The following is a 115,343-nucleotide window of genomic DNA, read 5'->3' as shown; positions in this document are numbered from 1 at the left end:
ACCTGCTCGCTTAACTCCTTACGCTGAGCAAGATCGCGAAGATGGCGGGAGCGGCTGCGTGACCAGCGATTATCATCACTCAGGGCGTAATCACCCGTGCGGTTCAGAATGGCCCGGTAGCCGTGGCTGCGCAGTACAAGATACAGCCTGCGTCCGATGTCCAAATTAATATCCTTCTCCAGAATTTGCTCAAATGAGGTGCCTCCGTCGATTCCACCATGCCCCGCATCAATCAGAATGACTGGCTCAGGGAAGGCATGCCGGAAGTCGCCCTCGACCTCCGCCCTTGCGACCGGGGCTATTCCGGCCAAAGCAAGGGGAAGCGTGAGCAGCAGGGCAAGCAAAATAAGGGCAGTTTGTCTCATAAATCTCACCTTTCACGCGGTTTGGCTTGTTGTTCACCATGCTTCTATAGATTGAACCTAGGCGGGGCAAATCATGCATGTGGGGAAGCGAGCCGGGGTTAAAAAGTGGCCAACCCGGACACACTGATAGCAAAAGACAGCTACAGCGTAAAGGAGGTTCTCTCCATGGCCAAAGGGGACGAGTTGGTCAAGTACATTACGGAACGGGTTGTGGATTACGTCGAGACGCCACGGGAAGTTCGTCGTGAACGCTCTAAGCCTAAGGAGCCCTGGACACGGCGCTGGTTCGGTATGATTCCGTTCTCCCTCTCTTTGTGGGCGAAGGAATTGCCCCGAGTGAACCGGAGGAACAGGAAAGTGAAGGAAGCCGAGTCGAAACCGGGACGCAGCCGAGTGTGAGGATGTTTCTCGCCAAGGTGAACAGATGAAATACAGAACAAAAGCAGGCCACCTGTATTCCCGAAAGGGAGAAGGGGTCTGCTTTTGTGTATTTGGAGAGAATGATTGCCTATGGCCTGCCCGTCTGAAACATGAATCACTGATTTTGTTTAATATGTGGTAAATTCACCGCTGCTGGTTAAAGCGTCGAGTGCGATGACGCGGATGGTACTGTCCGAGCTGGTGACAGCATAGACGGCATTTCCCGGGTCGGAGGCTTGAGATGAGCTGTCTCCGGTCCAGGTCTGGTAGCCGTACACCGCCAGCGGGAAGGAGTAGGTACGGTCCTGCCCGGAAGCGGCAAAGACCAGTTGTTTGCTGGCTTTGAGCTTGGCGATAAAGCTGCTGGTGTCCACGGCGACGGATTCGCCCGTCATCCACAGCAGGTTGTCATAGGGGTCGAAGCGCTCGGCTGTCAGCGCGAGACGTCCCGGCGCAAGCGTGCTGCGGCTGCTTGCGGCCTGGCGGGGCGGCGTATACTTCGCCGCCTGCTTGTCCCAGCTACCCGGGGTCTCGGGTAGCCATTCGCCGTCAGCGGCATTGACGTATTGCGGTTCGCCGGTATCCTGGCGAACCTTCCACGCGGTCAATGCCGGGCCGGCGTAGAGCGGGACGGCGCCTTCGCGTCCCGCTTCGGCTGCGCCGAGGCCGCCTTCGCGCAGCGCGGCCTCAAGCAGGGCCTGGTCGAATACGGCATAGGTGCCGAAGCCGTATTCGACCAGCTTGTAATCTCCGCGCTCTGTGGCGGAGATAATGAGGTAGCCGCGCGCCGCCGAGGCTGGCGGCGGCTGGGCCGTATCCCCGTCCGGTGCCGCAGCGCCCGGCGGGGTGATGGTGACGAGCCAGCTATGGGTGCCCGGCCCCAGTGGCTCGATGTTGGCGCTGGCGCCAGCCCAGGCGGTGAAGGGCTCACCGGTGGCGAGCTTGCTGATAGCATCTGCCGCAAAGCGGCGCAGCTCCTCAGGCGCTTGCTCGCCGCTTAGCCGAGCCAAGGCGCCTTCCAGCCCCAGTTCGCCACTCCCAGCCGCAGCCAGGGTGACTGTGCCGCTTGCTGCCCGGGCAGCCTCGGCAGAGCTGCTTCCGCTATACGGTAAGCTTACCGCACTATATATCATCGTAGCGCACAATACTATTTTACAGGTGATCGACCACGTTATTTCCGGTTTTCCGATAGGCATGTTTGTCGCCTCCCTAGGGATTAATCGGTGCTAAATGCCATGAGACATTGGCTGCTTGTCCATTGTACCGAAGCCGGTTCGAAAAGGATGTTGCAACCTGTCGCGCGGCGCCGGCATGATCCGCTTCTATTTTTGCGGTCTTTTAGCGAGTCAGGTCTATTTCTGGTTAGAGTGGCGAACGTAGATGAAAGATGCCGCAGCCCAAAGCCGATACGACAATTCTCGGCTCGTACTGCCAGCGTATTTCGCTGCGTCTGGCTTCGTATTGCTCCTGCGCACCAGCGGCTCGCTCGGGATCAGGGTCCTGAAGCAAGTCGCGGTAGTAGGCGTCGATGAGAGCAAGTTCATCGTTCAATCGCTCTCTGGCTGCGGTCGCCCAGCTCTCGTCATAGCTCTCCAACTTGGCGGTAATCCTTGCCTCCAAAGCTTGACGACCTTCGTCAAGCGTCAACTCAGTGGGCTCAATATGCACGTTCTCGGGCAGACGAGGGGAGAGATTCGTAGCTGCCAGCCGATCCTGGAACGATTCATCCAACTTCCCGCTTAGTAGGGAAATCCCGTAATTGTGCAGTTCCTCCCGCTTCATATCACAGCAGAATTCAACCTTGAAGCAAACGCCCAGCCACGGTTCATAAGCCGCAGGCAACAGGGACAAGCGCTGACGAGCGGCTGTCTCTTCAAACAGATAGACATATCTTCCGCCGCGACGGGCCGCTTCAAAGATTTGCTTAAGCCTTGGGCTACCGAAGGTCAACTCTTCTCGCTGAATCCGTCCCGGTCCAAGTATAGGCAGCGGTCTGACTCCGCCAAAGTAACGGCCCAGGATGGTGTCCTCTTCGGCAGGAGCTTCTCCTGCTGAAGCAGGCCCGCTATTCCTGTTTGCCTCCGCTTGTGCCTTTTTCTCGGCTGCTTGATGCTGCTCCGGATTGAAGATGAACGAGAAGGACATGGTCTCCGGCTCGGCGCCGGTTCGCTCAATGAACCCCCAATAGTAAGGGCGGTTCGTCAGGTCGCGGTCAGCGCGAGGGGAGAGTTTGACCGTAACGTGATGTGGTGACTTCTCCAGAATCTTGCATTCTGTTGCTTCCAGATAGGTCATGACAAAGTCGCGAATTTGTTCATGGGTCATGGACATGCCCGGTCACCCTCCCAATAAATGCTGAAGTCCGCCATCTGGCTCAGTTGTGTTCGCTTCGGCATCCAGCTCAGATTGAATATGGTTAAATTCTCGGCCTAAGGTTTCCACGCGGCTGGCTATTTCATCTTCACTGCCGGATTCCAGAATCATCTTGTAGATGCTCTTCTCCAAAGAATGCTTCTTCTCAAACCGTTCCAGAATGACATCCAGATGGCCAATGACCTTCTCGAACATATTGATCTTCTCATGCAGTAGATGGAGAATATGCTCTTCAATTGTTCCCTGCGTGGACAAGTTGTAGATCTTGACGTCCTGCGTCTGGCCCAGCCGATGGACCCTTCCGATTCGCTGTTCAACCCGCATCGGGTTCCAGGGTAGATCGAAGTTGATCATATGGTGGCAGAATTGCAGGTTAATGCCTTCGCCTCCGGCTTCCGTAGCAATCATGACCTGCGCCCGGCCTCGGAAGAGGTCCATCATCCAATCCTTCTTACCGCGATTCATGCCACCTCGGTAAGGCACAGCCGTCATGCCGCGATCGCGGAAGTATTTTAACAAATATTCTTGAGTGGCCCGGTATTCGGTGAAGACAATAACCTTGTCGTTCATTTCCCTCACCAGTTCCATGGTCTTCTCGGCCTTGCTATTGGCCCCAATCTGTCGAATGAGGTCCACCAGCTCCCAGATCCGATCCCGAATCGGAGAGTCGGGGTCGAGCTTCTTCGAGAGATTAACCAGGGTAACGAACACGGCGTCCCGGCTGCTGCATACTTCCCGCTGCAAGGTGACAAGCGACAACATGCTGTTCATATCACCGCCAGCGGCATGGTATTGATCCTTAACGAAGGAGGTCACCCCGGCGTAGAGCTTCTTCTCTTCCTGCGAGAGCTCCACATCGATATTCCGAACGATCCGTTTGGTGAATTCAAGCTGACCGTCGCCCCGACGATTTCGGATCATTACTTTGGACAATTCGTCCTTCAACTGACCCTCATTCTTGGGCAGCCGCTTATCAACGACGAAGTTCGCCGAGAAGTCGCTATGTCCACCAAGCTGGCCCGGCTTGAGCAGCGTAATCAGGTTGAAAAGCTCGCTCAAATCGTTCTGAACCGGAGTAGCGGTGAGCAGCAGACAGTATTTCTTGCGTAATTGCAGCATGAGCTGGTAATTGGTGGTATTCTTGTTTTTCAGCTTGTGGGCTTCATCGACGATTAGCATGTCGTATTCCTGACTGAGCAGAATGCTCTTATGCGGGTCGCGCTTGGCCGTGTCCATGGAAGCAACGACAACGTCATTTTGCCAGGAATGCTCCTTCTTCTGTGCCACCGCAGGAATGCCGAACTTCTGGTTCAGCTCTCGTACCCATTGGAGGACCAGGGATGCGGGAACAAGAATCAATATTTTGCGAACGAGTCCGCGTATGATATATTCCTTCAAAATCAAACCCGCTTCAATCGTCTTACCCAGCCCCACCTCATCAGCGAGAATGGCGCGTCCACGCATTTCAAACAGCACTTTGCGTGCGGTTTCCGTCTGATGTGGCAGGGGGGTCACTTCCTGCAAATGCTTCAGGCATTGCATCTCTTCAAAGCTAGTGACGAGTGAGGCCGTTTCGGCCTTAAGGGCAAGGTTAAACAATTTCCAGTCGTCCCAAGGGCCACCCTTCTGCTGCCGAGTTGTTAATTCACTGAACCAGTTACGGTCAAACTCGGGGGAAAGACGGGTATTTGTGGCCTGCTCCGTTACGGAGCTATCCTTGGGGCTAGGGGGATGCGGATTCAAGATGGATAACCTCCCTTATGGTGCGTATTCACCTAAACTTTTTAAAATGAAACAAGATTTATAGCTTGTGTGTTTGTTCTGACGGATGGCAGATGTAGGTGTAGTATGGACGAAAAAGAGGGGGTTCATAACCTTGAACGTAAATCGCTCGGTTATCCGTCTGTTTGCATGTGGGCAGCAGGCAGCGGGGAAGCTAAGCTCAGCTTGAGAAGAACGAAATCTGAGAAAACGGGAGGAAACGGCTACTAGGCCAGCGTGTATTTCAGTACAAGCCGGAAAAATCGCTTCTTTCTCCAATGACAACAATATATAGTGTAGTATAATAGTGATTACACACAATATATTGTGTTTTTTTACATATGATGATCTTAATTGCTGGCTGATCTTAATTTCTATAAGTATGGCAATTTATCAAGGAGGGTGTTTATAGGTGAACCAGATTCCTGTGCCAAAACAACGCTTGGAAGGCTTAAGCGAGAAAATATTTCTGGATCGTTACGCGTGGAAAAATCCGGACCCCAGTCACGCCAAGGTGGGCGATGTGGTTCTTGTGCTGACGAAGGACGATCCGAAATTCCCAACGAAGGAAGTTGGGGAGATTGTCGCCCGGGAAGGACTTATGGCGACGGTTCGGACCCGCACCGGGGAACTGGTGGAGACGGATGTGGAGAAGCTGACGCTGAATATAGAGAAGACGCCGGAGGAAATGTGGGATCGCCTGGCGAACGCTATGGCCTCGGTGGAGGCAACACCGGAACTCCAGCAAGAATGGGAGACCAAATTCCGGCATATCCTGGATGATTGGAAGCTGGTACCGGGGGGCCGGATTGCTGCCGGAGCGGGGGCCAGCGACGAGCTTACCTTATTTAATTGTTATGTCATCCCATCCCCTAAAGATAGCCGAGGCGGGATCATGGAGACATTGTCGGAAATGACGGAGATTATGGCTCGCGGAGGCGGTGTTGGTATCAATTTAAGCTCTTTGCGACCGCGGCGAGCAGTGGTGAAGGGCGTGAACGGCTCATCAAGCGGTGCTGTATCCTGGGGAGGGCTGTTCAGCTATACGACAGGGCTGATTGAGCAGGGCGGCAGTCGCCGGGGGGCGCTAATGCTGATGATCAACGACTGGCATCCAGATGTGCTGGACTTTATCACGGTCAAGCAGACGATGGGACAGGTGACGAATGCGAATTTGTCTGTCTGCGTGAGTAATGCATTTATGAAGGCGGTGAAGGAAGATCTGGATTGGGAACTGGTCTTCCCGGACACAACCGATGAAGATTACAATGACGTCTGGGACGGTGATCTCGATAAGTGGAAGGCGGCGGGCCGACGGGTAAACCATTATCGTACGGTCAAGGCACGGGAGATTTGGCATACGATTATCGAATCGGCCTGGAAGTCCGCGGAGCCAGGCGTCGTATTTATGGAGTATTACAATCAGATGTCAAATAGCTGGTACTTTAACCCGATTATTTGTACGAACCCGTGCGGCGAGCAGGGCTTGCCAGGTTGGGGTGTCTGCAATCTGTCCGCGATGAATTTATCCCGGTTCTATGACGAGGCGAACCACGATGTGGATTGGGAGGATTTGGCGACGACGACCCGTTATTCGGTCCGCTTCCTAGACAATGTAATCAATAAGACGCCTTATCATTTTGAGGAAAATGAAAAAAATCAGAAGCATGAACGACGTATTGGTCTGGGGACAATGGGACTGGCCGAACTGATGATCAAGCTGAACATCCGATACGGTAGCCCGGAATCCCTGGAATTTCTGGATAAGCTGTATGGGTTTATCGCTCGGGAGGCCTACCTGGCTTCTTCAGATATTGCTGCGGAGAAAGGTTCTTTCCCGGCATTTGAGGCTGACCCTTATTTGCAGAGTGGATTTATGAAGGTGATGACGGAGGTATACCCCGAGGTTGGGGAGGCGATTCGCCAGCAGGGCATTCGGAACGTTACCATCATTACCCAAGCGCCCACCGGCAGTACGGGAACGATGGTTGGTACTTCAACAGGCATTGAACCGTATTTTGCGTTCAAATATTATCGCCAGAGTCGCCTTGGCTTCGACGAGCAATTCGTGCCGATCGCTCAGGAATGGATGGATGCCCATCCGGGAGAGGAGTTGCCGGACTATTATGTTACAGCCATGAGTCTATCCGCCGAGGATCATATCCGCGTGCAGGCAGCGATTCAGCGCTGGGTAGACAGCTCAATCTCCAAGACGGCAAATTGTCCAGCGGACTTCACGGTGGAAGAGACGAAACGATTGTACGAGCTGGCCTTTGATTTGGGCTGTAAGGGTGTGACGATTTACCGCGATGGCAGTCGGGATGTACAGGTATTGCAAACGGAGAAGAAGGAAGCGAAGGCGGAAGAGGCAGAGCTACCATCAGTCAACGAGGTTGGGACCATGGAGCAAGCTGATACCAAGGCGGAGCCGGAACCTGGCGATTCCTTATTACCCAGCAATTTTGCACCGTCCGGGTTGTCCAGATCGTCCAGCACCCCGTACAAGCGCCGGCCGCAAGTGTTGCAGGGAGCTACGTATAAGCTGAATACTCCCTTCGGGATGGCTTATATTACGATCAATGATTTGAACGGCACGCCGGGGGAAATCTTCCTTAATGTCGGCAAAGCGGGCTCTGATGTGTTTGCCATGGCTGAGGCGCTTGGGCGGGTCTGCTCCTTGTTCCTGCGATATGGAGACCATGGGGAGAAGGTGGGGCTGCTGATCAAGCATCTCAAGGGCATTGGCGGTACGGGAGCCATTGGCTTCGGTGCCAATCGCGTGGAATCGATTGCTGATGCGGTAGCCAAGGCGCTGGAGATGCATGTGGGTCATGGCCCTCATGACGGGCATGATCCGGCTCCGGTAGCAGCGACTTTGGCTTCCCGCCAACAGCCTGCAGCCCACTCTAATGATTGGCAACAAACGACTTCCATTCAGACGTCGGGTAGCTCTGAGGTTCACCATTCAGGAGGAAGCCATACGGCTCCAGCAACTTCTCTTGACCTGTGTCCGTCCTGCGGCTCTGCTTCGCTGATCAATGTGGAGGGCTGCAAGACCTGCAGCAACTGTGGGTATAGTCGTTGTTAACCTCATCATTTTGACTTGCATAGGGTTCTTCTTTGAAGTAAAAAAAAGTTGGACGGAAGAGGTATCTCCGTCCAACTTTTTTGCTTGCACCCTGACAACGAATGGCGTTTTACTACTCCGAAGAAAATTCTCCAGAAAGAGTCAAAATGGGTTGTCAAGATCAAATTCAAGTATAGGTTCGTTAAAATTAATGTTACCTGTGGCAGCTTTTGAGCCGAAGAGGATCTCAAGCTGGTCTAATTCTTCAAGCTTCTCTTTGGGAAATAAAAAGACCGCCAGCTTCTCCGTGCTCTTGCCAGTATCTACAATATTACTTACTGTAGGTGAGAGCTCCGGGGTGTCCGATACACGGCCGGAAGTATTCCATACTAATGCTTGCAAGGTCGAGAGGTCTACACTGGTCGATGAATTGTTGTTCACGATATATTTTACTGTTAAGGCCACAATATCGTCGCTTCCAAAGTTTTGGAACATACTTTGCTTGCCAGGTTCGACCTCCAGTTCCGCCCATTGGTATCCAGCCAACTCGATACCAATATCACCTAGTGATTTCTTATTTCCAGGATGCTTTTGATAGACGATTGTCTTGTTGGCGATTTTGTCTGTAGTCAGCTTATCCTCAAACAAAGGTTGCTTGGTATCGTCTTCCTTATCTATCGACGGCTTACTTGTATCTGGCTTAGTCTCGTCCGGGTTGTAGGAATCGTCCAAGAGAAAATCTTGCCCGCCAATTTTGTACATTCTATCGTTTAAATCGGGACGGAAGAACAACCAGCTTTCAGTTTTACCGTCCTTGTATTCAAGTAGAATGGTATGGTTAATGACGGTATATCGACCTGCTCCTTCTGCATCGGTCATATGAGTGCTGGAGATACCAGTGCCATCACCACTAATGTCCGAGCCGTCGGTAAGGATACTGATTGATTTATCATCAAGAAATGTTCCATCTGGCCGAAAAATGATGGTACTTGTTGTGGTCAAGCTAGTACCCAGCGCATCTCCAATATAATTGCTGGCTCTATATTTGCCATCTAGTTTTGGTCGATGAAGCGGTTCGTGCCACGTATACACTTCTCCATCAAGTATCAGATGGTTGTTTGCGCTCTTTTCATAGCTGTAGCGTACTTTGCCATCAATGACCAGTTCTCCGTTCTTGATTTCATAGGAAGAGCATTGGTCTTTGGTGCAATGGACCGTTTCCCATCCGCCTATCGGTTCCTTATCAATTAATCTGCTGTCGTCAATGAAATATAAATAATTCCAGCACACGCCTTGACATCCTTTGTTACCCAGTAAATCTGCTGAACTGTTAGCGTAGAGACCACGCAAGCCTTTGCTGGAGGAGGCTGGCTTAAAGCCGGCATTCACTTGCAGCTGAGCCTGCTGGTCAGACAAGCCAAGTATGCTCATATATTCTCTACTATATATACTTATGGTTTGTGAAGCGCCGTGCCAACCAACGATGGATTGAGTGGCTTCCGCTACAAAGCGCAGAGGTACCAACGTATGACCGTTAGTCACGCGACCAGGTACGGTGAGTGAAATACTTTTGCCGTTAACCACAGCCGTTTTTTGATTCATGATCAGGGTAAAGGTTAAGTCACCTTTTTGTCCTGTCACCGTTTTAGTATGGTTATCCCATTTGAGATCGATGCCGAGCGATTCAAACAATGGACGCATCTGCACCAGTGTTGTAGCTTTGTCTGTGGTAGGAGATACAGCAAAAACAACCTCTTTCTTATCGGCGTAAACGCTTATTTTCTCCTGTGCTGCTTCGGCCGAAGACGTTGCTATCAAGAAGGAAATACATGCGGCAAGAATTACAATCGCCTTCAACATGAGGGGGCCGACAGTTCTCTGCAAGTTAAACTACCACCTTTCATCACTTTAATTCGCTGCAGAAGGAAATCGACAGCTTAGCTTACAATTATAAAATAATGCCCAAGAAATCGTGTGAGTCTTCAGTACCAAAAATATAGGACTAAATTCGATAACTTCGGTCCACTAGTTAGTATTGGCCAATGCGTGCTATGATAAAGTTGCCATTATAGAGAGGAGAGATAGTGATGTCGGTACTTGATGCAATTATGGGACGTAGAAATATTAAGACTTTCAAGCCTGATGCCATTAGCGAGAAGCATGTGCAATCCTGGCTGACGGCAGCGAGTTACGCGCCGAACCACCGGATGACGGAGCCTTGGCGGGTGCTGATTGTGGGGCCTGAGACCAGAGGACGCCTCAAGCATAAGACAGATTTTGGTGGTGCACCCGTAGTTATAGCTATCTTGTCCAAGTCTGGAGCGACCGCTTTAGAGCGCGATGAGAATGTCATGGCGACCGCTTGCTTCATGCAGAACTTTATGCTCGCTGCGCAAGAGGCTGGCGTAGGCACCTTCTGGTCCTCATTGGGAGCAGCAGCCCATAATCGTGAAATTCTGGGTGCAGCGGAGTCTGAGGACGTGATTGGGATATTTGGCATTGGTTACCCGGCTGAAATTCCAGCCCTGAAGCCAAGAACTCCGATAGAAGATAAAATCACAAGCTTGCCTTAAAAATACTGGATAGATGAAGATTTGAGATGGGTTAAGGTGTGAAACGGTGACTCGTAACACTGGTATCTGCGGGAGAAAAGCTTCTAAACTAGAAGCATTCCTTCTGGGAGCCGGGTTGGGGTCACCGTTTTTTTGCTCTGTTGGTTGACATTTGGAAAGGAAAAGCATATATAATAAGTAGTAAGTGATAAGTAGTAAGTAATAAGTTGAATGAAAAATTTTTATGGACGGGTGACCCGCTTTCATCATAGTGATACACATTTCATTTCCTTGCACCTGGGAAGGTCAGGTCACTCCATGACAGGTAGATGGGGGAGATTGGTAATGGCAGATTTTACGTTGGCCCAAGGTTTCTCAATGGTTGCTCTAAATGCACAACGAAGTAGTCATAGCACAGTGGTGAAGCAGGTAGCGCTTCGCGTGTTGGCTACGGCGGTGGTGTTGGAATGTTATCTGGAAGGAAAGCTCCGGGCTACTGCTGATCAAGGACAGAGAGAATTGGAGTTGGATTTTCATCTGACGGATTCAGGACGCAGCGAGCATGGCTCGGGTGACAGTGGGGTAGAAGTCTACAAGAATTATGTAATAAACTGGCTGGAAGGTGGGAAGCCGGGACGACATGGTCAATTACGCTGGTGGTTAAAGCGGGCATCTTCCTTATCGCAACGAAAGCTCATGCATTTGGAGGAGGTCATGACTCGCTCGCTCACGGATCTTGGAGTGATGGAGGAAATTCCCCATTTGCTGGGGTGCGATATGTTGTTTGAGTCTTCAGGCGTGGCGATAAAGGAGTATCGCAGCAAATTGTCTGAATACACGGGTATTGTCGAAGGACTACGTGCGGAAGTATTGGAAGACGGTCCGGTGAGCGATGAAACCATTTGTCTATTGTGGTTGCTGCGCGAAAGCGGCTGTCTACCTGATCTGTTCTCGGGGCAGGAATTGGACCAGGTGGCACTAACGATTAACGAGTTGGATGAGTCAAATCCCTTGGCACATAGCCTCTTCTGGATACGAATTGGGCAGAACTGGGGCATGACGGTGAAGCATTTTTTACAATGGAAAAAAGCCTTTGTGCAAACGACAGTCGGTAGGGGCATGTTGTTCTTGTTCCCCTTGCTGGAGCGGTCGCAGGCTGTTTTTATTGAAACGGAGGCATGGTTTGCTAATTCCCAAAATCGACTGGATGCGGTAAAGCAACGGCTAGAGTCTCAAGGGCATGCCTTTACGGTATTACGAGAGGGGGAGATCCCCACAATTAAAATTGATAACTTGATCTACGAAGCGGTTCCGCATTTGGTAACGATGCGCGTGCCGATTCAAGGGGTGCGGCTACTTCCGAAACGTCCACTTTGACCCTGAAGGTAAGCTAAAGGAGATAGACACTTATGTCCAGACAACGTCCCATGGAAGCCATCGAATCCTCAGAGTTCGTGACGATCGGTGAACTGGTAAGGCTAACCGCTGCCCGGTACAGTACCTTGAAATTCTATACGGAAGAAGGAATGCTGCCCTTTGAGCAGGCCGAAGAGAACCTGACGCGCCGCTACCGCCGCGAATCCACCGTCAAGCGCATAGCCCTAATCAAGCAGCTTCGCAGTGAAGGTCTGTCGATCCCGGAGGTCAAGAAGGCCTTGGGGTTAGAGGTGTAGAGCAGGTTAGAAAAACTGTGGTAGAAGAGCAATGATAGATAGCGTGAAGCAAGAGCAATGGAGATTCCTGATAGATCAGGGGTCTCTTATTTCTTTTTTAATGTATTTTATAAAAAGGATTAGCTTCTACTGCGTCTAATATACTGTTATGGAAGATTATGCGAACTGCGGAGGGGAGGGCTTTTGATTGAGATATCTTCCTAGGTTTCTTGTGTTTATGAGTGTGTATATGTTGCTTCCACTATTATTAATCTTCACCATTCACTATTTAGATCGGTACATAGTTATAGCTGGGGCAAAAAAGTCTGGAGTACTTTCATTAGGATCTATATTGACATGGATTATTGGTTATTATGTCATTGGAATATTGAATATAGTATTTTTTTGCCGAGGAGAACGAAGATCGAGCTTTTTTATAATTTGGATGATAGGACAGATGCTTATCGGGCTTGGAGTTGTCTTTTACGCTTTTCATTCTACAATGACCAACTTTGGTGGGCTAGTTATTTTCCCTTGGGATTTTGGAATATGGCTATTTACATTATCGTACAGCTTAATTTATAATCTCATTTTCTTTTTGATTGCCCATAATATTATTAAAAAAAGGGAGGATAGTGCTGTAACAGTGGATTAACCGTCTTTTTTACAGTAACGAACCGAAACCTTGGAGGTAGAACCTATGCTGAATATGCAAAATCTTTTGATGATAACCGATATCCCTGGCTATACCCCTCAAATTGCTAGACTGATATCTATGATGAAATATGCAAGATTTACAACGTTAGAAGCAGTAAAGGACTTAACGCAAGCTGAACTCGATTTTTTGCTAGATTCCAAAAGCAATTCTATAGGTGCTTTATTATCGCACTTTGCGGCAGTTGAATATGCCTATCAGGTATCTACATTTGAAAAGCGAGATCTGAATGAAGAAGAATTATTAATCTGGGGCCCTGCACTTGAACTTGGCAAAGTAGGACAGGAACAAATCAAAGGTCATGCTTTGGATTACTACATCCATCAATTAGATCAGGTAAGAAATCAAACGCTCAAATTATTCAAATCTGTTAATGATGAATGGTTATATACAGAAGAGGATTTTTGGTATGAGCAAAAGGCAAATTACTATTTTATGTGGTTCCATGTTTTCGAGGATGAACTCAATCATAGAGGTCAAATCAGACTGATCAGAAACAGACTGACTTAAAAAGATAAGTAACAAAAAAATAATGTGGTAACAATACTAAGAACTTGATGTTGGAATAAAAGCCGAGCGTTTCAAGGGTGGGAGGAGGATTCTGATGTTTGACTATCCTGGAATAGAACATGTTACCAGTCAAGCCGATACTTCTGTTCCTTTAGTAGTCATGATGTGTGGTGTGGCGGGTTCGGGTAAAACAACCTATGCCCAACTATTGGAACAGAGAGGTTTTGTTCGTCTGTCCATTGACGAAGAGATTTGGGCTACGAAGGGTCGTTATGGCATCGATTATCCCATAGAAATGTATGAGCAACTTAAAGTTGAAGCCGAACTAAAGCTGCGTGATGAGCTTGTAAGTCTTCTGAATGAAAAGCACAATGTGGTTGTTGATTTTAGCTTCTGGCAGCGAAAGAGACGGAATGAATATAAGAAGCTGATTGAAGAAGGTGGAGGGGAATGGAGACTTATTCATTTAAAAGTCCATCCTAATGATTTACGAGAACGACTTCGTATCCGTAGCCAACGATTTGATGCTAATGCTGCATTTACCATAACAGAAGAAATATTGTCCTCATATCTTAAAGGGTTTGAAGTACCTTCGGGAGAAGGAGAAATGATTGTTGAAGCCAAGAAATAATTGAAAATTAGAGGGGAAGAGTTAGCGATGAGAAGGGGAATTTTAGCTGAAATAGCTGAAGAACTAGCTTCAAGGCCACTCATAGGTAATGCTGATAAGTATGGACCTGATCTGAAACCTATCCTAGATGCCTTTCCCAGAGAGAACCCTGATGTAGGCTTCGATTGGTGTGCTGCCTTCGTATATTATTGTTGCTGTAAAGCAGGCTTGGAATTACCTGTTCGATATCCAAAACCAGTTACACGCAATTTTGCATGGGTAGGAGCTTGGTTAGAGTGGGGACAATCACATAAATTTTATTATCCATTAAATGATCCATTATTCGTTCCTAACCCAGGAGATCTTATCCTCTTTGATAACATATTAGGCAATGGTCCAAATGATCATATCGGAGTTGTATTGGGGACTGAACAGGACAAGATTATTACAGCAGAAGGAAATTACTATAATAAATCCGGCATATTCCAAAGGACCCAAGATCAAGTGAGCGGCTATATAAGAATAGACGAGTCTTATAAATAGATTTTGAGAAACGTTCTTGGCAGCCTAATAAATATGGAGTTTTTGAGGGTGTTCGACAACCATAAGAAGGCAATTGGGAATTGCAAACGAATTCCGGTGCCAACAATAGTATAATATAAAAATTTTTGGGAGAGTTTTTTTGAATAAATATATTGAGATTGGGATTGGCAACACGTGGTTCATTAGAACGGAAATAGAGAACGGAGATGGAACAGAAGTTGAATTCAAAGGGATAGTTAGACCTTTTAAACTTAAATCGATATACATAAGATTTTGGATAAGAAGAACCGTTGTCATTCTTGATCTTAAAGAAGGCATAAAAATTCAGGCTAAAAGTACAAAGAAATTCAAAATCATACTTGGGTTATACGGCATTTAAAAGAAGGTGAATTTATTGAAGCAATTAATTATAATCAATGGCCCGGCGGGAATTGGTAAGACGACTGTAAGTCAAAAACTGTACCAATCACTAGAGAGGTCAGTTTGGCTCGATGGGGATTGGTGTTGGATGATGAATCCATGGATAATTACCGAAGAGAACACAAAGATGGTTGAAAATAATATTGTGTACCTACTTCGAAATTATTTAAATAATTCAACTTTTGATTACATCATATTCAATTGGGTACTTCATAGAGAAGAAATCATGCAGAGGCTGCTGGACCGTATTTCAGATTTTCAGTTCAGATTAACCCCAATAACATTAACTTGTTCTGAGGAATCTCTAAGAGAACGGATGTTACTCGATTATAGAACAGTTGAACAAATCGAAACTAGTTGCCATAGACTCAAGTTGTATGATGAAATGGAAACCTACAAAATAAATACAACGAAAAAGAATGTAGATGAGACAATAATGAAAATTATGGAACACATATATTCGTAATGCATTTCTTCAAGTTTAGCAAGTACAGGCTGTAAATTGTAAAGGAGGAATGCCTTATAAAAATTCGTATCATTGGACCCTGCGGTAGTGGTAAATCCTATATTGCTAGGGAGTTGTCGAAGAAATATGGAATTACACATTGTGAACTTGATAATTTGGTATGGGATAGGAGTCAACCTTATCAAAAATACCCCACGGAAATTAGAGATTCCAAACTGAATGAAATTATACATAAAGAATCCTGGATCATAGAAGGTGTTCATCATAAGTGGGGCCAAGAGAGTTTTGAACATGCAGACAAGATATATATCATATGCCCAAATAAATTCCGAAGGGATTATAGGGTGATTAAAAGATTCATTCGTACTCGATTAGGATTGGAAAAATGGAATTACAAACAAACTTATAAGAACTTATATCAAATGCTATTTGTATGGAATCGAACATTCAATCAAGAGAATTTAAGCGATATAATGGACATAACGGAAAAATATGCAGGGAAGCGAATAGTGGTAACCGATAATAAACAAATATTGGAGGATTATTATAAGTGAGCTTGCAATCATTCCTAATGCCCCGTGGGTACGAGCATTACTACTTTCTGAAAGATCTGACCAACGCCTCAGTCTAAGATAAAAGTTTATCTAGGGCTGGGGCGTTTCTTCAATACTGAGCTAGAATAGGTGAGGAGGGAAGACAGGTTGAATTTATTAAAAAAGCTAATAGGACAGGCGAAGCATCCCCGTGGATTTATTGGGTCACTCATGTTGAGTATCATGAATACCTCTCATACCCAGATGAATGTATGGGCGTGGGAAAAGATAAGGATCAGAGAAGATTCGGTTATGCTGGACGTAGGTTGTGGAGGCGGAAGAACGATACAACTATTATGCGTATGGAACCCACAGGCGAGAATATACGGTATTGATTATTCTGAACAGGCTGTCAAAGATTCTATACGAGCGAACAAAGCGGATATAGCAGAGGGAAAGGTACATATTCAACAGGCTTCTGTGACGGACATTCCCTTTTCAGATAATACTTTTGATATGATCACTGCATTTCAGACCCATTATTTCTGGCCAGACATGGAGAACAGTCTGAAAGAAATCTTTCGAGTGCTAAAGGTAGAAGGGTGCCTCTTAATAACAGCCGAGTTATACAAGATTAATTATCATATGAAATCTTATCAGACCAAGGAAGACATGGAGCAGTTATTGCTTAAGACAGGCTTCTCGGATGTAAAGATAGATGAAAACCCAACGAAAAAGTGGATTCGTATTCAGGGAATGAAAAGGACATAATCATGGAGGAGTGTTTTAATGAAAAGTATTTTCGATGCCAGCTCAACTAAAGAGGTTCTAGGTCGGATTGATCAATTGCAATCAGACTCACAGCCGCTATGGGGGAAGATGAACGCCGCGCAGATGCTGGCTCACTGCTCCGCATTTCAAGAGATTGCCGTAGGAAATGCCCATGAGCCGAGAAGCTGGTTAGGGATATTCATAGGGAGGTTTGTGAAATCTCTATTCTATAATGACAAGCCCCTCCCGCAAAATATGTCTACCATGTCAAGCATTATGATTACAGATTCAAGAGAGTTCGAGCTAGAGAAAGAAAATCTGAAGCAAAAGATCACAACATTTCAAAGCGATGGTTCAGCGAAATGTAATGCACAACTGCATCCATTTTTCGGAAAACTCACTGCTGAGGAGTGGGGGAAGGGGATTTACAAGCATTTAGACCATCATTTGAAGCAGTTTGGTGTTTAAAAAATATAAATGAGAGTGAGATTAAGACCATGATCGGACTGATTAGGCACGGGTTAACCGATTGGAATTATGAGTACAGAGCACAGGGGCACACGGATATCCCATTGAATGAAGAAGGACGAAGGCAAGCAGAGTCACTGGCTAAAAGGATGATAGGTGAGGAATGGGATTATATTTATTCCAGTGATTTATCAAGAGCATTGGAGACCGCCCGAATTATAGCGATGAGCAAAAATTTGGAAGTGAACATTGACCAACGATTAAGAGAAATGAACTGTGGACTTATTGAGGGAACAACTGAACAGGAACGAGTTAACAAGTGGGGATACGGCTGGTCTAAGCTGGACCTTGGGATAGAATCTGCTGATGCAATAATCTCAAGAGCGGTAAATTGTCTCACCGAAATTTCTGCAAGACATGCTGACAAAAAAGTGTTGATCGTAAGTCACGGAGCCATTATCGGGCTGACTTTAAAGAAGCTTATCCCTCAAGTTAATATGGAAGAGCCGTTGGAAAATGCATCCTTAACGATTTTGAATAGAAATGAAAACGGCTGGGATTGTCAGCTATATAACTGTACAACCCATTTAGTAGCTAAACAGGATGAGTAGAAAACAGCTTCTCATCGGGGGATTACAGGCTCCCATTAAATGTACAGCGAGGCAGACCGGGAGATTAAGATAACTTCTTCGGGTCTGCCTCGCCGTGTTCAAGTATTAGGTAAGCTCTGACGACTTCGTAGAGGAAGATGTCAGATTAGAAGACTTGCGTTTGGCTAAATCGACCCTTCTTTGCAAGATACCAAGTAGGATATCTGCACCAATGGCCAAAAATGCGGCAGGAATAGCGCCTGCAAAAATCCGTAAGGAATTGTTGCTGTTTAGCCCGGCATAAATCTCTCGTCCCAGGCCACCTCCTCCTACTAGAGGAGCGATGGTTACCACACCGATAGCGATGACGGCTGCAATCCTCAGACCCGACATGATATAAGTTAGAGACAGAGGAAAACGCACTTTGATGAGCAGTTGAAAAGGGCTCATGCCAATTCCCCTCCCCGATTCAATGTAACTGGCATCCACCTGTCTCAATCCAACATAGGTATTGCGCGTGATCGGATTGAGTGAATACAGGAAGAGACCTGCCATCACCGTGGTTGTTCCAAGTCCGAGCCATAACATCAGGATCATAAGCATGGCTAAACTGGGAACAACCTGAAGAAGGCTGGTAATCGACAAGATGATCTTCGCAGCCCATTTATTCTTGGAACAAAGAATGCCTAGAGGTACTCCGACGATAATGGCCAGCCCTAGGCCGATTGCCACCATCATGATGTGCTGGATGAAATATTCCCAGAGTAACCCCTGATTTCGTGATATATATGACAAAAAATCAGTAAACGTTAATTGTTCTTGCTCCATGCTTACCCTCCTTTAGCTATTTAGAAGACCCTGTTCCTTCAAGTAAGCGACAGCGACTTCCCGCTCGCTCTTCTTCTCAATATCCACTTGATAGTTCAGAGCTATCATGGTGTCTGCGTCCAGCTTGCCAATTAAAGGCGCTATAGCCCGCTCGATCTCCGGATGTTCCTGCACAAGTTCTGAACGTAATACCGGACTTGCATCATAGGGAGGGAAGAATTGTTTGTCGTCCTGAAGGGTTTGCAATTGATAAGCCTTCAGGCGAGAGTCTGTAGAGTAGGCTAGCACGATGTCCACCTGTTGATTGGCAACTGCACTATATACCAGACTGATCTCCATAGGGAAAACCTGACCGAACGTAATACCATAGGCTTTAGAGAAAGCCGGATAGCCATCTGTGGTTCGTTCCAGCCATGTAGTATCTACGCCTAGTTTCATACTGTCCATATCTTTGGTGACATCGGAAATTTGGGTATATCCTTTAGATTCAGCCAAATCCTTTCTGACCGTAAAGGCGTAAGTATTCTCAAAGCCCAGCGGGTCCATCCAGCTAAACCCGAAGTGATCTTGAAATCCAGTTTGTGCTTCCTGTAAAACCATAGTGCGATCCTTCGATCCGCTGATGGGGAAATAATTATTAAAAATCTCACCCGTGTATAATGTGGCCATTTGAACATCATTCTTTTTCATCGAATTGATAACCAATGAGCTTGAAGCAAGGTCTGGAATAATGTCCACTTTAAGGTCAGTTTGTTCTTCAATCAGTGCCTTGTACAATTCAGCTATAATTTTAGTTTCGGTATAGGTTTGCGTCCCGATCGTCAAGTCGCTTTGTATGCCGCAGGCGGAGCCAAAAGCAGTTAGAACCGTTATACTAATGAAGATCGAGAACCATTTCAACTTATTCAGTGTTACCACGCCTTCCTTATTACGTCCCCTTGTTTGCTTACCTTGATTGTGTCTCATATCGCAGTGTCCCGGGGATGATTCTGATGATAGTGCTTGCTTAACCAGCCCTCCAGCAAACCCAATAGGCCGTCTACTGCAAATGCCAGGAGGACAGCACCAATGCCGCCTATAACTATCATTTCAGGCTTATTGACCCCAAGCCCGGATACAATCAGTTGGCCTAATCCACCAGCTCCAATCAGCGCGGCAAGTGTAGCCCAACTGATAATGTAGACGGTTGTAATGCGTATGCCGGACATGATATAGGGAAGCGATAGTGGAAGCTGAACCCTCAATATCGTTTGCGCGGTGCTGTACCCCATACCTCTTGCAGATTGAAGTACACCTTTGTCCACAGCATTAAAACCATCGTAGGTATTCCTCAGAATGGGCATAAGGGAATAGAGGAAAAGCGCAAGGATAGCAGGCTTCATGCCGATGCCAAGCAGCGGAATCAGAATGGCCAGAAGAGCCAAGCTTGGAACTGTCTGAAAGAGATTAGCCACAAAGAAAACAATACGGTTGCTCCAGCCTGACCGGCTGTATACGAGTAATATACCGATCGGTACTGCAATAATCGTTCCTAATAATACGGATGAGGAGGAAAGGAACAGGTGTTCCTGCAATGCCTTCAAGATATCTGGATAGCGCTCTACAATGAAATTCCATAATGCGTTCATATCACTCACCCTCTCCAAGTGGCTCCGAGCGAACTATCGTAGGGTACACTTCTGCCAGATGTTTGACAACACTACCTCTCGTAATCAGTCCAAGGAACCGATTGTTGTTGTCGACCACAGGGAGGTTGCTGAGCTGATAGCTATCCATGATCTCAATGGCTTGAGCAAGTGTGCTGCCAGAAGCAACGGAATAGCGAACAGGATGCATAACATCTGCTACCGTTTGGTTCTCTTCTCCATATTGATCGAGTACGCGATAAATAGACACTGCGCCTTGAAGCTGCCGCTGGCGATCGACGATCAGGAGGGAATCCACCCGTTTCATTTCCATCATCTTGATGGCTTCAGCTAGTCCGCGGCTCGGAAAGGCGGTCACAGGATTGGTAATCATCACTTCGTCAACGAGTGGAATTTCATAAGTATTTTCATTCTCATTTTGCAGACGTTTCGAACCGATGAAGTCACGTACAAAGTCATTAGCGGGGTGGCGTAAGATGCTGTCGGGCTTGCCTGTTTGAACGACTGCCCCCTCCTTCATCAGTACAATAGTATCGGCAATCTTAATAGCCTCATCCATATCATGGGTAACAAAAATAATGGTTTTGTTTAGCTCTTGCTGCAATCGGATCAATTCATCCTGAAGCTGCTCACGACTGATGGGATCAAGGGCCGAGAACGGCTCGTCCATCAGAATAATGTCCGGATCTGCCGCAAGGGCTCGCACGACGCCCACTCGTTGTTGTTGTCCTCCACTAAGCTCGGAAGGATAGCGTGTGCCGTACCGCGCGTGGTCCAGTCCAACCAAATCCAACAGTTGGTTCACCTTTTGCTCGATTTTATCTTTATTCCACTTTTTCAGGCGTGGGACAACCGCGGCATTTTTGGAAATAGTCATATGTGGGAATAATCCAACGCTCTGAATGACGTAACCGATATCTCTGCGCAGTGCGACTGGATTTAATCTTGAAATATCCTTGCCATCGATGCGTATTGTGCCTGAAGATGGCGTGTTTAGTGCATTGATCAACTTCATCGTCGTAGATTTGCCGCAGCCACTGGGTCCAATGAGGACAGTAATCTCTCCTTTTTTAAACTCAAGATTAATGTCTTTTAGTGCCTGAAATCCATTGTCATAAACCTTGTTCACATGTTCCAGAACTATCATTCAATCGCTCCTTTTTCCAAGCAGATTCCATATTATGCGGGAGCGTTGGGCATATCATCATCCATTGTAGAGATCAACAATTACTTTGAGGAGGTGTGGTGCAACAGGTACGGAAAGCGGAGGCCTTGCTATGTAGGAATGAGCTTCAAGTCAAGCAAGTTAGCAATAATAAAATGGAATTAGGATGAGGTCTTATTCAGGATAGGGAAAAAGATTGGAGTTCATATTGTGTAATCCTTACATCCATTTGAAAAGTATTCCAAGCCTGTGCTCCCGTCTATACGGGACAGTATGCATTCTCATGTACGGGTCCCTCAGTCAATCTCTGTAGGAAATCAGACAAGCCCTGTCTGCGACTTCTCTAATCCCGGATGGATATGTGCATAATCGTAAGCAAGCAACGAATTCCTTTCCTTTGGAATAGGTTCGTATCACCGCAATAATATGTTGTATACGATTAACCATTCTGTCTGGGAATGAAACAGTTTTTCCAAAATTAATCCAAAAATACGCGGCAGAAGGTAATCCCTTAATCGTAGTCGAAATGTATGATAATCACTTATTCAAGCCATGTGGGGATGGAAAGGAGCATTAAATGAAAATCATGATTATGGGCTCAAGTGGCTCCGGAAAGTCAACATACGCACGAAAACTTGGAGAAGAACTGGCATTGCCTGTTTATCATCTCGATGCTTATTATTGGAAGCCCGGGTGGGTGGAAACTCCCAAAGAAGAGTGGGTTAAATTCAACGAGCAATTAGTCATGAAAGAAGAATGGATTATAGACGGACATTATGGTAGCACCATGGATATTAGAGCACAGGCTGCTGATGTCATTATTTACTTTGATCTATCACCATGGATTACTACATATAGAATATTCAAGCGCAGAATACAATATCATGGGAAGACTAGGCCTGATCTTAATGAAGGTTGCCCGGAATCGATTGATTGGCCATTTATAAAATATGTATGGAATTTTAGAAGAGATAAACATTCGAATGTTCTGAACAGATTGGCGAAATATCCAAAGGACACAAAAGTAATCATTATTAAGCGACCTAAGGAAGCAAAGAGGATGCTTAATGAAATAAAGAGTCAAGGGTTGCGGTATTTTGAAGAACTTGAAAGTGATTTGTAAAGAGCCTTGACTATGACGTAACGTCATACTGCATAATTCTCATTAAATCAAAGATGAGGTGAGAATATGAATATCAAGGCATTGCGTTCAGACTATATTTACCGAAAAGTAGCAGAGGCTCCGCCCCAGGAAAAGGTTGAGCTGTTCAGGAGTGAAATGTTGGCTCCCTTTATGCGGAAATGGGATATTCAGCAGATTCCGTTCAAGTCCGATGAGCCTTTCGGATTTGATGTCTTGATGCTAAATAACATGATGAATCGAGCTCCTGATCAGATCACGGGTCAGATTGAATACGAGATAGAATTGATATCTTCAGAGGTATTTTGGGCCAACTGTTATGATGCGGTTAGGAAAAGTATTTTTTCTTTTATCGAGCATGGAATCAAACTCCCGGTATCTGATTATTTGTTCACTATACAGTTAGGCAATCCCGCAAGTCCTTCCTTGATGTTAAGTGAGGGGTATAGTGGAGACGGGGGGATTCCCGGTTACATCTTGTGTACACTGGTGCCTAACGAATACACCTTGCCCAGAGTCAAAGCTGCCTTAGCGCATGAATGCAATCATAATATTCGGTATCAATTTATTGATTGGGACCCTACCGTTACGCTGGGCGAACTGATTGTAAGTGAAGGGCTGGCGGAGAATTACGCTACATTCATGTATGGGCAAGAGCTTTTGGGCCCTTGGGTAACCCGAACATCCGAAAGCACGTTAAATCAGCATATTAAGCCAGTGCTTAAGGAACAATTACAGGTAACGGGGTTGGATAAAATCACTCCTTATCTGTACGGGGACGAAATCGCCAAGCTGCAAAATTTAGAGCCTGTCCATATGCCCTACTGTGCGGGTTATGCTTGCGGTTATTATTTGATCCGTCACTATTTGAGGAAAACAGGAAAAACGATTTTCGAGGCAACAATTACGCCTGCCGATAACATACTAACTGAAGTAAAGGATTTTTGGGATGAAGACACCCTTCTTAACGGTTAAGGATATTGTGAGCATCACAGGCATTACAGCTAGAACCTTGCACTATTATGACAAAATCGACCTTTTCAAGCCGACTTATTTAGCGGAGAATGGTTATCGTCATTACGATCGGAGTAGCTTGGAAAGGCTGCAAACCATTTTGTTTTTAAAGGAGATGGATTTCTCGTTAAAAGAAATTGGAGAAATTCTAAAGCTGACCAAGCAGGAGCAAAAAAAGATATTAAAAAGCCATAGCGAGACGCTGCTGTCCAGGAAACAACGACTAGAGACTATACTGCTGGCATTGGAGGATTATGTATCTGGAAGGGATATATACAATCTGGGTATCTTTAACCATTCATCGGTGTTGCCTTTACAGGAACAGTATGCCAAGGAAGCTCGTCTCGTCTATGGAGAAACCGAGGGCTATAGAAGCTTCCAAGAGAAGCTGGATCAAGTCCCTGCCAAGGAAAAAGAGAAGCTGTTCGCAGAATTTGAACAAGGTATGGAAAATGTGTTCAGAAGGCTGGCTGCTTGTGTGGAGCAGTCTCCAGAGTCTCTTCAAGTACAGGAATTAATCATGGAATGGCGAAATTATTTGGAGAGATTCATGACCCTGGATGCAGAGTTGCTTGGTTGCCTGGCCGATACCTACAGATACGATGGACGATTCAAAAATTATATCAATCAATATAGTAATCAAGATTTGGCCGAGTTCATTTCGAGTGCAATCAGGTATCATGTTGATCAAATAGGAAAATGAGTGCTGTATAGTGGAGAACTGGAGACAGTAAGGGAGGGAGCCTGGAGTGGCTACCTCTCTTGCTGTTTTTTGCAATTTGTCTATGATCTTCAAGACAAGAATTGACAAGCGAACACTTACTGGATAAGATCAAATTATAAAACGGACATGTGTCCGATTTTAATTAGGGTAACAAGGAGAGGGCTTATGGAACATGTTCAACTTAATAATGGGGTACTTATGCCAAAAGTTGGTTTGGGCGTCTATAACGTCAAAGGGGATAGCACGGAAGCTGTAGTATGGGCACTGAACCATGGATACCGACATTTGGACACCGCGGCGATTTATCATAATGAAGAGTTGATTGCCGAAGCCATCCGTAAATCTGGCGTGAAGCGGAGCGAACTATTTATTACCACGAAAATTTGGACATCGGATCTCGGAGCCAAAACACGGACTGCTTTTGAGAGCAGCTTGAGGAAATTAAACACCGATTATGTTGACTTATACTTGATTCATTGGCCAACCGGTGATTATTTAAGTAGTTGGAATACGATGGAGGAGCTACATCGCGAGGGGAAGATCAGAGCCATTGGAGTTTCTAATTTTGAACCCTCCCATTTGGAGAAAGTAATGAAGCATGGAACGATTATTCCAGCGGTAAATCAGGTGCAAACCCATCCTTTTTTACAAAAAGATGAACTGCATGATTTCATGACGAGCTATAGCATACAACATGTCGCATGGGCACCCTTCGGTCGTGGGAACAAGCGGTTGCTCACTCACCCTGTACTGAAAGACATTGGAGATAGAAAAGGCAAAACTGCCGCCCAGGTCATTCTCAGATGGAATCTTCAACGAGATATTGCGGTTATTCCTAAATCGATTACGCCTGCAAGGCTGGAACAAAATATCGACTTGTTTGACTTTACACTCTCTGAACAAGAGATGCGGGAAATTGCAGCCCTGGACCTCAATCAGAAGGGATTCATTGATTCAAGTAATAAATTGTATTTGTGGTCAACTCGCTGGATTCGATAACATTAGACATTGTAACTGCCTCTAACTATATCCATATTCGAGACTATCGCCCCTATGGATGGAGATGTATAATCATGGAAGTAGCGATGATTGTGAGGAAATGGAGGACATAGGCATGGATAAGTACTCGAAGTCAGCATTAAATGTGGTGAGATACGTTCAGGAAAATAGAATAGAAAGCCCAGTAAAAGCTTGGTTCATTGCCACAGGTGAACAATTTGGAGAAGGTAGTTGGGGACAGAAAAAGGGTTGTCCTAGGACTGCATTTTTAGGAATATGCGAAGAGGGATTAATTAAAGGAATTAAGGCAGGAAGGTATAATCACAAACAGGACTGTTTAAACAAACAATATGCCATAAATACCATCAATTTATTAAAGCAAGATCCAACCTACATAAACAAAGATAATAAAGAGATATGGGCAATAGTAACCCAAGGAAAAAAGATAAAATCTAATTACCAAGTTGAGATTGTAAAGGCATTATGGGAAAAAGATTTGATAGTTAAGTAAAAGTAAAACAGTCTCCGTCTGCTGTGCGATGTCCCTTGATGCTGATGCACATTAATGGGAAATACTCCCGCTAATTGACGCAAATGAGCTGGATTTTGGAGTTTAACTGGAAAAGTTCCCTATAAATTCACATGTTTGGTCCATATTCAGCGATTTAAGCTAAATTATAGGGATGAATTCCTTATAATGGTGAATAATTCTGTTTATTAGAGGTTTTAGCTGGAGGATTTCCTGTTAGTTCCGGAAGTTGTCATGCTTTAGGATTCTTCAAGACCTGTTACTCGCTACAGAACTTTAGGCTTGTATAATGAGGCTCAAGTGATATTTGAAAATGCTATGCAAGAATTCCCGGAACGCGGTGAATTTCAGGTATTCTACGCAATGGTTCTATACAACCAGCAGGCATAGAGTGAAGCGATGGGCATCCTGTTGAAAATTGGCAGAAGCGAGCACTGATCAAGGGCTTCAGGATTACAAGAAGGCCATATTATTTTACGCAGATCAATTAGGTCGAATTTGGGATTAAAACTGCAAGAACGCAGGGGGCAAGTAAGTATGGGGTACATTATGGAACTTAGGAAAATCATTGGTACTAGGCCTATAATTATGGTTGGTGCATGCACGATCTTAATGAATGAACACGGCTAAATTCTCTTGCAACAGAGAAAAGACAATGGGCTGTGGGGATTACCAGGCGGCTCTCTGGAGCCGGGCGAAAGCATGGAAGAAGTGGCAAGACGAGAACTGTATGAAGAAACCGGATTAATAGCGCATAAATTAAAATTGCTAGATGTTTTCTCTGGAATGGATTTGTATTATAAATATCCGCATGGAGATGAGGTTTATAATGTTGCAGCAGCCTATATCTGCGGTGACTACGAAGGAGAATTAAGGCTGGATGAAGAAGAAGTAGAGTGCTTAAGGTTTTTCAAAATAGAGCAACTCCCCGCAGACATCAGTCCACCCGATCAACCTATCATTCAGGCATTTATAAAATCAGAATATATCAAATAGTGATGAACCATACATCTGTGCCTAGCAGATGTTTTTTTATTTTTCATAAAGTATATTTTTAGGTTGCATTATCTGCCAAAATTCATTAATCTATGTCATGTAATGTAATAATATTACAAAATATTTAAATTCAAGGAAATGAAAAAATGAGGAGGAATGTATTGTGAAGAAATCATTGGTTTTCTTTATGGTGTTGGTCATCGTCTTATGTTCCCTTCCCCAAGCTCCGGCAAGTGCCGCGAGCGCTCCACCCGCGACCTGGCAAGAGCACTGGTTCGAGCATAGGGAGTTGCTCAAGTTGGTGCACTATAATGATGAGGTGGCATTTTATGTAGATGATGAAATCGACCCCAATCAAATTGGCTGGATGTATTCTACAGCGGCGGATGTATGGAGATACACCAAGCAAACCTATGGCTCGATGGGGGGCGATGGTCGACTTTACGTCATTGTCCATAATACGAAGTATAGTGGTGGCCATCCAGGTTACGCCTACAACGCTGACCATGACTACCGCAATGTCATCGATATCGGTGGCTCCAATTTTATTAATCCCACCGGCTGGAATCTGGATATTCTGGTTCATGAAGTCGCCCATATCGTAGAATCTGCAACCAATGACACCAAGGGTTCACCCGCCTTTGGATTGTGGGGAGACAGTAAATGGGCTGAAATTTATCAATATGATGTTTATAAGGCATTAGGTTTAAACAGTGAAGCCCAACGGATTTATAACAGCTTCACCAGCAAGGCGGAAAATTTCCCGCAAGCAGGCACCTACTGGTTTAAGAACTGGTATTATCCGATTTATAGCAACTATGGGGAGAAGCAAGTGCTGAATAGATATTTTCAGTTACTGGCTCAATACTATCCAAAGAATTCATCCGGTCATTATACGAGAAACATGAACATGGGTGAGTATGTGCACTTTATGAGTGGAGCAGCTAAGGCTGATTTGAAATCGCTGGCTATTACTGCTTTTGGCTGGCCAAATCAATTTGAAAGTCAATATCAGGCGGCACGCCAGGAATTCCCTCAAGTCACCTATGGGGAGACCATTTCCGAGGGGGCTATCTTCTACGGGAACGCCAATTATGGAGGTTATGCTGTAGCGCTTGGGGCAGGCTCCTATAACTACAATGAAATGGTAGCAGCCGGTATTGCAAACGATACACTCTCATCGCTTAAGGTAACTCCGGGCATTAAGGTCACCCTCTATGAACATTTGAATTTTGGTGGCGCGCAAAGAGTCATTACAGCGGATACCGCCTCTCTTGGCGATTTTAATGATAAGACATCTTCCCTCAAAGTAGAGAAAATACCTGTTGTATATATTGATGCCAATTACAAGGGAGCTGCTGTCAGCCTGGATGTGGGCAGTTATAATGTAAGTGATCTAGTCGCAAAGGGAATTCCCAACGACTCCATCTCTTCACTGAAAGTGCCAAGCGGCTATAAGGTTACCCTTTATGAGCATGGAGAATTCCAAGGAGCAACCAAAGTGTTGCTGGGTGATAGCTCCTATCTCGGTGATGATTTTAATGACAAGACTTCTTCCATAAAAGTAGAACGGGTCTCTTAATTCCATACCTGATTGGGAAACTATGAATTTTTCATGGTTTCCCTTTTTAATTTGTGTGCGGAAACATATTGACGTTATCTAGATGACATGGTAATATTTGACCGAATAACTAACATGTCAGTTATTGAAATAGCATGTTAGTATGTTAGTCCATGCTTTTTAATTCCTATTTTAAGGAGGGCATTTTGTGGATGTAACGAATTATGTAATCGGTTTCTTGATGGTATTATCATTTTTCGGACTCGTATGGTATTGCGTGAAGGGGTATAACCTCATGGTGGGCTTTTTCATCATGTCGGTGCTGTGGACAGCTATCGCTTTGATTGGCAATGCGATTGCGCCTACTTCCATGATGGAGGGGCAGACCTTTGTCTCCGTGTTGACCAATGTGTTCCAGACGGGGCCGGAGAACTATGGTAAGGCCATTCTTGTAAACGTTTTCTTTGGGGCGTTTTTTGGCCGAATCCTGATGGATACCGGTATTGCTGCAACACTGATTCGTAAAGTAGTAGAGCTTGGCGGAGACAAACCACGCATAACGATGTCGCTGCTCTGTATTGTCACGGCTGTTATTTTTACCTCCATGACCGGGATTGGCCCCGTCATTTCCATCGCCGTTATCGTGTTACCCATCATGTTATCCCTTGGCATTCCTTCCTCAGTCGCTTTATTCTCCTTCATGGGTTCCATTATGGCCGGGATCTTTGGAAATATCGTAAACTTCAAACAATATCAAGCTCTCTTTGCTACCGCTAATGAAAGCTACGCCAGCTATGATTATAACGCTTATTTTGGCTTCGGTATGATTGCAATGGCCGTCTCGTTGGTCATTGTGCTTATTGTGGCTAACCTGTCTATGAATAATAAAAAAATTTCCCGTGCTTGGGCGGCTACTACGCCGGAAGAACAACATTCCAAAGATGCGCCGGCGATTTCCTGGATCTCCATTATTCTGCCGGTCATCGGTGTCGTAGTGTTTAAAATTCCGATTATTTTCGGATTTATCTTTGCGGGCCTGTTCGCCTTGTTGACCTGCGGCAAGCTCAAGGGCGGATTTGCAAATGTTTGCCGGATGTTATCCAAGCAGTTCGCAGATGGCGCAATTGATGTAGCCCCGATGATCGGGTTCTTGCTGACGCTCGCCATGTTCAACAATGCTGCTACATATGCTTCGCCTTATTTTAAAATTCTGTTCGGTGGCGTGATGCCGCAGACAGCCTTGTTATTATGTATTGTGTTTGCCATCTTGACACCACTTGGCTTCTTCCGCGGCCCAATGAACTTGGTTGGCTCGGGGACCGCTATTCTGGCTGTAGTCGTCTCGACGGCGGCATGGCCTGTGCAATTTCTGTACCCTTTGTTCGCCGTTACGACGGTGGCGCCACAGCATTTGGACGTTACCCAATCCTGGGTAGCCTGGGGATTTGGTTACACCAAGGTTCCAGCCCGAGACTTCATGAAGATGTCCATCCCTTCCGGCTGGATGATCGGAATTATTCTCTGTGCCGTCGTGTTCTTTATGTACGGTAGCCTGGTTTAATAGAGCAAGCCGGTTGCCGTTACTTAAGGGCGGCAGCCGGCTATATAAGGATTGGAGGACGAACATGAGTAGAATTATTCGTATGGGAATTGACGTAGGGGGAACGCATACCAAGGCGGTAGCCATCGACAATGAAACCCATGATATTATCGGGAAATCATCGGTGAAAACGACGCATGATGACCCGCGAGGTGTGGCTGCCGGCGTGGTGCGTTGTTTTCAGAATTGCTTGACGGAAAATCAAATTCAGCCGGAGGATGTTGTGTTTGTGGCCCATAGCACGACGCAGGCGACCAATGCGCTGATTGAGGGAGACATCGCCCAGGTTGGCATCATCGGCATGGGTAAGGGCGGGTTTGAAGGCTTTCTGGCTAAGAGGCAAACGAAGCTGCCAGACATTGATCTGGGGAATAGCAAGGCTATCAAGATTTACAATCATTTTGTCAATGTCAAAAAGATGACGGAAGAGACCGTGGTGCAAGTGATTGAGGATCTGGAGGGGCAAGGTGCGCAGGTGATAGTTCCGTCAATGGCCTTCGGCGTTGATAATGGCAGACCGGAGCAACTCGTCTATGAGAAAGCAGAGAACAAAGGCCTGCCTACCACTATGGCGTCCGATATTACGAAGCTGTATGGATTGACCCGGCGTACAAGAACGGCGGCAATTAACGCCAGTATTCTTCCCAAAATGCTGGATACGGCCACTTCCACGGAGCAATCGGTTAACGAGGCTGGTGTGCATGTCCCACTCATGATTATGCGGGGGGATGGGGGCGTTATGGAGATTAGCGAGATGAAGAAGCGCCCTATTCTCACGATGCTGTCTGGTCCAGCCGCTTCGGTGATGGGCTCTTTGATGTATTTAAGAGCCTCCAACGGGGTGTATTTCGAGGTGGGTGGAACCACCACCAATATTGGAGTCATTAAGAATGGCCGTCCTGCCATCGACTATTCCATCGTTGGTGGTCATCCCACCTATGTCAATTCGTTGGACGTGCGGGTGCTTGGGGTAGCTGGAGGGTCCATCGTGCGAGCTGACAAGAATGGGGTTATCGATGTGGGCCCACGGTCTGCGCATATTGCGGGGCTTGATTATGCAGTGTTTACCGATCCAGCCAAAATCCAAGGACCTAAGGTTGAATTCTTCTCGCCCAAGCCTGGTGATCCCGCAGATTATGTGGCGATTCGGCTGGAGAATGGGGAGCGGGTGACCATTACCAACTCCTGTGCAGCCAACGTACTTGGACTGGTCAAGGAAGATCACTTCTCCCATGGTCATGTGGAAGCGGCCAGAAAGGCGATACAGGCATTAGCTGATTATTGCGGTTCGACCGTCGAGGATATTGCGCGGCAAATCATGGAGAAGGCCTATGCCAAGATTGAACCCGTCATATTGGCGCTGGCGGACAAATACAAGCTGGAGAAAGATCAGATTTCTCTCGTAGGTGTCGGCGGCGGCGCAGCTTCGTTGATTGTCTATTTTGCCGAGAAAATGGGGCTGAAATACAGCATTCCTGAGAACGCGGAGGTCATCTCATCTATTGGTGTTGCCCTGGCCATGGTTCGGGATGTGGTAGAGCGAATCATCCCATCGCCTTCCAAAGAACAAATCAGTGCTATTAAAATGGAAGCAATGAATAAGGCCATCCAAAGTGGGGCCACGCCGGAAAGCGTAGAAATCCATATCGACATCGACCCGCAAACCTCGAAGGTCACGGCCATCGCTACCGGTTCTACAGAAGTGAAAACCAATGAATTGTTGAAGGAATGCAGTGAAGAGGAACTACGGGAAATCTCCGCAAGCGATATGCGAATTCCGGTGGAGCGGACGCAACTCCTGCAAAAGACGAGATACTTCCATATCTTTGGCGAGAAGACCGATACACCGGGAGATGCTGGAGCTATTCGCATTGTGGACAATAAAGGGTTTATTAAAATTCAGCGGGGTCGTGCAATGGCGATCAAGACAACTGCTGCTAACTATGGGCAGGCCCTCAAGAAGCTGTGGGAGGATATGGCCGTATACAAAACAGAACTTATCGCCCGGCCTGATTACTATTTGTGCATCGGGGCGCGAGTGATGGACTTTACGGCATCTGAATTTGAACAATTGGAGCTGCTAATGGACATCGAAGTGTCTACCTTTGAACCGGATACGGAAATTATTGTGGTTGCCGCTAATATGAAGCAAAGCTGAGATCGCCTAAGAAACGGAGGGGCTATGCGGAATCCTAATCAGTTGAAGGATATGATCGAGACTTTGTTGCAGGTGGACGACCAAGCCTGGGGAGGATATGCCTTCTCCAGAGATGTATTAAAGCGCCGCATACACCCCGAGCAAATGATCGAGATGACGGACGAAGCCATACGCTGCGGTAAAGATTATGCTCAGCGCATGGTCGCCCAATACGGCTGTATGGATGTACGTGTGCTTGCTGACAGGATGAAAATGAAGGTCCAATTTGAGCCATCTTCCATCACCGGTCATCGGATTTTGTTCGCCTGCTATACGCCACCGGACCATATCGTTATTATGAATGAACCTATAAGCAGGGCGGCGTTATTGGTGGCACAAGAGGCCCCGAGTTTGGTTGAACTATTCCGGCAAGATGATATAATGAATACTATCTTGGGGCATGAAATTTTCCATGCTGTAGAAGAACGGTTTGAATCAGAAATATATACCCGAACCCAGAAGATTGAACTGTGGCGTTTGCTTGGTTGGAGGAGCTACTCGAAGGTACGCGCGCTGAGTGAAATTGCCGCCATGGCGTTTACGCGTGAACTGAATAGACTAGACTATTCCCCGTTTATTCTGGATTTTCTGTTGTATATCAGTTACGATTCTTCCGGTGCGGAGAGTATATATCGTGACGTTCTAGGAGTGGGTTCAGGAAGGTGTAGGGAAGCCGTTGAAGATCATGAATAACAGTAGCTCATTGAACGATGTAACTTACAATAAAATCAAAGAAGACATCATGAACATGGCGCTTGAGCCAGGGATGGACGTGAGTGTCCAGAAGCTATCTGAACGTTACGGGGTGAGTCGAACTCCGGTCCGGGAAGCGGTTGTGCGCTTGCAGCAGTCCGGGTTGGTGGAAATCTATCCGCAACGCAAAACGGTCGTGTCCAAGATTGACTTGGGACGCGTCCGTGAAGAATGGTTCATCCGGACTTCGCTGGAGTCCGCCGTGGTGGATGATTTTATTCGCAAATGCAGCGAATTGGTTGCCGATACGATGCAGGAACTGATTAACAAGCAGAAGAAGTATATGGACAAAAAGCATTTTATTGAGTTTTATCATAAGGACAATCGTTTCCATCAGTTGATCTTCGAAACTGCGGGAGTATCGCTCGCCTGGTATACTATCGAAGAGGTAGCCTCTCACTATAACCGGATTTGTCTATTGTATGGCAAAATGGAAGGTGCGCGGCAATCGCATATTTCTCAGCATGAGGACATGGTGACCGCGATTCGCCGTCGCGATGCGGAGGCCCTGCGTCAAGCTGTGAAGGAACACTCGGGTAGCCTGCTGGAGCAGGTGAATAGTATGTCCAAGCAGTACCCCCAATTCTTTTGATAATTATGATGCTAAGAGAGTAAGCCGCGGATGCCTTGTTAGGGGGTGACTGCGGCTTTTTTATGCTTGTCAGCATACCGGCTCTCGTGTTCGGCAAGTATGTGGGAGGCTGTTAATACTCTGCTACTCCAAACGAGCGAGCTTGTGCGGGCGCAGGCCCTCAGCAAGCTCAAGGATCTGCCGATTCCCTCGTGCTTCAGAAGCAAATTGGCCGTGGAGCGGACCTGTCCCGCAGCATTGGACCAAGATATAATACCTCTTGAAGGGGGAAAGGCTAATTCTATGTTGACCAACCCAATATCCATCAGACCACTTTCTAACCACGAAGAAGCCATGTTTCTGAATTTTGAATTTTCGAGAAGATACCCATGGTATAAATCGGGTGACTATTTTCATAACTGTTTAAATGAGAATATACAAGGGAACCGGGTTACTTATTTGGCCTATTACGAAAATGTGTTGGCGGGATGCTGCCACTTATTGTTCACTTCGGAATATCCTTATTTTGCAAGCCACCATATTCCCGAAATCAATGATTTGAATGTTTTTATGGAGTTTAGGAGAATGGGAATTGCAAGTGCTCTGTTTGACAAATTGGAACAAGTGGCCTCAAAGATTTCGGGCCGGATAGGTCTAGGCGTAGGGCTTTATAAGGATTATGGGAAGGCGCAGAGGATGTATAATCAGCGTGGTTATGTTATGGATGGTCAAGGAATTGTATATAAGAACGTCGAATTACAACCTGGGGAGCAAGTGACCGTAGATGACGATCTCTTAGTTTACCTCATTAAAGAGTTGAACTAAGGTCACGCTCGTAAATTGCATGGGGAGGGATATCCATGATTCAAATCAGCTTAAAGCCTATTACTGAGCAGAACAGGGATGAGTGCATTAGTCTCAAACCACGCCAGGATCAAATGGAGTTCGTGGCTTCAAATCTGGATTCATTAGAAAAGGCAGTAGAAGAGCCAAGTACAGGAGCTTTTGGCATTTATAACGAAGATACGATGGTCGGATTTACCTTATTTGATGTCACTCCTTATGAAGATGATGATTGCTACTGGATCGTGAGATTCATGATTGATGAGCAGCATCAAGGTAGAGGACTTGGTAAGGCAGCTCTTGGAGAGATCATAACTACGATGAGCCATATTGAAGGATGCACCAGAATCCGAACCTCCCATGTTCCTGATAATCAAGTTGTAAATAAACTATACAAATCCTATAGATTTCAGGAGACCGGAGATTTAGTGGATGGGGAAATTGTCTTGGATTTAGTTATTGGGCAGACAGCGTGAAGCCCATACTTTTCAGAGGATCATGATTATTTCAGGCTGTTAAAGCCAACATGGTATATTGAAACTTAACAAGGACCAGCCCGGGATACCCAGACTGGTCCTTGTTGCTCTTATACTTAGATATTATGGCTGCCAATCGACTGTAATGGTCCCAACTCCGCTTGCTGGGGCGGTGTAGGTATGATTAGATCCACCTTCCCAGGTAACGGAGGTACCATTTTTCTTGATAAATTTGAATTGCAGATTTGTTCCGGCTGGTACACTTACATCATAGTACCAGGACGGATAGGTGGTCATGATCTGATTGAAGAATGGACCAATAGCTTCGTCCGGGTCCCAGTTACCTAGCTCGGCGGTATTACCTGTCAAATAAACATTTTCACCGAAAGTGGTCGTGGCGTTGTTTATGATGAAGCGGACCGATACCTGATCTCCTGTCAGCAGGTTGAAGCTGTTGTAGCTGTTGCTGTCCACAGAGCTTGCGGTACGAACCTTGATGCTCTGCTCGCCAGGAGTAGCCGCAGGGACAATCACTTGAATCTGGGAATCCTCCCATCCGGTAATCTGGCTACCCGTGACGGCTGTCGTGCCAAAATAGACCGTGCCCTTGGTATTACCAAAGCCACGTCCGTCAATGGTTAATAACGTGCCTGCTTTACCCAGGTCTGGACCAATGTTGCCGATGATCGGAGATGTTTCGTTGGTGGCAAATTGCCATACGGCGGCACCACCCGCAGGCAAAGTAAATGCATTTACAGCACCCGCAGCATTCACAGTTATGTTAGTACCATTTAACAATCCATCCAGTTCATCTGTATAGGTGCCAGCCGGGAGCGAAGTTTGCAGACCGGTCACGGATGCCGAAGCCGTCGCACTACGGTTAATGGCAATTAGTGCGGTGCTGCTGCCGAAATTCCGCTCATAAATATAGACGTCGTTATTGATCCAGCGTTCCTGTGTACTGCCGTAGGCAATGGCTGCGTTGGACTTGCGAAGCGGAGCCAGTTTGCCAATGAGTTGGTAAGCGGTAGTGTTAGTTGAGAAGCCGGTCATGAAGGAGCGATTCGCCGGATCACCATTGCCAGTCATGTATTGCTCTGTGCCGTAATAGATAGCTGGCACGCCACGCGAGGTAAGTGTAAAGGTTAAAGCTTGCTCCAAACGTCGGTCATTGTTGCCAAGCTTGAAGCGGTCCATGTCATGGTTGTCGATAAAGGTCACCTGATCATGAATATGGGTGTAATCGTCTTTGGTTTCTGCTAGCATATCGTTCAGACCGTACATATTATCTGTATTATCCCGGAATACTTGCCGCACCTTTTGTCCAAAGCGGAAATCGAGCAGACTCATACCGGATTCATTAGCGAAGTCAATATTATTAGGATCATATTCTCCAACGCCAAGGAACCATTCACCGAAGGTAAATACGGGCTCGTAGCCTGAAATGTAAGCCATCCAGTTCTTCTGCCAGCCTGGCGGCATATGCTTGACGGCATCTACCCGAATTCCGTCAATTCCCATATCAAGCCAGAGCTTGATGGCCTCCTTGAAGTAGGCATCTGTTGTGTTATTGTGGTGGTTGATATCGGCCAAATCATATAGATTACGATAGATGCCATCCTCCAGGGATGAGAAATCGGTGCCCATATTATGATGGAAGATATTGTTGGTATCCCCCGTATAACCGGCAATCAGACTACCATTATCGTAAAGCTTGCCATTCTCTGCAAAGGATGGCTGCGTCTCCGAGGCCGGGGAGGTGTGATTTGGAGCAAAATCAATGATTATTTTGATATTGTTTGCATGAGCTGTGTTCACCAGATTCTGAAAGTCGCTCATGCTGCCGAATGCCGGATTGGTTCGTTTGAAATCACGTGCCCAATATCCATGATAGGCGGTACTGTTAACGCCAGAATAGTCGATGATGCTATAAATGTTCTCTACAGGTTGGGAAATCCACAAGGCACTGACGCCCATGCCTGCAAAGTAACCGTCGTTGATTTTATCAATGATACCTTGCCAGTCTCCACCACAATATAGCTTGAGGCTTGTACACCCTGGGGAGTAGGCTCCTCCGGTTGGGTTATTGGAAGTATCCCCGTCGGCGAAGCGATCGGTTACGATTTGATAGATAACATCAGTGGAGAAGCCCTGCTTGTTCAGAACGGAGGTGTCAGGTGCTGCACTTGCTGAGGGTACGGACATGAACGGATTAAGCCATGCGGTAAGAAGAAAGGTGGAAGCAATCACTGCAATCATTGATTTTCTAATCATCCATTTCATTGATCAAGCCGCCTTTCGAATATTTTAGATAAACAATAAATAAAGCCAGACAACCTCCCTTCCTGCTGCCCAAACAAATAACCCCGCAATCTTCGAGTAGAAGATTACGGGGTTGTTCCTGGTCGTATCATGATCAGGGAAGCAGCGCCCTCAAATTATAATAGTTATCCTCGGGTACCATTCACGATTAGAGGTTGATCACCAAGGATGCGCTTTCATTTTAAATGACAACCCTGATTTTGTCAAATGATAGCATAGGAAATAATTTATTCCAACCCTGTGTGCTATTCTAAACCTGCATATCGTGAAGACCGGGACTATGCTCGTTTGGCATTTCTGGTAAATGTGGAACTGGAAATTCTGTAGGTGGTTCAGTGACGGAGAGTGGGCCGCCATTACGACTAGGTGTTTGACCTTGGTAAATATCGCTGATACGAGTTGGGTCCAAGCGGAAATTGAACTGAATGTTATGGTAGCCCATGTCGACAAACTTTCGACATTCAGGGTATTTGTTAATATCATAATTAGGTACGGGGAACAGCTTGCCCCAGTCAACCCCTAACGTTTCCAAAGCTTTGGCGAAGGCATTTTGGTGAGCGTTATCCCGTACAATCAAGAACCCAAGCGTCTCTCTAAAGGTTTGGTTGGAACTCATTTCGTAGATTCGTGTTTTTTGTAACACTCCGGTTGATTCCAGTACAACGTTGTTAAGCATATCACTGATCAGATTTCCATGACTGTATACCCATGAACCGTTCCAGGGATTACCGCCGGCATCGACGGGGAGAGAGGTCTTGGCCCCCATAATAAAATGATGCGGATTTCCTTGCTTGACGGCTTCGTCAATCGGAGCCTGATCTTCCCCTGCATCACCAGGGCTGGATAGACCTGCATCGTTCAATAGTGCGTTGATGGTATGCTGTACAAGCTCCACATGCGCAATTTCTTCAAGGAAAACACCGCGAAGCAAGTCCTGAAATTGTTTTTCCTTACCCCGGAAGTTAGAGCTCTGAAAAAAATACTGCATCATCGTACGCATTTCGCCAAATTGCCCACCTAATGCTTCTTGAAGCACTTTTGCCGCCGCAGGATCGGGCTTATCAGGTTTAATACCATTTATTAATCCCTCTTTATAATAGAACAAAGCTTTCACTCCTTTTGCATTTTTCCCTATAATGCCCTTGTGTTCATGTTTCATGCAAAATGCGCAACAATGCGAAAGGGTTCTGGGCTTGTAATCGAGAATATAAGAAAGCAACTAATCCATAAGGAGGCGAGAGTTCGGTGAAAATTGCCTTTATTCTTTTTAACGGAGTCACGTTTCTGGACTTTATCGGATTTTATGATGTGATACACAGACTGCAGCTCTTTGAAGAAACCAAGGATGTCAGTTGGGATATATGCGGAGTATCAGATGAGGTGTCTGATGATTTAGGCTTAACGATTAAGGTGGATATGGTGAAACCTGATTTATCGCGCTACGATATGATTTTCATTCCCGGGGGTATGGGAACCCGGAACTTAAGGTATGATGATGAATTTATTACGTGGATTAAACAAGCCGAAAGGGTAAAATATCATGTATCGGTTTGCACGGGTTCCTTGCTGCTGGGTGCCGCGGGGTTTTTGAAAAACAAAAAAGCTACCACTCATCCAGGTGTATATGATTTACTCGCACCTTATTGCAGTGAGGTCATTGCCACAAGGATCGTGAAGGATGGCAATGTGATCACCGGAGGGGGAGTATCTACTTCCATTGATCTTGCGTTATATATGATTGAGTTGCTGGTAAGTAAGGATGCTGTTGCCATAGTTAAACAACAAATTGACTATCCGTATGAGATGCAGGGAGTTGTAGAAGTCTAGAGCAGGCAGGTGAGCAAAGAAAAATGATAAACCGAATTCATATCCTGGGTGCCTCCGGCTCGGGGACAACTACATTAGCTAAAGCTATTTCCGAGAAGTTCGGATATCGGCATCTGGATACGGACAATTATTTCTGGCACCCCACGGAAGAACCTTTTACCCAAACCCGTTCTGTTGAGGAAAGAATTCATTTGCTGGGACCTGATCTTCAAAAGCATGATAGATGGGTTTTATCCGGCTCTTTATGTGGTTGGGGAGATGTCTTCATTCCGTATTTTGACATGGTCCTATTTATGTGGATTCCTGAAGAACTCCGAATCAAGAGATTGGAACAGCGGGAATGGCAAAGATATGGGGAAGATATTGCGGTAGGTGGAAAGCGGCATGAGTCTTATCTAACATTCATGCAGTGGGCATCGATGTATGATCACGCAGGCTTGGAAGTACGGAGTAGAGCCTTGCACGAAGAATGGCTGGCCACCTTGCGGTGCCCTGTTGTCAGGCTGGAAGGGGACTTAAGTATGGAGGACAAATTAGATCATGTTAAAGAACTGCTAGAGATCTAGTAAAGCCAAGCGGAAGCTGCTAGGAAGAACAAGCCCAATATAAAGGAGTTTGATTTCTATGTCTGCTGAATTAGAACCATTACTCGTAGTATTCGAAGAGTGGATTGGATTTGCTCGTTCTCTTCAGGAACAATCCGAAGACATTTGGAATTCTAGCTTGGAAGAAGGCAAGTGGACGATCAAAGACATCGTTTGCCATATGATGCTCTGGGATAAATATTTCTACGAGGAAGCGGTACATAAGATGGCTACAGGGCAGCCAGTTGCACTGGAACTTGGAGATTTTGATGAGTTCAATAAACAGGCTATGGTCTACGCCCAGACGATCTCCACTCCAGAGTTAGTCAACAAAGTCGTATTCTACCGGGAGGCAATCATCTCTGATATCAGAACAACGCCTGCGCATGTCATCGAACAGAACTTAAACGATTCCAGTAACAAGTTTAACTTGACTGAATATCTGCATGATTTTATATGGCATGATCAGCATCATATCCAACCCATCAAAGATTTTTTGAATCGATAATTTCATTACATCCTCTAAGCTACATAGCCCCGCAACAAGCACTTCTTATGGCGACTAAAGCAGTCGATCATAAGACAAGAGACGGTTAGGAGCGGATTGTTTTGGCGAAGAAACAGTTTATTATTTTTTGGATTATGGGGTTAACTTTATTCCTGATGATTGCCGGATGCAGTACCTCATCTAATAGCAATGAGAAAATTGCTCATATAGCGGCTAATGAACAGCAAGAATACCAAAAGGCTATTGATCAGACAGGGCTTGGGATATTATTTGATTTTCAATTGAAGCTTCCTTCTGCGGATCAAAGCTGGGTGACGATGTGGGTTGAGGCGTATAAGGATGGGGTTAAGCAACCTGACCACCTGACGGAAATATCTTATGGGTTAAGCCCGAATAAAGTGGAGGAAGGGCATACAGGGTTTGGTATTGTTAATCCGGATAGCGAGCAACCGTTGCTGTATATGTATGCTCCATCGGTCAAATCCCCTCCTCATGATATAGAAGATGACCGCATCTTCTCCGAGCCAGCGATTATCAAATCATGGGCTTACACGATTGATCAGAAATCAACGGGTTTGGAGGCTGGTGAAACCAAGGTGCTGGCTATTTATGTTCGAGGGGGAAACGCTGTTAAGAATTATGACTATAAACAAGCGGATTCCATTCAAAGTGTGATTGATGATGGTCATACTGTGTTGCTACTCAAAATAAAAGTGGAAGCAAAAGAAATAGAATAAGGACGTGTTATGAGATGAGAACTCAGCTTCCTTCTGAATCATTAATCAAGGATATGGTATATTCCGAGGTTGATTATATGATGGATCGCATGCTGGCGATTCAGAACAGGGAAGGTAACCCGGAAGGCATAGAACTCAAGCGATTTGGTAAGGTGCTTTGTTTGTATAGTAAGACTATGCCTTGGGCGACCTTCAATACGGTGAAGGGCATGACACATGCTGATTTGAAGTACCTGGATGCTATTCTGGATTTTTATCGTGAACGGGAAAGAAAAGCTCAATTCGAAATTGTGCCTTCGTTAGTGGATACAGAGTTTCTGCGGTGCTTGTCGGAACAAGGTTTCTTTCAATCAGGGTTTCATGCTTCAACCTATATGGAGCCCTGCAAATTTGATGAATCTCCTTCTGAAGAAATCTGCATTCAAGAGGTTAATGAAGACCAATTTGAAATCTATGCCATGATCCATTGTCGAGGCACGGGACTGCCGGATCATGGTATGAAGCCTGTTGCAGCGAATAACCAAGTGCTGTATCAACGACCGGGTTGGAGATTTTTTATAGCCTATGTGAACGATCAACCTGCAGCAACTGCGGTCATGTATTTAAAGGATGGCATAGCTTCTTTGACCTTCGCAGCTACATTGCCGGACTTCAGAGGGCGGGGACTACATCAACTGCTATTAGAACGGAGAATAGCTGAAGCACAGCGGAACGCTTGCAGGCTGGTGGTAGGGCAATGCAACTTCTTATCTCAAAGCCACCGGAACATGGAACGGGTTGGAATGAAGCTAGGTTATATTCGCACAACATGGACAGAGAAGTAGGGAGCGGAGTAGCCCATGTATCTGAACCACAAAAACTTAACAATACGTTTATTCCGAGAGAGCGATTCGGCTGAATTGTATGATCTGGTTGATTCCTCAAGAGCTACGTTGAACAGGTGGTTAGAATTTCCTCAGCGAATTCAAGCGCTGGAGGATTGCCAGGAATTCATTCACAGGATCCAAGCCAAATATCAGAAGGATGAAGGTTTCTGGGCAGGAATATGGATAGATGACACGCTCGTAGGCTCCATCGGGCTGCTTTCTATAGATGCTAGGAATAAGAAAACCGAAATAGGTTATTGGCTGGGGAGCCAACATGAGGGTAATGGATACATGCTGGCTGCGTGTAAGTTAATGATCGGGCACATTTTTGCTGAATTGGGCCTGAACCGTATTGAAATTAGAGTGAAGAGTGGGAATTCCCGAAGCCAGCGAATACCCGAGCAGCTTCAATTCAAGCATGAGGGAACTTTACGGCAAGCCGAAAGCTTCCAAGGAGTTTATTATGACATCTGGGTATATGGCTTGCTTAAGATGGATAATCGTAACCAAGATCAGTGAAAAAAGCAGCCACGGTTCAATGATGAACCGTGGCTGCTTGGAGTATAAGTTGATGTGAACTTAGATTTAATCTTCCGGATTATAATTATCCTCTCCGATTTGCAGGCTGCCGTCGTCATGAAGGAAGAACAGCAAATTGCTGACAGTCCCATCCTTGTAAGCCAGTACCAAAGTATTGCCAGTGATGCGATATGAGCCTGAGCTATCTCCACCAGCGGCACCCGATGTTGGAAGTCCTCCCTCTACATGTCCGAGCATGAGTTCACTGCTTTCAAATGTCCCATCTTTATTGAGTTCAATCGTATGCGTCCATGAGGTGGAACCAGCAGAAATACCAATTAGCCCTTGATAGCCTATATATTCATAAAAACCATCGAGCTTCAAATCATTGGCTGCTGTTTTCACCCGGGTCATGGCAGTGTCATCAATATGAAGCTCGCCATTTTCCACTTTAATGCTATACGTATCTTTGTTCGCCAGCGTCAATGTTCCATTCTTGATCGTATAAGTCTGGCAGTCATCCTTGGTGCAATCAATCGTCTCCGGGCCGCCATTTACAGGCGTTCCCACAACCACCTTGCCCCCAGGGAGGAAGGTAAATAAATCCGTGCACAGCCCTCCACATTCATAACCTCCGTTGTCCAGTCGTAGTCCATAATACATACCTTGCAGCTTATTTAAGTCCACGGAGTCAGAAGTAGCTGGCTTATAAACCCCGCTTCCTTGTGGGGGTGCAGGGACTTTAACAGAAGTAATCGGTGTATTGGTATTTGTCTGATCCTGGCCTTCGGCCTCACTCTTGATACGGGCAAGCTCTTTGTCAATCAGGTCCTGAACCTGTTCCTTTGTCGATCCACTTGCTGTTATATAATCCTCTGTATATACAATCACTTCCAAGCCGTAAGGATTCCAGGCAACCAGAGAACCCGTCGATTCACTAATGAAACGAATAGGTACCAGGGTGTGTCCATCAACGGTTTGCGGTGCTACTGTCAAAGTTAAATTTTTGCCGTTTACAACAGCTTGCTTGCTGCCCACCTTCATTTGAAGCGAGTAGTTATCTCCCGTTGCACGAACAGTCTGTTCGGCTTGGTTCCATTCCACCTTGATTCCCATGGCTTCAAATAAAGGGCGAAACGGGACTAGGGTCGTTCCATTGGTTACGATGGGGTCCTTGGCGAGTTCCAGCTTATTCTCATTGAAAAGAACCTTGATTGGCTTGTCATCGGCCAAAGCCGTGCTCGCCTGTAACGCAAAACTAATAAGTAAAAGAAATCCAACCCAAATAATCAGCTTCTGAGTGACAAGGGCTGTTGTCCTTGTAATCATAAGTTACACATACCTCCTTAAGATGGATGCCGGAGCATCGTTTTTTTGAAGTATAGAGTAAACTCCTACCTAAGCATAGGGGCCAAAGCAACAAATTTGGCGTTTTAGTGCTTTAGTCGGATACATGGATAAAGAAGGGCTGTTATAATTACCTGTTTGTGGTAAACAGCATGATAAAATGGATTGAAAATAGCCAACCCCAAGGATAATATATTTAGAACAGCCTTTGATGATGACAGCAGGTAACCCAGACTAAAGTATAAAAATTCATTGGGAATGACGAGGGTGATAGGCATGGAGGTCAAAGATGTATATGGAAATCTCCCGGTGCTGGAGACAGAAAGAACCATTCTGAGAAAAGTACGTCGGGATGATTTGAACGATATGTTCAACTATTGTTCGGATGAGGCGATAACGAAATACACAACATGGTACAGACATCAGTCCTTGGAGGATACCAGGGGGTATATTGACTTTATTCTAAGCACATATGATAACCAGGAAGTAGCTCCTTGGGGCATAGAAGACAAGAGCACCGGCAAACTGATTGGAACTTGCGGGTTTATGTATTGGAGTATAGATCATGCACGGGCGGAGTTGGGGTATGCTTTGGCGAGAGAATATTGGAATAAGGGCGTCATGTCTGAAGTGGCTACCCGGATTATTCAATTCGGATTTGAAGTCATGGAGCTGATTCGGATCGAGGCCAGATGTCATCCGGATAACATCGGGTCCGCGCGAGTTATGGAGAAGTCAGGCATGACCTTTGAGGGTATTTTAAGGAAGCATTTATTTTGCAAAGGGCATCATCAGGATGTAAAGATGTACTCTATTCTTAGAGAAGAAGCTGGTTATCAATGAAAATACGAACTCTTCAAGCTACAGATGCTCAATCTTATCAGGACATAAGACTAGAAGGCTTGAGGGAAAGTCCTGAGGCATTTGGATCTACGTATGAGCGGGAGGTGGAATTTCCACTTGAATTAGTTATTGAACGATTAAAGCCTGGTCCGAGTAAGTTTGTGCTAGGGGCGTTTAATGACGAAGAACGTTTAGTGGGGGTTCTTACTTTCGTCAGAGAAGACGGAGTCAAAACGAAGCATAAAGGAAATGTCTATGGAATGTATGTTAGCCCAGAAGCACGCGGCATGAACATTGGAAGAAACCTGCTGCTAGCGTTAATTGAGAAGGCCAAACAATTAGAAGGGCTGGAGCAAATTAACCTCACGGTAGTGAGTCACAATGAACCGGCCAAAGGGTTATATAGTGCTCTAGGTTTTCAAGTATATGGGACTGAACGGAATGCCCTTAAATATAGCGGAAAATATTTTGATGAAGATTTGATGGTGTTGCCTATAACTTTATAAGGGTTTTATTAGTGGCGGATGCGATGAAGAGGTGGTCGAAGCTTGGGATTAATTGATACGGCTCTTTCATGCCCTGATATATGGAAAAGGATAAAATTGTAAGTATACTTTCAGTTTATATTCAGGTGAAGGCGAAAAACAGGGAGTATAGTGAAATTAATCCCAAATGAAAGGATGGGCTCCATTTGAGTATATCTTCTGTATCAGGCAGTAGTAACAATTATGGGTTCACAACTAGCTCAACCTCTTCCGCCGAAACCTCTAATCTTGAGAAGCAGCTTGCTAAGTATCAGCAGGAGCTGCGTAGTCTGGCGAGCAGCGATGAGGATGAGAAGACTAAGAACACTAAGACACAGCAATTGCAGGTGCAAATTCAGCAATTGCAGGCGGAGATTGCCCAGGCCAAGAATGAAAGCTCAGGTAGTTCCACCAATCAGACTCAACCGTCCAGCCAGCTTGGAATAAACCAAGCGCAAACTGATGGGGGCATAGATATCTACATATAGTCGTGTTCTTTGTCCAAGGAGGCTGCTGTGGCATTATGCTGAGCAGCCTTTTTTGTTAGAAGAAAGCGATAGATGTGCATTGTGATATCAGCAGTTGAAAAAAAACTCCTAAACCTATATTATGGACAATAAACATCGTTAATAGGCACAATCTTCAGAGGAAGGAGACAATCATGCAATTCTCCAAGAGTACAGATTATGCACTACATGCGTTGCTTTATTTGGCTCGTACAGAGCGTAGGCAGAATGTAGGCATTAAGGAATTGTCCACAGTTCTTGGTGTTTCGGAGAGTTATTTGTCCAAGATTATGTCCAAGCTGCGACAAGATGGGGTCGTACGGGCAGCACCGGGAGTGAATGGGGGTTATGAATTGTCCAAAGCTCCAGAAGAAATATCCTTTCTGGAAGTGATTCAGGTTATAGAGGGGCGACAGCATTTATTTGAATGCTCCAATTCAAGCTCTCAGCAGCACCGTTCTATATCGGAAATGGACACAGAGCAGCCTGCAAAGCGCGATGGGTGTGTCATTGAGGAGGTCATGATCGGAGCAGAGCAACATTTGTATCAATATCTGCGGGAACATACTCTTCAATCGGCCTTGGATAAAGTGGCACAGCGCTGTAATCACGATCAGTCTGTGTGCAAGGAATAGTGTATAATTAATATACGCTCTGACAACAAATGCCCCAACCTTCAGATAGAGCTATCTAAGGGCTGGGGTACTTCTGTTTTAAAGCTAGGATAGGCAAATCAAACTTAAGAGGTGATTGCATTGGCCCACATTTTCAACGATAACAATTTGCAGTACAAGTTGAAACAATCCCCCGTTCCGGAGTTTGCATGGCATACCAGCGAACGATTAGCTGAGATTGTCCAGTCCAAGCATTTGGTATTTGACGTCAGATCGCTCGATCCCGGGAAATATTCCTATCCCTATCATTTTCATAGAAATGCAGAAGAAATCTTCGTATTACTGGCCGGTAAGGCGATGTTAAGAACACCGGAGGGAGTACAGGAAGTCAATACCGGAGACGTTATTTTTTTTGAGATGGGTCCGTCAGGTGCTCACCAATTGTATAACCACACTGATGAACCGTGCAAATTTCTCGATATGCGGACTTCCGTAGGGATTGACGTGTGTGAGTATCCCGATTCCGGAAAGATTAATATTTTGCCTTATCAGGAGATTTATCAAACGGAAGACCGGGTGGATTACCATCTGAACGAAGCGGAAGTTGCAGAGAAATGGAAGCAACACGAGATTGCTACAAAGAAAGACAATAGGGCCCCAGAGGAATAGAAAGGATACGAGAATCAACATGGAAATTATTTTAGGATTATTTTTGATTATCGGTTTTGCTGGAATTATCGGTAATCAGACGGTAGGTTTAAGGAAGATGGAACAATTGCAGAGATCCCTCAATGAATTAAATGACAAGTTGGGTCGTATAAAGAATGGAGATCGTTTCTAGACATAATTAGGAACCTGACTAAGAAAGGTGCAACGATGGTGAAGCCTCAATGAACAAAGCTATGATAGAGGTCATATACGGAGATATTACGAAATCCAAAGTAGATTGTATCGTCAAAGCAGCCAATACGAGTTTGCTGGGCGGCGGTGGCGTAGATGGGGCCATTCATCGTGCTGGCGGCCCGGAAGTATTGGAGGCGTGTAAGCAAGTCAAAGCGAAGCAAGGTGGCTGCGCGGTAGGGGAAGCGGTAATAACAACAGCGGGAAGGCTGCAAGCCAAATATGTCATACATACGGTTGGACCCGTGTGGAATGGGGGTGCCAAGCATGAACGAGAAAAGCTGCAAAGCTGCTATCGGAACACGCTGGAGCTGGCACGCAGTCATCAGGTTAAAAGCATCGCATTCCCCAACATAAGCACTGGAATTTACAAATTCCCCAAAGTGGAAGCCGCGCAACTTGCTATTCGTACAGTTCAGGAATGGATAGATGTGCATGGTGGCATCGAGAACCTACAATTTGTTTGTTTTGACGAAGAGAATTACGAAATTTACAAGAGACAGACCGAAGCATTATAGGGAAGGCACTCATACAGAGTGTCTTCTCTTTTTTCATTGAATTGAGAAAGATGCAGTTTTAATTAAAATTGTGATAAATTTGACTTTCTGTTGCGGTGGACTAGTTTATGATTTGCATGTGGGTTTTGCACCTGCCATCTGGATAGGGTTAATTGTTGAATTTAGGATCAAATTGGGAGGCGACCACCGTGGAGAGGTTAAATGAAATCATGCATTTGCACGAAGGCGGGAAATTGGAAGTGATGCTCAAGCATCCGATTCTGAGCAAGGAGGACCTCTCTAAAGTATATACTCCGGGCGTGGCTGAGGTCTGCCAGGCGATTCACGGAGATCAGGAGAAGGCGTACCAGTGGACTACAAAAAGAAATACAGTAGCCGTAATAACGGACGGAACGGCCGTGCTTGGCTTGGGAGATATTGGACCGAAAGCGGCTATGCCGGTGATGGAGGGGAAGGCAGCGCTATTTAAGCAGTTTGCAGGTATAGATGCGGTTCCACTTTGCCTGGATACTACGAATACGGAAGAGATTATTCTTATCGTTAAGGCACTGGCGCCGACCTTTGGTGGCATCAACTTGGAGGACATCGGCTCACCTCGCTGCTTTGCGATTGAGGAGCGGCTTAGACAAGAATTGGATATCCCAGTATTTCATGATGATCAGCACGGAACGGCTATCGTGGTACTGGCTGGCTTACTGAATGCACTAAAGGTATGCCGCAAGGACATTCGTCAGGCCAAAATTGTAGTTAATGGGGTTGGAGCAGCCGGTATCTCGATTTCTAAAATGTTGCTTCAGGCAGGGGCAGTGCGTCTGATCGGCGTTGATCGGGAAGGTGCTATCCATCGAAGTGTCACCTATGAGAAGGAACATTGGGCTGAATTTGCTAACATCTCAAATCCGGATAATGAGCAGGGACCTCTGTCCGAGGTAATTAAGGGGGCCGATGTATTTATTGGCGTATCCACACAGGGGGCATTGAAGGTGGAGGACTTGCAAAATATGGCCAAGGACCCGATTGTGTTTGCCATGGCCAACCCGATGCCGGAGATTGATCCAGTGCTTGCTGCTCCTTATGTCAAGGTGATGGCTACGGGGCGTTCCGACTATCCGAATCAGATTAATAACGTGCTTTGCTTCCCCGGTATTTTCCGTGGAGCGCTTGATTGTCAGGCAACGGATATTAATGATGAGATGAAGTTGGCTGCGGCGGAAGCCATTTCTTCCGTAATCGAGGTTGGAGAACTAAATGAGAACTACATTATTCCGGACGTATTTGATAGCCGTGTTGTGGAGAGAATTCGGACAGCGGTGGTGAAGGCCGCTATCCATAGTGGTGTGGCTCGTAAAAACCGTCTTGTGGAGGAAGTGGTTATAGGTTAAGGCACCTCTGTACCAATGGCATTTATATAAATCATGGTTGTTGACTGTCTGTCGTGTCCCATGATTTGGGCCAAGAGATGCACGGGCGTTGTTGCTGCCATAACATAGCCAAATCGGTGACGCAAATGATGAGCTTGCAGTCCTTCAAGATGGGCTGCCTTCATATACTTCTGGATCAAGTGACGAAGTGCCCGTTCGGTTAAACGATCTCCTGTTTTTTCGGATGAGAATAAATAGGTTGAGTTCGGTGAACGCTTGGCCAGGTAGTTATCTAATACAGCACTGCATGCAGCATCTAGAGGGACCTCACGATAATTTTTTCTTACTCCGGATTGAACGATAACATAACGAGAAGGCGTATCCAATCGGATGTCCTCAGGCTTAAGGTCACATACTTCCATCGGCCATAACCCCGTGTGAAGCATTAGAAATACAATGGTCTGATCCCGGAGGGAACCATATTGCCTGGTGGCATCAACGAGCGCTTCTTCTTCCTGATTTGTCATCTTTCTAGGTTTTTCTTTATCTTCGGGCAATAGCTTGACTGGCTTGGAAGGGTCAAGTGCAATGAAGCTTTCTGAAGCAGCCCACTCAAAGAAACGTTTTAGAGTAACAAGGCGTCGGTTGATCGTTGCAGGCTTTAATCCCATGCTATCTTGCATCGCTTCCCGATAACGGACTATTGTTGATGTTCCCATATGTTCAATGGAAAAATCAGCGTTCTTCTCGTTCTCGTTAGCTGTGAACCAGCCAGTGAAATGTTTTAAATCACTTGCATATTCTCTTAGCGTCTTGGCACTCAGTTCCTTTTGTGTAGTGAGAACATGGATGAAATGCTGAATCAACTGTCCACTTTGCTTGGAAATCTCGTGCGGTTCTTTCATTTGCCATACCTCCGAAGTCTTCTTGACTTACATTAGCGGACATGATATCCTTAGTTTAACCGAAACATTAGCGGACATCAATGATGCATTTTTGAAAAGATCTAATGCTCGAGTTAATACATTTTTGGAGGATTTACATGCAAACAGGTACAGTTAAATGGTTTAACGCAGAAAAAGGCTTTGGTTTTATCGAAATCGAAGAAGGTAACGATGTATTCGTTCACTTCAGCGCTATTGAAGGTGAAGGATACAAGTCGTTAGACGAAGGCCAACGTGTTCAGTTCAATGTGGTTCAAGGAAATCGCGGACCGCAAGCTGAGAACGTATCTAAAGTTTATTAATTAGCTTAAAGCTGCTCTAAATGGGCAGCTTTTTGTTTATCTAAGTTTATGTTTGCAACCATGACATGATCGCCGTCTTTTTGTAATTTAATTCATATAAGTGCGTGTTTAAAAAGTAGGGTTTACAGGACCAAGAAGGTTGGATGAAGCCAGGGACTGAGTAGCGGAGCGTAGACAGATCTACGTGAGCAACGGAAGGCCCGGCTGAATTCAAGATTCGACGCCCGAATGTACTCCTTGAACAACTCCGTCTTGGGAAGCCGACTTTTTTAACAACCTATAGAAGCGAGGTATCGTATAATGAACAAGGATGAGTTAGTGGCAGAAGTTGCAAAATCCAGTGGATTCTCAAAAAAGAATGCCGAGAAGGCAGTTACTCATGTCCTGTATTCTATTTTTGAAGCTTTAGCGGAAGGGAAAGAGGTCCGGTTAGCTGGCTTTGGGAAATTTGATGTCCGCAGTCGCGAGGCACGTGTTGGAACCAGCAAAAAAACGGGAGAGAAGATTGAAATCCCGGCAGGAAACGTCCCTATTTTTACGGCAGGACTTGATTTGAAAAGAGCTTTAAATAAGTAATAAATACGATTCAGGGTAAAATAAAGATGGGAAACCATCAGAAAAGTGGTTATTTATAAAAACCCAAACAAGTAATTTGAACGATAATGTTGTGTTTTCTACGGTGGATGACATTATTCGTTACTATTCTAAGCAGCAAAATTTAAAAGAAAAAATTAAAGATATTCATTGCATAGAGGATTGCATGGATAAGGAAGTGAGAATTTGATGGTATATCATCAAACTGTACGGTTTGTGAAGAACAGTCCATGGATAAGTATGATTACTGGGATTTTCACCTCAATGACTCTCACGATATGGGGCAGTTGCCTTGTGTTAGGCTGTCTACTATATAATGCTTGTACGAATAGGAACTACATTAGGAAACGGGGCTTGTAATGAAGTCACTACAGCAATTTAATCAGTGGAAAAAACAGGTGATTTCGTACAGCAAGCCGGTCTTAAAGAAAAGTGTCTGGCAGTTAATCAATAGCATTGTTCCTTTTATCCTGTTATGGAGTCTGGCTTATATGAGTCTTTCCGTTTCTGTCTGGCTCACGTTGGCGTTAATTATTCCCGCCTCAGGCTTTCTGGTTCGTATCTTCATTATCTTTCATGATTGCTGTCATCAATCCTTTTTCAAGGGGAAGAAAGCGAATGAAATTGTGGGTACGATAACAGGAATCCTTACCTTTTTCCCCTTTGGTCAATGGAAAAATGAGCATTCCGTCCATCATGCAACCAGCGGTAATTTATCTCGGAGAGGTACAGGCGATATCTGGACCTTAACCGTGAAGGAATATGCTGATCTATCGGCATGGAAGCGTCTTGGTTACCGACTCTATCGAAATCCACTAGTTTTATTCGGACTTGGGCCTATATTTCTATTTGTATTTGAATATCGGTGGAATCGGAAGGGTGCCAAGCGTAAAGAGCGGCTGAGCACTTACTTCACGAATATAATGATCGTTGGATTGGTGGCTTTACTTGGCTGGTTATTAGGTTGGAAAGAAGTTCTCTTGATACAAGGGGCTATCCTATACTTGGCAGGAGCTGCGGGCATCTGGTTGTTTTACGTGCAACATCAGTTTGAGGATACGTATTTCGAGTATGAGAATGAATGGGATTATATTTATGCAGCTATACAGGGGAGCTCTTTTTACAAGTTGCCTAAATGGTTGCAGTGGTTAACGGGGAATATCGGTTACCACCATATTCATCATTTGGTTCCTCAAGCACCCAATTATTATTTGGAGCGCATACACGAAAGTAACGATCTACTGAAGAATGTCCCGGCTATTGGATTTCGTTTGAGCTTGCAATCCCTTCGTTATCGATTGTGGGATGAGGATAACAAACGTTTTGTAGGTTTAAGGTATGGATCAAGAGCATAGTTACATCGAGGATGAGCGGACCGCATGTGGTTCGCTTTTTTATTTTCCTGCTGGAAGGAACATGCTATTATAACACCATAATTATATACCAATCGCCGGGAGGATGAAGAGTTATGATGAGAATTCACTACTTGCAGCATGTTCCATTCGAGTCTCCGGCCCGCATCGCTGATTGGGCAACGGAGCGGGGCTTTCAGCTAACGGGCACTCTATTATATGAAGGAGCAGATGTTCCTCTTACTTCTGAGTTTGATATGCTCGTCATTTTAGGCGGCCCCATGGGAGTCTACGATGAAGAGCAATATCCTTGGCTGGCACGGGAGAAAGCGTTAATCCGGAAAGCCATCGCAGAACGGAAGCTGATCCTCGGCATTTGTCTGGGCGCCCAACTGTTAGCGGAAGCTCTTGGAGGAAGAGTCTATCAGAATCCATATAAGGAGATTGGCTGGTATCCGGTGAGCATGAAGGAAGAGTCCAAGGATTCGGTGTTTTTCAAAAAATTCCCGCGCAAGCTGCTACCTTTCCACTGGCATGGAGATACGTTCGAGCTTCCGCCAACCGCAGCGACTGTGGCCTCTAGTATCGGCTGTGCCAATCAGGCCTTTGAATACCAAGGGCATGTGGTTGGGCTGCAATTCCACTTGGAATGCGGCGATGACAGTATAGATAAGCTGCTGGAGCATTGTGGAGATGAACTGGAGCCGGGTGGTCCCTATGTTCAATCCCCCGGCGAGATGATGAAACAGCCCTCTCTTCTGGCGCAGTCTAATGCGCTTCTGATTGAGCTGCTTCAGGCGATGCAAGAGCGTCATCAAGGCTTGAGTAGCTAGTAGCGTGCTTCGCCTACACGCTAGGAACCGGCGGGATAGGCCTGCAATACTATCACGGCATTATGGCCGCCAAAGCCAAAGGAATTGGATATGCCGATTCTAAGCTTGGCTTCTCTGGCCTGCAGGGGGACATAGTCCAAATCGCAAGCCGGGTCAGGCTCTTCCAGGTTGATGGTTGGCGGAATAACCCCTTCTTGCAAGGATTTAATCAGGGCGATGGCTTGAACGGCGCCGGATGCGCCCAGCATATGCCCTGTCATCGATTTGTTCGCCGTCACCGGAATCTCGTAAGCCGCTGCCCCAAACACCGACTTGATAGCGGCCGTCTCGGAGCGGTCCCCGATCCAGGTACTGGTAGCATGGGCGCTGATTACATCCACATCCGTAGGCTGGATCTTGGCTTCCGCCAAGGCTAACCGCATGGCCCGCGCAGCACCGTTACCATCCTCAGGGGTGGCTACCATATGATAGGCATCCGAACTGGCTCCATATCCGATGACCTCGCCAAGAATAGTGGCGCCGCGTTGCAGCGCGTGGGAGAGCGACTCCAGAATCACCATACCGGCTCCCTCTGAGATGACAAACCCGTCACGATCCGCATCAAAGGGCCGACTGGCCCGAGTCGGCTCTTCATTTCTTGTGGAGAGAGCAGTGGCATTGGAGAAGCTGGCAAGCGAGATATCGGTAAGCGATGCCTCGGCTCCCCCGGCAATAATTACATCCGCCCGGCCTGCCTGAATGGAGAAGAAGGCTTCGCCGATAGCGGTATTCCCGATGGAACAGGCAGTAACCGGGGAGAGCGTTGCGCCAAGTGCCTGATATTTGATACTGATCAGCGCGGCAGCCATGTTGGAAATCAACATCGGAACCAACGTTGGGCTTACCCGCTCTGGTCCCCGCGCAGCCAACGTCTCCGCCTGCTTCATCAATGTCTGTATGCCGCCCACCCCTGAGCCTACATAGACGCCTAGCCGTTCGTGATTAAGGTTGGCTAAATCCAGCCCGGAATGGTTGACGGCTTCCTCTGCCGCCGCCAGTGCAAACTGGCAGAAGCGGTCCATTCGTCGCGCTTCTTTGGCATCCAGGTAGTCGAGGGGATTAAAGTCGGCTACAGCCCCGGCAATCTTCACCTTATGTCTTGCTGTATCCAGTGATTCAATGCTCTTGATCCCGGGTACCCCTTGCAGGAGGTTGGACCAAAGCGTGTCCACCTGATTGCCTAACGGGGAAATGACCCCAGCCCCTGTAATAACAACTCTTTCCATATGAATGATAACCTCCCTCGGTAGTTCTTTTCCTCTAGTTGAATGTTATAATGGCACATGAGTTATCCTATTACAAGTTGTGCTTTATACTGGTATAAATTCTGATGGAAGGAGCTATTTACGATGCAGACAGATGCCAGAAGACAGGTTCTATCCGACTTTCTCAAGAGTAAAAGGGCAAGAATGACTCCCGAATCCGTAGGGCTTCCAGCGGGTTCTCGCCGAAGAACGCCAGGCCTTCGCCGGGAAGAGGTGGCTCAATTGGCTGACGTGAGTACCACTTGGTATACCTGGCTAGAGCAGGGGAGAGATATCCAGGTATCTGCATCTGTGTTGGATGGTATTTCGGCAGCACTTCAATTAAATGCAGATGAGAAGCGTTACCTCTATTCGTTAGCCTTTGAGAATACTTCGGACAAAGACAAATATGCGATGGAACCCGAGGGTGTGCAACTAAGTCCTTCTTTGCAGAAGATGATGAGCGAATTGAAATATTGCCCTGTCCTGATCACCGACCGCAAATGCAATATTGTGGGCTGGAACAAGGCGGCGGCTTATGTGTTTGTGGATTTCGAGCGGATTCCGCCAGAAGAGAGGAATGTGATTCGACTGCTATTTACCCGTCAGGAGTTTCGCCGATTAGCGGTCAACTGGGAACAGTTCTCCGGTGGATTCCTGTCGATGTTCCGTAGCTATTACGGCCAGTACGTTGAGGATCAATGGTATGAGCAGTTCATTACGGAGATGAAGGAAGCCTATCCGGAATTCCGAGAAATGTGGGAGCAAAGCGAGGTCAGCTATGCGCCGGATGTTCATTTGGAATTCAGACATGCGAAGGCGGGCAAAATGATATACGAGCTAACCTCCCTCAAAGTATACGGCCCGGATGATCTGCGATGCAGCATTTACACTCCGACGGCGGGAACAGCTACGGAAGCGAAGTTGCAGCAGTTGCTAGAGCCAAATAAATAAATAAGATTGACAAGACCTGAATTCATTCAATATAATGTTATTCGTACCGATTACGATTAAATGAATGAGTTCAGTTTCGTGCATACCGGCGCAAACATTCAGCGAGCGCCTTTTTTATTGCGCTAAAATCGTAATAATTACATATAAAAGGGAGAGACATGACGCATCAACAGTATTTCAAACTTGCCATACCGCTCATTTTATCCGGTCTATCGGTCCCGCTGCTGGGCGCGGTGGATACGGCCGTTGCTGGTCGACTGGACCAAGCGGCTTATATTGGTGGCGTAGCGGTAGGAAGTCTCATTTTCAACAATATGTACTGGTTGTTTGGTTTTCTTAGAGTAAGTACAACAGGATTTACGGCTCAAGCTTTAGGAGCGAAGCAAGACGATCAGCTTGCTTACGCCTGCTTCAGGCCGATGCTGATTGCCCTGGTCATGGGCGTAGTCTTCATCATCGCCCAGAAGCCCATCCTTCTGGCCTCCATGCAGCTCATCGGGGGGAGCGAGGCGGTGCTTCAACAAGCGAGCATTTATTTCAATATCCGGATCTGGGGCGCGCCATTCGCTCTGATCAATTATGTCATCACCGGATGGCTGCTGGGGATGTCCAAGGTCAAGTGGACCCTGGTCTCTCAACTGCTGGTGAATGTGCTAAATATGCTGCTTAGTATCTGGCTTGCCTTGGCTTTGGACTTTGGAGTGGCCGGGATTGCGACCGCCACGTTGGTGTCGGAAATCTTCGGTGTAGTCATCGGGTTAGTCATCATGCGATATAGTGGCAGACTGTCTGTGGAGCATCTACGGATTGGGAAGCTGTTCCAGCCGGGACAGGCGAAGAGGATGTTGGTGGTCAACCGTGATCTCTTCTTGCGAACGGTCTGCTTGCTCATTATGACCAGCTTGTTCATGGCCCAGGGAGCACGCATGGATGAGATGACACTGGCGGGTAATGCGATCCTGCTACAGCTTCACTACTTGCTGGCGTATGTGTTCAGCGGACTGGCGAATGCCTCCAGCATCATTGCCGGACGAGCGGTAGGTGAAGGAAGTCACCAGGGCTACCGCCGCGCTTACTCTTTGTCGGCAGTGTGGGGCGCGATATTTGCCGTATTGCTAGCCTTAATCCTGCTGAGCTTTCCGTCTGGAATTATTTCGTTGTTCACAGCAAATTCCGAGGTACAGCTAGTGGTGAGGGAGCATCTGGTCTGGATTGCCTTATACAGTATAGCCGGTGTATGGGGCTTGCAGCTTGAAGGCATCTTCTCGGGAGTGACCCAAGTATGGGCGATCCGCAATGGCATATTTATTTCACTACTAATCTACATTCCCGTGCAGTGGCTCGCAGTGATCTACTTGGGCAACCATGGGCTCTGGCTTGCTTTTGTCACCTTCCATCTCATGCGTACCCTATGTACTTCGGTATATACAAGGAAGATAGAACGGCTGGTTTGCCAGACGTAATTAATCAGTTTTTAACAGCGATGTGAACAAGTAGCCGGAGAGCCGGTATGGAGCTGAAACAGCGGAAGCGGTCGCCTTTAAACTCAGATTTTCACCTTTTCAGGTTCAATTTATTCAAAAAATCGGAGTTTAACAGCGAGTGTAAGCCCATATCGGCCGCAGGCTTCTATTGTTCATCACAGGTCAAATTAAATAACGATTATTCAGGAGGATATGATGAAGACGAAATGGTTAGCAGGACTTATAGCATTACTGATTCTGGTGGCAGGCTGCGGGCAGCAGGCCAAGCAGACGACACAGGCTTCAGGGGAGAAGAAGAACGAGTTGGTATTTGCCAGCACCAAGGATATCCGAGATATCAACCCTCACCTGACGGGCGGGGAGTTGGCCGCGCAGAATATGGTGTTTGAATCGCTGGTGGTGAACACGCCAGAAGGCGTTCAGCCCAAGCTGGCTGAGAGTTGGGACATATCGGAGGATGGATTGACTTATACCTTCAAGTTGCGAGAACAAGTTGTATTTAATGATGGGGAACCATTTAATGCTGAGGCGGTCAAGCAAAATATCGATGCCGTCGTCGCCAACTATGAGAAGAATGCCTGGCTGAATCTGGTTCAAGTCATTGACAGCACCGCCGTCGTAGACGAGCACACCTTTGTCTTGACCTTAAAGAACCCGTATTATCCGACGCTGGAGGAGCTAGGCCTTACCCGGCCGTTTAGAATGATCTCGCCGAACAGCTTTATTGAGGGGACTACCGCCAATGGGGTGAACGGCTATGCCGGAACCGGACCTTATCAGTTGGCAGAGCATAAAGATAATCAGTATGCCTTGTTTACTGTCAATGAGCAGTACTGGGGAGATAAGCCGAAAATCGAGCACGTTCGCTGGAAGGTGATGCCGGATCATCAAACGATCCTGCTAGCCCTGCAAAACGGGGAGATTGACCTGATCTTTGGTGCAGATGGAGATATGCTGGATGCCAATGCCTTCACCTCCTTACAGGAGCAAGGCAAATATATCACGAAGATCAGCCCGCCGTCAGGCTCACGTTCCATTCTGCTGAATAGCAAGCGGGAATTTACGCAAGACAAGCTGGTTCGCGAAGCACTGCAATATGCGATTAACAAGCAGACGATTGCGACGGGTATTCTGAACGATACAGAACAAATTGCTGACGTGCTGATGTCCAAGTCCACTCCATATGCGGACATCGAGCTTACGCCTCGTCCCTACGATGTGGCCAAGGCTGAAGCTTTGCTGGATCAAGCCGGGTGGACTCAATCCGAGGATGGTTACCGTTATCAGGAGGGCAAGAAGCTGAGCCTGATGCTCTCCTATAACTCGGACAATGCGCAAGAGAAGACGATTGGCGAGTCCATGCAAAATGATCTCAAAGCCATCGGCATAGAGCTGGAATTGCTGGGCGAGGAAAAGCAGGCTTATTTTGACCGGCAGAAGTCAGGGGAGTTCGATCTGCAATATTCCTTGTCCTGGGGGCTGCCTTACGACCCGCAGACCTATGTATCTACTTGGCGTGTACCATCTCATGGCGATTATCAGGCGCAGGCTGGCCTGGAGAAGAAGGAATGGCTAGATCAGACGATTGGTGAGGTATTGGTAGAGCAAGATGAAGCAGCACGGGCCGATAAATATGAGCAAATCTTCAGTTACGTGCATGAGGAAGCGGTATATCTGCCATTGACGTATTCCGTGGTGAAGGCTATTCATTCCGAGGCACTTCAAGGTGTGACGTTTAACGTATCGCAATATGAAATTCCATTTGAACTCATGTATTTTGAGTAAGCGAAGAGTGATTCTATCATGAAACAGTATTTGACCAAACGGATTTTGGGCACATTTCCGTTGTTGATCCTGGTTACCTTTATGGCCTTTGTGCTGATCAATTTGCGGACCAGTGATCCGGCGGAGATTGCCCTGCGTGTCAATCAGATTACGCCAACCGAAGAAGTTGTGCAGCAGATGAGAGAAGAATTGGGATTGGATGATCCTTTTCTCATTCGCTATAAGAACTGGATCTTCGATAGCCTGCAAGGGGACTTCGGCCAGAGCTTCGTGAATAAGAAGCCTGTATTGGAGGAGTTGCAGCAAGCCATTCCTCCTACCCTTCAATTAGCCGGGGTTACGCTGCTTCTGATCGTTATTTTCAGTATCTCGATAGGCATTATTTGCAGCATCTTCGAGAACCGGTGGCAGGATCGCTTCCTGCGGGGATTTATCTTTGTGCTGGCTGCGATGCCAAGCTTCTGGATTGGCTTGCTGCTGATGTGGTACTTCTCCGTCTATCTGGGCTGGCTGCCGACCAGTGGCATGAATGGACCTGCTTCTATCATTTTGCCAGCCTTGACGTTATCTCTGACCTTCTTGTCTACGTATGTCAGGCTGATTCGCAATAATATGATTCAGAATGCCAGCGAGAACTTCATTCTCTATGCCAAGTTGAGAGGACTTCAGCAAAGCACGGTTGTAGGGAAGATATTTGCGAATTCCATTCAATCCTCGCTAACGGCCTTTGGGATGTCCATTCCGCGTCTGATCGCGGGGACAGTGATTGTGGAGAACATATTTGCGTGGCCGGGGATTGGGCGTCTGTGCGTCAAAGCTATTTTTAATTCGGATTATCCGGTTATTCAAGCTTATATTCTGATGATGGCGGTTCTATTTATTATCTGCAATTTATTGGTAGATATTTGTATTGTCATGATTGACCCCAGATTACGGAGGGAGGCCAAATGAGTTACTTCAAGCGTCTTAAGCAGGATAAGCTGGGCCTGTTGTGTCTGGTCTTTTTGGGTCTCATTTCCCTGGCTGGACTCTTTGCACCGCTGCTTGCACCGCATGATCCCACGTTGCTACGAGTCGATGTGAAGCTGGCGATGCCAAGCGCCGAATATCCGCTGGGGACGGACCATCTGGGAAGATGCTTGCTCTCCCGGATTCTGTTTGGCATTCGGACCACGTTTTTCTATGCCTTTCTGGCTATGGCCGTCACGATCATATCCGGAGTCGCCTTCGGTATTCTAGCCGGTTATTCTAACGGGAAAGTTCGGGAAGTCATCTTGCGAGTGTGCGATGTGATGTTGTCGTTTCCCTCCGAGGTCATGATTCTGGCTATCGTTGGCGTGCTGGGTCCGGGAATTCTGAACATCGTTATAGCCAATATCCTGTCCAAATGGGCATGGTATACCCGCATGATCTACAGCAGCGTGCAGCAATATCGCTCCAAGAACTATGTAAAGTTTGCGCAGGTTCATCAGGCGTCTTCCTTATATATTATGAGGAAGCATATCGTGCCTGGCATTGCCGGAGAAGTGACGACTCACTCGACACTGGAGATGGGCTGGGTCATCCTCAGCATTTCCTCGTTGTCCTTCCTGGGACTGGGTGTGCAGCCGCCAACACCGGAATGGGGCATGATGCTGAACGAAGCCAAGAATGTGCTGTTTACTCATCCGTGGCAGATGATTCCTGCTGGCTTGACCATTTTGCTGGTCGTTGTGGCGCTTAATTTCCTGGGGGACAGCATGCAGCAGGCGATGAATGCCAATTCATATATGACCCGTCACAAGCCACAACGCAAGCTGCTCCGGATCGGGACAGGAAGGAAGATGGATAGTGCCACTATTGAGAGTAAATAAGCTGAATATCAGGGATCAGAAGACGGGGGAAACCATCGTTCGTGACGCCTCTTTTGCGGTACAGCCTAATACCTGTCTGGGTATTGTGGGTGAGAGCGGCAGTGGGAAGTCCATGACCGTGCGGGAGATTCTGGGTGTCAATCCGCGCTGGATTCAATCTGACGGTGAGATTTGGTTCGAGGACCGCAATATGTTGCAGGATGATGAGAAGCAGCGCCGGGCCATCCGTGGCCGGAAGATCAGCATGATTCTCCAGGATGCCATGACAGCCTTTAATCCGATTGAGAAAATGGGCTTCCAGATGCGACAAACCTTTGTCCAGGTCCTGAAAGTAACGAAAAAGGAAGCCGAGCGATTGAGTCTGGACAGTCTTAGAACGATGAACTTCATTGACCCTGTTGCCGTATACAAGAGCTATCCTCATGAGCTGTCGGGCGGGATGCTTCAACGTTGCATGATTGCGATCGCTCTCGTCTTGAAGCCCAGTCTGATTATTGCCGATGAGCCAACGACGGCGCTGGATTCCATCAATCAACTGGAGGTCGTCAAGCAGTTCCAATACCTGAAGGAGCTTACAGGCACAACGTTGATCCTCATATCCCATGACTTGGGCGTAGTTCAACGGTTAGCTGATCATGTCATTGTAATGAAGGACGGAGAAATCGTGGAGGACGGTACGGTGGCGAACGTGTTTAATAAGCCGCAGCATCCTTACACGCAATATCTGGTCAATACACGTCTGCAATTATCAGACAGCTATGTCAAGACGCTGCAAGCAGGGGGAGGCATGAGCTCATGATCCAAGTTGAACATTTGCAGAAGAGCTATACATCCAGCCGTGGACTTTGGGGGCGTAGTCGTCAGGACGTGCTCACGGATGTCAGCTTCCACTTAAGCGATGGAGATTGCTTGGGGATTGTGGGAGAGAGTGGCAGCGGCAAGAGTACGTTGTCCCGTATCCTGCTTGGTCTCGAAGCTTATGATGGTGGGAGCATCCAGATTGATGGCCTACCCCACCACAAATGGATTAAGCAGAACAAAGGGAAGTTTAGTGTGGTGTTTCAGGACTATCGCACTTCAGTGAACCCTAATTGGACCCTGCGGCAAATCGTAGAGGAGCCGCTTCGCATGCTGCATGGGGGCAGCAGGCCGCAGCAGGCCAGTAACGAATCCGTCACCTCCGAGTTGATGGAGCGGGTGCAATTGCCACTGGATTATCTGGACAAATACCCGCATGAATTGAGCGGCGGACAACTGCAACGTATCTGCATTGCAAGGGCACTGACTACCCGTCCACGTTATCTCATTTTGGATGAAGCTATCAGTTCGCTGGATGTGTCTGTGCAGTCACAGATTCTTACGCTGCTTAAGGAGCTGCAGGTGGATTTTCAATTAACCTATCTGTTCATTGCCCATGATCTCCAGGCGGTTGCCTATCTGTGTAATCGGCTGGCCTTCCTGCGGGATGGGGTTATACTGGAGGAACTGGATTGCAATCACTATACCTGTGCCAAGAGTGAGTATGTGAATCAGTTGGTGAGTTCGGTCTTGCCGTTTGAATCGAGGTACACTCGCAATCTCCATATATAATGTAAAAAAACAGCCTTTACCGCCCTTGTTCGCAAGGGAGGATGGAGGCTGTTTGTGTGCTACGTGATAGATTCTATCCGCCTTAATCCGCAGACATTTCCTTGAGAGTATCCTTTGGCTTGACTCGGCTCGGCCAAAAGGCGGCGTTGCCGAGCAAGGAGGTCAGGGCCGGTACGAGGAATGGTCTGACGATGAAGGTGTCCATCAGTACCCCGATGGCAGTAATGAACCCGAACTGGACCAGCACTTGAATGGGCATGGTGGCGAGGACGGCGAACGTTGCTGCCAGAATCAGCCCGGCGGAGGTAATGACACCACCCGTTTCGGCCACCCCTTCCTTAATCGCTTGCTTGAGTGGCATTCTTTTGGCTTTCTGCCAAATACTTGAGATCATAAAGATATTATAATCCTCACCAAGTGCGATCAGGAAGACGAAGGAGTACAGAGGGATAGAACCCTGAATGGCCTCTACACCAAATCCATAATGCAGAATAATCCATCCCAGTCCAAGTGCCGCCGCATAGGATAACAGAACGGTCAGCACCAGGTAAGCTGTGGCCGTCACGGAGCGCAAGTAGATCAATAATAAGAGTGTAATCAGAGCGATGACCAAGGGAATAATAACCCTATTGTCACGGTCGTTTACCGCTTTTGTATCATATTGCTCTGCCGTTTGGCCAGATACCCACACGGACTCGTGGGCCTGAGCAACGCCGTCCGCTTCCAGAGCGGTTGCTGCCAGCTCCCGTAGCTCTGGTATAGCTTCCATAGCTTCCAGAGAATAGGGATTGATGGCAAGCACGACGCTATAAGAGGAATAGGCCGGGTCAGTGGTACTTACTTGAGCCTCCCCAACATGGTCTACTGCTGGATGGGCCAGTAACGCTTCCGTAAGATCAGGTCCATCCTTGGCGACTACCGTCACCGGCGCCAATTCCCCAGGTGTATAAGCTTTGGCGATTTGCTCGAAGCCTTGGCGAGATGGCATATCCTTCGGAAAGGACGACAACAAATCGTACGTAAAGGAGATTTGCGTAGCGAAGGTCGCTAGCAAACCGAGTACAATTATACAAGAAGCCACGACGGTCCATGGTTTGCTGACAACAAGCTTGCCAATGCGTGCGCCCCACCCGCGTTCCGGATTTCTCGGCTTGTAGGGCTTCCCTTTCTGGGCCGCCCGGGCTTGCTCTTCCTCAGGCGTACGCGGAATGAACGGGAAGAAGGCGGCCCGGCCGATAATCGAGAGCAAGGCGGGAACCAGCGTCAGACTGGCGATCATCATCACCAGAATGGACAAGCTGAAAGGCACCGCGAAGCGTTCGTAGGCGCCGTATTTGGCGACGAGCAGTGCCAGTAGCGATAGCACGACAGTAAAGCCGCTCATGGCAATCGCTCCCGAGGCGCCCTGGAAGGAACGGCGCAGAGCGCTGGTGCGTCGGCCATCATGCAACAGCTCTTGCCGGAAGCGGGTGATGAAGAACAGGCAATAGTCGGTTCCTGCGCCGAAGAGCAGCACGGTCATAATCGCAATCGCCTGAGAATCGACTACAATCCAGCCTTCCCGAGCCAACCAGCCCAGAATGGGACTTGTTACTACATAGGCAAATCCGACGCCAACCAGTGGAATGATCGCCAGAATAGGAGAACGATAGATCAAGAGTAAAAGTACCAGTACAAGCAGTACGGTGGCGACCAAGAGTACGAAGTCTGCACCAAGGAACAAATCCGTAGCATCTACGGCAATTCCTGCGGGTCCGCTAATACGCAAGCTAAGTTCATCCGAAGCACCGGGGGTCACGGCGAAGGGGTCACTGTCTGCTGCAGCCTTGACCCGTTCTTGTAGCTCATGTAAGCTTTTCTTGAGTAGTCCGGTCTCCAGGCCCTCCTGAAAAATAAGAGGTTGCACGAACGTGCTACCATCCTCCGAGGCCATTTGCGCCAGGGCAGGAGGCGGAAGTCGATGAAGAGGGACCAGAGCTCCTTGGCCTTCAAGGGGCGATTCCTCTAACTGTTGTGAAATATTCGCGATGAGACCATAATCTTGTTCATTCAGACCCTCGGCGCGTTGCCAGACAACCAGAGCAGGGAAGCCGGACTCACCGGGGAAATACTGCTCGATTACGGCCTCAGCCTGCAAGGAAGGGCTACCTGGCGGAAGATTGGGCGCATTATTGCGTTCTTCGTCGCCTACAGCCGGCAAGAAGATAGTTAGTAGAACCGCGATGGCAATCCAGGCCAGAAGTGTTGCCCAGCGGGCCTTGGGCCCGGTAAACCAAGTTCCAATTTGCTTGAACATTATAATCCTTCCTTTCATCATCGATCAGGTATCGTATACAATATAATTGTGAATACAACAATTATATATACCGGAAGGTTAATTAATCAATGCTTTATTTTAAATTTTGTCTACATAGGAGGATCAGGCCTTGAACAAACCAACGGGCAAACGTAAGCCAGGCCGCCCCAAAGCAACCGAATCCCCACAAACGATGGTGCAAATTATGCGTACTGCTTCCTTTCTCTTTATGGAGCAGGGCTTTGAGAAAGTATCGCTCGAGACCGTGGCCAAGGCCTGCGGCGTAACGAAGGCCAGCGTCTATTACTACTTCAGCAATAAAGCAATCTTATTCACCAAATGCTTGGTATTCGTGCTGAAGATTGCGCGTGATCAGACGGCATCCATCATCCAGGGTCCTGGGACACTGCGGGAACGCCTGCTGGAGGTGGCGATCAAGCATATGCAAAATACCCATGTTGACTTCGAGACGATGATGCGCGAGGCTTCACCAGGTTTATCCGAGGAACAGATTGCTGAGATTAGAGAATCTGAAGGGTCTCTCCATACCGTACTGGAGCAAGCATTTCAGGAAGCGATGGAGAAAGGTGAGATAGCGCCCTGTGATCCTTTACTACTGTCACATTTGTTCGTGGCTATGCTGACGGTCCGCAACCGGAAGGAAATCATGAACGATCAGCGCACTGTGGAGCAGGCTGCTTCCGATATCGTCCAGTTGCTATGGGGTGGATTGGCTCCGCGTTGAGGATAAAGCTAACGCCCCGGCCAGTGACGAATCTTCGTCATCGGCCGGGGCGTATTTGTTGGCACATACATCCTTATGCAGAGTATCGCGTGGCAGGCTAGCTGGCAGTTTTTTCTTTATTTCTGGTCATATAGTAGATCGTGAACTCAACCAACAAGATGACGAGGACAGATAAGCCGAACAACGGCATAAGCACTCCCAGAATGAATAAGGTGAGCAACGCGCCAACAGACCAGGGTTTATTAATTCGCTGCGGGAGATTGAGATCGCCGGGTTTTACCCTTTTCATCCATGAAATGAATCCCATTGCAATCGCCCCCAGGAAGGCAAGACAGACCAACAGATTCAAGATTTTATTAGCCAGGCCAAATAAATGCCCTTCATGCAGCGGAATTCCCCAGGTAAACCACTTGCCGATGATTCCATAATCCGCAAAATCGATCTTGGCGATCAGATCCCCGGAATATTGATCAAAATAAGCGGTTGTCTCCTCATAAGGACTCACATCCAGACCGGTCACACCCGTGTTGCTGCCTTTGGACACGGTGAATATACCTAGCTCATTCGCCGGATAGACAATAGAGAAGGGGCGACGAATCTCCTCGGCTTGAGCTAGCTTGATGATGGCTGCCAAGCTTTGTTGATGCGCTAGATTGATTGCGGCTTCTCCTGTGGAGTGATGATCGGCATGACCACCTTGGTCTGAGGTCGGCTGATCCAGGCTTCGGGTAGCCCAAGGAATCTCATTGACATCTGATTGCGGCGGATTATACCGTAGCTCCGTTCTGCCCAAGGCCGGGTACTCTTGCCCCAGCTTGCTAATATGACTGCCCATGAAGACGGACCAGGGAATGCCGGTCAATATAATTACGACTAATGGCAAGACAATGACCAATCCCAGCACGGCGTGAATCTTCTGCAATCGCAAGGGCTTACCAGCCTGGGCAGATTTGGCCGTGAGCAATCTCTTCTTGAAGGTCATGTAGATACCGGACACGATCAGAAACACCGTCCAGCAAGCCGTCAGTTCCACCAGATAACGGACCCAGGTCTGCTGCGTCAACAGCGAACTATGGAAATTCCGCATCAGGTTGGAATAAGTATGTTTGGCATTTTGACTAGCCACGATCTGATTATGGTGGTCCACGAAAATATATTGTGTCTCTCCTGAGGAGTTGCTGATGGTTACCCGATGGTTGTACGGGTCTTCCATGATGCTGATTTTGGCAATCGTATAATCGGGGTATTGCTGACTGATTTGCTGAATCGCCTCATCTATCGTTTGTCTGGAGGTGATGCTGCTGTCTCCGAAAAATTCATGCTCGTACATGTTCTTCTCGATATCGGTATAGAACAGAAAGCCAATCCCGGATAAGCTGAGCGTAATGAGCAGTGGCGTAATCAGCCAAGCCGCATAGAAATGAAGCCGGCGCAGCGGGTTGAAGGTGTTTTTATGACCCATGGGAATCTCCTCGTCAATATATTTTTACATCTCCTGTGGAACAGATGAAATCATGTTAATCTATTTAGAGAGGGAGCACATGACTCTAATGGGCTAGTTTAATTGTGATATTCTTAAATTTTAATGAAAAATAATTTGTGGATGGGGAAGGCAGGGGAGATATAAAGATGAGCGCAGAGCAACTCAGGATGGATCAAATTCAGGCGGATGGGATGGACGAGGCCGAGGATGGGTTCTATTGGAAGTCTCATGGCCGCGCGGCCGTCATTTATTTGGTGGAGCATTCGCTAGTTCTGCCTATTGACGTGGAGATGCCGGGAGTGGACCATCTGGATGCCCTTATTTATGGGGAGACCAAGTATTTGGGCAAGCGATATGACCTGACTCGCAAAGTGTCGCACAGCATTGATCCTCAGGACCGCTTGAGAATTCAACAGCTATTGATTGCATGGCTCGCTCTTAAGGGAATAAGACATGATATTGCGGAAGGCTCCTAGTTGGCTATATTCTCACCTGGCGATTTGCAATTGAATGCAAGATGGTATATTATCGACATTATGAATCTACAATTGCAACTGGGGTACTGATTAACAGTAGAGTGGCTGCTCTTTACTTTAATTATGGACATCTCAGGTCCAGGGAGGTTTTTTTGTAATGGCAAATAAGGAGCTTTTGGATGTTATCATTATCGGCGGGGGTCCTGCGGGCTTGAGCGCGGCACTCGTATTGGGGAGAGCTCGCAAGCGTGTTGTAGTTATTGACGAAGGGAAGCCACGTAATGCTGTTACGCAGGAGGCGCATGGATTCCTCACCAGAGATGGAATTCGGCCAAGTGAACTTCGCCGCTTGGCGATGGAAGATATCAGTAGATACCCTTCGGTTTCCTTCGTACGGCATGCCGTTACTGGAATTACCGGAGCAGATGGTCATTTTCAGGCATCAACAAGCGAGGGAGATGTCTTTGCAGCCAAGAAGCTATTGTTTGCTGTAGGGATGAAGGATCGGCCACTGGGTATTCCCGGTTTGGCCGAGGTGTATGGTAAGAGCGCCTTCGTTTGCCCATACTGCGATGGGTGGGAGCTTCGGGACGAACCGCTCGTAATTATCAACTCCGGCCCTGAACTGATGCATTTCGCTCCAATCATCTCGGGTTGGTCGAGTCGTCTGACCTTCTGCACCCACGGTCCTGATGGCTTGACGGATGAGCAGCGAGAGGAGCTTGGCAGGCATCAAATTCCGCTTCACACCTCTCCGATTAAGGCCATTGAATCCAGGGACGGAATCGTTCAGCAGGTGCTGCTGGAGGACGGAACCGTCATCCCTTGCAGAGGTATCTTTTTCAAGCCGGATCTGGTACCTGGATCAGATTTGCCGCAGCAATTAGGCTGTGAGATGTCAGACACGGGCGTGGTAGCTGTGGACATGCTCGGCATGGTCGGGGCTACGAATGTACCAGGCATCTACAGTGCGGGAGATATCGCCTCCCGAATGCATCAGGCCATTGCTGCGGCTTCGATGGGTAGTCTGACAGCGGCGAGTATCAACTCGCAACTGAACCTGGAAGCTTGGCAGAGCAAAGGGGCCGCCAAATAAGGGGGAACACTCCATCACCTATCCTAGAACGCAAAAAAACGGGGATGCCGCTCCATAAGAGAGCAGTATCCCTGTTTTACATCATTCCACACTTTTCAAAGCTTCCACCATATTGATGCGGTTCAGCGTCCGATTGGTCATCCAGTTAACCAGAATGGCGAAGCAGAACGTAATCCCTGCGGATAGTACATAGCTGACGGGCTCGACATGTACCGCAAAATACATCGCTGGCATATTCAGTGCACTGGTCAGGAATCCACTTAATATCCGCCCTACGGGCAATCCAATCAAGATGCCTATCAGAGTCAGAATCAACGATTCCTTGTTCACGTATTGATGCACTTCTTTATCATAGAAGCCTAATACTTTGATTGTAGCAAGCTCTCTGACACGTTCCGAGATATTCGTATTTGACAGCGTGAACAACACGACGAAGGCGAGACCTCCAGCCATGGCTGTAATAAGTAGTACGACGGCATTGATCAGATCAAAGCCGAAGTCTGCCCGCAGCGCTACGGTGCTGACGGCAGAGAGCACGGCATCATCGAGAAGCAGCTCCTCCGCGTAGGCTGGCTGCTCCGAACCTGGAATGGACAGATGGGCAAGCACAGCGTTGAGGGCCATCTGGCCGAACAATTGTTCATACAAAGATTGTGTCATATATACGTTGTTGCCCAAATAGTTCTCCACCACATCCGTAACCACGGTCTCTCGCTGCACCAGTTCCATATCCTGCAAGGATAACTTGCTGCCTGGCTTAAGATCAAGAATAGTAGCGGCATTCCTGGTGAGGAGGATTCCCTCGTCACTTGGCGTGATCTCTTGGCCGTCAAGATTCTTGATATGGATGTAGTCCTTGAGAGAAGCGCCATCCGGGATGACCATGAATTGCACGGTTTCGCCCTTCTCCGCACTATTGATCGCCTTCGCATTTTCAATTCTCAGGTTGAGGTAATTGGTAATCCGGCTGTCTCGGGATATTTTCTGAACTAATTCGGTATTTGATTTGTCCTCGAAGACGCTCATCAAATCATATTGATAAACGCTTTCGTATTGCTTGGGCGCCAAGTCCACGATGGAGTCCTTGATGGCAAAGCCGCAGAGGATCAAGGCGGTGCAGCCCATAATGCCCCCTATCGTCATGAACAGCCGCTTCTTATAGCGGAACAAGTTGCGGACGGTAACCTTGTTCAGGAACTTGAGACGATTCCAGATGAAGGGGAGCTGTTCCAGAAAGACGCGGGAGCCTGCCCGTGGTGCCTTGGGGCGCATCAGTGCTGCCGGCATTTTCACCAGTTCGCTCCGGCAGGCGATAAACGTTGCGCCTACAATACCGAAGATAAATAGCAATACGCCGCCTACACCATAAAGCAGGTCAAATCGCAGATAAATATGGGGGAGACTGTACAGTTCCTCCAGAATAATCGCGACAAATTTTGGCATGAACACAAAGCCGAACAAATCGCCCACAATACCGCCAAGCAGACAAGCCAGCAGGGCAAACAGCAGGTACTTGCGGTAGACAGTGCTGTTACCAAAGCCCAGCGCTTTGTAAGTTCCAATCAACCCACGTTCTTCCTCGACCATCCGTGTCATGGAGGTCAAGCTCATCAGGATAGCCACAATTAAGAAGATAATCGGAAATACCTTGCCAACGGCTTCAATAGAAGACAAGTCGCTGGATAAGCTGGCATAGCTATCGATGGAACTCCGGTCCTGAACATACCACCGGGTAGTGTCAATATCGTCCAGCTTGGCATAAGCGTCGGTCAGCTTTTGCTTCGCTTCTTCTTTCTTGCTGGCAAATTCCTGCTCCTGCTCGGTAAGCTCGGCTTCACCAGCGGCCAGTTCCTTCTTGCCCTCGGCGATGTCCTTACGGGCATCGGCAATCTTGGCCTTCGCATCCGCTTCCTCGGCTTCCAGTCTGGCTTCGCCTGCGGCCAGTTCATCCTGGCCCTTGGCCAATTCCGCTTGTCTGGCGGTGAGCTCCGCCTTCTGCGTGGCTATCGTGCGGCGGGAAGCTTCAATCTGCGCTTCCCCCGCCGAGAGTTCGGCTTCTGCATCTGCCAGTTGCTGCAAGCCGGTTTGCTTCTGCTCGGCATAAGCCTGCTTCTGGCGATCCAGCGCCTGCTGGCCGCCAGTCACCTTGCCGATGCCGAGCGCAGCCTCCACGGCGGCGCCGGACCCCTCCGGAAGCGCGGCGGCGAGCGCCGCACTTTCGCTTCCGGTGCCTTGGGCGATCGCCTGATCATCCGCACCGGCTGCGGCGAGCGTCGCAGCCGCCTGGACCAGCGCATTCCATTCCTGCTCGGGCCATAATGCCCCCAGATCGCTCTTGAGCGAAGCGATCTGGGGCTCCAGGCGGGCGCGGGCCTGATTCAACTGTGCCTGAGCTTCGTCCAGTTGCCGTCCCGCTGCAGCGAGCTGTTCCTCGGCTTGCTGCCGTTCCTTAGCCAACTGCTGCCGACCTGCAGTGAGCTTCTCGGCACTGGCGTCAAGCTCCGTCTCGCCTTCCTTGAGCTTCGCTTTGCCAGCATCAAGCTGCTTTTGCGCATCTACCAGCTTAGCTTTATTACGATTTAGCTCTGCCCGAGCCTGGGTCAACTTCTCGGCGGCATCCTTCTCCTCAGCATTCAGGGTAGCTTCACCCTCAGCGAGTTCCAGCTTAGCTTCCTTAAGCTCCTTGCGGGCATCGCTTAATTTCTTGTCCGCATCCGCCAGCTTCTCATCGACGGTGGCTTCTGCATCTGTCAGCTTCTTGCGGCCTTCTACAACTACATCCTCATAGCGGGCCTGTTCCCGCTGCGTCTTAATCTTGTTCTCAATCTGGCTCATTGCTGATTCAACCACTTCATCATATTCGTCAGAGTAACTGTCCATATCTCTTGTTCCAGCGAGCACAAGATGGGCTACGGTATAGACCTTAGTGTTCACATCCGCCGGGGTGATGAAGAATGTATAGTCGGAGGAAGCGGTAGCGCGGAAGATGTTATCCGCACCGCTGCCTTGGATATCCATCGGGTCCATCACGAGACCCGTGATCGTAAAGCTGGTGCGTTCAAGTGAATCTGTCTCCTCCAGGCTTACGTCATCCTCAAGTTCCAGTTCTACCTCTGAATGGGTATCGGTGTTATTGGCATCCTCCCCGGGCTCCTCATCTTCCTCAAGCGTCAGGGTGTCGCCAATTGTTTTACCGCTCTCGTCCAGATACTTGCGGGGGACGGCGATTTCTCCTGCCTTGCCAGGCAGATGGCCTTCCAGCAGATAAGGGGCATTAAGACCCTGTGGGCTCATCATGGTGACTTCAGCCGTCTTGCGGATGCCTTCCACCTCGGTATGCCCGGTCTCACTGTACCCGCCTTCGGCCGTTTCAACTCCGTCTACCTGAGCCAAAAGCCGGATATCTTCTTCTGTCAGTCCGAGGGTAGAGAGAATGCGAATGTCAAACAGCTTCTGCTCATCATAGAACTTATCCGCAGAATAATACATGTCGAGGCAGGCTGCATATAAGCCCGTCAGCATAGCCACACCCAGGGCGGTGATGAACAGGATGGACAAGAAGCGCTTCCAGCCCTTTTGAATGGAACGGACGATATCCTTTTGATACGCCTTATTCATAACTACCACTCAATCTGCGCAATGGGCACAGGCTGTTCGTTACGTGCAGTCTTGACCACTTTGCCGCTTTTGAAATGAATGACCTTGTCAGCCATTGGAGCGAGTGCAGAGTTATGGGTAATGAGCAGCACAGTGATCTTCTCCCGTCGACAGGTGTCCTGCAGCAGTTGCAGGATTTGCTTACCGGTCGTATAGTCGAGCGCACCGGTGGGTTCATCACAGAGGAGCAGCTTGGGATTCTTGGCAAGCGCGCGGGCAATGGACACACGCTGCTGCTCACCGCCTGATAATTGGGCTGGGAAGTGACTGATGCGGTCAGCAAGCCCAACCTTGTTCAACGTTTCCTCAGCGTCCAGCGAATTCTCGCAAATCTGCGCTGCCAATTCCACGTTCTCCAGTGCCGTCAAATTTGGCACCAGATTATAGAATTGAAAGACAAAGCCGATATCTGTACGGCGGTAGCCAACCAATTGCTTGGAATTGTACTTGGAGATGAGCTCGCCATCTACGATCACTTCGCCTGAAGAGGCCGTGTCCATGCCTCCCAGGATGTTCAATGCCGTAGTTTTACCGGCCCCCGAAGCTCCGAGAATCACCGCTAATTCGCCTTCCTCAATCGAGAAGCTGGCTTCGTCCAGGGCACGTATAGCCACGCCCTCCGAGGCGTACTCCTTGATGACATGATTAAATTCAATATAAGCCACGTGAGTTCTCTCCTTATTTACGTTCAACTTTCTACTATATAAAGCTTAAAGATAACGAATAGCTTTTGCAATTAGGATGATCATTATTGTTGACAAGAGAAAAGGAGATTATTATACTCCTCATATCGTAAATATTACGATTAAATAAAAAATTCATAGCGAGCATAGAGGGAGGAAGCCGTAAATACGATGGAAGTCATATCACCGCGACAAAATGTTATTATGCTTGGCCTTGAATCCTCCGGCAAATCAACGCTATTTCGTGGTCTTACCGGTCAAGACACTGGGGAAGAGGCTAATTTCCGGGGCTCTACAATTACTGCACGGAGAGGGAACATGTCGCGCCAATTCGCTCTGACGGATCTGCCCGGTATCCGGGGAAATGATGATAGCCTCACCACCAGCATGGCCCTGGATGCCACTACGGATGCAGATATTCTAATGCTGGTCGTACGAGCCATGGATATTGCCAGAGAATTGCCAATCTTATTAAGTTCCCCCAAGCTTGTAGGTAAACGGACCTTACTGATACTCACCTTTGCCGATAAAATTCCTTCTGGCTTGTCCAAGCTCGAACAATCCTGTACCGAGGGATTAGGGATTCCGGTATACGCGATGGATGCCCGCACATTTACGCTAACAGATCGGACCGAGTTGCTGAGCAGACTGAAGGCAGCTGGCCCATTATCTCTGTCAAACGGCGGCTTACCGTCTCTGGAAGAGATTGATGCTTTGCACCCGCAAACCTCTTGGCTGGAGCATCCACGCTGGGGCAGCCCCCTGTCATTTGGGCTTATGCTGCTGATTTTTGCCATTCCCGTCATTGTGGCCTACCTGTTATCGTCATGGCTGCAGCCATTAATAGACCAGTATTTAATAGAACCTGTCAAAGTAGCAATCGTGCAGTGGCCAGAGTTGCTTCGACTATTCCTCGTAGGGGATTACGGCATGCTCACCCTGGGTATTTATTCGTTCCTGTGGGCCTTTCCGGTGGTCTTACTGCTGGGCCTTAGCGTTGCTGTGACTGAGGAAAGTGGTCTCAAGGATCGGATTACCCAAGCTCTGGATGGTCCAATGCGGCGCATCGGGCTTCATGGGCGTGATTTGATTCCTGTATTATCGGGGTTTGGCTGCAATGTGGTGGCTGTCTTCCAGAGCCGGGCTTGTAGCGCCTGCACAAGGCGATCCTGCATATCGCTAATCGCCTACGGTTCAGCTTGCAGCTATCAGATCGGGGCCTCCTTATCGGTGTTCGGCTCAGCAGGTTATCCATGGCTGTTCGTCCCCTACATGATGGTGCTTGGTTTCATTGGAGCTTGGCATACGCGAATATGGAACCGGGGGAAGGAGCCGCTAAGTTCCCCCACTATGGAGACGATGACCTTCCTGCAACAGCCGGAGCTGCACGCAGTTAGCTGGCGGGTTCGCGCCGTAATTAAACAGTTCTTGCTTCAGGCCATGCCTATCTTTCTGCTGATTTGCTTGATTGCTACAGCTATGCAGGCGTCCGGCTTGATTGGCATGCTCTCAGCGGCAGCGGGTCCGCTTCTCCGCGTATTCCATCTGCCTGAGGAAGCAGCGGGAGGAATCATATTTTCAATCGTGCGCAAGGACGGCTTGCTGGTGCTGAATCAAGGAGAAGGAGAACTGCTAAGATCAATGAGTGCAGGTCAGATATTTCTTCTTGTATATTTGGCGTCGACCCTGACTGCCTGTCTGGTTACGTTATGGACCATCAAGAAGGAGATGGGGTGGTCCGTAGCTTCTGCTTTGGCAGGCAAGCAACTGTTGACGTCCCTTGTCTCATCGGTTATCTTACTGGCCGTGATGAATTTGAGCAGTAGCTTGGTGACTTTTATTTGGTAGCTGACCCGGCCGTAATGTTATGCTATAGGGTATACAAGCCGATGAGAAATAGCTAAGGAGATGTCAGCATGGCAAACATTGAATTAACAAATATGTGCATGATTTATGATCGCCACACGCATAAGGTTTTGGTTCAGGAGCGAGTGAAGTCGTGGGAGGGCCTGGCTTTTCCCGGTGGACATTTGGAAGATGGCGAGAGCATCGTGGACTCTACCATCCGGGAGATTAAAGAGGAGACAGGACTGACGGTATCGGAGTTGGAACTGTGCGGTATTATTTATTGGTATAACGAAGAAACCCATGATAAGTATTTCGTATTTAGTTACAGAACGTATGTCTTTAGCGGAGAGCTGTTGCAAGAGACGGAGGAAGGTAAGCTGTACTGGGTAGACCGGGACGAATTAAGTGACCTGCCTTTGTCCAGAGGGTTGAAGGAACGCCTGCCCATGTTTCTGGACAAGAAGTTCTCCGAAGGTTTTGGTATAGTCGGCCGGGATGGTCGCCGTGAAGTGAAATGGCAATAATGTAGATGGGCTGAGGGAGGGAGAGTTATGCAACATATTTATCGTACGAAGAGAGTTGAAGGGGCTGCGGTACCCGGTATCATTAGAAACGGGGGCAATTACTTCTATATTCAGGCTGACGTGTATGAAGACGGGATGGTGAACTGCTGGGAGTTGGTCGATATGCCGGGCCTTCGAGCCAAGCTGCGGTCAGGTTGGCTGACACCAACGATTCCGGCGGGGGAAGCCATTTCCATATTCGGGTTAGGCTCGTATCGTATCCAATCGGCATGCTGGACGCATGATCAGGATAGCTATTATCAACTTATTCAGACTACTGTACAGAAGCTTAATCCAGAGCTTAGCAATGTATATACAATCTCTGAAGCAGAAATCAAGCTCAAGGAGCAAAGACGGATTGCCTCATCTCCAAGCAGCGTCCACTTTCAGATCGTGCAAGAGCAATTCTATCAGACGGTGGAGGGGAAGGGCTTCTATATATTCATGAAGCGACCTGAAGGAATTTCTTTATGTCATTTAGTTGTGTATAAAAATGGGACAGTTAATGTGTACGGTTCGGGCTTTGAGGAGCATTATACGCTAGATGAGACCTTGATTCTGTTCGATGACGGTACGCTGTTTACAGAGATCTCCGAACCTACCGAGATTGCCATTTCTGAATTAGGCAAGATTACCCTGTCGAATATGCTGTATGGATCGGAGGCTGACGAGAAGAAGAAGGAACTGCTGGACTCCTATGCGAAGCTGCAGGGAGAGAAGACGGCGCATGAGCTTTGCCGGGAGGCCTATTATAACTATCTGGAGTATCCCACGGAATATAACCGTACCAAGCTCAAGGAGAGATATGAACAAGTGCCGGTTCATGAACGCATGTATTTAGGCGATATGGATTCAAAGGACTGGGATTACCGCCGGATTATTTACAACCCCGAGGAGAAGCGGGAAGTGTAAAACTATAACAGTGTGTGTTCAAAAAGTCGGATTAGCAGGACCGAAGCTTATGCTTCCGATGTGCGTTTTTTCAAAACGCTTTAGGTTGGATGAAGTCAGGGACTGAGTAGCGGAGCGTAGATAGATCTACGTGAGCAACTGAAATGTTTCTGCAAGAAACATACTACGGAAGCCTACGCTTGGCCCGGCTGAATTCAAGATTCGATGTCGGATTTACTCCTAGAATAGCTTCGTTCTGGGAAGACAACTTTTTGAACATCCTCTAACAGGGGGATTGCCGTATGAGTCATTTAAAGCTGGTAGAGCCGAAAATGGGGTTGGAGAAGGAGTATCTGTCTTTCTATCAGGAGTGGAAGGACTCCGGGGAAAATATGGTTCCGTGGGTGATCAGCAAAAATCCCGCCGAGTTTCAATCTATGCTAGAAGTTCTTAAGCGTCATAAACAAGGCATTAATCTTCCTGAGGGCTGGGTTCCGGACTCCACATTCTGGCTAGTCAACGAGCAAGATCGGATACTGGGGGCTGTGAATATCAGACACCAGCTCTCGACTTACTTACTTCAAACGGGTGGCCATATCGGGTATGGCATCCGCCCTTCAGAGAGAGGTAAGGGCTACGCCGCAACCATGTTGAAGCTGTCCTTAATTGAGGCGAAGAAACTGGGTATTCGCAAAGTGCTGGTGGTCTGTGATGCGGATAATACCGCGTCTGAGAAGACAATTCTCCATAATAGGGGCAGACGTGACACCGATTTCACCGAGCAGGATGGAAATGTAATTAGACGATATTGGATTATCAATGAATAGCTTCAATAATCAACGCTGTCCGGGTTTATAGGGACGGCGTTTTTTGTCTTTGTACTTGGTACGTCGTGGAGCAGAAGGAATATCACTTCCTCAAATCGTAATTTTTTTGAATAATACTATTAATTTTAAGAGATCATGCTATAATCGTAAATATTACTAATAAGGAGAGGGGATGAAAAACAATTACGCGCTATCTACTTCAGCGGCTGCTGCAGCTTGTTCCGGTGCTGCTGGGGATATCTTGCATCACCTTTGGCCTCATGCAGTTAACGCCGGGCGACCCGGCGGAAATTATGCTGCGGGGGGATGGCATCAAGCCTACATATGAAGCGGTTCAGGCAACCCGGCAAGCGCTAGGTCTGAACGACCCGGTATATATGCAATACGTGCATTGGCTGCTTCGTTTATTTCAGCTTGATCTTGGCATTTCCTATAGCAGCGGACGGCCTGTATTTACAGAACTAATGAGCCGATTCCCTGCTACGGCGGTGCTGACTGCCGGTTCTCTGCTGGTAGCGTTGGGAGTTGCCCTGCCGCTTGGCATTGGCTCAGCCCTCTATCCGGGAAGCTGGCTGGATCGCTTGGGTCGGGGATGTGCGCTGCTTAGCGTATCTATGCCTGGTTACTGGCTTAGCCTGATCCTCATTTACTATGGGGGTGTCAAGCTCAAGCTGTTGCCTGTGACAGGGATGGAGGGGGCTTCCAGCCTCGTCTTGCCCTCCATTGCCTTGGGCTTTGGCCTGGCAGGCATCTATATTCGGCTAATTCGTACCAGCTTGCTGGATATCCTCGGCAAGCTATATATCAAGGCAGCCCGGGCCAAGGGGCTAGCCGGTGGGGCTATTATTGCCAAGCATGCCCTTCGTAACGCATGGTTGCCCAGCCTAACCTTGCTGGGCATTCATATGTCCGCTTTGCTTGGTGGTTCGGTTGTCGTGGAGACGATTTTCTCCTGGCCCGGCATCGGTAAATATGCGGTTGATGCTATTTTTGCGAAAGATTACATTGTGATTCAAGGTTACGTATTACTGATGGCGCTTGTCGTTGTCCTGGTCAATTTGGCGGTAGATATGCTGCATATGCTGCTGGACCCCAGAATCAGGCTGCGCTGAGTGCTTGTAGAAGGAGCAGTATGTTTTGATGTTTCAGACACGACTACTACGAACAGGAGCGGCCCGAATCGGGGCAGCTATTGTCCTGCTATTTCTGCTTGTGGGCTTACTTGCGCCCTGGATTGCCCCTTCCGATCCGCTGCAGATCCATATGGAGCATAAATTAAGCATGCCTTCCCTGGAATATCCGCTGGGAACGGACCATTTGGGACGCTGCGTGTTATCCCGCTTAATTTACGGCATAAGAACCTCGCTATATTATTCGCTGATCGTTCTTGCTGTCGTGTTCTCTATTAGCGTGCCGCTTGGCCTGTTGGCTGGGTATATCGGAGGCAAGGTGGATCATTTTATTATGCGTATGATTGATATTCTGCTGGCCTTCCCCAGTCTGATTCTTTCTCTGGCGATTACGGCGATGCTGGGGCCTAGCATGAAGAATCTGTTGATCGCTTTCGTGGCGGTATGGTGGACGGGATACACCCGCGTCATTCGCGGGATGGTGCTGCAGATCAAGGAAAGTGATTATATTATGGCAGCCCGGGCCGCCGGAACCTCTCATCTGAAAATTGTATTTCGGCATATCCTGCTGAATACGGCTCGGCCCATCCTGGTCCTGGCTTCGCTGGAGGTCGGAACCATCATTCTCTCTATCGCAGGTTTATCCTTTCTCGGTTTGGGAGCCCAGCCACCTACGCCGGAGTGGGGCATTATGCTGAATGACAGCCGTCCTTATATTCAGACCGCACCACGCCTGCTGCTGTTCCCGGGGCTGACGATCATGCTAGTAGTACTCGGCTTCAACTTGCTGGGTGAAGGGCTTAAGCCATCTAATCAAGGGGTGGCCGAAGCACGGAAAGAGGAGGTGGCTTCATGAGGGATGCAACATCTCCGGCTCTACGAATTGAGCATTTACGGGTTAGCTTCGACACGGGGCAACGGTTACAGAGGGCGGTGGAGGATGTGAGTCTGGAGGTGAAGCCGGGACAGATTGTGGCACTGGTTGGTGAGAGCGGGAGCGGCAAAAGTGTCACGGCGATGGCGGCCATGGGCCTGATCGATCCCCCGGGACAGGTGGAGGAGGGCAACATTTGGCTGGGCAACCGGAACCTTCGTACGTATTCGGAGCGCCAGCTTAAGCAAGTACGCGGCCGGGAAATAGCCGTCATCTTCCAGGACCCGGTCAATGCGCTGAACCCTGTCATTACCATCGGGAAGCAGTTGATGGAGAGTGTGAGGCAGCATCTTCAGGTATCGGCTCAGGAAGCGAAGAAGCTGGCCTTAAGCCAGATGCAGCAGGTCGGGCTTGCTCATCCGGATGCCTTGTTTCACAAATATCCTTTTCAAATCAGTGGGGGCATGTGTCAAAGGGTCATGATTGCGACTGCCTTGCTTGCAGGGGCCAGTCTGTTGATCGCCGATGAACCGACCACGGCCCTGGATGTGACGATACAAGCGCAAATTCTTAAGGAATTAGATCGTGCCCGGCGCGAGGAAGGAATGAGCATTTTACTCATTACCCATGATCTTGGCGTTGTCGCTGAACTGGCCGACTATGTGTACGTCATGCGTGCCGGGAGAATCGTGGAGGAAGGGGATGTGTATGATATATTCGCCGCCCCTAACCATCCTTATACGAAATATTTGCTGGATTGCCGCTAGCGGGGGGACCGAACCTTTGAAGTGGACTACACCTATTTGACTAACAGGAGTTAGGGAGAGCAGAGCGCTATGGAGCTGTTGAGAGCCAACAATTTAAGCAAGGTTTATCGCATGGAAAGGGGCTGGCTGGCGGCAAAAGTTCCCCCTGTACAGGCGGTAAGCCAAGTTAATTTATCGCTTGCCCCGGGCGAGAATCTGGGGCTGGTGGGGGAGAGTGGCTGTGGCAAGAGCACCTTGGCCAGGCTACTGATGGGACTCGAGAAGGCCTCCGCCGGACAGGTATTCTACCGGAACATGGAGTTTACGCATTGGAAGCAGCGGCAGATGCAAGCCATCCGGGGCAAGGTACAGATGATCTTCCAGAATAGTCTGGCTGCATGTAATCCCTTGTTCACGATCGAGCAAATCGTTGACGAGCCACTGCGCAACTATGGCTGGAACAACCCGAAGGCTCGTAAGTCCAGAGTGATAGAGACCCTGGAACGGGTTGGCCTGGGTTCAGGGTATCTCAGCAGACTTCCTCATGAGCTCAGTGGGGGTCAATTGCAAAGAGTTGGCATCGCCAGGGCGATTGTCTTGCAACCGGAATTGGTTATATGCGATGAACCCTTCTCCAGTCTGGACATGACCCTGCGCAAGCAGATGATCGATTTACTTAAAGAATTGAAGCGAGAGTTGGGACTAGCTTATATTTTTATCACTCATGATTTATCCATCGTACACCGCTTATGCGACAGTGTAGCCGTGATGTATCAAGGCGAAATCATAGAGCAGACATCGGGTGAAAATCTGTTGATGCAGGCCAAGCATCCTTATACACGAACGCTGGTCGCCTCTGTACCGATCCAGGACCCCAGGCAAAGAGACAAATATAATCACATATGAAGTGGAAGACAGAAGGAGAGTTACTATTCATGAATAAACCTTTTATTGGACAGCGTCGTTTGATTACCAGTCTGATTCTGATTTTACTGGCTGTAGTGCTGGTGGCAGGCTGCAGCAATAAGGAAGAATCCTCCAATAGCACAAATGAAGGAAATACCGGTAATGATCAGCAACAATCCACCCCTGCGGGCGAAGCAGCGAATGACCAGGTGCTTACCGTAGCCATCTCTGCCGATGCGGGTCTCGATCAATTGGATGCCGGTGCTTATAAAGGCTCGATGACCGTACATGCCATGATCTATGACGGATTGGTGGAGTATGGGGAGAAGGGAGAGATCAAGCCTGCGCTGGCGGAGTCCTGGGATATTTCCGAGGATGGCAAGGTATATACCTTCCAATTGCGTCAAGGTGTCAAATTCTCGGATGGTACGCCATTAAATGCGGATGCCGTTAAATTCTCCTTCGAGCGCTGGATTAAGGACCCGACCAATACCTTAAACGTGGCCACCGCTTTGGAATCTCTGGAAGTGGTAGACGAGCATACGATAACCATGACTTTTAGCAAATCCTACTATCCCTTTTTGACAGAGTTGTCCTTTGCCCGTCCGGTACGGATTATTAGCCCATCGGCTGTGGAGCCCGCTGGAGATGTGAACGGTCAATTTGTCTCTCCGATTGGAACCGGGGCCTGGATGGCCGAGAGCTATAAGACAGAACAAGAAGCTGTGCTTGTAGCCAACCCTTATTACTGGGGCGAGAAGCCGAAGCTTTCCAAAATGGTGCTAAAGGTTATTCCCGACCCGCAATCCCGCGTCATGGCCCTGCAAAGCGGAGACATTGATATTGCCGGAGGCCAATTAGGCAAAATTCCAGTGGAGAGCATCCCGGTCATTGAAGCCGATGCTTCACTAAGTCTGGAGCGGACGCCGGGTACGAACTCCCATTTTATGATCTTTAACTATGACACACCGGCCTTGCAGGAACTGAATGTCCGTAAGGCAATCAATCTGGCGATCAACAAAGCAAGCATTGTAGGCGATCTGATGAACGGAATCGGCAGCGAAGCTACCGGCTTGTTCCCTACGACGGTGCCGTATGTCACCGAGTCCAATCAGACCTGGTATGGATTTGAACCAGAGGAAGCCAAGCGGTTGCTGGCAGAAGCGGGTTATGCCGAGGCTAACGCTGAGGGTGTGGTCCTGAAGTCCGGGGAGCCGCTGGAGTTGAACCTGGTATTGCAGCAGGCGGAATTCCCGGAATGGAAGCCTATTGCTGAACTGATTCAATCGGAGCTGCAGGAGATCGGTATCCGGGTTAACCTGCAGGTGCTGGAGCCTAACGCTTATTACGATGCTCTATGGAAAACCAGGGAGTATGATCTGATTCTATACCGTACGTATGACGATGCTTATAATCCGCATTCCTTCCTGTTATCCTTATTTCACGCAACAGGTGAAGCGCCCGCTGTCGTATGGTCCGATGCCAAGCTGGAGGCATTGATTGACCAGGCCGTAGGCACCACCGATTTGGAGAAGCGTCAAGCTGCCTATGATTCTATATTTGCTCAGATGTACGAGCAGGCCATGTTTGCAGCTATTTATTTTCCCGATGATGTCCTGGTTAGAAGTCAGCGGGTTACGGGGTATAAGGCCGGATACACCACGTTTACACCGATTTTCTGGAATCAACTGAATGTGGGTGAACAATAATGCTGAAGGAGATCTCCAAGTATTGGAATTCCAGCTCGGGTAGTTATGATAAAGTAATCAAAACTCAATTTCGGAGTAAAAGAACGGTGGCGTTGTGGAAATCCCTGCTTGTAGAGGGGATGGGGGAGCGGCCTGACCAGAAGGTGCTGGATGTCGGCACGGGACCCGGATTTTTCTCCATTCTGCTATCCCAGATGGGTCATAAGCCGACGGCGGTGGATGCCTCTTCGGGGATGATTGAGCGGGCCACGGGAAATTTCCGCCACTTTGGTTATGAGGTTCCCGCTTATGTCGGCGATGCTGCGAATTTGCAGGCGGAGGCGGTCGACAGCTATGATGCCGTTGTATGTCGTGATGTCGTCTGGACATTGCCAGAGCCGCAGAAGGCTTACGCTGAATGGTATCGGATATTGAAGCCGGGCGGTGTGCTGATTGTCTTTGACGGCAATTACATGTACAAGGAGAGCCGTAGCTTGATGCGCCGCTTGTGGTATGCTCTCTCCTGGTTCTTGATCTTAGTGACGGAAGGGCGCGTTCGGCAGCGGAATCAGGAGGATCGGAGCTTGCTTAGCGGCTTGCCCTTTGTTCGCGTCCTCCGCCCGGAGGCGGACGAGGAGGCCTTGAAAGCGGCTGGTTTTACATCTCTTGATGTAAGGCGGAACTTTATTCCTGCCCTAGCTTTGCCGCTTCATTATCTGAAGTATGGGCACCAGAACATCAACCGCTTTATGATCATTGCGAAGAAATAAAAGCACGCAGAAATAAAGGTACACACAAATAACCTTCAGCCCGTTTGGGGCTGAAGGTTATTTTGCTTTGCGTTCATGTATGGAGGGACTGGAGGTATTTCAGTGCCTGAGCCATTTTATCCAGATAAGCCGGACTGCGATCCGAGCACATGAAGGTAATTGGCGGTACAGATGCCGGTGATGGTGTATTGACCGATAACTCCGCTGCCCTCTGTGGCTTGGGAAAATCCAGCATGGCGCATAGCCGATCTACGGTCCCCCCGGTGCCGTCGATTAATTCAATATGGGGTGGTAGTAATCGATGCAGTATATTTTTATAATAAGGGAAATGAGTGCATCCCAGCACAATGGTTCCGTATAAATCAAGATTTATTCCCGCCAGCTTGCCTCGAAAGTAGGCTTCGATCTCCTGGGGATCGAACATAAGCTGCTCGCAATACTGTACTAGCTCCGGAAGGGGCATGGAATCAACCACCTTATGATCGTCCACCCGATCTACCAGGTCATGATATTTGGTGAGGCTAAGCGTGAGTGAGGTGGCGAATACCAACACACGTCGACCGGCCTCATGACTCCGGCGTACGGCTGGTTTGACAGCAGGCTCCATACCGATCACTGGAATATGGTTATACGTACTCCGCAACTCTTCAATGGCCGCACTTGTCCCCGTATTACAGGCCACGACCAGCGCATCAACCTGCTCCTTCATAATCAGTTCCGCTGATTGCTGTACATAGCGTTTAACCTCGCTCAGGGTTTTGGTCCCGTACGGAACATGAAGTGTATCGGCAAAATATAAAAAATTCTCTCCCGGCAGCCTGCGCATGGCTTCCTGCAAAACGGTCAGCCCGCCGATGCCTGAATCAAAAAATGCAATGCTCATGGGTTGTATCACCTTTATTATTTTGGTTTTTCGCGGTTGAAGTTGCAACGAAGCTTAAGAGTTCTTCATTATGTATCCCCTCGCGCCGCCTATCATCTTACCGCAAATTTGCGGATGAATAAACTTATTTATTATATACTGGAAGCAGAGAAACAGTCACTAGGAAGCAAAGGAGCGGGAATATGAAGTCAAAGGAGACGGACAAGAGAGTAGTCAAAGCAGGAACAACTCGGATTCTAATTGCATTGAGTTACATTTGTGTACTCGTATTGCTGGCAGGCTGCCAGCAATCAACAGTTACCTATTCAGAGGATTTGCCCGAAGAGCGGGTTGAATCTATATCTATCGATCTCTTAGACACGAGTGATGAGGAATACTCTATTGTTAGTGCTACAGGGGCCGAAGCCAAGATGATATTCACCCTTGATCCTGGTGAAGAGAAGATCGGCCATATCAAGCTATGGGTAGACCGCTACGTGAATGGAGAGAAGCAGGAATCTGTGATGGGAATAGGTTCAAGTCTTACGTTAAATTTGGAAGGCTCGGATCAACTACTTCCTAAAATTTATTGGACTACGTATCCTTCATGGCAAGGCAATCAGGAAAATTGGGCTCTGGCCGTCAGACAACAGGGAGGTGTTAGCACCGGAAGATCAGTAATTCAAGGCTCCGACTTTGATAGTACGCTGACTCAGCCGGTGATGCATCTATCCTTGAATCTCGGTGATACCGGAACACTTGGGGTGCTCGCAAGAAACAAGGATAGGAGTTCGGTGGACAGTAATGTAGATGTCGAAAAGATGATTCAGGATCATCAAGAGGTTTATGTGCTTCGCTGTGTTATTAGTACAAATGGAGAGACGTGACGAAAGAAGACAGCGAAAAGTGGAGTAATCAGGCAGTCCGAGAGCCCATATCGACCGTAGACGCTTCATTGTTCACCACGCTGCTAGCGGGTATTGCCGTAAGGGCCCGGCTGCCCGTATTCTTTCATTTTGCGGGATTGCTTGCTGCGCTCCCGGTCCGACCAATAGAATTGCAATGCCACCCTGGCGCACAGCAAGGAGATTCCCAGGAATACCAAGGCCCAGACCAAGGCGGGTACACCCGTCAAATGGGCCAGATTTGTTGCATCTCCGGCATTTCCGGGTGAAGTGAGCGAACGAAGCAATACGGTAATAGGACCCATTACCGATTCCTCCAGGCAGAGGAACGACAGCAACAAATAGTAAAAGTTGCGTATCTTCCCTCCGAGCAAGACAAACACCACATTGATGACGATGAACAGAATCAGCCACCCCAGCCCGTATCCCCCACGTACGAATAGCAAGGCAGTGATTAATGCTAATGCACTGACTGTAATGAGTCCTGCCGCTTGTTGCTTGCGGGCATAACCATAGAAGAGAGCTACTGCAAACAGGGAAGCTGAGATATATCCGGCGAGTGACACCGCCAGTTGGCTCCACCCTGTCGTTAGCACGGAATAGGTGACCCCGCTATGATCGGGGTTCAACTCGATACGAAGAACCTGACCGGACATCAGCAAGGTCATGGCCGCATGACCCAATTCGTGGATCAGCGTATCCAGCATGCGGAACCAGTCGGAGAATGGAATCAGCCTGGTCAGAATGGCTGCCCCGAGTAGAAAAAGAATGGCTTTCAGCCATCGGTTCATAAAAAGTTTCCTCCCTTGCGTGAATTCCAGTTGCTTTTCATTATAAAGGAGGGCAAAATAGTATTCAAAAGGCGAACAGACTTTCGGTTTGTTCTTGTTCGGTGATATAATAGTGTTCTAAATAGTGTCTTGTTCAAAAAGTCAGGTTTTTAGTATCAAAGCTTATGCTTCCGATGTGCGTTTTTTCAAAACGCTTGAGTTGGATGAAGCTAGGGACGTAAGTAGCGGAGCGTACGTAGTGGGTACGTGAGCAACTCAAATGTTTCTGCAAGAAACATACTACCGAAGCATATGCTAGGCCCGGCTGAATTCAAGATTCGACGCCGAATCTACTTCCTGAATTACTCCGTAATCAAAAGATGACTTTTTGAACTACCTTTAAATAGTGTCGGGATGGAGGTCTTTATACGATGAAGGACAATAAGGACAAGCCGTTCTTCTCCGACATGCCAGCCCGGGAAGGGCGACGAGCAGAGCGGATGGGACAGCCTGCATTCGCTGAACTGGAGATACAGGTCGAGCCGCCGGACCGACAACAATCTGTGGGGGAGAGCGTAACTCGTGTGGTTGCCCCGGAGTCTTGGAGTCGTGAAGTGGACTGGCAGCAGGATTTCCGTTATATCTCCCGTGAACAGCTATTTGTCCGCAAGGGAAAGGAACTGGAGACTAGCCAGGGAGATACAGCAGAATTCGTTCCCTTCCAGACCTATTGGCCAACCTATGATGAAATGCAGCCCAGACAACTGAAATGGTATCTGTTCTGGCGGACAGAGGTGCGTTCGGGGCATTACCCGGATACGGACCTGTCATATTTATTTGTATATCTATATGAGCTCATTCACGGAATCGGCTGGGTGGAGCCGTCCGAGGGATACGCCCAAATCGAGCGGGTCTGGCAGGCTTACCGGGAGCGTTATCCCAAGCTGAACATCTATGTACGCGAGTGGTTGTATGATTTTTCACTGATATTTCATCTGGGGGAGGCCCCTGTTAACCCGCCGCTAATCAAGCTACCACGCAGCTTGTCCATGGAACTGAAGGAACTGGAGTGGCAGCGAAAATTCTCGGCCCATACCCTGGAGTTAAGTTGGGATTTGCTCCGGATGTTAATTGATTACGAAGCTGAGAAGAGCCGTTATTACATAGAGCAAGGACGTAAAAATTTGCGGCATTATGCGCCCAAGATCATTACTCTGGTCGACGGATACTTAAGGAAGACGAAGGGAAGCCGCTTGCTGGAGCTTTTTGTACCCCGGGAGAAGACAATCTCCCGATATCTCTTTCGTAGTGCGGTTTATGACCATGTGCAATATGGGAGGACCCGGGAAATAACCGTTCTTCCTTATAGCGAGCATTCTCCCCTGCGCGCCTACTTGACTCAGTTAGTGCGGCTTACGGAGAACAAGCTGCGAGAGCTTGACGGGTTCAAGGGGCGACTGAAGGGGGTTGCGGTCGAGCCGGATATAGAGCAGCTCATCAGCCGCTACCTGCACAATGAATTTGCTCAGCGGGAGGCGGAAGCAGCCAAGGCGCGGATGCCGAAGGTCAAGATTAACGCAGCCAAGCTGCGCAAGCTGAAGCAGGAGTCGGATGAGGTGCGGGATATGCTGCTGTCCGAGGAAGCGTTGGGGTCGGAAATGGGCCAAAAGGATACTCCCAAGAAAGACAGCCGTGATCGTCATGTCCCTTCAGCACGTCTGGTCCAGGCAGAGCTTGACTTTGAACATGGCTGGCAAGCGGAGGAGGAGACGGCTCTTCTGGTGGAATCGGAGTGGCCTGTATTGCAGGCATTAGCCGCCAGGGTAGAGAAGACTGAACCTACTGGACAAGCCCGTCTATCGCAGCTTGCTGGGGCAGGGCAACCCGCGGAGGAGAAGTCACTGCCTACCGATTTGCCTGGACTTTCTGCTGCATGGCATGAACTGCTTGCACGCCTATCGGTCAGCCAGCGTGGGATGCTCTCAAGCTTGCTGAACAGGGAGGGCTCTGCCGAGCGGCAGGCCATTGCCGAGCAAGCAGGCTCCATGCCGGAATTATTGATGGATGAAATCAATAATTTGGCCATGGAATGGCTGGGAGACCTGCTGATTGACGGAGACGAAATTGTTGCAGAATATCGTGCTGAGCTGCGGCAGGTGCTGCAAGCCGGGCAAGAGCTGGTGTAAAGACGGATCTCTAAAATGAGGTGATTAACGAATGAAATCGATGCAGATCCCCAAGCGGCTGACTACGGCTCTGGTTCATTCCTTGACAGCGGGTGTGGTTCCCCGCATAGGACTGGAGCATATAGCCGTAGGCCGCAAATTAGAAGTGGCATCCATCCTGCAGGATATGGATAATATTGCGGAAGGCGGGGCTGCGTTCCGTCTCATTACGGGCCGCTACGGAAGTGGTAAGAGCTTCTTGCTCCAGATGATTCGTAATTATGCGATGGATCGTGAGTTTGTCGTGGCTGATGCGGATTTATCGCCAGAACGCAGGCTAGTCGGAACCAAGGGACAGGGGCTGGCCACTTATCGGGAATTAATGATGCATCTGTCCACGCGGACAAGACCCGATGGTGGAGCGCTGGAGATGATGCTACAGCGATGGATTGCTGGGTTACAGCAAGAACAGATGCGACTCTCTGGTCTGGCGCCCGGCGACCCTCAGCTTCATGCTGCGGTAGAGCTACGTATCTATGCGGTGGCCAATGAGCTGCAAAATCTGGTGCATGGATTTGACTTCGCCAAGGTACTGGCTGCGTATTGGTCGGGCTACAAGCTTAGCGACGACGATCTCAAGGCAGCGGCATTGCGCTGGCTGCGTGGCGAATTCCCAACGAAGACGGAGGCGCGCCGGGAGCTTGGAGTGGGTGTCATTATCGATGATGACAACTGGTACGATTATATGAAGCTTTGGGGCGAATTTGCCGTGCGAATTGGCTACAAGGGGCTGCTGCTCTTTATTGATGAGGGTGTTAATTTATATAAAATTACGAATAGTGTCTCGCGGCAGAGCAATTACGAGAAATTACTGACGATGTTTAACGATACGATGCAAGGTAAGGCCCAATATCTTGGTATTTATCTTGGCGGAACCCCGCAATTCGTTGAGGATCAGCGCCGGGGCCTGTTTAGTTACGATGCGTTACGGTCCCGATTGATGGAAGGGCGATACAGCAGCAGTGGTAGTCTGCGCTCCTATGCTTCGCCGATATTGAAGCTGGACATGCTGTCTCACGAAGAGATTATGCTGCTCTTGCAGAAGCTGCGTGACATTCATGCCATGCACATGGGCTACGAGTCGCAGCTTACAGACGAGCAGCTTATTGTATTCATGCAAGCCGCGGTGAACCGGCTGGGTGCTGAAGAATTGCTGACGACTCGCGAAGTGGTACGAGACTTCATGGATGTGCTGCATGTGCTGCATCAGCATCCCGAGCTTAATTACGAGCAATTGATGGGGGAACGGGAGCAAGAGTATGAAGCATCAGGGGGGCGTAAGAATCAGCAAAAGGATGCCGCCACAGATGAAATGGATGACTTCCTGGCGGAGTTTGAGTTATGAGCGGCACTGATTTGTTTTCCCGTCTGGCGCCGTTCATTCAGGAATATATTTACCGCAAGCAGTGGGATACGCTGCGCGAGGCTCAACTGGAAGCGGCGCGGGTGCTGTTTGATACGACCCATCATTTGCTGATCGCCTCAGGTACCGCTTCGGGCAAGACGGAGGCGGCGTTCTTCCCGGCGCTTACAGAACTGCATGATCGGCCCTCAAGCTCGGTAGGCATCCTTTACATCGGCCCGCTGAAGGCGCTGATTAACGATCAATTTGAGCGAATCAGTGAGCTGCTGCGGGAAGGAGAAGTCCCTGTCTGGCACTGGCATGGCGATGTAGCTCAAGCCGAGAAGACCAAGCTGATGCAGCATCCCTGCGGTGTATTGCAGATTACTCCAGAGTCGCTGGAGGGGCTGCTGATGAATCGCCCGAATGCAATCCCTGCCTTATTCCACGATTTGCGGTACATCATGATTGATGAGGTACATGCCTTCATGGGGGCGGACCGGGGGATTCAGGTGATTAGCCAATTGAACCGCCTGGAGCGAATGGCCTCTTGCACACCACGGCGAATTGGCTTGTCCGCCACACTCAGCGATTATGATACCGCCGCACGTTGGTTGGGAGCGGGGACTCCGCAACTCGTCGAGGTGGTAGCCCCTTCGGGGGGCAGGAAGCTAAAGTTATCGGTAGAGCATTTCTCCTTCCCTGACGCCAGGAACGAGCAGGAAGCCGAGCATTTGGAACTGGCGAAGCAGAACTACTATAACTATATTTATGACCATACACACCTGAAGAAAGCGTTGGTCTTTACCAACAGCCGCAGTGATGCGGAATTGACTACGCTGGAGATGCGCCGGATTGCTGCCAAGCGGGAGGAACGCGACGTATTTCATGTCCATCACGGAAGCATCTCGGCCATGCTGCGGGAAGAGGCCGAAGCTGCGCTTCGCTCGGGTCCCGGCCCGGCAGTCGCTGCGGCAACGGTAACGTTAGAGCTTGGCATCGACCTCGGCGAATTGGAGCGGGTCATTCAGCTTGGGGCACCCTATAGCTGCTCCAGCTTCGTGCAGCGGCTGGGCCGGTCGGGTCGTCGCGGAGATCAGGCATCGGAGATGATGTTCCTGTGCGCCGAGGAGGAGGACGAAGAGGCCCAGCTTCCTGCCCGGATGCCCTGGATGCTGCTGCGGGCCATCGCCGTCATTGAGCTGTATGTGCGAGAGCGTTGGGTGGAGCCGGTAGATTTGCGTCGCAAGCCCGTGGGGGTGCTGTATCATCAGACCATGAGCATGCTTAAGAGCATTGGCGAGGCCGAACCAGCCGAACTGGCGCGAGCGGTGCTGACCTTACCGGCTTTCCGCGGCATCGACCCGGAGGAATACAAGGGGCTTCTTCATTATCTAATGAAGATGGACCACATTCAGCAGACAGAGGAAGGCACGCTAATGATTGGGCTGGGCGGCGAGAAGGTAGTTAATAATTTTCGCTTCTATGCCGTGTTCAAGGATGATGAAGAGCATGTTGTATATAACGGTTCCGAGGAGATCGGCAGCATTACTACTGTGCCCCCGCCGGGGTATTGCTTCTCACTGGCCGGCAAGCTGTGGAAGGTCGAGGAAGTAGACAACAAGCATAAGGCGGTATATGTCAAAGCATCTCGGGGCAAGGTGGATACGCTCTGGCTGGGAGCCGGGGGAGATGTACATACCCGGGTCATGCAGAAGATGCGCGAGGTGCTAGAGGAACATACTTTGTATTCGTATTTGGCACCCGGGGCAGCCAACCGGCTGGAAAGGGCACGCCGTTTGGCCCGGGAAAGTGGTCTGCTGCGCAGTCCCGTAATACCGGCCGGAGGGGATTCGCTATTTGTGTTACCTTGGGCAGGTAGCAAGCAGTTCCGTACACTGGAACGTTTGCTGAAGCATAACTTGAAGGAGTCGATGGGCTTGCGTCAAGTGGTGCCTATGGAACCTTATTATATGGTGGTTGCCGGAAAGGTAGGAGCCGATGAATTGCTTGACAGTATTCGGTCTGAGCTTGCAGTAGCCCCGGGCCCGGAGGCATTGCTCGATGTGGACGAAGCCCCGTATCTTGGCAAATACGATGAGTTTGTGCCTCCCGAGTTAGTTCGGCGTGCTTTTGCTGCCGATGGACTGGACGTAATTGGCTTGTCAGAGGCTCTGAGTAAGCTATAACAGAAATATCGATTGAATCGATCAAAGGAGAAGATAACGATGGCTGCAAAATCAAAAATTGTCCTGCCGCAGCTTCCTGCGGATTTGGCTGAAGCTCGGAGAGAGGACCTGCTGGAAGATGAAGATCATGAACTGGTGAATCGCTTGCTGAGCGGTGTACATATCGAACGTGAGGTCATGGATAAATGCATTTTATCCAAGGTGCTACTGCGTAGCTGTTCCTTTGCCCATACCCGGTTCGAGCATATCGATTTGACAGATGTGGTACTAGAAAATTGCGACTTGTCTAATGCCGTACTACACCGTGGCATCGTTCATCGTGTTCATTTCAAGGATTGTAAGTTGACAGGGATCAATCTATCCAAGGCTAATATGGGTTCGGTCACGTTTGAAAACTGCGTCATGAATCTGAGTGATTTAGCTGAAGCTTCGCTCAAGCAAATACGCTTTGCTTCATGCTCGCTACAGCATGCCAGCTTCTACGGCAGCAAGCTGAAAGACATTGAATTTGAGGAATGCCAACTGAACGAGGCGGATTTTAATGAAACGTCGCTGAAAGGCATCGATATCAGCACTTGTACTTATGAGCGAATAGATATTCCAGTGCGGGCATTGGCCGGTTGCACCGTATCTCCCGAGCAAGCGATTGGCTTCTCCAAGCTGCTGGGATTAGATATCAAGGATTAACCCACGAGAACTTCTCAGGCTTGCCACTTGGAGGAATATCACATCGTTTAGTCCGGATGACTTGCTAAGATGAGAGAAAAGTGGAGAGCGGGTGAAGGTTTGTTCCATGTAATCAGTTTGATTATACCTGCAGTGGTTTTGCTGCCTAATGTTTTATTCTGGGCATGGCCTCCAGAAGGAGTACCCTCCTCCGTACAGGCTATTCAGGTGCATCTTGGGCTGAAGATCGCGGAGGGTGCAGGACGGGTAGGGGTTATGGTCGTGCCTCTTTTTTACGGCATACATATGAATGGAAGTGTAGCTAGTCTGGCGCTGGTCATCATGATCATTGCCATGCTGCTCTATTTGGTAGGGTGGGCGCGGTATCTGGGTCAGGCGAGGAGATATTATTGGCTTTTTGCACCGCTGTGGGGAATTCCGGTACCTATGGCCATCATGCCGGTATTGTATTTCCTTGCTTCAGCTCTGTTGCTGGAGTCTATTCCCATGTTGGCAAGTGCTATTATTTTAGGCGCAGGTCATATACCGTCCAGTCTACAAATTTACCGAAGCTTGAACCAAGGACAAGCATGACAACATAGGGGCGGAACTGATTCCGCCCCTATTGCTGTATTACTTAATTCACCTTGGTGAGCCGCCATCTTTGCGCATCCGTGCCGTTGTCCGTCCATTGCTGCACGACAGCACCGTCGGCAGTGGATGAATTGGATACGTCCATCACCAGTCCGCTGGCTTTGGATACCAGCTTGTAGTAACCTCCACCTGCATCAACAATTCTCCATCGCTGCGCATCGGTACCATAGTCGACGACCTGCTGGAGCTGAACGCCACGGTCCGAGGTGCCATAAGGTACATCAATCACCAGCCCGCTGTGCATGGCGGTCAGCTTGTAATAGCCGTCGCCCATATGATCCACGCGGAAGCGTTGATTGTTACCGTTATTAGAAGTCCATTGGTGTAACTTGGCGCCATCGGCAGTGGAACTGCTTGCTACATCAAGCACTTTGCCGCTCACCTTGGAGGTTAATGTATAAACTGCTCCACTCTCAATACCCTGGCCTGGTGAGGCTTGATCCTGATACACTCTCACATAATCGACCAACATTTGTGCAGGGAATGCGGTGGAGCTGTTCGGGCTGCCCGGCCAGTTGCCACCAACTGCCAAATTCAGCAAGATAAAAAACGACTTTTGAAATTCCTCGGTGCTTCCAACCCCATTGGCAATAAGAATTTCATTATACTGAACGCCATCAACGAACCAGCGAATATAGTTGGCGTCCCATTCTATGCTGTACACGTGGAATTGCGAAAAATCAAGATTGCCTGAGGTCCGGCCGAATTCGGCATGGCCTCCTGCATCCCAGTGGACTGTTCCGTTGACGGATGGGTTATGATTGACATGCTCCATGATGTCGATTTCACCACAATAAGGCCAGCCTACCGAACTGATATTGTCGCCCAGCATCCAGAAGGCAGGCCAGATGCCTTGTCCGGTGGGGATTTTAATACGTGCTTCGATTTTGCCGTATTTGAAGCTTTTTAGTCCTTGAGTTTTGATGCGTGCAGAAGTGTAATTCATGCCCCCGTAGTTTTCCTTCTGTGCGGTAATGACGAGATTGCCGCCAGTCACCTGGAGGTTTTGCGATCGGTTGGTGTAATACTGAAGCTCATTATTTCCCCAGCCTGATGACCCTGTACCGATTTCGGCGGTCCAATTGGATGAATTTAACGAGGAGCCGTTAAATTCATCGGACCAGACCAAATTCCAGTTGGCTGCATTCGCCGTGCCAGCGGGTGATATAAAGGCGATTAGGAGTGTGACCAGCAGAAATAGGTAGAGAGGTTTACTACGTCTTGGCATTAACATTCGCTCCTTCAAATAGAGTAGGTCTTGCATTTCAAATTTGAAGATGTTGACAAATGAACAAAAAAATGATAGCGCTATCAAATATAGATTACCATTTTGTGATATCATTTACAATTATATTCTTCTTTATTTTGAAAATATTTACATAGATTATGAGTGATGATAAAGGTGTATAATGAAGCACAAATTAACGGAAATAGCGTCCAATTGGAGGGGTATGATGAAGTATTTCAAGAAGCTGGTGGGGGAGCAGGTGTATCTATCGCCGGTCGACCCGGAAGATGCAGAGAAGTATACACACTGGATCAATAATCTCTCGATGTCAGTAAAGCTGGGAGTGTCCAGAGAAGTATTCGGATTACAGCGAGAGCAGGAAATTTTGAACGATATGGCTAAGGAAGGACATCATTTCGCCATCGTCTCCCTTCAGACCCATGAGCTACTAGGGAATTGTTCACTATTTTCCATCCATTCCGTTCATCGGACCGCGGAGGCCGGTATTTTCATAGGAGAAGAAGCATCACGGGGGCAGGGCTTTGGAACAGAAGCTCTACAGTTGCTCTGCGAGTATGGCTTCCAGTTATTAAATGTTCAGAATATTATGCTGCGATTATACGAGTTCAACAAGCCGGCTCTTCGGAGCTACGAGAAGGCAGGCTTCCGTGAGATTGGCCGACGTACACAAAGCTACTATGTCAACGGGCACTATTTTGACGAGATATTCATGGAGATGCTGCCACAGAATTTGACCACTCATCGTCTAAGTGCTACGCTCCCCGTTAAGCCTTGAAATGTTAAAGTTCAGCGTGCTTTTAGCATGATAACCAAGGAACTGTCCACTAACGTATATAACTAATGACGTGTGAACAAAATGAGAGGGGGTTGTTTGAAATCGGTAGGGAAGGGTTATGTAAAAAGATAACAGCAGTTCTCCTAACGGGCTATGCTTTATTGCTGGCGTATTGGATGCTGCTCGGCTTTGGCAGGACCACGCAGGAGTCTTATATGTACAATGTGCTGCCGTTTCATACGATACTCCAATTTTTCGAGTCCCGGGATTTCCTGTCAAGTGCGTGGCTGATCAATATTGTCGGGAACATCGGCGTATTTGTTCCGTTTGGCATCGGCTTGCCCATCCTGTGTAAAGGAAAACTGCGGTTAGCACTCCCACTCTTCCTGCTTGGGGTACTGGTGCTGGAATTGTTGCAACTTGTACTAAGAAGAGGCAGCTTTGATGTCGACGACTTTATTCTGAATACGGCTGGTTTTTGGCTAGGGTATGCGCTATACAGGCAGCTTCCCTGGCTTCATGAACAACAAGATCAACAAGATCAAAAGGAGTGAGCATGATGAAGACAAACAAGTGGCAACGGTATGTGCTTACCTTGGTTATTTTGACTATTGCTTTACTTCCTGCGCAGGTCGCTGCGGCGCACACCGATCAAGCGAAGAAGTGGAAGCATGACGGACCTCGATCCAAGATGACAGAGTGTGCTCCCCGAGCAGACGATGCTCATGCGGATTTAACTCGAGTTAACTACACCAAGGCAGAGCGCAAAAAAATTGCCCAAGCGTTTGCCAAGTTTGAATCTTTTGAAACGCCCTATGCCCCAAGGAAGATGACAAAAGGGGACAGCTTCAAGAAAGTAGTTGCTTCAGATGATGGGGTTCAATTGATATTTGACCGGATGACGGTGAACATCTCTCCCCGAGATTATGCTTTCGCTTATGAGGGAGAAACTGTGACCTTGTCCAATGGCGTTCAGGCCAAGTGGTACACACCAGATAAGACACCTTTGCTTTCTTTTGCCTTGAAGGACCGGTTCGTAACGATAAGCTCGCCGGACGAGGAATTGAGCCGCTCGCAACTGGAGCAAGTAGCTGTGACAGTAGCCAAGCTAAGATAGATCTCCGGCCGTCTGTTCATCACCCTACTAAAGCCAGTAAAGTAGCATTAAATCAGGCCTGCCTAGCGCATATGTGCTAGGCAGGTTTTTTTGGTTTTTCTGAAATGTTTATGGATAAGCATTTACTTCATATGGCATTTTGCCTAAGATTGAGGGAGCGGAAGCAAAAAAATAGCCGAATTTGCTTAGAAACGGCATAGGATGGGAACAGGGGGCATTCATTTGACATATACGCATCTTTTATTTGACGCAGACGATACGTTGTTTGATTATCCGAAGGCAGAGAGCAGAGCTCTGCTGGGCACACTGGAATACGAGGGGCTACCTGGTACGGCAGAGGTGATGGAAGCTTATCAAATGATTAACCAGCAGCTTTGGCGGGAGTTCGAACAGGGTACGGTGACATTGGCTTCCCTGAGAACGGAACGCTTCGCTCGTTTGTTCACACAGCTTGAACTGAAGACACGTTCGGAAGTATCACTCATCAGTGAATATTATTTGGATCGCTTGGGTGAAGGTCATGATCTAATCGATGGTGCTTATGACATTTGCTCGGCGCTAATCGAGGCGGGATATCGCTTGTCTATCATTACCAATGGAATCAAGAAGGTGCAGACGAGCCGTATTGCCAAATCACCCTTAAAAGGAATGTTTGAGCAGATTATCGTATCCGAAGATACCGGATATCAGAAGCCACATCCGGGGATTTTTGACCATGCCTTCAACAAACTGGGTATCACCGATAAGAGCCGGGTAATGATCATTGGGGATTCCTTGACCTCCGACATGCAGGGCGGCATCAATTATGGAATTGCTACCTGCTGGTTCAATCCGCAAGGTAAACCTAATACGCTTGGGCTTAAGCCAACCTATGAAATCCGTAGTTTGGCTGAAATTACGAATTTGGTCGCCCCACGCTAACAGAACAAGAATACGATAAAAGGGAGTGTGTATGGATGCATTTTACGGAGATGAGCTTTTTCGGTCTTGTACCAATGCTGCTATTTTTGGTGTATCTGGTGGTTATCAGCTTGGGTATCTATGCTCTAATTCTGTTCATTAAAGTTGCCCGTCGTGGCATCGAGGCGCTGGACATCTATCTTCATGAGAAGCGCGGAGGCTTCAGGCCGTAAATTATTCATGTAGGAGGCGGTGCGCATGATTCAGTGTCCGTGGTGCGGAGAACAGGTCATCCTGATTGGTGGTGTGTGTCCGGATTGCAAGCATGAGGTGTTGCCGGAGCATTTGGAGGGCAAGCCTGGACCCGAGGAGGAGCCTGGGTTGTCCGAACCCACTCGGGTCATGGATCATTTTGACTTGCCGGTGGTACTGCAAAATCGATTCAAATGTGCCAAGTGCGGCGGCCGCGATAGCTCGGTACAGGAAGTATCCATGACCGGGGCGGGGCTCAGCAAGCTGCTTGATGTCCAGCATCATCACTACCTGCTCGTATCCTGTCTTCATTGTGGGTACGTAGAGATGTATAACCCCGATGTCTTGAAGGGACATACCACAGGTAAATTTTCCACGATTTTAGATGTTTTATTTGGCCGATAGGGAACTTCATTTGACGACACTTCTTTTGTTCTGCATCCAGGCATAGTAAAATGGGGGGAATCGGAAAAAAAGGAGTTGTCAGGATGTTTCTGCTACAGGCAGATGATTTTACCAGGTACCGATTCTTATCGGGCGTGGAACTTTCTCCAAACGGCAAGTATGCCGCCTATTGCGTCAAGATGAGTAATAAAGAGAAGAAGGGTTACTTATCTGACCTATGGATTAGCGAGGTCTCCGGCGGTACAGTCAAGCAGTACACCGGGATGGGCGATCTGGGAGCCTTTCGTTGGCTGGACGATGACACGCTGTTCATTCAGGCCAACCGGGAGCAAGAGGACAAGACCCCGCATCCGCTGGAACCACGGACTTATTTCTATACGCTTAGCTTTAATGGTGGGGAAGCCTTGAAGGCCTTCTCTATTCCGCTTAAGGTCAGCGAGATCTACCCGCTATGGGGGACGCTATGGGCGGTCAAAGCGGTGTATGATCATAACAGTCCCAATGTGACTGGTTTCAGTGAAGAGGATAAAGAGAAGGCGCGGCGATCCTATCAAGAAGAACAGGATTACACGGTGCTTGATGAAATTCCGTTCTGGCATAACGGAGAGGGTATATCCAACAAGAAGCGCAATCGTGTCTATTTGTTTGATGCTGCGGATGAGCATTTGACGCCAATTACCGGGGAATGGTTCGATACGGTCTCATTGAAGGTTAGTGAGGATAAGAAGCGTATCTTGTTCACCGGACAGGAATTCTCCAATAAAATGGAGCTCACCGACTCGCTGTGGACCTATGATATTGAACAGGGACGGCTGGAGGAGCGAGTTCCGATGGGTACATATCAGTTCCGCATGGCCGACTTTCTGGGAGAGGATATCGTGTTCGCCGCTTCGGAATGCCGCAAATTTACCATTAACGAGAACCCTTCCTTTTTGAGATTGAAGCCGGATGGGGAGATCATTCGCTTTGCAGATCCCGATCTGTCCCTGGGTAATAGCGTAGGTACGGATTCTCGCTTGGGGGCTGGCCAAGGTGTGGCGGTCACGGAGCAAGGTGTGTACTGTATTGTGACGGACCGGTATTGCTCCAGGTTGTGCCGCATATCGTACGATGGAAGTGTGGAATTTGTTAGCCGCCGTGAGGGTGCGGTAGACTGCTTTGCCATGAATAAGGATGGCACTCTGGTGTTTGTCGGGATGCGAGAGCAGCGACTTCAAGAGCTTTACAGACTGGACTTGCATTCAGGTGAGGAGACTCCACTTAGCAGGTTCAACGAATCAGCGCTGGAGAATAAATACGTGGCCGTGCCGCAGCCGCTGACCTGGGTTAATCACGATAGAGTAGAGCTTGACGGCTGGGTGCTGGTGCCTAAGGATTACGACCCGGAGCGTCGTTATCCGGCGATCTTGAATATTCATGGCGGACCCAAGACCGTATATGGAACATTGTATGTCCATGAGATGCAGCTTTGGGCCAATGAGGGTTATTTCGTGCTGTTCAGCAATCCTCGGGGGGGAGACGGACGAGGCAATGATTTTGCCGATATCCGTGGGCGTTATGGTACGATTGATTATGAGGATATTATGGAATTTACCGACCAGGTGTTAGAGGCTTATCCCGCGATTGATTCGCGTAGAGTGGGAGTGACCGGGGGCAGCTATGGGGGCTTTATGACGAACTGGATTATCGGGCATACGGACCGCTTCGCCGCCGCAGTCTCTCAGCGCTCAATTGCTAACTGGATATCGATGTGCTGCACGACGGATATCGGGTACTATTTTGCGACAGAGCAGACCGCCTCAAGTCCTTGGGATGGGGCAGATCGCATGTGGGAGCAATCTCCGCTCAAGTATGCTGACCGGGTTAGAACGCCAACACTATTCTTGCATTCGGATGAGGATTTGCGCTGCTGGCAGGTGGAGGCGCTGCAAATGTTCACGGCGCTTAAAATGCATGGTGTAGAATCACGCTTGTGCATGTTCAAGGGGGAGAATCATGATCTGTCCCGCTCCGGCAAGCCACATCACCGAATTCGCCGCCTCAAGGAAATTTCAGATTGGTTTAGACGTTACTTGCAATAGTTCATGCAAATTACATATTTGAATTTGAATGAAGGGAACCCCGCTGGAGATGGCGGGGTTCCCTTCGTATCTTGCTTTTCCCTTTTGGAATATGGGTTTGTCCTATAATGAAAGGCGTCAAGGATTTTGGAATTAGGGTAGATTTCCCTGTTGATGGCAGTGTATCATTAGATTTGTAACGATGTTGACAGAAAGAAAGGATTGAAGCTATGGATTCATTGCTGATCCGTCCGGCAAGGATGAGCGATATCGATGGGATTCGCGAGGTTGCCGTGGAGACGTGGAATAGCACCTATGAGACGATTTATCCGGAGCACTTCATCGCCGCTTATCTGACTCAAGCTTATGCCAAGAGCAGTTTGGAGCAAAGCATTATACAGGATGAGGCAAGAATGGCACGCAAATTTCTAGTCGCGCTATGGGACGAAGAGGTTGTAGGCTTCGGTCAACTGTCCGAGCCCGAGAGTGGTGCAAGCGAATTAACAAGGCTCTATGTACTCAAGGAATACCAGCGCAAAGGGATTGGTAAGCGGTTGCTGAATGAGTTGCTTCGGCTGGACGCATCGCTGATGGAGATTTATGCCTGGTGCGAGCGTGAGAATGATATTGGTACGGTATTTTATAAATATAATGGATTTGTGTACACGGAAGAGAAGGAAGAATGGCTATTTGATCACCGTATGACTATGTCCAAATATGTCAAACGGATTTGACGGAAATGATAGATTAGGCGACAATGATTGCAAATATGGAGTGCCGGCGGATGATAGACTTAATGGATACGGAGGACCCTCAGGGGTTTTTCGTACCCATTTATGAACGCGCGTTCGTAAAATTCCGCAGCGAGCATGAGCAGACAGGAGCGAAGAAGAAATGAGTCAATCCAGACTTGGACAACCATTGGAAGGTTTTGCTGAATACAGCAGGATTGTGGCAGCAGAAGGAGGCGTGCTGCTGAAGAACGAGAACGAAATGCTTCCGCTTCGTAACGATGAAATTGTATCCGTTTTCGGAAGATGCCAAATTGATTATTACCGCAGTGGAACCGGCTCTGGCGGAGCTGTAAATGTGGAATATGTAGTAAATATATTGGAAGGGCTACGGGCCAATAAGGGGATTAACATAAATGAAACGCTAGCGGGGCGTTACGAGCAGTGGATCGGTGAGCATCCATTTGATAATGGCGGCGGAGGCTGGGCAGCCGAGCCTTGGTGCCAGGCAGAGATGCCACTCACCGATGACATCGTTGCCGAGGCGAGAAGTCTTTCTGGCAAAGCTGTCATTGTCATTGGACGTACGGCCGGAGAGGACCAGGACAATGCGGACACAGAGGGGAGCTACCGACTTACCGCTCAGGAATTGGACAATTTACGCACGGTCACCCGGCATTTTGAACGAGTTGCCGTGGTGATGAACGTCTCCAACGTAATTGATATGAGCTGGGTTGAGGATGAGACTCACCAGGGACGTATACAGGCTGTGCTGTACGTGTGGCAAGGGGGGATGATCGGGGGACATGCTGTGGCCGATTTATTGTCCGGGGATGTTGTCCCCAGCGGGAAGCTGACAGATACGATTGCTTTCCATATTGAGGACTATCCTTCTACGGCGAACTTCGGGGATGAGGTCAAGAACTTCTACCAGGAGGATATCTATATAGGTTACCGCTATTTTGAGACATTTTGCCCGGAGAAGGTGCAATTTCCCTTTGGTTACGGGCTGTCCTATACGACCTTTGATTGGAGGGTTGAGGAGGTTCGCTGTACGGGTGACGGGGTATACGCCTGCGTAGAGCTTGAAGTAGCTGTGACCAATACCGGGGAGAAGTATGCTGGCAAGGAGGTCATCCAGCTCTACTATGAGGCACCGCAAGGGAAGCTGGGCAAGCCGTCTCGCACGCTGGGGGCATTTGCCAAAACAGGGCTGCTACAGCCTGGTCACACCGAGGTAATCGAGCTTCGTTTGCCAGTCAAGCAAATGGCCTCCTATGATGACGGCGGAGCGACGGGCCACAAAGCCTGTTATGTGCTGGAAGCGGGAGATTACAAGCTTCATGTAGGCAACAGTGTACGCCAGACTGAGCAAGTCAGCTTGTCGGGAGGAGCAGCGATTAGCATGGGTCAATTGCTGCTGGTAGAGCAGGTAACGGAAGCGGCAGCCCCAACGGAGGCATTCACTCGTTTGAAGCCAGGCCATCGTAAGGTTGATGGTACTTATGAACTGGCTTACGAAGAAGTGCCACAGCGTACCGTATCGCTGGGGCAACGTATCGAGAGCCAATTGCCGAAGACGACCCCGGTTACTGGCGATCTGGGCATCCGGCTCAAGGATGTGCAGACTGGAAAGGCCAGTCTTGAGGCCTTCGTCGCCCAATTGACGGCTGAGGAATTGGCAGTGCTGGTGCGGGGCGAAGGCATGAGCAGCCCCAAGGTAACGCCGGGAACGGCTGCTGCCTTTGGCGGGCTTGGTGACAGCTTGAGCGACTACGGCATTCCGGTGGGTTGTGCGGCGGATGGTCCTTCGGGCATCCGGATGGATAGCGGTCATAAGGCGACCCAACTTCCTATTGGAACATTGCTGGCTTCCAGTTGGGATATCCCGTTGGTGGAGTCCCTTTATGTCATGGAGGGGCAGGAATTGCTGCGAAATGAGATCGACACCTTGCTGGGACCGGGGATTAATATCCATCGTCATCCCTTAAATGGCCGAAACTTCGAATATTTCTCCGAGGACCCGTTGCTGACCGGATGCTTTGCCGCCGCAGTAACGCGCGGTATCCGCGAAGGGGGTTCACATGCTACGGTGAAGCATTTTGCCGGCAATAATCAGGAGCATGCCCGCTCCAAGGTTGATACGGTGGTATCTGAACGGGCTTTGCGCGAGATGTACTTGAAGGGCTTTGAGCTAGCGGTCAAGGAGGGCGGTGCCAGGTCGATTATGACCTCCTATAATCCCGTCAATGGACATTGGGCTGCATCCAATTATGATCTGAACACAACGATTCTGCGAAATGAGTGGGGTTATGAAGGCATTGTAATGACGGATTGGTGGGCGGTCATGAACGATTGCGAGAAGGGCGGGCCAGCGGATGCCACGTACACTTCGTTTATGGTGCGAGCCCAGAACGACCTTTATATGGTTATTAACAACAACGGTGCCGAAATTAATGCCCGGGGAGACAACACGCTGGAATCGCTGGCGGCTGGTACTTTAACCTTGGGGGAATTGCAGCGTTGTGCCATTAATATCTGCCGCTTCCTAATGGATGCCCCGGTATTTGCCCGGGAGCCGAAGCCGCTGGGGGATATCCGTCTGATCCATTCAGGGAATAAGGCGGCCGAGGCTTCAGGCTTGGCGCCAAATATGCTGTCTAAGGCAGAGGGTGTCCGCATTGTTCCACAAGCCGAAGAAGCTACATGGCTACAGGTAACGGAAGCAGGAGTATATGGGCTAATGGTTCGTATGCGCTATGCCGCTTCAAATCTGTCGCAGTCCGCTTGCAATTTGCTGTTGAATGGAGAACTGTTAACCACGATTCAGACGAATGGCACTGATGGGAAATGGGTTGCCGAGAAGCTACTGCGTTTTGAACTGGAAGAGGGCCATTATGAGCTGACGTTGGATGAGATCAAGCCGGGACTGGAAATTGGCTGGCTGGAGTTTATGAATTCATAAAATGACTTATAGTGCGAGTTCAAAAAGTCGGGTTTGCAGGACCAAAGCTTATGCTTCCAATGTGCGTTTTTTCAAAACGCTTTAGGTTGGATGAAGTCAGGGACGTAAGTAGCGAAGCGTAGACAGATCTACAGCAACCTTCCATCCTTTATCTTCGTTAGGTAGGTAAGAGACGGCCATCACATGAATATATAACAGAAGAGTGCTTACAACGTAAGAGGACGTCCAAACAAGCAAATATAGGGGGTCATCCTATGGAAAGCTGGATCAGGAAGGTTAGCGGTTGTACAGTTCTTATTTTATTATTGTTGTTGCTGGGTGGCTGTGGTAGCGCAAGTCATAATTCGCAAAGCCAATCGTCTATCGACAATAGTGCTATGTCTGCAGCAGACATGGCCAGCGAGAGTTCAAACATGAATAAGGAGGCCCCTGCTTCCCCCGGTCAAGCTGAGGGTTCAGGCAACTCAGCAGATGCTGAAGCTGCAGGTGTGGGGCAGGGAGTGGCAGGAGTACAGAGCCAAAACGCTGCTTTCGAGACCGGCTTGCACAAGAAGCTGATCTACCGGGCTAACGTGGTTATGGAAGTAGCGGATTATGCCAAGGCGCAAACGGAGATTCGCAATCTGGTTGCGGTGAGCGGCGGATATCTGGTGGAGTTCAATGAAGATCAATCACGATATGAATTGGGTGGGAGCTTTGTACTGAAGGTTCCGGCTAATGGCTTCTCAGCCTTCCTTGATCGTCTGGAGCAGCTTAAGCCGAAGTCCATGCAACGCAACATCCAGGGCCAGGATGTATCGGAGGAATACGTGGATTTGGAATCGCGGCTTAAGGTGAAGGAGGCGACCGAAGCCCGGTATTTGAAGTTCATGGAGGCAGCTACACAGACGGAGCAACTTGTGGAGTATGTGAATGAGTTGGAGCGGATTCAGACGGATATTGAGCAGATCAAAGGGAGAATGCGCTATATCGATAGCAACGTCGCTTATTCAACGATCGAAATCCGTGTTTATCAGCCGGATGCCGCCAAGATGGCCATAACGGAGGAAGATCCTGGCTTGCTGGATCGGATGAAGAATGCACTAACCGGTAGCATTGAAGTACTGTCCCTGCTAGCGCAATGGCTAATCGTTTTCCTTGCCGGGGCGTTGCCGCTGCTTGTGATTGCCTCGATCATTCTGGTGCCGGTGTGGATCTACCGCCGCAAGACCCGTGAGAAGCGGGCACAGCGCCGGGCTGAACAATTCACGAATAATAGAAGATCGCTGATTCCCTACGTCGATCTTGGGAAGCAGGAGAAGCCTGCGGACCCAACTGTTAAGCAGGAAGAGTTGTCATTAAGCGATTCGAAGACTGATCTAAAGGACGAGTCGGAAGGCAAGCCGGAATAAAGACACAAAAGTCCATATATCAGATCACTTTATTATCGTTACTCCTCCTGGTTTAAATAGTAGAATGAAAGAGAATTCAGAACGATCAAAAGTCAGATTGAGACATTCCAGGAGGAGCATGAAATGCCTATTTTCTTCGATGAAGCCAAAGGTCTTTTTCATTTGCAATCTCGCAACACCAGCTATTTGATTCAATTGGTTCAGGGCTATGCCGCCCATGTGTATTACGGGGCCAAGCTGCGGCATGGAAGTCACCTGGACGGCATGCTGACGTTTCAGGAGCGGGCTTCCTTCAGCCCCAACCCGGTGCCGGATGATAAGTCCATCTCACTGGATACCTTACCTCAGGAGTATCCACAATACGGAACCAGCGACTTCCGTAGTCCTGCCTATCAGGTAAGACTGGAGAATGGAACACGCGTGACGGAATTGCTGTACCGCTCGCACCGTATTGTAGCGGGGAAGCCGACTCTGGAAGGCCTGCCTGCGGTATACACGGAGCGTGAGGAAGAAGCGGAAACTCTCGAACTGGAGCTGTTTGATCATTATTCCGGTTTAACGGTGGTATTGAGCTATTCCGTATTTGCTGATCTGGACGTGATTACAAGATCGGCCCGGATTACCAATAGCAGCGATACAGTCATGCAATTGGAGCGGGCACTGAGCGCTTCGGTGGATTTCCCCGATCAGGAATATGACGCTTTATACCTCTCCGGGGCCTGGGCTCGCGAACGCCATGTGCAGCGCAGGAGATTGGCTCCGGGCATAACGGGGATCGGCAGCAGCCGTGGCTCAAGCTCGCATCAATTTAATCCGTTTCTTGCTCTGATGCGTCCAGACGCTACGGAAGCCCAAGGTGAGGTGTATGGATTTAGCCTGGTATACAGCGGTAACTTTACCGCAAGCGCTGAAGTGGAGCAGTTCGGCTCAACTCGCGTATCCATCGGTATTAATCCGTTCGAATTTAACTGGAGACTGGAAGCGGGGGAAAGCTTTCAAACGCCGGAGGCGGTCATGGTCTATTCCTCCCGGGGTCTCGGCGGCATGTCGCGAACCTATCACCGCTTGTACCGTACCCGCTTATGCCGGGGACAACACCGTGATCGGGAGCGTCCAATTCTCGTGAACAACTGGGAAGCGACCTATTTTGATTTTGACGCGGACAAAATTGAGTCGATTGCCCAAGAGGGCAGTAAGCTGGGCATCGAGCTGTTTGTACTGGATGATGGTTGGTTTGGACGACGGGACAGCGACAATAGCTCCTTGGGCGATTGGTTCGAAGACCGTCGCAAATTGCCAGAGGGGCTGGCAGACCTGGCTAGCCGCGTGAAGGAGACCGGCTTGCAGTTTGGTCTTTGGTTTGAGCCGGAAATGGTGTCGCCGGACAGTGACCTGTACCGGGCTCACCCGGATTGGTGTTTGCATGTACCGGGACGAAGACGCACTGAGGCCAGAGAGCAGCTAGTGCTGGATATGTCACGCAGCGATGTGCGCGAATATTTATACGAACGACTTAGCGCCATCTTCTCCACGGTGCCAATTTCTTACGTGAAGTGGGATATGAATCGCAACATGACGGAGGTAGGTTCGGCGGCAAGTGGGGTCGAGCGGCAAGGCGAGGTTGCCCACCGTTATATGCTGGGACTGTATGAACTACTGGAGCGTCTTACCGGCGAGTTCCCGCATATTTTATTTGAAAGCTGCTCCGGCGGGGGAGGACGCTTTGATCCAGGGATGCTGTATTATATGCCGCAAACCTGGACAAGCGACGACACCGATGGGGTTGAGCGCTTGAAAATTCAGTACGGCACAAGCATAGTATATCCGGTATCCACGATGGGAGCCCATGTCTCTGCGGTGCCGAATCACCAGGTTGAGCGGATCACTCCGCTTTCGTTCCGCGGCGATGTAGCCATGTCCGGAAATTTCGGATATGAGCTGGATCTCACCCGGTTTACGGAAGAAGAGAAGGGTATTGTCAAAGGACAAGTTGAACTTTATAAGGAAATACGTCAGTTGGTACAGCAAGGCGACTTATATCGTCTGCAAAGCCCATTTACGGGCAATGAGACGTCCTGGATGTTTGTCAGCCCTGACCAAAGTGAAGCACTGTTATTTTATTTCCGTGTATTAGCTGAACCCAATGGCCCCTTGTCACGCGTGAAGTTGGATGGACTTGATCCTTCCAGAGACTATGAGGTGCTGGGTAGCGGAGAGATTTACGGTGGGGACCGCTTGATGCAGGCGGGCTTATCCATGACTTCGGTACGTGGGGATTTCAGCAGTCTAACGTTGCGGTTAAGAGCCGTTAGCTTCTAAGCGGTCATCAAGAAGCTGAGCGTTATGCAATTATATGACTAATTTAGAAAAGGAACCTTGATACCACAGAAAATTGTGGAAGTTCAAGGTTCCTTTTGTTTTGCGATGATACGAGCTCTAGAATTTGAAAATATGTATCGTCTTTTGCAGTTGGAATACCGCGTTCTTCATCGCTTCTGTCTCATCGGCCATGGCCTGGATGGAGGTGATTTGCTCATTCATGGATGCAGAAACCTCCTGAGTGCCTGCCGCAGATTGCTCGGTAATGGCTGAAATGTTCTGAATGGCTGCCGAGATGCCTTGAGCACTTTCCAGCATGGCTTCACTTTCCTGGGAGAAGGCTGCCATCTCTTCGGTAATATATTGAAAGCTATGGACGATGTCTTGGAAGATTTGCTCGGCTTCCCGAATCATCCCGCTTTGTTGCTGGACGACCTCTTCATTGATCTTGATGTTATGCCCGGCTTGCTCTACATCCTGCTCAATGCTGCGAACGAGACCGAAGACCTCCTTCGTGGAAGCGGTAGACTCCTCGGCAAGCTTGCGGACTTCGTGAGCGACAACTGCAAAACCCGCTCCGTGCTCTCCAGCTCGTGCTGCTTCAATGGAGGCGTTCAGAGATAAGAGGTTGGTCTGCTCGGCGATTTCCGAGATTGTCGCCGTGATTCGGGTAATGCCTTGAGCATTTCTGGCCAAAGCCTCAATGGATTCGGCTACCTTCTCCGTAGCTTCAATATTCTTGCGCATTCCGCTGGCCTGCCGCGAAACCGAATCCCGTCCGCGTTCTACAAGCTCCAGGGTTTCCGCTGAACGCTTGTTCATTTCCCTGGTAGACTCCGTATAATTGGTTACCTTGAGTTCAATTTCCCCAATGGCATCCTTCATGCCGCCAACATCCTCAGAGATAGCATTAGCACCAAGCGCAAGCTCGTTAGAGGAGTGGGTAACCTGGGTCATGACCTCTATTAATTGTTGGTTCCTGTCTGAAATACTGCGACTGGAATCCATAACCTTGCGGGTAATGTCCGAAGTCTCTTGCAGAATCTTCCGTAGCTTGTCCACCATGCTGTTGAAGGAGCGGTTAAGCTCATCCATACCGCCGGTTTCCATAATGCGCCCGGTGAAATCACCCTTGGCAATTTTGGCGGAGGCACTGGAGATGTCCGAGAAGGAATCCGTGAGCGCCTTCTTCACATAGCTTGATAGAGGATAAGTAAGCGCTGCCAAGACAACCACAAATAAAATACCGATAAAGATATGTCCTAGGACGATGAATACCAGCAAAGCAGGAATAGCGAATAGCGCTGCGACCATATAACATGCGGCTGTGATCTTGCGCGATAGGGGGAGCTGGTTGAACCATGACATTGGGATCAAGACCTCCTTGGAAGATAGGTTAATTATACCATTGATTATAGCACCTGGTGTGCCAAATGGTATAGAACTAAAAACCCCCTTGAATCAATAGGATACAAGGGGGACTGAAAGAGAGTTTATAAGATTTTAGCCAAGCACGACTTCAACCTGATGAATGGTGCCATCGCCTGCTGGCGTGATAATGTTGCCTTCAATAGATTGACCATCGACCGTGATGCTGGCGACGCCTTTTTCAACATGATTCGGGTTGCTTACCTTGATTACATAAGTATCGCCACGGAACACACGCGTAATCTCGTAACCGTCCCAAGCGGCTGGAATACAAGGGTCGACCTTCAGCCCGGCAAAATCGGCTTGCACACCGAGAATGGATTGCGTAATCGCTACATAGTTCCAAGCCGCTGTTCCGGTGAGCCAGGAGTTCTTGGCTTCGCCATGACGTACGGCATCTTTACCGGCAATCATTTGTGAGTAAACATAAGGCTCCATGCGGTGAACCTCGCTAATATCCTCCAGGTACGCCGGAGCAATCTTCGCGTAGATATCGAAGGCCCGGCTGCCATGTCCTAACACAGTTTCGGCAATCATGATCCATGGGTTATTATGGCAGAAGATACCGGCATTCTCTTTGTAGCCCGGCGGATAGGTGGAGATTTCGCCCAGGTTCAAGTAATACTTGGAATATGGCGGTTGTTGCAGGACGATACCATATTTGGTATCCAGGCGTTCCTCGACAGAGGTGAGTGCCTTGGCTGCTTGACCTTCTTCCACACCGATACCGGCCATTACGCAAATGCCTTGCGGCTCGATGAAGATCTGACCTTCTTCATTTTCCTTACTACCAATCTTCTCGCCATAATGGTCGTAGGCCCGCAGGAACCAATCCCCGTCAAAGCCATGCTCCAAGGTGGTTTTGCGCATTTCCTCCGTCAGCTTAAGCGCTTCGCCAGCTTCGGTATCGAGTCCGCGCATCCGGCAGATTTCCGCAAAGTCAGGACCAACAAAGACGAACAAACCGGCAATAAACACGGATTCTGCAACGCGGCCTTCAATGTTTGCCGTAGTCTGGAACGACTCGCCGGGCTCTTTGGAGAAGCAGTTGAGGTTGAGGCAGTCATTCCAGTCCGCGCGTCCGATTAACGGTAAGCCGTGTGGACCAAGGTTATGCACCACATGATAGAAGGAACGCTTCAAGTGCTCGAACAGGGTAGCCGTATTGTCCGGATTGCTGTCAAACGGTACTTGTTCGTCCAAAATGCTTACGTCACCGGTTTCCTTAATATAAGCTGCGGTGCCGAGTACAAGCCATAATGGATCATCGTTGAAGCCACTGCCTACTTCGTTGTTCCCTTTCTTGGTAAGGGGTTGATATTGGTGGTAGGCGCTACCGTCCTCAAACTGAGTAGCGGCGATATCAAGAATACGCTCTTTGGCCCGCTCAGGAATTTGATGCACGAAGCCGAGCAAATCCTGATTGGAGTCACGGAAGCCCATGCCGCGCCCGATGCCGGATTCGAAATAGGAAGCGGAACGTGACATGTTAAAGGTAACCATACATTGATACGGATTCCAAATGTTCACCATCCGGTTCAACTTGTCGTCGCCGCTGTCAATTTGATACTTGGACAGCAAGTTATCCCAATAGGCAGCCAAATCGCTTAATGCCTGATCTACATCAGCATCGGTAGCGAATTTCTCGATCATTTCGAGGGCTGGTTTCTTGTTGATGACGCCCAGCGACTCCCATTTGTCTTCTTCCGGCACTTCTACGTAACCAAGAATGAAGATAAGGCTTTGCTCTTCCCCTGGAGCCAGCTTCAGCACAATTTCGTGAGAGCCGATAGGCGACCAGCCGCTGGCTACGGAATTGGATGCCTTGCCCCGGGCAACAACCTGCGGCTCATGGAGTCCATTGTACAACCCCACAAAGGCTTCGCGATCCGTATCAAAACCGTCAATATCGCGGTTAACGGAATAGAAGGCATAATGGTTCCGGCGCTCCCGGTATTCCGTCTTATGATAGATAACCGAGTCAAGGACTTCAACTTCACCGGTACTCAGATTGCGCTGGAAGTTCGTCATATCGTCTTGAGCATTCCACAAGCAGAATTCGGCAAAGGAGAAGAGCGATACCTTCTTGGTTGCCGAGCTTGTATTCTTAACGGTTAAACGGTGAACTTCGGCGTTGTGACCGAGCGGGATGAAGGCCAACTGGGTTACCGAGATGCCGCCACGTTCTCCAGTAATCGAAGTATATCCCAGGCCGTGCCGACATTCGTAGTGATCAAGGTCACGCTTGACTGGCATCCAGCCTGGTGTCCAGAAGTCATCATTATCATGATCGCGCAGATAATAGTAACGGCCGCCAGTATCCAGCGGAATGTTATTATAGCGGTAACGGGTCAATCTGCGCAGACGAGCGTCGCGGTAAAATGTATAGCCACCAGCAGTATTGGAAATCAGTCCGAAAAATTGTTCATTCCCCAGGTAATTGATCCATGGATACGGGGTTTGCGGCGTATGAATCACATACTCTTTACGTTGATCGTCAAATGCTCCAAATTTCATGAATTGGACTCTCCCTTCAATTATGAACGCGCGTTTATTATGGATAAAATGCACACTCCATCCACCTTGAGGGGAAGGAGGTGCCGTAATGCTGTTACTTGGCGGGAGGCTTGCAGGAGTCTCTAACCTCCAAGCGGGTTGGAAAGCTGACGGTGCTAAAGGTAGGCTGCTTGGTATCGCACAACTCAATTACTTTTAAGACAGCCGCCTTGGCCATTTCGTCGACGGGAAGATGAACGGTGGTTAGCTTCGGAGTAATCCGGGAAGCCAGCTCAACATCGTCAAAGCCGATGACGGAAAGCTGATCCGGTACGCTTATTCCACGCTCGGCAAACGCTTCCATAGCAATCATGGCCATATCGTCGTTGGAACAAAAGAGGGCCGTGGGCAGGGAGTCTTGGTCTGCCAGTCTATGAGCTTCACGGTGGGCACTTTCTTTCAGGAATTCCCCTTCCAGAATGTGTTCATCCCGTAGCGGCAAGCCGTATTTAGCAAGCGTATGCTCAAAAGCGAGGTAGCGTTCGCGACCCGAATGTGTACTCATGCGGCCCTTCATAATCCCGATTTCACGGTGCCCCAGTTCAATGAGGTACTCAATAGCCTGAACCGTGCCCTCATAGTCCATCGAATTAATGACGGCCAAATGATTTTTGTTGAGTCGCTCGGCCATGATTTCAGAAATGTCGTAATCAATCAGCACCAGAGGCGCTTCTTGTCCAACCATCTCGCGAACCAGTTCGATGTCCTTCTGCGTACCGACGAGAATCCCGCCGTCAATCCGTTTCTGCTGAAAGGCCTGCTTTACCTTCTGGAAGTCGCCCGGCGAATATACCGTATGTATCAGCACATAGAACCCGCGGGCATTGGCCGTATCAACGACCATGTCGACAATCGGGGCGAAGTAGCTGTTCTGGTAGATTCGGCTGGTATCTTCCTTCTCAATCATACTGATGGCGAAGAGGCCAATTGTATCCGTTCGTTTGCCCGCGAGCGCTCTGGCGAAGCTGTTAGGCTCGTAGTGATGCTGCTCGATAACCCGGAGCACTTTAGCTCTCGTGGTCTCCGGAACGTTCGGATAATTGTTGATGACCCGTGATACGGTACTGCGGGACACCCCGGCTAATTTTGCTATATCTTCGCTGCGCATAAGGCTGTCCCCACTTTCGTAAACGCGCGTTTATATCGTTATTGTAAGACATCGCTTACAAATAATCAATGAATAAAAATCGACGCCGAATCTACTTCCTGAATCGCTTCGTGATCAAAAGCTGACTTTTTGAACTACATTAAGAAAAGGCGGCTATTCGGCCGCCTTGGGGAGATGCTCCAAGTATTCCTTGATCATATGAATGGCTTTGTCCTTATTCTGAATGTCAGCCCGCAGGGAGATAATCATTTCCGAGCCGCTAAGAGGCAGTTCATCCAGCAAAGTGCTGCTCGATATATCAATGCCATATACATGCTCGGCACCATCGTCATCGGATGTCGCCTTGATCATATTATCTTCGGTGAGCAGAGACTGGAGTTCCTGGGTAATATCTTCATCCAGATTATAGAACGCTCCGCCACCTCCCAACCATTCAAAGGAAGCCTTATCCGTGATATAAATATCCGGACTTGATGTCGCTACAATGGCCATTGCTTTTTGCTGGTAAGCGATATCGGCACTCCCATTCTCTCCTTGAAGCGGCAGGTATACCAGTTCAAGCTCCAATCGCTGAAAATCAGGGATCTGGGCCGTCATGGCTTGTTCCAATGCGGCTGTTCCCCCCGCAGCTTCATCAGCCATATAGTTACCAATCATCAGGACAGATAAATCGATGGGAGGGAGCGCGGCCAGGCGCTTTTGCTCCTCGCGATGGTCCAGATAGGCTGTGGTTCCATAGATTAGGGCAGCTATCACAACGAGTCCAATGATGACGTAATGCTTGTACAGCCTGAAGAAATCGTCTGTTTTCTCCGCAGGTCCGGCCAATTTGCCCCACTTGCGATAACGCTGGCGGCTCATCTCGGCAATTTCCCCTTGTTTATCGGCCTGCACAATTAATTTGTACGCCTTAAGCTTCCGTTCGTGTTGTTCCTTGTCCTGTGTACTTGAGGTGCGAGAGCGGGACTGACGTAGTATGATGTCAGCTACTCTCTCTACCTCCTCGCGAGAGGCATTTTCAGGTAGGCCTAGCAGCTTATAGGCCTGTTTCAATTCGTCCTTGTTCATCTCGTTCTCCTCTAAGATTGATTCCGTTTTATATGTACAAATATTATATAGAAAGTGGCGCTTACATTCATTATACTTTGTATTTGAAGCGAAGGGAAATTCCTTCAAATGACCACCTTCAAGGTATGGAAAAGGAGCCGGAAAGCTCCTGGCTTCCGGCTCCTTCCTTCAGGTTCAGTTAACTTGCCTTCCTGGGACTAACGGACGCGCCGCATGGAAATGATGACATCGCTCCAATAGCCCGAATCCATCGAACTGATCTGCACTCCGGGATCGCCCCAGGTGTGGATGAATTTGCCTCCACCGATGTAGATGCCGACATGTCCGGGGATGCTGTCCGCTTGGAAGCGGCCCGGCACGGTGAAGAAGATCAGGTCGCCGACTTGCAGATTGCTACGGCTGACATCACTGCCTTCTTTAGCTTGATCGCGAGCGAGGCGAGGGAGATCTTGCCCAAAGCGCTTGAATACATGACGGGTGAACGAGGAGCAGTCAAAGGTCTTGGATTGTTCATAAGGCGGAGCTCCAAATTCATAAGGAACGCCTAAATATTGCTTGGCGTACGATACCATGGCTTCACGATTTTCGGCAACGCCAAATGTGGCAAAGCGATTAGTATCGTTATAAGAGGGGCCTGCCTGATCCTGAAGGCGAATCGCTCCAAACTCCAAGGCACCGCTGTTCGGATTGTGGCTGACGTTAGTATGAAGCAGAGCGGATACGGCCTCCGTGGTCATGTAGAGACGGCCGTTCTCGCGAATCGGTGCTTCTGGCAGCGAGAGTGGAGAGCCAAAGGATACGGCATGCTTGTGGCCCTCGTAAACCTCAAACATGATGTCCGTGAAGCCAAGTCTCGCAGCATCGGCCGTCTCCATAATCCGCAAGTCCAGCGCTTGCGCCACTTGCTTGACAGGAATCCAGGTCGTTCCGCCGATGACCTTCACGTTTCCGGTATCTGCCGCCAGCAGGCCGCCGCCCCGGGATACAGAATTGGCGCGAGGATGATCTTGTTGTCCACAGGCTCCCATCAAGGGAACCAGAATAGCTAAACTGAGGCATAGTAGGGTTGTTTTTACAGCATTGCGCATACGTCAGTGCACTCCATTCATCGGGATTGTCCATTCATTTGAAGTATGCAGAAAAGTTGGCATTACTATTCGGTCAATAATAAAGGAGTTTCGACATCATGCGGAGTAGCGTGAAAAACAGGCCGTTATTAGGACGCAAGACCTCCCGGCAACGCCGGAATCTGATGATTGCTACCTGGGAGGGCATCCCCTCCACGATCTTCCAAACCTTGCTGGCAGGGCAGTTTCTGACGGGATATCTGCTGTATCTGGGCGCGAGTTCCGCTCAAATCGGCTTTGTGCTGGCCATTACAACCTTTGTCAATATCGCTCAAATTGCGGTAGCCTTCCTGATTCAACGGTTGGCAAGTCGCAAATGGGCGCTGGTGCTGGCTGTTGCCTTTAACCGAATCATCTGGTCCTCAACCGGACTCATTCCGTTTTTGTTTCCAGAGAAGTATTGGGTGACTGCATTTATCGGCTTATATATTATTTCGTTTATGTTCAACACCGTTGGGGCGATGTTGTGGAACTCCCTGATTGGGGATATCGTCCCTGCACGGGTCAGGGGCAGGTATTTCGGTATTCGCAATACACTGCTAAATGCACTCAATACGTTGGTGATGTTTGCTGGCGGTATGATGCTGGATCATTTTCCCCAATCGCAGGGCTTCCTGTATCTGTACATCATTATTTGGATAGCGGCCATAGCAAACATCGTCATCTTTACATTTTATCCCGATGTGGAATTTCAGCGTTCCGCCGAGAGCAAGTTCATCCCGATGCTGCGCAAGCCGCTCCAGGATGGTCTGTTTATGAAGGCCACCTTATTTCTCGCCGGATTTTTGTTCCTGCAAAATATGGTTGTGCCACTGTATTCCTATGTCATGCTCGAATTGCTTCATATTAATTACCAGACAATTTCACTGCTCAATGTTACGCAGACGGTGTTTATGATGGCGAGCTTTTATGTGTGGGGCAATTTAAATGCCCGCTTTAGCAATCGCAGCTTGCTGTTCTGGACGCTACCAATCATTGCAATCTCGATCCTGTGTTGGGGAGGATTGTCGTTCCTGCCGCTGTTGCCGGTGCTGTTCGTTGCCCATGCGATATTTGGTGCCGGGGTTGGCGGCTTTAACCAACTGGCATTCAACTTTATCATCGGGGATACGCCAAAATCCGAGCGGCCGATGTATATGGCAATGTACGCAGCGGTGACCGGTGTTGCCGCATTCTTTGGTCCGTTGCTGGGGGGACAGGTGTTGGCCTGGATCAAGCCTTGGCCGATCTGGACTCAGGTCTTCGGCATGCAATTGATCGTCGGGATCAGCATGATATTGCTCGCAATCACGTTAGGGCGCCGGATATTGCGTAATGAATAGAAGGATATATGATGGACAGGGGTGACTTTTGGCAGCGCTTTAAGGTATATTACAAGTTGAGCAGCTAAGCATGAAGGGAGAGGTTAGTTCCATGGCAGAAAGAAAAGCATACGAAGGAACTTATCAAGGGGAAAAAGCAATTTGGCTAAAATCGGGCCGTTACGAAGCCATCATGCTGCCGGAGATTGGTGGCAATTTAATCGCTTTCCGCGATGTCGAAAGCGGTTACCGCTTCTTGCGTGAACCGGAGGAACAGGAGATGGACGCCTTCAAGAGCAATCCTGGTATTCATGGGATTCCCGTCTTGTTCCCGCCCAACCGTTATGAGGATGGATTATTCCCATGGAGAGGCGAGGTATATCAATTCCCGGTAAATGAAGCCTCCACGCAAAATCATTTGCACGGATTTTTGCATACAACGCCTTGGGAAGTCGAAGATTTTGGACAGACCCCACACGAGAGCTACGTC

At 48.5% G+C, this 115,343-nt stretch carries 109 protein-coding genes and 1 pseudogene (2 of these 110 cut by a window edge); 84 read left to right on the top strand and 26 right to left on the bottom strand.

Annotated elements, in window-relative coordinates; translation table 11 throughout:
• Positions 1-365, bottom strand: the 5' portion of a protein-coding gene (locus AC1VOR_RS03320; RefSeq protein WP_482615847.1) for an N-acetylmuramoyl-L-alanine amidase family protein. It extends 343 nt beyond the left edge of the window; the window shows 365 of its 708 coding nt (coding positions 1-365); the start codon lies at positions 363-365; its stop codon lies off the left edge, out of view.
• A gap of 165 nt (positions 366-530) precedes the next feature.
• Here AC1VOR_RS03320 and AC1VOR_RS03315 point away from each other — a divergent pair, with 165 nt between their 5' ends.
• Entirely contained in the window at positions 531-764 is a 234-nt protein-coding gene (locus tag AC1VOR_RS03315) for a YqzE family protein (RefSeq protein WP_482615846.1), read from the top strand.
• Positions 765-913: 149 nt separating this feature from the next.
• On the opposite strand, the gene AC1VOR_RS03310 is transcribed toward AC1VOR_RS03315, so the two are convergent.
• From AC1VOR_RS03310 to AC1VOR_RS03300, 3 genes are all read right to left on the bottom strand, one after another.
• A complete protein-coding gene (locus AC1VOR_RS03310) occupies positions 914-1,981 on the bottom strand; it encodes a hypothetical protein (RefSeq protein WP_482615845.1) in 1,068 nt (355 codons plus the stop codon).
• A 166-nt stretch (positions 1,982-2,147) separates the two neighbouring features.
• Positions 2,148-3,116, bottom strand: a complete 969-nt coding sequence (locus AC1VOR_RS03305; protein WP_482615844.1) for a YqhG family protein — start codon at positions 3,114-3,116, stop codon at positions 2,148-2,150.
• A gap of 6 nt (positions 3,117-3,122) precedes the next feature.
• Complete coding sequence (locus AC1VOR_RS03300; RefSeq protein WP_482615843.1) at positions 3,123-4,901, bottom strand: DEAD/DEAH box helicase; 1,779 nt, start codon at positions 4,899-4,901, stop codon at positions 3,123-3,125.
• 430 nt (positions 4,902-5,331) lie between these two features.
• Between AC1VOR_RS03300 and AC1VOR_RS03295 the strand changes: the two genes are divergently transcribed.
• On the top strand, positions 5,332-8,007 hold the full coding sequence (locus tag AC1VOR_RS03295; protein WP_482615842.1) for an adenosylcobalamin-dependent ribonucleoside-diphosphate reductase: 2,676 nt from the start codon (positions 5,332-5,334) through the stop codon (positions 8,005-8,007).
• Positions 8,008-8,148: 141 nt separating this feature from the next.
• Here AC1VOR_RS03295 and AC1VOR_RS03290 read toward each other — a convergent pair whose 3' ends face one another.
• Complete coding sequence (locus AC1VOR_RS03290) at positions 8,149-9,870, bottom strand: copper amine oxidase N-terminal domain-containing protein (RefSeq protein WP_482615841.1); 1,722 nt, start codon at positions 9,868-9,870, stop codon at positions 8,149-8,151.
• A 203-nt stretch (positions 9,871-10,073) separates the two neighbouring features.
• On the opposite strand from AC1VOR_RS03290, the gene AC1VOR_RS03285 reads away from it, so the two are divergent.
• The 12 genes from AC1VOR_RS03285 (at position 10,074) to AC1VOR_RS03230 (ending at position 17,837) form a co-directional block, all read left to right on the top strand.
• A complete protein-coding gene (locus AC1VOR_RS03285) occupies positions 10,074-10,559 on the top strand; it encodes a nitroreductase family protein (protein WP_482615840.1) in 486 nt (161 codons plus the stop codon).
• A gap of 324 nt (positions 10,560-10,883) precedes the next feature.
• On the top strand, positions 10,884-11,915 hold the full coding sequence (locus AC1VOR_RS03280) for a hypothetical protein (protein WP_482615839.1): 1,032 nt from the start codon (positions 10,884-10,886) through the stop codon (positions 11,913-11,915).
• A gap of 32 nt (positions 11,916-11,947) precedes the next feature.
• Positions 11,948-12,211 (top strand): helix-turn-helix domain-containing protein, encoded by a 264-nt coding sequence (locus AC1VOR_RS03275; RefSeq protein ID WP_482615838.1) that lies wholly within the window; start codon positions 11,948-11,950, stop codon positions 12,209-12,211.
• Between the two features lie 679 nt (positions 12,212-12,890).
• Positions 12,891-13,415: a DinB family protein gene (locus AC1VOR_RS03270; RefSeq protein ID WP_482615837.1), complete on the top strand. Its 525-nt coding sequence runs from the start codon at positions 12,891-12,893 to the stop codon at positions 13,413-13,415.
• Positions 13,416-13,509: 94 nt separating this feature from the next.
• Entirely contained in the window at positions 13,510-14,046 is a 537-nt protein-coding gene (locus tag AC1VOR_RS03265) for a P-loop nucleotide/nucleoside kinase family protein (protein ID WP_482615836.1), read from the top strand.
• 27 nt (positions 14,047-14,073) lie between these two features.
• Positions 14,074-14,568 (top strand): CHAP domain-containing protein, encoded by a 495-nt coding sequence (locus AC1VOR_RS03260; protein ID WP_482615835.1) that lies wholly within the window; start codon positions 14,074-14,076, stop codon positions 14,566-14,568.
• A 139-nt stretch (positions 14,569-14,707) separates the two neighbouring features.
• Complete coding sequence (locus AC1VOR_RS03255; protein WP_482615834.1) at positions 14,708-14,947, top strand: DUF3977 family protein; 240 nt, start codon at positions 14,708-14,710, stop codon at positions 14,945-14,947.
• A 15-nt stretch (positions 14,948-14,962) separates the two neighbouring features.
• Positions 14,963-15,454 carry an AAA family ATPase gene (locus AC1VOR_RS03250; RefSeq protein ID WP_482615833.1) on the top strand — a complete coding sequence of 164 codons (492 nt, stop codon included), beginning with the start codon at positions 14,963-14,965 and terminating at the stop codon, positions 15,452-15,454.
• A 35-nt stretch (positions 15,455-15,489) separates the two neighbouring features.
• Positions 15,490-16,008, top strand: coding sequence for an AAA family ATPase (locus AC1VOR_RS03245; protein ID WP_482616388.1), 519 nt, complete (start codon positions 15,490-15,492; stop codon positions 16,006-16,008).
• 147 nt (positions 16,009-16,155) lie between these two features.
• Positions 16,156-16,758 carry a class I SAM-dependent methyltransferase gene (locus AC1VOR_RS03240; protein WP_482615832.1) on the top strand — a complete coding sequence of 201 codons (603 nt, stop codon included), beginning with the start codon at positions 16,156-16,158 and terminating at the stop codon, positions 16,756-16,758.
• A gap of 18 nt (positions 16,759-16,776) precedes the next feature.
• The gene (locus tag AC1VOR_RS03235; protein ID WP_482615831.1) at positions 16,777-17,226 is read left to right on the top strand and encodes a DUF1569 domain-containing protein; all 450 of its coding nucleotides are present in this window, start codon (positions 16,777-16,779) and stop codon (positions 17,224-17,226) included.
• Between the two features lie 29 nt (positions 17,227-17,255).
• A complete protein-coding gene (locus AC1VOR_RS03230) occupies positions 17,256-17,837 on the top strand; it encodes a histidine phosphatase family protein (RefSeq protein WP_482615830.1) in 582 nt (193 codons plus the stop codon).
• Between the two features lie 105 nt (positions 17,838-17,942).
• Here the strand turns inward: AC1VOR_RS03230 and AC1VOR_RS03225 are convergent, their stop codons facing one another.
• Genes AC1VOR_RS03225 through AC1VOR_RS03210 form a run of 4 tightly spaced genes read right to left on the bottom strand, consistent with a single transcriptional unit; the run spans position 17,943 to position 21,437 of the window.
• Positions 17,943-18,644 (bottom strand): ABC transporter permease, encoded by a 702-nt coding sequence (locus AC1VOR_RS03225; protein ID WP_482615829.1) that lies wholly within the window; start codon positions 18,642-18,644, stop codon positions 17,943-17,945.
• A gap of 12 nt (positions 18,645-18,656) precedes the next feature.
• Positions 18,657-19,610: a glycine betaine ABC transporter substrate-binding protein gene (locus AC1VOR_RS03220; protein WP_482615828.1), complete on the bottom strand. Its 954-nt coding sequence runs from the start codon at positions 19,608-19,610 to the stop codon at positions 18,657-18,659.
• Positions 19,607-20,272, bottom strand: a complete 666-nt coding sequence (locus tag AC1VOR_RS03215) for an ABC transporter permease (protein WP_482615827.1) — start codon at positions 20,270-20,272, stop codon at positions 19,607-19,609. The genes AC1VOR_RS03220 and AC1VOR_RS03215 overlap by 4 nt, the downstream gene beginning before the upstream one ends.
• A 1-nt stretch (position 20,273) precedes the next feature.
• Positions 20,274-21,437, bottom strand: a complete 1,164-nt coding sequence (locus AC1VOR_RS03210; RefSeq protein ID WP_482615826.1) for an ABC transporter ATP-binding protein — start codon at positions 21,435-21,437, stop codon at positions 20,274-20,276.
• A gap of 595 nt (positions 21,438-22,032) precedes the next feature.
• On the opposite strand from AC1VOR_RS03210, the gene AC1VOR_RS03205 reads away from it, so the two are divergent.
• From AC1VOR_RS03205 to AC1VOR_RS03145, 13 genes and pseudogenes are all read left to right on the top strand, one after another.
• Positions 22,033-22,578: a DNA topology modulation protein gene (locus AC1VOR_RS03205; RefSeq protein WP_482615825.1), complete on the top strand. Its 546-nt coding sequence runs from the start codon at positions 22,033-22,035 to the stop codon at positions 22,576-22,578.
• A gap of 66 nt (positions 22,579-22,644) precedes the next feature.
• The gene (locus AC1VOR_RS03200; protein WP_482615824.1) at positions 22,645-23,571 is read left to right on the top strand and encodes a DUF2268 domain-containing putative Zn-dependent protease; all 927 of its coding nucleotides are present in this window, start codon (positions 22,645-22,647) and stop codon (positions 23,569-23,571) included.
• Positions 23,546-24,313 (top strand): MerR family transcriptional regulator, encoded by a 768-nt coding sequence (locus AC1VOR_RS03195; protein WP_482615823.1) that lies wholly within the window; start codon positions 23,546-23,548, stop codon positions 24,311-24,313. Before AC1VOR_RS03200 ends, AC1VOR_RS03195 begins: the two co-directional genes overlap by 26 nt.
• A gap of 186 nt (positions 24,314-24,499) precedes the next feature.
• Entirely contained in the window at positions 24,500-25,333 is an 834-nt protein-coding gene (locus AC1VOR_RS03190) for an aldo/keto reductase (RefSeq protein ID WP_482615822.1), read from the top strand.
• A gap of 115 nt (positions 25,334-25,448) precedes the next feature.
• Complete coding sequence (locus AC1VOR_RS03185) at positions 25,449-25,844, top strand: DUF6979 family protein (RefSeq protein WP_482615821.1); 396 nt, start codon at positions 25,449-25,451, stop codon at positions 25,842-25,844.
• A 555-nt stretch (positions 25,845-26,399) separates the two neighbouring features.
• Positions 26,400-26,858 (top strand): annotated as a pseudogene (locus AC1VOR_RS03180) (NUDIX hydrolase).
• Between the two features lie 163 nt (positions 26,859-27,021).
• A complete protein-coding gene (locus AC1VOR_RS03175; protein ID WP_482615820.1) occupies positions 27,022-28,440 on the top strand; it encodes a beta/gamma crystallin-related protein in 1,419 nt (472 codons plus the stop codon).
• 187 nt (positions 28,441-28,627) lie between these two features.
• Positions 28,628-29,980: a citrate transporter gene (locus AC1VOR_RS03170; protein WP_482615819.1), complete on the top strand. Its 1,353-nt coding sequence runs from the start codon at positions 28,628-28,630 to the stop codon at positions 29,978-29,980.
• Positions 29,981-30,044: 64 nt separating this feature from the next.
• A complete protein-coding gene (locus AC1VOR_RS03165) occupies positions 30,045-32,177 on the top strand; it encodes a hydantoinase/oxoprolinase family protein (protein WP_482615818.1) in 2,133 nt (710 codons plus the stop codon).
• Positions 32,178-32,201: 24 nt separating this feature from the next.
• Positions 32,202-32,909: a hypothetical protein gene (locus AC1VOR_RS03160; protein WP_482615817.1), complete on the top strand. Its 708-nt coding sequence runs from the start codon at positions 32,202-32,204 to the stop codon at positions 32,907-32,909.
• The gene (locus AC1VOR_RS03155; protein WP_482615816.1) at positions 32,902-33,561 is read left to right on the top strand and encodes a GntR family transcriptional regulator; all 660 of its coding nucleotides are present in this window, start codon (positions 32,902-32,904) and stop codon (positions 33,559-33,561) included. Before AC1VOR_RS03160 ends, AC1VOR_RS03155 begins: the two co-directional genes overlap by 8 nt.
• A 282-nt stretch (positions 33,562-33,843) precedes the next feature.
• On the top strand, positions 33,844-34,365 hold the full coding sequence (locus AC1VOR_RS03150; protein ID WP_482615815.1) for a GNAT family N-acetyltransferase: 522 nt from the start codon (positions 33,844-33,846) through the stop codon (positions 34,363-34,365).
• 35 nt (positions 34,366-34,400) lie between these two features.
• Positions 34,401-34,859 carry a GNAT family N-acetyltransferase gene (locus AC1VOR_RS03145; RefSeq protein ID WP_482615814.1) on the top strand — a complete coding sequence of 153 codons (459 nt, stop codon included), beginning with the start codon at positions 34,401-34,403 and terminating at the stop codon, positions 34,857-34,859.
• Between the two features lie 123 nt (positions 34,860-34,982).
• Here AC1VOR_RS03145 and AC1VOR_RS03140 read toward each other — a convergent pair whose 3' ends face one another.
• Together AC1VOR_RS03140 and AC1VOR_RS03135 are read right to left on the bottom strand one after the other, a co-directional pair.
• Positions 34,983-37,064 carry an alpha-amylase family glycosyl hydrolase gene (locus AC1VOR_RS03140; RefSeq protein ID WP_482616387.1) on the bottom strand — a complete coding sequence of 694 codons (2,082 nt, stop codon included), beginning with the start codon at positions 37,062-37,064 and terminating at the stop codon, positions 34,983-34,985.
• A 367-nt stretch (positions 37,065-37,431) separates the two neighbouring features.
• The gene (locus AC1VOR_RS03135; protein ID WP_482615813.1) at positions 37,432-38,286 is read right to left on the bottom strand and encodes a manganese catalase family protein; all 855 of its coding nucleotides are present in this window, start codon (positions 38,284-38,286) and stop codon (positions 37,432-37,434) included.
• Between the two features lie 140 nt (positions 38,287-38,426).
• Between AC1VOR_RS03135 and AC1VOR_RS03130 the strand changes: the two genes are divergently transcribed.
• The 6 genes from AC1VOR_RS03130 to AC1VOR_RS03105 all read left to right on the top strand — a co-directional run bounded on the left by AC1VOR_RS03130 (position 38,427) and on the right by AC1VOR_RS03105 (position 42,222).
• Positions 38,427-39,008, top strand: a complete 582-nt coding sequence (locus tag AC1VOR_RS03130; RefSeq protein WP_482615812.1) for a DJ-1/PfpI family protein — start codon at positions 38,427-38,429, stop codon at positions 39,006-39,008.
• 23 nt (positions 39,009-39,031) lie between these two features.
• On the top strand, positions 39,032-39,574 hold the full coding sequence (locus AC1VOR_RS03125; RefSeq protein WP_482615811.1) for an AAA family ATPase: 543 nt from the start codon (positions 39,032-39,034) through the stop codon (positions 39,572-39,574).
• A gap of 58 nt (positions 39,575-39,632) precedes the next feature.
• The gene (locus tag AC1VOR_RS03120) at positions 39,633-40,100 is read left to right on the top strand and encodes a DinB family protein (RefSeq protein ID WP_482615810.1); all 468 of its coding nucleotides are present in this window, start codon (positions 39,633-39,635) and stop codon (positions 40,098-40,100) included.
• A gap of 101 nt (positions 40,101-40,201) precedes the next feature.
• Complete coding sequence (locus tag AC1VOR_RS03115; protein WP_482615809.1) at positions 40,202-40,837, top strand: hypothetical protein; 636 nt, start codon at positions 40,202-40,204, stop codon at positions 40,835-40,837.
• Between the two features lie 14 nt (positions 40,838-40,851).
• On the top strand, positions 40,852-41,661 hold the full coding sequence (locus tag AC1VOR_RS03110; protein WP_482615808.1) for a GNAT family N-acetyltransferase: 810 nt from the start codon (positions 40,852-40,854) through the stop codon (positions 41,659-41,661).
• A gap of 15 nt (positions 41,662-41,676) precedes the next feature.
• Positions 41,677-42,222 (top strand): GNAT family N-acetyltransferase, encoded by a 546-nt coding sequence (locus AC1VOR_RS03105; protein WP_482615807.1) that lies wholly within the window; start codon positions 41,677-41,679, stop codon positions 42,220-42,222.
• Between the two features lie 66 nt (positions 42,223-42,288).
• Here AC1VOR_RS03105 and AC1VOR_RS03100 read toward each other — a convergent pair whose 3' ends face one another.
• On the bottom strand, positions 42,289-43,551 hold the full coding sequence (locus AC1VOR_RS03100) for a copper amine oxidase N-terminal domain-containing protein (protein WP_482615806.1): 1,263 nt from the start codon (positions 43,549-43,551) through the stop codon (positions 42,289-42,291).
• A 294-nt stretch (positions 43,552-43,845) separates the two neighbouring features.
• Here AC1VOR_RS03100 and AC1VOR_RS03095 point away from each other — a divergent pair, with 294 nt between their 5' ends.
• The 8 genes from AC1VOR_RS03095 to AC1VOR_RS03060 all read left to right on the top strand — a co-directional run bounded on the left by AC1VOR_RS03095 (position 43,846) and on the right by AC1VOR_RS03060 (position 48,856).
• The gene (locus AC1VOR_RS03095; RefSeq protein ID WP_482615805.1) at positions 43,846-44,412 is read left to right on the top strand and encodes a GNAT family N-acetyltransferase; all 567 of its coding nucleotides are present in this window, start codon (positions 43,846-43,848) and stop codon (positions 44,410-44,412) included.
• Positions 44,409-44,918, top strand: coding sequence for a GNAT family N-acetyltransferase (locus tag AC1VOR_RS03090; RefSeq protein ID WP_482615804.1), 510 nt, complete (start codon positions 44,409-44,411; stop codon positions 44,916-44,918). The genes AC1VOR_RS03095 and AC1VOR_RS03090 overlap by 4 nt, the downstream gene beginning before the upstream one ends.
• A gap of 185 nt (positions 44,919-45,103) precedes the next feature.
• Positions 45,104-45,424, top strand: coding sequence for a FlxA-like family protein (locus AC1VOR_RS03085; protein ID WP_482615803.1), 321 nt, complete (start codon positions 45,104-45,106; stop codon positions 45,422-45,424).
• A 173-nt stretch (positions 45,425-45,597) separates the two neighbouring features.
• Positions 45,598-46,077: an RrF2 family transcriptional regulator gene (locus AC1VOR_RS03080; protein WP_482615802.1), complete on the top strand. Its 480-nt coding sequence runs from the start codon at positions 45,598-45,600 to the stop codon at positions 46,075-46,077.
• A 120-nt stretch (positions 46,078-46,197) separates the two neighbouring features.
• Positions 46,198-46,725: a cupin domain-containing protein gene (locus AC1VOR_RS03075; protein ID WP_482615801.1), complete on the top strand. Its 528-nt coding sequence runs from the start codon at positions 46,198-46,200 to the stop codon at positions 46,723-46,725.
• A 19-nt stretch (positions 46,726-46,744) separates the two neighbouring features.
• Positions 46,745-46,897, top strand: a complete 153-nt coding sequence (locus AC1VOR_RS03070; protein ID WP_482615800.1) for a hypothetical protein — start codon at positions 46,745-46,747, stop codon at positions 46,895-46,897.
• A gap of 49 nt (positions 46,898-46,946) precedes the next feature.
• Positions 46,947-47,474 (top strand): O-acetyl-ADP-ribose deacetylase, encoded by a 528-nt coding sequence (locus AC1VOR_RS03065; RefSeq protein ID WP_482615799.1) that lies wholly within the window; start codon positions 46,947-46,949, stop codon positions 47,472-47,474.
• Positions 47,475-47,683: 209 nt separating this feature from the next.
• Positions 47,684-48,856, top strand: a complete 1,173-nt coding sequence (locus AC1VOR_RS03060) for an NAD(P)-dependent malic enzyme (RefSeq protein ID WP_482616385.1) — start codon at positions 47,684-47,686, stop codon at positions 48,854-48,856.
• Here the strand turns inward: AC1VOR_RS03060 and AC1VOR_RS03055 are convergent.
• Positions 48,853-49,740: a tyrosine-type recombinase/integrase gene (locus tag AC1VOR_RS03055; RefSeq protein WP_482615798.1), complete on the bottom strand. Its 888-nt coding sequence runs from the start codon at positions 49,738-49,740 to the stop codon at positions 48,853-48,855. The genes AC1VOR_RS03060 and AC1VOR_RS03055 overlap by 4 nt on opposite strands.
• 137 nt (positions 49,741-49,877) lie before the next feature.
• Here AC1VOR_RS03055 and AC1VOR_RS03050 point away from each other — a divergent pair, with 137 nt between their 5' ends.
• From AC1VOR_RS03050 to AC1VOR_RS03035, 4 genes are all read left to right on the top strand, one after another.
• Positions 49,878-50,081 (top strand): cold-shock protein, encoded by a 204-nt coding sequence (locus AC1VOR_RS03050; protein WP_018750746.1) that lies wholly within the window; start codon positions 49,878-49,880, stop codon positions 50,079-50,081.
• A 300-nt stretch (positions 50,082-50,381) separates the two neighbouring features.
• Positions 50,382-50,657, top strand: a complete 276-nt coding sequence (locus AC1VOR_RS03045) for an HU family DNA-binding protein (RefSeq protein ID WP_482615797.1) — start codon at positions 50,382-50,384, stop codon at positions 50,655-50,657.
• Between the two features lie 377 nt (positions 50,658-51,034).
• A complete protein-coding gene (gene desA / locus AC1VOR_RS03040) occupies positions 51,035-52,030 on the top strand; it encodes a Delta(5) desaturase DesA (protein ID WP_482615796.1) in 996 nt (331 codons plus the stop codon).
• 113 nt (positions 52,031-52,143) lie between these two features.
• Positions 52,144-52,860, top strand: coding sequence for a type 1 glutamine amidotransferase (locus AC1VOR_RS03035; protein WP_482615795.1), 717 nt, complete (start codon positions 52,144-52,146; stop codon positions 52,858-52,860).
• Between the two features lie 20 nt (positions 52,861-52,880).
• On the opposite strand, the gene fabF is transcribed toward AC1VOR_RS03035, so the two are convergent.
• On the bottom strand, positions 52,881-54,125 hold the full coding sequence (gene fabF / locus AC1VOR_RS03030; protein WP_482615794.1) for a beta-ketoacyl-ACP synthase II: 1,245 nt from the start codon (positions 54,123-54,125) through the stop codon (positions 52,881-52,883).
• A gap of 123 nt (positions 54,126-54,248) precedes the next feature.
• Here fabF and AC1VOR_RS03025 point away from each other — a divergent pair, with 123 nt between their 5' ends.
• From AC1VOR_RS03025 to AC1VOR_RS02995, 7 genes are all read left to right on the top strand, one after another.
• Positions 54,249-55,097, top strand: a complete 849-nt coding sequence (locus AC1VOR_RS03025) for a helix-turn-helix transcriptional regulator (protein ID WP_482615793.1) — start codon at positions 54,249-54,251, stop codon at positions 55,095-55,097.
• A 158-nt stretch (positions 55,098-55,255) separates the two neighbouring features.
• Positions 55,256-56,560: an MATE family efflux transporter gene (locus AC1VOR_RS03020; RefSeq protein ID WP_482615792.1), complete on the top strand. Its 1,305-nt coding sequence runs from the start codon at positions 55,256-55,258 to the stop codon at positions 56,558-56,560.
• Positions 56,561-56,773: 213 nt separating this feature from the next.
• Positions 56,774-58,366 carry a nickel ABC transporter substrate-binding protein gene (nikA, locus tag AC1VOR_RS03015; protein WP_482615791.1) on the top strand — a complete coding sequence of 531 codons (1,593 nt, stop codon included), beginning with the start codon at positions 56,774-56,776 and terminating at the stop codon, positions 58,364-58,366.
• 18 nt (positions 58,367-58,384) lie between these two features.
• Positions 58,385-59,317 (top strand): nickel/cobalt ABC transporter permease, encoded by a 933-nt coding sequence (gene opp1B, locus AC1VOR_RS03010; protein ID WP_482615790.1) that lies wholly within the window; start codon positions 58,385-58,387, stop codon positions 59,315-59,317.
• Positions 59,314-60,219, top strand: a complete 906-nt coding sequence (gene opp1C / locus AC1VOR_RS03005) for a nickel/cobalt ABC transporter permease (RefSeq protein WP_482615789.1) — start codon at positions 59,314-59,316, stop codon at positions 60,217-60,219. Before opp1B ends, opp1C begins: the two co-directional genes overlap by 4 nt.
• Positions 60,197-61,018: an ABC transporter ATP-binding protein gene (locus AC1VOR_RS03000; RefSeq protein WP_482615788.1), complete on the top strand. Its 822-nt coding sequence runs from the start codon at positions 60,197-60,199 to the stop codon at positions 61,016-61,018. The genes opp1C and AC1VOR_RS03000 overlap by 23 nt, the downstream gene beginning before the upstream one ends.
• A complete protein-coding gene (locus AC1VOR_RS02995; protein WP_482615787.1) occupies positions 61,015-61,809 on the top strand; it encodes an ABC transporter ATP-binding protein in 795 nt (264 codons plus the stop codon). Before AC1VOR_RS03000 ends, AC1VOR_RS02995 begins: the two co-directional genes overlap by 4 nt.
• 82 nt (positions 61,810-61,891) lie before the next feature.
• Here the strand turns inward: AC1VOR_RS02995 and AC1VOR_RS02990 are convergent, their stop codons facing one another.
• Entirely contained in the window at positions 61,892-64,105 is a 2,214-nt protein-coding gene (locus AC1VOR_RS02990) for an MMPL family transporter (protein ID WP_482615786.1), read from the bottom strand.
• 130 nt (positions 64,106-64,235) lie between these two features.
• On the opposite strand from AC1VOR_RS02990, the gene AC1VOR_RS02985 reads away from it, so the two are divergent.
• On the top strand, positions 64,236-64,850 hold the full coding sequence (locus tag AC1VOR_RS02985) for a TetR/AcrR family transcriptional regulator (protein WP_482615785.1): 615 nt from the start codon (positions 64,236-64,238) through the stop codon (positions 64,848-64,850).
• Between the two features lie 97 nt (positions 64,851-64,947).
• Here AC1VOR_RS02985 and AC1VOR_RS02980 read toward each other — a convergent pair whose 3' ends face one another.
• Positions 64,948-66,312 carry a PepSY-associated TM helix domain-containing protein gene (locus AC1VOR_RS02980; protein WP_482615784.1) on the bottom strand — a complete coding sequence of 455 codons (1,365 nt, stop codon included), beginning with the start codon at positions 66,310-66,312 and terminating at the stop codon, positions 64,948-64,950.
• A gap of 167 nt (positions 66,313-66,479) precedes the next feature.
• On the opposite strand from AC1VOR_RS02980, the gene AC1VOR_RS02975 reads away from it, so the two are divergent.
• Both AC1VOR_RS02975 and AC1VOR_RS02970 read left to right on the top strand, forming a co-directional pair.
• Positions 66,480-66,809 (top strand): hypothetical protein, encoded by a 330-nt coding sequence (locus AC1VOR_RS02975; RefSeq protein ID WP_482615783.1) that lies wholly within the window; start codon positions 66,480-66,482, stop codon positions 66,807-66,809.
• A gap of 157 nt (positions 66,810-66,966) precedes the next feature.
• Positions 66,967-67,905: an NAD(P)/FAD-dependent oxidoreductase gene (locus AC1VOR_RS02970; protein WP_482615782.1), complete on the top strand. Its 939-nt coding sequence runs from the start codon at positions 66,967-66,969 to the stop codon at positions 67,903-67,905.
• Between the two features lie 81 nt (positions 67,906-67,986).
• Here the strand turns inward: AC1VOR_RS02970 and AC1VOR_RS02965 are convergent, their stop codons facing one another.
• Both AC1VOR_RS02965 and AC1VOR_RS02960 read right to left on the bottom strand, forming a co-directional pair.
• Positions 67,987-71,523 (bottom strand): ABC transporter permease, encoded by a 3,537-nt coding sequence (locus AC1VOR_RS02965; RefSeq protein WP_482615781.1) that lies wholly within the window; start codon positions 71,521-71,523, stop codon positions 67,987-67,989.
• 2 nt (positions 71,524-71,525) lie between these two features.
• Complete coding sequence (locus tag AC1VOR_RS02960) at positions 71,526-72,227, bottom strand: ABC transporter ATP-binding protein (RefSeq protein WP_482615780.1); 702 nt, start codon at positions 72,225-72,227, stop codon at positions 71,526-71,528.
• A gap of 189 nt (positions 72,228-72,416) precedes the next feature.
• Here AC1VOR_RS02960 and AC1VOR_RS02955 point away from each other — a divergent pair, with 189 nt between their 5' ends.
• From AC1VOR_RS02955 to AC1VOR_RS02910, 10 genes are all read left to right on the top strand, one after another.
• A complete protein-coding gene (locus AC1VOR_RS02955; RefSeq protein WP_482615779.1) occupies positions 72,417-74,093 on the top strand; it encodes a nucleoside recognition domain-containing protein in 1,677 nt (558 codons plus the stop codon).
• A gap of 68 nt (positions 74,094-74,161) precedes the next feature.
• The gene (locus tag AC1VOR_RS02950; protein WP_482615778.1) at positions 74,162-74,617 is read left to right on the top strand and encodes an NUDIX domain-containing protein; all 456 of its coding nucleotides are present in this window, start codon (positions 74,162-74,164) and stop codon (positions 74,615-74,617) included.
• A gap of 27 nt (positions 74,618-74,644) precedes the next feature.
• A complete protein-coding gene (locus tag AC1VOR_RS02945; protein WP_482615777.1) occupies positions 74,645-75,568 on the top strand; it encodes a DUF7638 domain-containing protein in 924 nt (307 codons plus the stop codon).
• Between the two features lie 281 nt (positions 75,569-75,849).
• Positions 75,850-76,374 (top strand): GNAT family N-acetyltransferase, encoded by a 525-nt coding sequence (locus AC1VOR_RS02940; RefSeq protein ID WP_482615776.1) that lies wholly within the window; start codon positions 75,850-75,852, stop codon positions 76,372-76,374.
• A 182-nt stretch (positions 76,375-76,556) separates the two neighbouring features.
• The gene (gene nikB / locus AC1VOR_RS02935; RefSeq protein WP_482616383.1) at positions 76,557-77,486 is read left to right on the top strand and encodes a nickel ABC transporter permease; all 930 of its coding nucleotides are present in this window, start codon (positions 76,557-76,559) and stop codon (positions 77,484-77,486) included.
• A 28-nt stretch (positions 77,487-77,514) separates the two neighbouring features.
• Complete coding sequence (gene nikC, locus AC1VOR_RS02930) at positions 77,515-78,360, top strand: nickel transporter permease (protein WP_482615775.1); 846 nt, start codon at positions 77,515-77,517, stop codon at positions 78,358-78,360.
• Positions 78,357-79,145 (top strand): ABC transporter ATP-binding protein, encoded by a 789-nt coding sequence (locus AC1VOR_RS02925; protein WP_482615774.1) that lies wholly within the window; start codon positions 78,357-78,359, stop codon positions 79,143-79,145. The genes nikC and AC1VOR_RS02925 overlap by 4 nt, the downstream gene beginning before the upstream one ends.
• Positions 79,146-79,214: 69 nt before the next feature.
• Positions 79,215-80,030: an ATP-binding cassette domain-containing protein gene (locus AC1VOR_RS02920; protein ID WP_482615773.1), complete on the top strand. Its 816-nt coding sequence runs from the start codon at positions 79,215-79,217 to the stop codon at positions 80,028-80,030.
• A gap of 29 nt (positions 80,031-80,059) precedes the next feature.
• On the top strand, positions 80,060-81,739 hold the full coding sequence (locus AC1VOR_RS02915; protein WP_482615772.1) for a nickel ABC transporter substrate-binding protein: 1,680 nt from the start codon (positions 80,060-80,062) through the stop codon (positions 81,737-81,739).
• Complete coding sequence (locus AC1VOR_RS02910) at positions 81,739-82,488, top strand: class I SAM-dependent methyltransferase (protein ID WP_482615771.1); 750 nt, start codon at positions 81,739-81,741, stop codon at positions 82,486-82,488. Before AC1VOR_RS02915 ends, AC1VOR_RS02910 begins: the two co-directional genes overlap by 1 nt.
• A 73-nt stretch (positions 82,489-82,561) precedes the next feature.
• Here AC1VOR_RS02910 and murI read toward each other — a convergent pair whose 3' ends face one another.
• Positions 82,562-83,371 carry a glutamate racemase gene (murI, locus tag AC1VOR_RS02905; RefSeq protein WP_482615770.1) on the bottom strand — a complete coding sequence of 270 codons (810 nt, stop codon included), beginning with the start codon at positions 83,369-83,371 and terminating at the stop codon, positions 82,562-82,564.
• 182 nt (positions 83,372-83,553) lie between these two features.
• Here murI and AC1VOR_RS02900 point away from each other — a divergent pair, with 182 nt between their 5' ends.
• Positions 83,554-84,237: a hypothetical protein gene (locus AC1VOR_RS02900; RefSeq protein ID WP_482615769.1), complete on the top strand. Its 684-nt coding sequence runs from the start codon at positions 83,554-83,556 to the stop codon at positions 84,235-84,237.
• An 83-nt stretch (positions 84,238-84,320) separates the two neighbouring features.
• On the opposite strand, the gene AC1VOR_RS02895 is transcribed toward AC1VOR_RS02900, so the two are convergent.
• Positions 84,321-85,046, bottom strand: coding sequence for a M50 family metallopeptidase (locus tag AC1VOR_RS02895; protein ID WP_482615768.1), 726 nt, complete (start codon positions 85,044-85,046; stop codon positions 84,321-84,323).
• A gap of 410 nt (positions 85,047-85,456) precedes the next feature.
• On the opposite strand from AC1VOR_RS02895, the gene AC1VOR_RS02890 reads away from it, so the two are divergent.
• The 5 genes from AC1VOR_RS02890 to AC1VOR_RS02870 all read left to right on the top strand — a co-directional run bounded on the left by AC1VOR_RS02890 (position 85,457) and on the right by AC1VOR_RS02870 (position 92,041).
• Positions 85,457-87,211: a TerB N-terminal domain-containing protein gene (locus tag AC1VOR_RS02890; RefSeq protein WP_482615767.1), complete on the top strand. Its 1,755-nt coding sequence runs from the start codon at positions 85,457-85,459 to the stop codon at positions 87,209-87,211.
• A 31-nt stretch (positions 87,212-87,242) separates the two neighbouring features.
• Positions 87,243-88,595, top strand: a complete 1,353-nt coding sequence (locus AC1VOR_RS02885; protein ID WP_482615766.1) for an ATP-binding protein — start codon at positions 87,243-87,245, stop codon at positions 88,593-88,595.
• Positions 88,592-90,781 carry a DEAD/DEAH box helicase gene (locus AC1VOR_RS02880; protein WP_482615765.1) on the top strand — a complete coding sequence of 730 codons (2,190 nt, stop codon included), beginning with the start codon at positions 88,592-88,594 and terminating at the stop codon, positions 90,779-90,781. Before AC1VOR_RS02885 ends, AC1VOR_RS02880 begins: the two co-directional genes overlap by 4 nt.
• 39 nt (positions 90,782-90,820) lie before the next feature.
• Complete coding sequence (locus tag AC1VOR_RS02875) at positions 90,821-91,468, top strand: pentapeptide repeat-containing protein (RefSeq protein WP_482615764.1); 648 nt, start codon at positions 90,821-90,823, stop codon at positions 91,466-91,468.
• A gap of 69 nt (positions 91,469-91,537) precedes the next feature.
• Positions 91,538-92,041 carry a hypothetical protein gene (locus tag AC1VOR_RS02870; RefSeq protein WP_482615763.1) on the top strand — a complete coding sequence of 168 codons (504 nt, stop codon included), beginning with the start codon at positions 91,538-91,540 and terminating at the stop codon, positions 92,039-92,041.
• Between the two features lie 43 nt (positions 92,042-92,084).
• On the opposite strand, the gene AC1VOR_RS02865 is transcribed toward AC1VOR_RS02870, so the two are convergent.
• A complete protein-coding gene (locus AC1VOR_RS02865) occupies positions 92,085-93,329 on the bottom strand; it encodes an RICIN domain-containing protein (RefSeq protein WP_482615762.1) in 1,245 nt (414 codons plus the stop codon).
• Positions 93,330-93,552: 223 nt separating this feature from the next.
• Here AC1VOR_RS02865 and AC1VOR_RS02860 point away from each other — a divergent pair, with 223 nt between their 5' ends.
• The 11 genes from AC1VOR_RS02860 (at position 93,553) to AC1VOR_RS02810 (ending at position 106,265) form a co-directional block, all read left to right on the top strand.
• Positions 93,553-94,125 (top strand): GNAT family N-acetyltransferase, encoded by a 573-nt coding sequence (locus tag AC1VOR_RS02860; RefSeq protein ID WP_482615761.1) that lies wholly within the window; start codon positions 93,553-93,555, stop codon positions 94,123-94,125.
• 65 nt (positions 94,126-94,190) lie between these two features.
• Positions 94,191-94,679, top strand: a complete 489-nt coding sequence (locus tag AC1VOR_RS02855; RefSeq protein WP_482615760.1) for a VanZ family protein — start codon at positions 94,191-94,193, stop codon at positions 94,677-94,679.
• A gap of 2 nt (positions 94,680-94,681) precedes the next feature.
• Complete coding sequence (locus AC1VOR_RS02850; protein ID WP_482615759.1) at positions 94,682-95,242, top strand: hypothetical protein; 561 nt, start codon at positions 94,682-94,684, stop codon at positions 95,240-95,242.
• Between the two features lie 222 nt (positions 95,243-95,464).
• Positions 95,465-96,163, top strand: a complete 699-nt coding sequence (locus AC1VOR_RS02845; protein WP_482615758.1) for a YjjG family noncanonical pyrimidine nucleotidase — start codon at positions 95,465-95,467, stop codon at positions 96,161-96,163.
• Positions 96,164-96,198: 35 nt separating this feature from the next.
• Positions 96,199-96,375 carry a hypothetical protein gene (locus AC1VOR_RS02840; protein WP_482615757.1) on the top strand — a complete coding sequence of 59 codons (177 nt, stop codon included), beginning with the start codon at positions 96,199-96,201 and terminating at the stop codon, positions 96,373-96,375.
• A gap of 25 nt (positions 96,376-96,400) precedes the next feature.
• Positions 96,401-96,799 (top strand): zinc ribbon domain-containing protein, encoded by a 399-nt coding sequence (locus AC1VOR_RS02835; protein ID WP_482615756.1) that lies wholly within the window; start codon positions 96,401-96,403, stop codon positions 96,797-96,799.
• 83 nt (positions 96,800-96,882) lie between these two features.
• Entirely contained in the window at positions 96,883-98,880 is a 1,998-nt protein-coding gene (locus AC1VOR_RS02830) for a prolyl oligopeptidase family serine peptidase (protein ID WP_482615755.1), read from the top strand.
• Positions 98,881-99,089: 209 nt separating this feature from the next.
• Positions 99,090-99,593, top strand: coding sequence for a GNAT family N-acetyltransferase (locus tag AC1VOR_RS02825; protein WP_482615754.1), 504 nt, complete (start codon positions 99,090-99,092; stop codon positions 99,591-99,593).
• A gap of 160 nt (positions 99,594-99,753) precedes the next feature.
• On the top strand, positions 99,754-102,555 hold the full coding sequence (locus AC1VOR_RS02820; RefSeq protein WP_482615753.1) for a glycoside hydrolase family 3 protein: 2,802 nt from the start codon (positions 99,754-99,756) through the stop codon (positions 102,553-102,555).
• A 254-nt stretch (positions 102,556-102,809) separates the two neighbouring features.
• Positions 102,810-103,946: a DUF4349 domain-containing protein gene (locus AC1VOR_RS02815; protein WP_482615752.1), complete on the top strand. Its 1,137-nt coding sequence runs from the start codon at positions 102,810-102,812 to the stop codon at positions 103,944-103,946.
• Between the two features lie 123 nt (positions 103,947-104,069).
• Positions 104,070-106,265: an alpha-galactosidase gene (locus tag AC1VOR_RS02810; protein WP_482615751.1), complete on the top strand. Its 2,196-nt coding sequence runs from the start codon at positions 104,070-104,072 to the stop codon at positions 106,263-106,265.
• A 117-nt stretch (positions 106,266-106,382) separates the two neighbouring features.
• Here AC1VOR_RS02810 and AC1VOR_RS02805 read toward each other — a convergent pair whose 3' ends face one another.
• From AC1VOR_RS02805 to AC1VOR_RS02785, 5 genes are all read right to left on the bottom strand, one after another.
• A complete protein-coding gene (locus AC1VOR_RS02805; protein WP_482615750.1) occupies positions 106,383-107,633 on the bottom strand; it encodes a methyl-accepting chemotaxis protein in 1,251 nt (416 codons plus the stop codon).
• A 135-nt stretch (positions 107,634-107,768) separates the two neighbouring features.
• The gene (locus tag AC1VOR_RS02800; RefSeq protein WP_482615749.1) at positions 107,769-110,210 is read right to left on the bottom strand and encodes a glycoside hydrolase family 94 protein; all 2,442 of its coding nucleotides are present in this window, start codon (positions 110,208-110,210) and stop codon (positions 107,769-107,771) included.
• 94 nt (positions 110,211-110,304) lie between these two features.
• Entirely contained in the window at positions 110,305-111,357 is a 1,053-nt protein-coding gene (locus AC1VOR_RS02795; protein ID WP_482615748.1) for a LacI family DNA-binding transcriptional regulator, read from the bottom strand.
• 153 nt (positions 111,358-111,510) lie between these two features.
• On the bottom strand, positions 111,511-112,425 hold the full coding sequence (locus AC1VOR_RS02790) for a molecular chaperone DnaJ (protein ID WP_482615747.1): 915 nt from the start codon (positions 112,423-112,425) through the stop codon (positions 111,511-111,513).
• Positions 112,426-112,622: 197 nt separating this feature from the next.
• Positions 112,623-113,513 carry a C40 family peptidase gene (locus AC1VOR_RS02785; RefSeq protein ID WP_482615746.1) on the bottom strand — a complete coding sequence of 297 codons (891 nt, stop codon included), beginning with the start codon at positions 113,511-113,513 and terminating at the stop codon, positions 112,623-112,625.
• 98 nt (positions 113,514-113,611) lie between these two features.
• On the opposite strand from AC1VOR_RS02785, the gene AC1VOR_RS02780 reads away from it, so the two are divergent.
• Positions 113,612-114,874 (top strand): MFS transporter, encoded by a 1,263-nt coding sequence (locus AC1VOR_RS02780; protein WP_482615745.1) that lies wholly within the window; start codon positions 113,612-113,614, stop codon positions 114,872-114,874.
• Between the two features lie 91 nt (positions 114,875-114,965).
• On the top strand, positions 114,966-115,343 hold the 5' portion of the coding sequence (locus AC1VOR_RS02775) for an aldose epimerase family protein (RefSeq protein ID WP_482615744.1). Its footprint extends 615 nt past the window's final position; 378 of the gene's 993 nt are visible here — the first part of the coding sequence; its start codon is at positions 114,966-114,968; the stop codon falls past the right edge of the window.

The sequence above is a fragment of the Paenibacillus sp. 1SOY10 genome (assembly GCF_056836745.1).
This window is presented reverse-complemented; position numbering and strand designations above follow the sequence as displayed.

Coding starts and splice junctions, on each gene's coding strand:
- AC1VOR_RS03315 (WP_482615846.1), top strand. CDS start 531: ATGGCCAAAGGGGACGAGTTGGTCAAGTACATTACGGAACGGGTTGTG.
- AC1VOR_RS03310 (WP_482615845.1), bottom strand. CDS start 1,981: ATGCCTATCGGAAAACCGGAAATAACGTGGTCGATCACCTGTAAAATA.
- AC1VOR_RS03305 (WP_482615844.1), bottom strand. CDS start 3,116: ATGTCCATGACCCATGAACAAATTCGCGACTTTGTCATGACCTATCTG.
- AC1VOR_RS03285 (WP_482615840.1), top strand. CDS start 10,074: ATGTCGGTACTTGATGCAATTATGGGACGTAGAAATATTAAGACTTTC.
- AC1VOR_RS03280 (WP_482615839.1), top strand. CDS start 10,884: ATGGCAGATTTTACGTTGGCCCAAGGTTTCTCAATGGTTGCTCTAAAT.
- AC1VOR_RS03275 (WP_482615838.1), top strand. CDS start 11,948: ATGTCCAGACAACGTCCCATGGAAGCCATCGAATCCTCAGAGTTCGTG.
- AC1VOR_RS03270 (WP_482615837.1), top strand. CDS start 12,891: ATGCTGAATATGCAAAATCTTTTGATGATAACCGATATCCCTGGCTAT.
- AC1VOR_RS03265 (WP_482615836.1), top strand. CDS start 13,510: ATGTTTGACTATCCTGGAATAGAACATGTTACCAGTCAAGCCGATACT.
- AC1VOR_RS03260 (WP_482615835.1), top strand. CDS start 14,074: ATGAGAAGGGGAATTTTAGCTGAAATAGCTGAAGAACTAGCTTCAAGG.
- AC1VOR_RS03235 (WP_482615831.1), top strand. CDS start 16,777: ATGAAAAGTATTTTCGATGCCAGCTCAACTAAAGAGGTTCTAGGTCGG.
- AC1VOR_RS03230 (WP_482615830.1), top strand. CDS start 17,256: ATGATCGGACTGATTAGGCACGGGTTAACCGATTGGAATTATGAGTAC.
- AC1VOR_RS03225 (WP_482615829.1), bottom strand. CDS start 18,644: ATGGAGCAAGAACAATTAACGTTTACTGATTTTTTGTCATATATATCA.
- AC1VOR_RS03220 (WP_482615828.1), bottom strand. CDS start 19,610: ATGAGACACAATCAAGGTAAGCAAACAAGGGGACGTAATAAGGAAGGC.
- AC1VOR_RS03215 (WP_482615827.1), bottom strand. CDS start 20,272: ATGAACGCATTATGGAATTTCATTGTAGAGCGCTATCCAGATATCTTG.
- AC1VOR_RS03210 (WP_482615826.1), bottom strand. CDS start 21,437: ATGATAGTTCTGGAACATGTGAACAAGGTTTATGACAATGGATTTCAG.
- AC1VOR_RS03205 (WP_482615825.1), top strand. CDS start 22,033: ATGAAAATCATGATTATGGGCTCAAGTGGCTCCGGAAAGTCAACATAC.
- AC1VOR_RS03200 (WP_482615824.1), top strand. CDS start 22,645: ATGAATATCAAGGCATTGCGTTCAGACTATATTTACCGAAAAGTAGCA.
- AC1VOR_RS03195 (WP_482615823.1), top strand. CDS start 23,546: ATGAAGACACCCTTCTTAACGGTTAAGGATATTGTGAGCATCACAGGC.
- AC1VOR_RS03190 (WP_482615822.1), top strand. CDS start 24,500: ATGGAACATGTTCAACTTAATAATGGGGTACTTATGCCAAAAGTTGGT.
- AC1VOR_RS03185 (WP_482615821.1), top strand. CDS start 25,449: ATGGATAAGTACTCGAAGTCAGCATTAAATGTGGTGAGATACGTTCAG.
- AC1VOR_RS03165 (WP_482615818.1), top strand. CDS start 30,045: ATGAGTAGAATTATTCGTATGGGAATTGACGTAGGGGGAACGCATACC.
- AC1VOR_RS03160 (WP_482615817.1), top strand. CDS start 32,202: ATGCGGAATCCTAATCAGTTGAAGGATATGATCGAGACTTTGTTGCAG.
- AC1VOR_RS03155 (WP_482615816.1), top strand. CDS start 32,902: ATGAATAACAGTAGCTCATTGAACGATGTAACTTACAATAAAATCAAA.
- AC1VOR_RS03150 (WP_482615815.1), top strand. CDS start 33,844: ATGTTGACCAACCCAATATCCATCAGACCACTTTCTAACCACGAAGAA.
- AC1VOR_RS03145 (WP_482615814.1), top strand. CDS start 34,401: ATGATTCAAATCAGCTTAAAGCCTATTACTGAGCAGAACAGGGATGAG.
- AC1VOR_RS03140 (WP_482616387.1), bottom strand. CDS start 37,064: ATGTCCGTACCCTCAGCAAGTGCAGCACCTGACACCTCCGTTCTGAAC.
- AC1VOR_RS03125 (WP_482615811.1), top strand. CDS start 39,032: ATGATAAACCGAATTCATATCCTGGGTGCCTCCGGCTCGGGGACAACT.
- AC1VOR_RS03120 (WP_482615810.1), top strand. CDS start 39,633: ATGTCTGCTGAATTAGAACCATTACTCGTAGTATTCGAAGAGTGGATT.
- AC1VOR_RS03110 (WP_482615808.1), top strand. CDS start 40,852: ATGAGAACTCAGCTTCCTTCTGAATCATTAATCAAGGATATGGTATAT.
- AC1VOR_RS03105 (WP_482615807.1), top strand. CDS start 41,677: ATGTATCTGAACCACAAAAACTTAACAATACGTTTATTCCGAGAGAGC.
- AC1VOR_RS03100 (WP_482615806.1), bottom strand. CDS start 43,551: ATGATTACAAGGACAACAGCCCTTGTCACTCAGAAGCTGATTATTTGG.
- AC1VOR_RS03095 (WP_482615805.1), top strand. CDS start 43,846: ATGGAGGTCAAAGATGTATATGGAAATCTCCCGGTGCTGGAGACAGAA.
- AC1VOR_RS03090 (WP_482615804.1), top strand. CDS start 44,409: ATGAAAATACGAACTCTTCAAGCTACAGATGCTCAATCTTATCAGGAC.
- AC1VOR_RS03080 (WP_482615802.1), top strand. CDS start 45,598: ATGCAATTCTCCAAGAGTACAGATTATGCACTACATGCGTTGCTTTAT.
- AC1VOR_RS03070 (WP_482615800.1), top strand. CDS start 46,745: ATGGAAATTATTTTAGGATTATTTTTGATTATCGGTTTTGCTGGAATT.
- AC1VOR_RS03065 (WP_482615799.1), top strand. CDS start 46,947: ATGAACAAAGCTATGATAGAGGTCATATACGGAGATATTACGAAATCC.
- AC1VOR_RS03060 (WP_482616385.1), top strand. CDS start 47,684: ATGCATTTGCACGAAGGCGGGAAATTGGAAGTGATGCTCAAGCATCCG.
- AC1VOR_RS03055 (WP_482615798.1), bottom strand. CDS start 49,740: ATGAAAGAACCGCACGAGATTTCCAAGCAAAGTGGACAGTTGATTCAG.
- AC1VOR_RS03050 (WP_018750746.1), top strand. CDS start 49,878: ATGCAAACAGGTACAGTTAAATGGTTTAACGCAGAAAAAGGCTTTGGT.
- AC1VOR_RS03045 (WP_482615797.1), top strand. CDS start 50,382: ATGAACAAGGATGAGTTAGTGGCAGAAGTTGCAAAATCCAGTGGATTC.
- desA (WP_482615796.1), top strand. CDS start 51,035: ATGAAGTCACTACAGCAATTTAATCAGTGGAAAAAACAGGTGATTTCG.
- AC1VOR_RS03035 (WP_482615795.1), top strand. CDS start 52,144: ATGATGAGAATTCACTACTTGCAGCATGTTCCATTCGAGTCTCCGGCC.
- fabF (WP_482615794.1), bottom strand. CDS start 54,125: ATGGAAAGAGTTGTTATTACAGGGGCTGGGGTCATTTCCCCGTTAGGC.
- AC1VOR_RS03025 (WP_482615793.1), top strand. CDS start 54,249: ATGCAGACAGATGCCAGAAGACAGGTTCTATCCGACTTTCTCAAGAGT.
- AC1VOR_RS03020 (WP_482615792.1), top strand. CDS start 55,256: ATGACGCATCAACAGTATTTCAAACTTGCCATACCGCTCATTTTATCC.
- nikA (WP_482615791.1), top strand. CDS start 56,774: ATGATGAAGACGAAATGGTTAGCAGGACTTATAGCATTACTGATTCTG.
- opp1B (WP_482615790.1), top strand. CDS start 58,385: ATGAAACAGTATTTGACCAAACGGATTTTGGGCACATTTCCGTTGTTG.
- opp1C (WP_482615789.1), top strand. CDS start 59,314: ATGAGTTACTTCAAGCGTCTTAAGCAGGATAAGCTGGGCCTGTTGTGT.
- AC1VOR_RS02995 (WP_482615787.1), top strand. CDS start 61,015: ATGATCCAAGTTGAACATTTGCAGAAGAGCTATACATCCAGCCGTGGA.
- AC1VOR_RS02990 (WP_482615786.1), bottom strand. CDS start 64,105: ATGTTCAAGCAAATTGGAACTTGGTTTACCGGGCCCAAGGCCCGCTGG.
- AC1VOR_RS02980 (WP_482615784.1), bottom strand. CDS start 66,312: ATGGGTCATAAAAACACCTTCAACCCGCTGCGCCGGCTTCATTTCTAT.
- AC1VOR_RS02975 (WP_482615783.1), top strand. CDS start 66,480: ATGAGCGCAGAGCAACTCAGGATGGATCAAATTCAGGCGGATGGGATG.
- AC1VOR_RS02970 (WP_482615782.1), top strand. CDS start 66,967: ATGGCAAATAAGGAGCTTTTGGATGTTATCATTATCGGCGGGGGTCCT.
- AC1VOR_RS02965 (WP_482615781.1), bottom strand. CDS start 71,523: ATGAATAAGGCGTATCAAAAGGATATCGTCCGTTCCATTCAAAAGGGC.
- AC1VOR_RS02955 (WP_482615779.1), top strand. CDS start 72,417: ATGGAAGTCATATCACCGCGACAAAATGTTATTATGCTTGGCCTTGAA.
- AC1VOR_RS02950 (WP_482615778.1), top strand. CDS start 74,162: ATGGCAAACATTGAATTAACAAATATGTGCATGATTTATGATCGCCAC.
- AC1VOR_RS02945 (WP_482615777.1), top strand. CDS start 74,645: ATGCAACATATTTATCGTACGAAGAGAGTTGAAGGGGCTGCGGTACCC.
- AC1VOR_RS02940 (WP_482615776.1), top strand. CDS start 75,850: ATGAGTCATTTAAAGCTGGTAGAGCCGAAAATGGGGTTGGAGAAGGAG.
- nikC (WP_482615775.1), top strand. CDS start 77,515: ATGTTTCAGACACGACTACTACGAACAGGAGCGGCCCGAATCGGGGCA.
- AC1VOR_RS02925 (WP_482615774.1), top strand. CDS start 78,357: ATGAGGGATGCAACATCTCCGGCTCTACGAATTGAGCATTTACGGGTT.
- AC1VOR_RS02920 (WP_482615773.1), top strand. CDS start 79,215: ATGGAGCTGTTGAGAGCCAACAATTTAAGCAAGGTTTATCGCATGGAA.
- AC1VOR_RS02915 (WP_482615772.1), top strand. CDS start 80,060: ATGAATAAACCTTTTATTGGACAGCGTCGTTTGATTACCAGTCTGATT.
- AC1VOR_RS02910 (WP_482615771.1), top strand. CDS start 81,739: ATGCTGAAGGAGATCTCCAAGTATTGGAATTCCAGCTCGGGTAGTTAT.
- murI (WP_482615770.1), bottom strand. CDS start 83,371: ATGAGCATTGCATTTTTTGATTCAGGCATCGGCGGGCTGACCGTTTTG.
- AC1VOR_RS02900 (WP_482615769.1), top strand. CDS start 83,554: ATGAAGTCAAAGGAGACGGACAAGAGAGTAGTCAAAGCAGGAACAACT.
- AC1VOR_RS02895 (WP_482615768.1), bottom strand. CDS start 85,046: ATGAACCGATGGCTGAAAGCCATTCTTTTTCTACTCGGGGCAGCCATT.
- AC1VOR_RS02890 (WP_482615767.1), top strand. CDS start 85,457: ATGAAGGACAATAAGGACAAGCCGTTCTTCTCCGACATGCCAGCCCGG.
- AC1VOR_RS02885 (WP_482615766.1), top strand. CDS start 87,243: ATGAAATCGATGCAGATCCCCAAGCGGCTGACTACGGCTCTGGTTCAT.
- AC1VOR_RS02880 (WP_482615765.1), top strand. CDS start 88,592: ATGAGCGGCACTGATTTGTTTTCCCGTCTGGCGCCGTTCATTCAGGAA.
- AC1VOR_RS02875 (WP_482615764.1), top strand. CDS start 90,821: ATGGCTGCAAAATCAAAAATTGTCCTGCCGCAGCTTCCTGCGGATTTG.
- AC1VOR_RS02870 (WP_482615763.1), top strand. CDS start 91,538: ATGAGAGAAAAGTGGAGAGCGGGTGAAGGTTTGTTCCATGTAATCAGT.
- AC1VOR_RS02865 (WP_482615762.1), bottom strand. CDS start 93,329: ATGCCAAGACGTAGTAAACCTCTCTACCTATTTCTGCTGGTCACACTC.
- AC1VOR_RS02860 (WP_482615761.1), top strand. CDS start 93,553: ATGATGAAGTATTTCAAGAAGCTGGTGGGGGAGCAGGTGTATCTATCG.
- AC1VOR_RS02855 (WP_482615760.1), top strand. CDS start 94,191: ATGACGTGTGAACAAAATGAGAGGGGGTTGTTTGAAATCGGTAGGGAA.
- AC1VOR_RS02850 (WP_482615759.1), top strand. CDS start 94,682: ATGATGAAGACAAACAAGTGGCAACGGTATGTGCTTACCTTGGTTATT.
- AC1VOR_RS02840 (WP_482615757.1), top strand. CDS start 96,199: ATGCATTTTACGGAGATGAGCTTTTTCGGTCTTGTACCAATGCTGCTA.
- AC1VOR_RS02835 (WP_482615756.1), top strand. CDS start 96,401: ATGATTCAGTGTCCGTGGTGCGGAGAACAGGTCATCCTGATTGGTGGT.
- AC1VOR_RS02830 (WP_482615755.1), top strand. CDS start 96,883: ATGTTTCTGCTACAGGCAGATGATTTTACCAGGTACCGATTCTTATCG.
- AC1VOR_RS02825 (WP_482615754.1), top strand. CDS start 99,090: ATGGATTCATTGCTGATCCGTCCGGCAAGGATGAGCGATATCGATGGG.
- AC1VOR_RS02820 (WP_482615753.1), top strand. CDS start 99,754: ATGAGTCAATCCAGACTTGGACAACCATTGGAAGGTTTTGCTGAATAC.
- AC1VOR_RS02815 (WP_482615752.1), top strand. CDS start 102,810: ATGGAAAGCTGGATCAGGAAGGTTAGCGGTTGTACAGTTCTTATTTTA.
- AC1VOR_RS02810 (WP_482615751.1), top strand. CDS start 104,070: ATGCCTATTTTCTTCGATGAAGCCAAAGGTCTTTTTCATTTGCAATCT.
- AC1VOR_RS02805 (WP_482615750.1), bottom strand. CDS start 107,633: ATGTCATGGTTCAACCAGCTCCCCCTATCGCGCAAGATCACAGCCGCA.
- AC1VOR_RS02800 (WP_482615749.1), bottom strand. CDS start 110,210: ATGAAATTTGGAGCATTTGACGATCAACGTAAAGAGTATGTGATTCAT.
- AC1VOR_RS02795 (WP_482615748.1), bottom strand. CDS start 111,357: ATGCGCAGCGAAGATATAGCAAAATTAGCCGGGGTGTCCCGCAGTACC.
- AC1VOR_RS02790 (WP_482615747.1), bottom strand. CDS start 112,425: ATGAACAAGGACGAATTGAAACAGGCCTATAAGCTGCTAGGCCTACCT.
- AC1VOR_RS02785 (WP_482615746.1), bottom strand. CDS start 113,513: ATGCGCAATGCTGTAAAAACAACCCTACTATGCCTCAGTTTAGCTATT.
- AC1VOR_RS02780 (WP_482615745.1), top strand. CDS start 113,612: ATGCGGAGTAGCGTGAAAAACAGGCCGTTATTAGGACGCAAGACCTCC.